The 115,343-nt window shown below is 61.8% G+C and carries 114 protein-coding genes (2 of these 114 only partly in view); 61 read left to right on the forward strand and 53 right to left on the reverse strand.

Translation table 11 applies throughout. The features are described from left to right. Positions 1-508 carry the 3' portion of a hypothetical protein gene (locus VGF98_15180; GenBank protein HEY1682988.1) on the forward strand. It extends 506 nt beyond the left edge of the window, so 508 of the gene's 1,014 nt are visible here — the last part of the coding sequence; its start codon lies beyond the left edge, outside the window; its stop codon occupies positions 506-508. Between the two features lie 80 nt (positions 509-588). Here the strand turns inward: VGF98_15180 and VGF98_15185 are convergent, their stop codons facing one another. After that, positions 589-1,659: a hypothetical protein gene (locus VGF98_15185; protein ID HEY1682989.1), complete on the reverse strand. Its 1,071-nt coding sequence runs from the start codon at positions 1,657-1,659 to the stop codon at positions 589-591. A gap of 303 nt (positions 1,660-1,962) precedes the next feature. Here VGF98_15185 and VGF98_15190 point away from each other — a divergent pair, with 303 nt between their 5' ends. After that, positions 1,963-2,964: a hypothetical protein gene (locus VGF98_15190; protein ID HEY1682990.1), complete on the forward strand. Its 1,002-nt coding sequence runs from the start codon at positions 1,963-1,965 to the stop codon at positions 2,962-2,964. 86 nt (positions 2,965-3,050) lie between these two features. Here the strand turns inward: VGF98_15190 and VGF98_15195 are convergent, their stop codons facing one another. Genes VGF98_15195 through VGF98_15205 form a run of 3 tightly spaced genes read right to left on the reverse strand, consistent with a single transcriptional unit; the run spans position 3,051 to position 5,455 of the window. Next, positions 3,051-4,583, reverse strand: coding sequence for a YifB family Mg chelatase-like AAA ATPase (locus VGF98_15195; protein HEY1682991.1), 1,533 nt, complete (start codon positions 4,581-4,583; stop codon positions 3,051-3,053). 41 nt (positions 4,584-4,624) lie between these two features. Then, positions 4,625-5,101, reverse strand: a complete 477-nt coding sequence (locus VGF98_15200) for an SRPBCC family protein (protein ID HEY1682992.1) — start codon at positions 5,099-5,101, stop codon at positions 4,625-4,627. A gap of 12 nt (positions 5,102-5,113) precedes the next feature. Beyond that, complete coding sequence (locus tag VGF98_15205; GenBank protein ID HEY1682993.1) at positions 5,114-5,455, reverse strand: metalloregulator ArsR/SmtB family transcription factor; 342 nt, start codon at positions 5,453-5,455, stop codon at positions 5,114-5,116. A gap of 106 nt (positions 5,456-5,561) precedes the next feature. Between VGF98_15205 and VGF98_15210 the strand changes: the two genes are divergently transcribed. From VGF98_15210 to VGF98_15225, 4 genes are all read left to right on the forward strand, one after another. Further along, positions 5,562-7,349 (forward strand): sodium:solute symporter family protein, encoded by a 1,788-nt coding sequence (locus tag VGF98_15210; protein ID HEY1682994.1) that lies wholly within the window; start codon positions 5,562-5,564, stop codon positions 7,347-7,349. A gap of 112 nt (positions 7,350-7,461) precedes the next feature. After that, complete coding sequence (locus VGF98_15215) at positions 7,462-8,424, forward strand: substrate-binding domain-containing protein (GenBank protein ID HEY1682995.1); 963 nt, start codon at positions 7,462-7,464, stop codon at positions 8,422-8,424. A gap of 40 nt (positions 8,425-8,464) precedes the next feature. Next, positions 8,465-9,943 (forward strand): sugar ABC transporter ATP-binding protein, encoded by a 1,479-nt coding sequence (locus tag VGF98_15220; protein HEY1682996.1) that lies wholly within the window; start codon positions 8,465-8,467, stop codon positions 9,941-9,943. Then, on the forward strand, positions 9,940-10,947 hold the full coding sequence (locus VGF98_15225; protein HEY1682997.1) for an ABC transporter permease: 1,008 nt from the start codon (positions 9,940-9,942) through the stop codon (positions 10,945-10,947). Before VGF98_15220 ends, VGF98_15225 begins: the two co-directional genes overlap by 4 nt. Positions 10,948-10,953: 6 nt before the next feature. Here VGF98_15225 and VGF98_15230 read toward each other — a convergent pair whose 3' ends face one another. The 12 genes from VGF98_15230 to trmD all read right to left on the reverse strand — a co-directional run bounded on the left by VGF98_15230 (position 10,954) and on the right by trmD (position 19,078). Further along, entirely contained in the window at positions 10,954-11,622 is a 669-nt protein-coding gene (locus VGF98_15230; GenBank protein ID HEY1682998.1) for a hypothetical protein, read from the reverse strand. Between the two features lie 27 nt (positions 11,623-11,649). Beyond that, positions 11,650-12,249, reverse strand: a complete 600-nt coding sequence (locus VGF98_15235) for a universal stress protein (protein ID HEY1682999.1) — start codon at positions 12,247-12,249, stop codon at positions 11,650-11,652. Further along, on the reverse strand, positions 12,246-12,452 hold the full coding sequence (locus VGF98_15240; protein HEY1683000.1) for a hypothetical protein: 207 nt from the start codon (positions 12,450-12,452) through the stop codon (positions 12,246-12,248). Before VGF98_15240 ends, VGF98_15235 begins: the two co-directional genes overlap by 4 nt. Next, complete coding sequence (locus tag VGF98_15245) at positions 12,449-14,068, reverse strand: APC family permease (protein ID HEY1683001.1); 1,620 nt, start codon at positions 14,066-14,068, stop codon at positions 12,449-12,451. The genes VGF98_15240 and VGF98_15245 overlap by 4 nt, the downstream gene beginning before the upstream one ends. A gap of 9 nt (positions 14,069-14,077) precedes the next feature. After that, a complete protein-coding gene (locus VGF98_15250) occupies positions 14,078-14,422 on the reverse strand; it encodes a YraN family protein (protein ID HEY1683002.1) in 345 nt (114 codons plus the stop codon). Next, complete coding sequence (locus VGF98_15255) at positions 14,409-15,104, reverse strand: ribonuclease HII (protein HEY1683003.1); 696 nt, start codon at positions 15,102-15,104, stop codon at positions 14,409-14,411. Before VGF98_15255 ends, VGF98_15250 begins: the two co-directional genes overlap by 14 nt. Further along, positions 15,085-15,888, reverse strand: coding sequence for a ribosome biogenesis GTPase YlqF (gene ylqF, locus VGF98_15260; protein ID HEY1683004.1), 804 nt, complete (start codon positions 15,886-15,888; stop codon positions 15,085-15,087). Before ylqF ends, VGF98_15255 begins: the two co-directional genes overlap by 20 nt. 3 nt (positions 15,889-15,891) lie before the next feature. Beyond that, positions 15,892-16,401, reverse strand: coding sequence for a signal peptidase I (gene lepB / locus VGF98_15265; protein ID HEY1683005.1), 510 nt, complete (start codon positions 16,399-16,401; stop codon positions 15,892-15,894). Between the two features lie 20 nt (positions 16,402-16,421). After that, the gene (gene lepB, locus VGF98_15270; protein HEY1683006.1) at positions 16,422-17,159 is read right to left on the reverse strand and encodes a signal peptidase I; all 738 of its coding nucleotides are present in this window, start codon (positions 17,157-17,159) and stop codon (positions 16,422-16,424) included. 28 nt (positions 17,160-17,187) lie between these two features. Continuing rightward, on the reverse strand, positions 17,188-17,937 hold the full coding sequence (gene lepB, locus VGF98_15275) for a signal peptidase I (protein HEY1683007.1): 750 nt from the start codon (positions 17,935-17,937) through the stop codon (positions 17,188-17,190). Between the two features lie 5 nt (positions 17,938-17,942). Continuing rightward, entirely contained in the window at positions 17,943-18,293 is a 351-nt protein-coding gene (gene rplS, locus VGF98_15280) for a 50S ribosomal protein L19 (protein ID HEY1683008.1), read from the reverse strand. A 68-nt stretch (positions 18,294-18,361) separates the two neighbouring features. Further along, the gene (gene trmD / locus VGF98_15285; protein HEY1683009.1) at positions 18,362-19,078 is read right to left on the reverse strand and encodes a tRNA (guanosine(37)-N1)-methyltransferase TrmD; all 717 of its coding nucleotides are present in this window, start codon (positions 19,076-19,078) and stop codon (positions 18,362-18,364) included. Here trmD and VGF98_15290 point away from each other — a divergent pair. Beyond that, positions 19,062-19,553: a tetratricopeptide repeat protein gene (locus VGF98_15290; GenBank protein ID HEY1683010.1), complete on the forward strand. Its 492-nt coding sequence runs from the start codon at positions 19,062-19,064 to the stop codon at positions 19,551-19,553. The genes trmD and VGF98_15290 overlap by 17 nt on opposite strands. On the opposite strand, the gene VGF98_15295 is transcribed toward VGF98_15290, so the two are convergent. Continuing rightward, positions 19,525-19,992 carry a hypothetical protein gene (locus VGF98_15295; GenBank protein ID HEY1683011.1) on the reverse strand — a complete coding sequence of 156 codons (468 nt, stop codon included), beginning with the start codon at positions 19,990-19,992 and terminating at the stop codon, positions 19,525-19,527. The genes VGF98_15290 and VGF98_15295 overlap by 29 nt on opposite strands. Positions 19,993-20,077: 85 nt before the next feature. On the opposite strand from VGF98_15295, the gene VGF98_15300 reads away from it, so the two are divergent. Beyond that, positions 20,078-20,341 (forward strand): twin-arginine translocase TatA/TatE family subunit, encoded by a 264-nt coding sequence (locus VGF98_15300; GenBank protein HEY1683012.1) that lies wholly within the window; start codon positions 20,078-20,080, stop codon positions 20,339-20,341. Here VGF98_15300 and VGF98_15305 read toward each other — a convergent pair. After that, on the reverse strand, positions 20,310-20,843 hold the full coding sequence (locus VGF98_15305) for a lytic transglycosylase domain-containing protein (GenBank protein HEY1683013.1): 534 nt from the start codon (positions 20,841-20,843) through the stop codon (positions 20,310-20,312). The genes VGF98_15300 and VGF98_15305 overlap by 32 nt on opposite strands. A 71-nt stretch (positions 20,844-20,914) precedes the next feature. Here VGF98_15305 and VGF98_15310 point away from each other — a divergent pair, with 71 nt between their 5' ends. Genes VGF98_15310 through VGF98_15320 form a run of 3 tightly spaced genes read left to right on the forward strand, consistent with a single transcriptional unit; the run spans position 20,915 to position 24,907 of the window. Then, the gene (locus tag VGF98_15310) at positions 20,915-21,460 is read left to right on the forward strand and encodes an RNA polymerase sigma factor (GenBank protein ID HEY1683014.1); all 546 of its coding nucleotides are present in this window, start codon (positions 20,915-20,917) and stop codon (positions 21,458-21,460) included. Beyond that, on the forward strand, positions 21,450-21,704 hold the full coding sequence (locus tag VGF98_15315; GenBank protein HEY1683015.1) for a hypothetical protein: 255 nt from the start codon (positions 21,450-21,452) through the stop codon (positions 21,702-21,704). Before VGF98_15310 ends, VGF98_15315 begins: the two co-directional genes overlap by 11 nt. Further along, the gene (locus VGF98_15320; GenBank protein ID HEY1683016.1) at positions 21,701-24,907 is read left to right on the forward strand and encodes a glycosyltransferase family 39 protein; all 3,207 of its coding nucleotides are present in this window, start codon (positions 21,701-21,703) and stop codon (positions 24,905-24,907) included. The genes VGF98_15315 and VGF98_15320 overlap by 4 nt, the downstream gene beginning before the upstream one ends. Positions 24,908-24,922: 15 nt before the next feature. Here the strand turns inward: VGF98_15320 and VGF98_15325 are convergent, their stop codons facing one another. The 3 genes from VGF98_15325 to rplU are packed head-to-tail and all read right to left on the reverse strand — an operon-like array spanning position 24,923 to position 25,910. Next, on the reverse strand, positions 24,923-25,204 hold the full coding sequence (locus VGF98_15325) for a hypothetical protein (protein HEY1683017.1): 282 nt from the start codon (positions 25,202-25,204) through the stop codon (positions 24,923-24,925). Between the two features lie 24 nt (positions 25,205-25,228). Beyond that, positions 25,229-25,588, reverse strand: coding sequence for a ribosomal-processing cysteine protease Prp (locus tag VGF98_15330; GenBank protein ID HEY1683018.1), 360 nt, complete (start codon positions 25,586-25,588; stop codon positions 25,229-25,231). Positions 25,589-25,595: 7 nt separating this feature from the next. After that, the gene (gene rplU, locus VGF98_15335) at positions 25,596-25,910 is read right to left on the reverse strand and encodes a 50S ribosomal protein L21 (GenBank protein ID HEY1683019.1); all 315 of its coding nucleotides are present in this window, start codon (positions 25,908-25,910) and stop codon (positions 25,596-25,598) included. Positions 25,911-26,001: 91 nt separating this feature from the next. Between rplU and VGF98_15340 the strand changes: the two genes are divergently transcribed. After that, a complete protein-coding gene (locus tag VGF98_15340) occupies positions 26,002-26,865 on the forward strand; it encodes an ABC transporter ATP-binding protein (protein HEY1683020.1) in 864 nt (287 codons plus the stop codon). Next, complete coding sequence (locus tag VGF98_15345; GenBank protein ID HEY1683021.1) at positions 26,862-27,605, forward strand: ABC transporter permease; 744 nt, start codon at positions 26,862-26,864, stop codon at positions 27,603-27,605. Before VGF98_15340 ends, VGF98_15345 begins: the two co-directional genes overlap by 4 nt. Before the next feature lie 13 nt (positions 27,606-27,618). Here VGF98_15345 and VGF98_15350 read toward each other — a convergent pair whose 3' ends face one another. Genes VGF98_15350 through sufB form a run of 3 tightly spaced genes read right to left on the reverse strand, consistent with a single transcriptional unit; the run spans position 27,619 to position 30,940 of the window. Continuing rightward, positions 27,619-29,220, reverse strand: coding sequence for a SpoIIE family protein phosphatase (locus VGF98_15350; protein ID HEY1683022.1), 1,602 nt, complete (start codon positions 29,218-29,220; stop codon positions 27,619-27,621). Continuing rightward, on the reverse strand, positions 29,217-29,513 hold the full coding sequence (locus VGF98_15355) for a non-heme iron oxygenase ferredoxin subunit (protein ID HEY1683023.1): 297 nt from the start codon (positions 29,511-29,513) through the stop codon (positions 29,217-29,219). Before VGF98_15355 ends, VGF98_15350 begins: the two co-directional genes overlap by 4 nt. A 2-nt stretch (positions 29,514-29,515) precedes the next feature. Next, positions 29,516-30,940 carry a Fe-S cluster assembly protein SufB gene (gene sufB, locus VGF98_15360; GenBank protein ID HEY1683024.1) on the reverse strand — a complete coding sequence of 475 codons (1,425 nt, stop codon included), beginning with the start codon at positions 30,938-30,940 and terminating at the stop codon, positions 29,516-29,518. A 328-nt stretch (positions 30,941-31,268) separates the two neighbouring features. Between sufB and speD the strand changes: the two genes are divergently transcribed. The 15 genes from speD to dinB all read left to right on the forward strand — a co-directional run bounded on the left by speD (position 31,269) and on the right by dinB (position 44,157). Then, positions 31,269-31,682 (forward strand): adenosylmethionine decarboxylase, encoded by a 414-nt coding sequence (speD, locus tag VGF98_15365; protein ID HEY1683025.1) that lies wholly within the window; start codon positions 31,269-31,271, stop codon positions 31,680-31,682. 159 nt (positions 31,683-31,841) lie between these two features. Beyond that, entirely contained in the window at positions 31,842-32,558 is a 717-nt protein-coding gene (locus VGF98_15370) for a hypothetical protein (GenBank protein HEY1683026.1), read from the forward strand. 75 nt (positions 32,559-32,633) lie between these two features. Then, a complete protein-coding gene (locus VGF98_15375) occupies positions 32,634-33,521 on the forward strand; it encodes a hypothetical protein (GenBank protein ID HEY1683027.1) in 888 nt (295 codons plus the stop codon). Further along, entirely contained in the window at positions 33,522-33,974 is a 453-nt protein-coding gene (locus tag VGF98_15380; GenBank protein ID HEY1683028.1) for a PaaI family thioesterase, read from the forward strand. It abuts the gene before it with no gap. Then, entirely contained in the window at positions 33,971-35,083 is a 1,113-nt protein-coding gene (gene gcvT / locus VGF98_15385; protein ID HEY1683029.1) for a glycine cleavage system aminomethyltransferase GcvT, read from the forward strand. Before VGF98_15380 ends, gcvT begins: the two co-directional genes overlap by 4 nt. A gap of 14 nt (positions 35,084-35,097) precedes the next feature. Beyond that, a complete protein-coding gene (gcvH, locus tag VGF98_15390) occupies positions 35,098-35,475 on the forward strand; it encodes a glycine cleavage system protein GcvH (GenBank protein ID HEY1683030.1) in 378 nt (125 codons plus the stop codon). Continuing rightward, positions 35,475-36,836 carry an aminomethyl-transferring glycine dehydrogenase subunit GcvPA gene (gcvPA, locus tag VGF98_15395; protein HEY1683031.1) on the forward strand — a complete coding sequence of 454 codons (1,362 nt, stop codon included), beginning with the start codon at positions 35,475-35,477 and terminating at the stop codon, positions 36,834-36,836. Before gcvH ends, gcvPA begins: the two co-directional genes overlap by 1 nt. Further along, positions 36,817-38,370 carry an aminomethyl-transferring glycine dehydrogenase subunit GcvPB gene (gene gcvPB / locus VGF98_15400; protein ID HEY1683032.1) on the forward strand — a complete coding sequence of 518 codons (1,554 nt, stop codon included), beginning with the start codon at positions 36,817-36,819 and terminating at the stop codon, positions 38,368-38,370. Before gcvPA ends, gcvPB begins: the two co-directional genes overlap by 20 nt. A 73-nt stretch (positions 38,371-38,443) precedes the next feature. Beyond that, positions 38,444-38,932, forward strand: coding sequence for a cysteine dioxygenase family protein (locus VGF98_15405; protein HEY1683033.1), 489 nt, complete (start codon positions 38,444-38,446; stop codon positions 38,930-38,932). Beyond that, on the forward strand, positions 38,929-40,302 hold the full coding sequence (locus VGF98_15410; protein HEY1683034.1) for an FAD/NAD(P)-binding protein: 1,374 nt from the start codon (positions 38,929-38,931) through the stop codon (positions 40,300-40,302). The genes VGF98_15405 and VGF98_15410 overlap by 4 nt, the downstream gene beginning before the upstream one ends. Positions 40,303-40,405: 103 nt before the next feature. After that, positions 40,406-40,888 carry an NUDIX hydrolase gene (locus tag VGF98_15415; GenBank protein ID HEY1683035.1) on the forward strand — a complete coding sequence of 161 codons (483 nt, stop codon included), beginning with the start codon at positions 40,406-40,408 and terminating at the stop codon, positions 40,886-40,888. After that, entirely contained in the window at positions 40,885-41,640 is a 756-nt protein-coding gene (locus VGF98_15420) for a segregation/condensation protein A (protein HEY1683036.1), read from the forward strand. Before VGF98_15415 ends, VGF98_15420 begins: the two co-directional genes overlap by 4 nt. After that, positions 41,637-42,221: an SMC-Scp complex subunit ScpB gene (scpB, locus tag VGF98_15425; GenBank protein HEY1683037.1), complete on the forward strand. Its 585-nt coding sequence runs from the start codon at positions 41,637-41,639 to the stop codon at positions 42,219-42,221. The genes VGF98_15420 and scpB overlap by 4 nt, the downstream gene beginning before the upstream one ends. An 18-nt stretch (positions 42,222-42,239) precedes the next feature. After that, entirely contained in the window at positions 42,240-43,091 is an 852-nt protein-coding gene (locus VGF98_15430; protein HEY1683038.1) for a deoxyribonuclease IV, read from the forward strand. Then, complete coding sequence (gene dinB, locus VGF98_15435) at positions 43,012-44,157, forward strand: DNA polymerase IV (GenBank protein ID HEY1683039.1); 1,146 nt, start codon at positions 43,012-43,014, stop codon at positions 44,155-44,157. The genes VGF98_15430 and dinB overlap by 80 nt, the downstream gene beginning before the upstream one ends. Here the strand turns inward: dinB and VGF98_15440 are convergent. Together VGF98_15440 and VGF98_15445 are read right to left on the reverse strand one after the other, a co-directional pair. After that, positions 44,152-46,263 carry a 3'-5' exonuclease gene (locus VGF98_15440; GenBank protein HEY1683040.1) on the reverse strand — a complete coding sequence of 704 codons (2,112 nt, stop codon included), beginning with the start codon at positions 46,261-46,263 and terminating at the stop codon, positions 44,152-44,154. The two genes, dinB and VGF98_15440, sit on opposite strands and share 6 nt — an antisense overlap. Beyond that, the gene (locus VGF98_15445) at positions 46,260-47,570 is read right to left on the reverse strand and encodes a PD-(D/E)XK nuclease family protein (protein HEY1683041.1); all 1,311 of its coding nucleotides are present in this window, start codon (positions 47,568-47,570) and stop codon (positions 46,260-46,262) included. Before VGF98_15445 ends, VGF98_15440 begins: the two co-directional genes overlap by 4 nt. Before the next feature lie 51 nt (positions 47,571-47,621). On the opposite strand from VGF98_15445, the gene VGF98_15450 reads away from it, so the two are divergent. Next, a complete protein-coding gene (locus VGF98_15450; protein HEY1683042.1) occupies positions 47,622-48,182 on the forward strand; it encodes a UbiX family flavin prenyltransferase in 561 nt (186 codons plus the stop codon). Here the strand turns inward: VGF98_15450 and VGF98_15455 are convergent. Beyond that, positions 48,163-48,945, reverse strand: coding sequence for an NTP transferase domain-containing protein (locus VGF98_15455; GenBank protein ID HEY1683043.1), 783 nt, complete (start codon positions 48,943-48,945; stop codon positions 48,163-48,165). The two genes, VGF98_15450 and VGF98_15455, sit on opposite strands and share 20 nt — an antisense overlap. Then, positions 48,942-49,802: a 4-(cytidine 5'-diphospho)-2-C-methyl-D-erythritol kinase gene (gene ispE / locus VGF98_15460; protein HEY1683044.1), complete on the reverse strand. Its 861-nt coding sequence runs from the start codon at positions 49,800-49,802 to the stop codon at positions 48,942-48,944. The genes VGF98_15455 and ispE overlap by 4 nt, the downstream gene beginning before the upstream one ends. A gap of 94 nt (positions 49,803-49,896) precedes the next feature. Between ispE and VGF98_15465 the strand changes: the two genes are divergently transcribed. The 11 genes from VGF98_15465 to VGF98_15515 all read left to right on the forward strand — a co-directional run bounded on the left by VGF98_15465 (position 49,897) and on the right by VGF98_15515 (position 61,502). Beyond that, positions 49,897-52,359 (forward strand): amylo-alpha-1,6-glucosidase, encoded by a 2,463-nt coding sequence (locus VGF98_15465; GenBank protein HEY1683045.1) that lies wholly within the window; start codon positions 49,897-49,899, stop codon positions 52,357-52,359. A 2-nt stretch (positions 52,360-52,361) separates the two neighbouring features. Further along, positions 52,362-52,838, forward strand: a complete 477-nt coding sequence (locus VGF98_15470; protein HEY1683046.1) for a hypothetical protein — start codon at positions 52,362-52,364, stop codon at positions 52,836-52,838. A 33-nt stretch (positions 52,839-52,871) separates the two neighbouring features. Next, on the forward strand, positions 52,872-53,759 hold the full coding sequence (gene pdxS / locus VGF98_15475) for a pyridoxal 5'-phosphate synthase lyase subunit PdxS (GenBank protein ID HEY1683047.1): 888 nt from the start codon (positions 52,872-52,874) through the stop codon (positions 53,757-53,759). A 5-nt stretch (positions 53,760-53,764) separates the two neighbouring features. After that, a complete protein-coding gene (gene pdxT, locus VGF98_15480; protein ID HEY1683048.1) occupies positions 53,765-54,376 on the forward strand; it encodes a pyridoxal 5'-phosphate synthase glutaminase subunit PdxT in 612 nt (203 codons plus the stop codon). Positions 54,377-54,390: 14 nt separating this feature from the next. After that, complete coding sequence (locus VGF98_15485) at positions 54,391-54,684, forward strand: hypothetical protein (protein ID HEY1683049.1); 294 nt, start codon at positions 54,391-54,393, stop codon at positions 54,682-54,684. 12 nt (positions 54,685-54,696) lie between these two features. Next, on the forward strand, positions 54,697-55,227 hold the full coding sequence (locus tag VGF98_15490; protein HEY1683050.1) for an HNH endonuclease: 531 nt from the start codon (positions 54,697-54,699) through the stop codon (positions 55,225-55,227). 1 nt (position 55,228) lies between these two features. Continuing rightward, positions 55,229-56,731, forward strand: coding sequence for a hypothetical protein (locus VGF98_15495; protein HEY1683051.1), 1,503 nt, complete (start codon positions 55,229-55,231; stop codon positions 56,729-56,731). Positions 56,732-56,793: 62 nt separating this feature from the next. Beyond that, entirely contained in the window at positions 56,794-58,278 is a 1,485-nt protein-coding gene (locus tag VGF98_15500; GenBank protein HEY1683052.1) for an aminotransferase class I/II-fold pyridoxal phosphate-dependent enzyme, read from the forward strand. 52 nt (positions 58,279-58,330) lie between these two features. After that, positions 58,331-59,866, forward strand: a complete 1,536-nt coding sequence (locus tag VGF98_15505; protein ID HEY1683053.1) for a R3H domain-containing nucleic acid-binding protein — start codon at positions 58,331-58,333, stop codon at positions 59,864-59,866. After that, positions 59,866-60,480 carry a dTMP kinase gene (tmk, locus tag VGF98_15510; protein ID HEY1683054.1) on the forward strand — a complete coding sequence of 205 codons (615 nt, stop codon included), beginning with the start codon at positions 59,866-59,868 and terminating at the stop codon, positions 60,478-60,480. The genes VGF98_15505 and tmk overlap by 1 nt, the downstream gene beginning before the upstream one ends. Beyond that, on the forward strand, positions 60,477-61,502 hold the full coding sequence (locus VGF98_15515) for a hypothetical protein (GenBank protein HEY1683055.1): 1,026 nt from the start codon (positions 60,477-60,479) through the stop codon (positions 61,500-61,502). Before tmk ends, VGF98_15515 begins: the two co-directional genes overlap by 4 nt. Here VGF98_15515 and VGF98_15520 read toward each other — a convergent pair. Beyond that, the gene (locus VGF98_15520; GenBank protein HEY1683056.1) at positions 61,486-62,190 is read right to left on the reverse strand and encodes a hypothetical protein; all 705 of its coding nucleotides are present in this window, start codon (positions 62,188-62,190) and stop codon (positions 61,486-61,488) included. The genes VGF98_15515 and VGF98_15520 overlap by 17 nt on opposite strands. A gap of 12 nt (positions 62,191-62,202) precedes the next feature. After that, positions 62,203-63,000, reverse strand: coding sequence for an S-methyl-5'-thioadenosine phosphorylase (locus VGF98_15525; protein ID HEY1683057.1), 798 nt, complete (start codon positions 62,998-63,000; stop codon positions 62,203-62,205). 73 nt (positions 63,001-63,073) lie between these two features. Between VGF98_15525 and VGF98_15530 the strand changes: the two genes are divergently transcribed. Next, positions 63,074-64,693, forward strand: a complete 1,620-nt coding sequence (locus VGF98_15530; GenBank protein HEY1683058.1) for an ABC transporter substrate-binding protein — start codon at positions 63,074-63,076, stop codon at positions 64,691-64,693. 10 nt (positions 64,694-64,703) lie between these two features. Here VGF98_15530 and VGF98_15535 read toward each other — a convergent pair whose 3' ends face one another. After that, on the reverse strand, positions 64,704-65,282 hold the full coding sequence (locus VGF98_15535) for a bifunctional nuclease family protein (protein HEY1683059.1): 579 nt from the start codon (positions 65,280-65,282) through the stop codon (positions 64,704-64,706). 1 nt (position 65,283) lies between these two features. Between VGF98_15535 and ychF the strand changes: the two genes are divergently transcribed. Together ychF and VGF98_15545 are read left to right on the forward strand one after the other, a co-directional pair. Then, complete coding sequence (gene ychF / locus VGF98_15540) at positions 65,284-66,381, forward strand: redox-regulated ATPase YchF (GenBank protein ID HEY1683060.1); 1,098 nt, start codon at positions 65,284-65,286, stop codon at positions 66,379-66,381. A gap of 57 nt (positions 66,382-66,438) precedes the next feature. Further along, positions 66,439-67,698: a Glu/Leu/Phe/Val dehydrogenase gene (locus tag VGF98_15545; protein HEY1683061.1), complete on the forward strand. Its 1,260-nt coding sequence runs from the start codon at positions 66,439-66,441 to the stop codon at positions 67,696-67,698. Positions 67,699-67,736: 38 nt separating this feature from the next. Here VGF98_15545 and VGF98_15550 read toward each other — a convergent pair whose 3' ends face one another. The 6 genes from VGF98_15550 to lpdA form a co-directional block, all read right to left on the reverse strand. Beyond that, positions 67,737-69,410, reverse strand: coding sequence for a hypothetical protein (locus VGF98_15550; protein ID HEY1683062.1), 1,674 nt, complete (start codon positions 69,408-69,410; stop codon positions 67,737-67,739). 16 nt (positions 69,411-69,426) lie between these two features. Continuing rightward, positions 69,427-70,689, reverse strand: a complete 1,263-nt coding sequence (locus VGF98_15555) for a hypothetical protein (GenBank protein HEY1683063.1) — start codon at positions 70,687-70,689, stop codon at positions 69,427-69,429. Positions 70,690-70,777: 88 nt separating this feature from the next. After that, on the reverse strand, positions 70,778-74,077 hold the full coding sequence (locus tag VGF98_15560) for an efflux RND transporter permease subunit (GenBank protein ID HEY1683064.1): 3,300 nt from the start codon (positions 74,075-74,077) through the stop codon (positions 70,778-70,780). Between the two features lie 77 nt (positions 74,078-74,154). After that, on the reverse strand, positions 74,155-75,051 hold the full coding sequence (gene lipA / locus VGF98_15565) for a lipoyl synthase (GenBank protein ID HEY1683065.1): 897 nt from the start codon (positions 75,049-75,051) through the stop codon (positions 74,155-74,157). A 4-nt stretch (positions 75,052-75,055) separates the two neighbouring features. Then, positions 75,056-75,769, reverse strand: coding sequence for a lipoyl(octanoyl) transferase LipB (gene lipB, locus VGF98_15570; protein HEY1683066.1), 714 nt, complete (start codon positions 75,767-75,769; stop codon positions 75,056-75,058). After that, positions 75,732-77,180 (reverse strand): dihydrolipoyl dehydrogenase, encoded by a 1,449-nt coding sequence (gene lpdA / locus VGF98_15575; protein ID HEY1683067.1) that lies wholly within the window; start codon positions 77,178-77,180, stop codon positions 75,732-75,734. The genes lipB and lpdA overlap by 38 nt, the downstream gene beginning before the upstream one ends. A gap of 77 nt (positions 77,181-77,257) precedes the next feature. Here lpdA and VGF98_15580 point away from each other — a divergent pair, with 77 nt between their 5' ends. Together VGF98_15580 and nth are read left to right on the forward strand one after the other, a co-directional pair. Beyond that, positions 77,258-78,175 carry a hypothetical protein gene (locus VGF98_15580; GenBank protein HEY1683068.1) on the forward strand — a complete coding sequence of 306 codons (918 nt, stop codon included), beginning with the start codon at positions 77,258-77,260 and terminating at the stop codon, positions 78,173-78,175. A 36-nt stretch (positions 78,176-78,211) separates the two neighbouring features. Then, positions 78,212-78,961, forward strand: coding sequence for an endonuclease III (gene nth, locus VGF98_15585; GenBank protein HEY1683069.1), 750 nt, complete (start codon positions 78,212-78,214; stop codon positions 78,959-78,961). Positions 78,962-79,437: 476 nt separating this feature from the next. Here nth and VGF98_15590 read toward each other — a convergent pair whose 3' ends face one another. Beyond that, positions 79,438-80,802, reverse strand: coding sequence for an alkaline phosphatase family protein (locus VGF98_15590; protein HEY1683070.1), 1,365 nt, complete (start codon positions 80,800-80,802; stop codon positions 79,438-79,440). A gap of 691 nt (positions 80,803-81,493) precedes the next feature. Between VGF98_15590 and VGF98_15595 the strand changes: the two genes are divergently transcribed. Continuing rightward, the gene (locus VGF98_15595) at positions 81,494-82,927 is read left to right on the forward strand and encodes an alkaline phosphatase family protein (GenBank protein ID HEY1683071.1); all 1,434 of its coding nucleotides are present in this window, start codon (positions 81,494-81,496) and stop codon (positions 82,925-82,927) included. A gap of 28 nt (positions 82,928-82,955) precedes the next feature. Here the strand turns inward: VGF98_15595 and VGF98_15600 are convergent, their stop codons facing one another. Beyond that, on the reverse strand, positions 82,956-84,128 hold the full coding sequence (locus tag VGF98_15600) for an acyl-CoA dehydrogenase family protein (protein ID HEY1683072.1): 1,173 nt from the start codon (positions 84,126-84,128) through the stop codon (positions 82,956-82,958). Between the two features lie 21 nt (positions 84,129-84,149). Here VGF98_15600 and VGF98_15605 point away from each other — a divergent pair, with 21 nt between their 5' ends. The 3 genes from VGF98_15605 to VGF98_15615 all read left to right on the forward strand — a co-directional run bounded on the left by VGF98_15605 (position 84,150) and on the right by VGF98_15615 (position 85,989). Continuing rightward, positions 84,150-84,980 (forward strand): CoA transferase subunit A, encoded by an 831-nt coding sequence (locus VGF98_15605; protein HEY1683073.1) that lies wholly within the window; start codon positions 84,150-84,152, stop codon positions 84,978-84,980. 2 nt (positions 84,981-84,982) lie between these two features. Then, the gene (locus VGF98_15610; GenBank protein HEY1683074.1) at positions 84,983-85,654 is read left to right on the forward strand and encodes a CoA transferase subunit B; all 672 of its coding nucleotides are present in this window, start codon (positions 84,983-84,985) and stop codon (positions 85,652-85,654) included. An 86-nt stretch (positions 85,655-85,740) separates the two neighbouring features. Further along, the gene (locus VGF98_15615; protein HEY1683075.1) at positions 85,741-85,989 is read left to right on the forward strand and encodes a hypothetical protein; all 249 of its coding nucleotides are present in this window, start codon (positions 85,741-85,743) and stop codon (positions 85,987-85,989) included. Here VGF98_15615 and VGF98_15620 read toward each other — a convergent pair. The 12 genes from VGF98_15620 to VGF98_15675 all read right to left on the reverse strand — a co-directional run bounded on the left by VGF98_15620 (position 85,986) and on the right by VGF98_15675 (position 99,911). Further along, the gene (locus VGF98_15620) at positions 85,986-87,812 is read right to left on the reverse strand and encodes an ABC transporter ATP-binding protein (protein ID HEY1683076.1); all 1,827 of its coding nucleotides are present in this window, start codon (positions 87,810-87,812) and stop codon (positions 85,986-85,988) included. The genes VGF98_15615 and VGF98_15620 overlap by 4 nt on opposite strands. Positions 87,813-87,848: 36 nt before the next feature. Then, positions 87,849-88,217 carry a VOC family protein gene (locus VGF98_15625; GenBank protein HEY1683077.1) on the reverse strand — a complete coding sequence of 123 codons (369 nt, stop codon included), beginning with the start codon at positions 88,215-88,217 and terminating at the stop codon, positions 87,849-87,851. Continuing rightward, positions 88,210-89,229 (reverse strand): DnaJ C-terminal domain-containing protein, encoded by a 1,020-nt coding sequence (locus VGF98_15630; protein HEY1683078.1) that lies wholly within the window; start codon positions 89,227-89,229, stop codon positions 88,210-88,212. The genes VGF98_15625 and VGF98_15630 overlap by 8 nt, the downstream gene beginning before the upstream one ends. Then, positions 89,226-89,756, reverse strand: a complete 531-nt coding sequence (locus VGF98_15635; GenBank protein ID HEY1683079.1) for a nucleotide exchange factor GrpE — start codon at positions 89,754-89,756, stop codon at positions 89,226-89,228. The genes VGF98_15630 and VGF98_15635 overlap by 4 nt, the downstream gene beginning before the upstream one ends. 96 nt (positions 89,757-89,852) lie before the next feature. Continuing rightward, positions 89,853-91,718: a molecular chaperone DnaK gene (dnaK, locus tag VGF98_15640; protein HEY1683080.1), complete on the reverse strand. Its 1,866-nt coding sequence runs from the start codon at positions 91,716-91,718 to the stop codon at positions 89,853-89,855. 311 nt (positions 91,719-92,029) lie between these two features. Continuing rightward, on the reverse strand, positions 92,030-93,277 hold the full coding sequence (locus VGF98_15645) for a trypsin-like peptidase domain-containing protein (GenBank protein ID HEY1683081.1): 1,248 nt from the start codon (positions 93,275-93,277) through the stop codon (positions 92,030-92,032). An 89-nt stretch (positions 93,278-93,366) separates the two neighbouring features. After that, positions 93,367-94,059, reverse strand: coding sequence for an ABC transporter ATP-binding protein (locus VGF98_15650; GenBank protein ID HEY1683082.1), 693 nt, complete (start codon positions 94,057-94,059; stop codon positions 93,367-93,369). Then, complete coding sequence (locus VGF98_15655) at positions 94,052-95,248, reverse strand: ABC transporter permease (GenBank protein ID HEY1683083.1); 1,197 nt, start codon at positions 95,246-95,248, stop codon at positions 94,052-94,054. Before VGF98_15655 ends, VGF98_15650 begins: the two co-directional genes overlap by 8 nt. Beyond that, positions 95,245-96,441 (reverse strand): ABC transporter permease, encoded by a 1,197-nt coding sequence (locus tag VGF98_15660; GenBank protein HEY1683084.1) that lies wholly within the window; start codon positions 96,439-96,441, stop codon positions 95,245-95,247. The genes VGF98_15655 and VGF98_15660 overlap by 4 nt, the downstream gene beginning before the upstream one ends. Further along, positions 96,438-97,736, reverse strand: a complete 1,299-nt coding sequence (locus VGF98_15665) for an efflux RND transporter periplasmic adaptor subunit (protein ID HEY1683085.1) — start codon at positions 97,734-97,736, stop codon at positions 96,438-96,440. The genes VGF98_15660 and VGF98_15665 overlap by 4 nt, the downstream gene beginning before the upstream one ends. 16 nt (positions 97,737-97,752) lie before the next feature. Further along, complete coding sequence (locus VGF98_15670; protein HEY1683086.1) at positions 97,753-99,096, reverse strand: TolC family protein; 1,344 nt, start codon at positions 99,094-99,096, stop codon at positions 97,753-97,755. Between the two features lie 86 nt (positions 99,097-99,182). After that, positions 99,183-99,911 carry a YIP1 family protein gene (locus VGF98_15675; GenBank protein ID HEY1683087.1) on the reverse strand — a complete coding sequence of 243 codons (729 nt, stop codon included), beginning with the start codon at positions 99,909-99,911 and terminating at the stop codon, positions 99,183-99,185. Positions 99,912-100,309: 398 nt separating this feature from the next. Between VGF98_15675 and VGF98_15680 the strand changes: the two genes are divergently transcribed. After that, complete coding sequence (locus tag VGF98_15680) at positions 100,310-102,004, forward strand: ribonuclease J (protein ID HEY1683088.1); 1,695 nt, start codon at positions 100,310-100,312, stop codon at positions 102,002-102,004. A gap of 16 nt (positions 102,005-102,020) precedes the next feature. On the opposite strand, the gene VGF98_15685 is transcribed toward VGF98_15680, so the two are convergent. Next, positions 102,021-103,112, reverse strand: a complete 1,092-nt coding sequence (locus VGF98_15685; GenBank protein ID HEY1683089.1) for an isocitrate/isopropylmalate family dehydrogenase — start codon at positions 103,110-103,112, stop codon at positions 102,021-102,023. Positions 103,113-103,149: 37 nt separating this feature from the next. Between VGF98_15685 and VGF98_15690 the strand changes: the two genes are divergently transcribed. The 5 genes from VGF98_15690 to mqnC are packed head-to-tail and all read left to right on the forward strand — an operon-like array spanning position 103,150 to position 109,083. Continuing rightward, positions 103,150-105,366 (forward strand): DNA translocase FtsK, encoded by a 2,217-nt coding sequence (locus tag VGF98_15690; GenBank protein ID HEY1683090.1) that lies wholly within the window; start codon positions 103,150-103,152, stop codon positions 105,364-105,366. Continuing rightward, positions 105,363-105,992, forward strand: coding sequence for a phosphatase PAP2 family protein (locus VGF98_15695; GenBank protein HEY1683091.1), 630 nt, complete (start codon positions 105,363-105,365; stop codon positions 105,990-105,992). The genes VGF98_15690 and VGF98_15695 overlap by 4 nt, the downstream gene beginning before the upstream one ends. A gap of 52 nt (positions 105,993-106,044) precedes the next feature. After that, complete coding sequence (locus tag VGF98_15700) at positions 106,045-107,181, forward strand: CofH family radical SAM protein (protein HEY1683092.1); 1,137 nt, start codon at positions 106,045-106,047, stop codon at positions 107,179-107,181. After that, positions 107,178-108,014: a menaquinone biosynthesis protein gene (locus tag VGF98_15705; GenBank protein ID HEY1683093.1), complete on the forward strand. Its 837-nt coding sequence runs from the start codon at positions 107,178-107,180 to the stop codon at positions 108,012-108,014. Before VGF98_15700 ends, VGF98_15705 begins: the two co-directional genes overlap by 4 nt. Continuing rightward, the gene (gene mqnC / locus VGF98_15710) at positions 107,998-109,083 is read left to right on the forward strand and encodes a cyclic dehypoxanthinyl futalosine synthase (GenBank protein HEY1683094.1); all 1,086 of its coding nucleotides are present in this window, start codon (positions 107,998-108,000) and stop codon (positions 109,081-109,083) included. The genes VGF98_15705 and mqnC overlap by 17 nt, the downstream gene beginning before the upstream one ends. Here the strand turns inward: mqnC and mnmA are convergent. After that, on the reverse strand, positions 109,080-110,144 hold the full coding sequence (mnmA, locus tag VGF98_15715) for a tRNA 2-thiouridine(34) synthase MnmA (protein ID HEY1683095.1): 1,065 nt from the start codon (positions 110,142-110,144) through the stop codon (positions 109,080-109,082). The genes mqnC and mnmA overlap by 4 nt on opposite strands. A 62-nt stretch (positions 110,145-110,206) precedes the next feature. On the opposite strand from mnmA, the gene VGF98_15720 reads away from it, so the two are divergent. The 6 genes from VGF98_15720 to VGF98_15745 all read left to right on the forward strand — a co-directional run. Further along, positions 110,207-110,944 (forward strand): RodZ domain-containing protein, encoded by a 738-nt coding sequence (locus VGF98_15720; GenBank protein HEY1683096.1) that lies wholly within the window; start codon positions 110,207-110,209, stop codon positions 110,942-110,944. Positions 110,945-110,976: 32 nt separating this feature from the next. Beyond that, on the forward strand, positions 110,977-111,468 hold the full coding sequence (locus VGF98_15725; GenBank protein ID HEY1683097.1) for a YajQ family cyclic di-GMP-binding protein: 492 nt from the start codon (positions 110,977-110,979) through the stop codon (positions 111,466-111,468). A 17-nt stretch (positions 111,469-111,485) separates the two neighbouring features. Then, positions 111,486-112,862, forward strand: a complete 1,377-nt coding sequence (gene rimO, locus VGF98_15730) for a 30S ribosomal protein S12 methylthiotransferase RimO (protein HEY1683098.1) — start codon at positions 111,486-111,488, stop codon at positions 112,860-112,862. Next, complete coding sequence (locus VGF98_15735; GenBank protein ID HEY1683099.1) at positions 112,855-114,270, forward strand: LCP family protein; 1,416 nt, start codon at positions 112,855-112,857, stop codon at positions 114,268-114,270. Before rimO ends, VGF98_15735 begins: the two co-directional genes overlap by 8 nt. Next, positions 114,270-115,097, forward strand: a complete 828-nt coding sequence (locus VGF98_15740) for a polysaccharide deacetylase family protein (GenBank protein ID HEY1683100.1) — start codon at positions 114,270-114,272, stop codon at positions 115,095-115,097. The genes VGF98_15735 and VGF98_15740 overlap by 1 nt, the downstream gene beginning before the upstream one ends. A 235-nt stretch (positions 115,098-115,332) precedes the next feature. Then, positions 115,333-115,343: the 5' end (the start) of a hypothetical protein gene (locus tag VGF98_15745; protein ID HEY1683101.1), read on the forward strand. Its footprint extends 1,189 nt past the window's final position; only the first 11 of its 1,200 coding nucleotides appear in the window; it begins with the start codon at positions 115,333-115,335; the stop codon falls past the right edge of the window.

The following is a 115,343-nucleotide window of genomic DNA, read 5'->3' on the forward strand; positions in this document are numbered from 1 at the left end:
GGGAGACCTGCATAACGGTGACGTCATAATCTACCCACACGCAAAGGGTTCCGGAAACGCTATCCCCTCGCCGTTGTTCGCAGAATACTTCGACGGTTACGACGATAAGGGAAACCTCTTTTTTGATGGGTTCGATATAAACACGAACGTCCTGTTCGAAGAGCTTCCAAAGGGAAGCAGTACGGTGCGGCCGATCTCGACGAGCAACACCATACGGTTTCCCGGTTCGGTGCAATGGGACGGAAAATACTTGACGGTTTTCGATCAGGGAACGAACGATTTCTATCAGTACAATGTGAAAGGCACCGAGGCCACGCTCAAGCATACGGTAGCACTCTCAGGTTCCAGCGACTGCGCCCAGACCTGGATCGCGACGGGCGTCGTGTATTGCGGCGACGCGGGTAACGACAACGGGGAAGTGTTCAAGTACCCGGCCGGCGGATCGCCGGTGGCGGTTCTTACCGGGAACTTCGACGAACCGCTCGGCACGGTGGCTGTCGAGAAATAATTCTCTACACAAAGAGCACCGGCTTATGCGCGCCGGTGCTCTCGTGACGATCGGAAATCGATCGGCATGCTGCCGATTAGCTACTGCTCGAGTACGTGCAGCGTATCATCCGCGGTGGAGGTGTAGTAGAGCACGGTGTCGCTGTCGCTCGTTCCGTAAGCGGCAAGACCGAAGACGTGCGCGGTCTTACTCGTATCGAGCGTTTTGGTGGCCAATACCTTACCGTTCGGCGTTATTTCCACCAACGTATTTCCGCCCTTCGTATTCGCTAGAATAAGATTGCCGTTCGGCAGCAGGGCAGACGCTACGGGTGCGTTGAGCGGAGAGCCGCTGTAGACCAGCGTCGCGCACGTATCCGTCGGATGCTTGCACGTGAATTTCTTTCCGCCGGGCTGAACCGCGATCTCGTCTTTGTCGAGTAAGTTGCTGGCATTCGAGATGGAAACGAGCGTGTTGTCGGCTCCATCTACCACGTACAACGTGTCGTTGCAAAGGGGTCCGTTTCGCGTCGCATTGTATTGCAGGCCGGACGGCCCTAAGGTTGTCCAACCCGAACCATTTTTGCCAAAACCGGAGACCACTTCGGTCGAGGTGGTCTTTCCGCCACTGACCGAAATGAACGACAACTTAACGAGCGCGCCGGTCTTGGAATCGGACACATAAATATCTTCAGGCGCGTACGGCAAACCGCAGAATGCATCTGCATCGGCAAATGGAGCCTCGAGGTGTGATTTTAAGCTCTTCTCGAGGTTACCGGATTGGTCGAACTGCCCGACCGAACCGCTGGTCATTCCGCTGCCGTACACTTGGTTGGCCTCGGTGATGGCGTCGCCGTCGCATCCGTTGATCTTCGTGTTCTGCGTAAACGTGGCAGGCTTCGCATTCTGATGAGGATCGAGGACCTCGATCGTCGAGCCTTTGCCTGCTGCGCCGGCGGAGTTTTCGAAGTTACAAACGAGCAGCTGCCCCGCCTTTAGGCCGAAGGTCGAGCGAACCCGCACGACCGCGCGCGGGCCTTTGTCGCCGTTCTTAGGATCGACAGTCGAACCGATCACGACGTCCTTCGTAAGTTTCTTCAAGATCGACGTCGTGTCGACGGCTGCGGGCGCCGCTTGAAAGACGGGACTCGTTCCCGTTGCTCCGGTTGGCACCGCGGTATTCCCCCCGCACGCCGAGGTCGCAAAAAGCGTTCCCGCGACTAACACAATCGCGCGACCGTTCAAAGATGGCATCCTAAAATCTCGCTCCCTTGCAGTGATGATAATTTTGGGTTCGAAGCGCCTCGTCCGTCGCCTGCACGAAACGCTTGATTTGACGCCACGACCAAGCGTTTAGCAATGCAGCCGAGTGCAAGGTCGTTGGCGCGTACCCGATAAAGTAGCTCCTTCTACGAGCGGCTTCGACCCGCCCGTTTCTGCTTACAAGGGAGTTACTTGATGAATCCGACCGGGTTAATGAAATTCGCCGGTGCTGTCGTTGCACTTTCGCTAGCTTCGGCGTGCGCCGGTGGCTCGGTGGTCGCGCCGGCGAGCACCACGCCGAACGGCTCGTACATCGGCAAGACGTTGTTCGTGCAGGGGAGACCGGTGACTGCGGCCCGCCTGAATCTGAACCCGATGCCGCATTACACGACGAACGTTCCCGATACAGATGCGAAGAGGTCGAAGGACTTCGAGTACACGATCAGCTTTTACGGCACGTACGCAAGCATCTTTGACTATCCGAAGAGCGTCAACCAAATCGGTACCATTAACAATGTCGGCGGTCAAGGATGCACGAACGTCCTGTACGGCTACGGTAAGAAGACGTTCTGGATCATGGCGGCATATAACCAGATCACGGAGTACTCGGTTCCGAAGAAGCAGATCGCGAACCTCGAAGTCTCGTCCCACACGATGCCATCGAGTTGCGCGCTCAATAAGTCCGGAGATCTCGCGGTCGGCATCTTGGACGGAACGAACTCCGGCGGGGTCTACATTTGGAAGGAAGCGAAAGGCGATCCCACGATCTACACCTCGCCGCTCTCGGAAGAGTATTTCGACGGCTACGACAACAAGGGAAATCTCTTTTTCGACGGCTTTACCAAAGAAGGTTACTTCCAGCTCGAGGAGCTCCCGCAGGGTAGCCAAACCGTCCAAACGATCACGACCAGCAACACGGTGCAGTTTCCGGGTTCCGTGCAGTGGGACGGCAAGTATCTAACGGTGTTCGATCAAATCGCGAACGACATGTACCTATACACGGTCAAAGGCACGCAGGCGACGCTAAAGAAAACCATCGCATTCCAGGGCTCGAGCGACTGTGCGCAGACGTGGATCGCTACGGGCGTTGTGTATTGTGGAGACGCGGGGAACAATAACGGCGAAGTGTTCAAGTATCCAGAGGGAGGTTCGCCGATTGCCGTCTTCGTGGGTGACTTCGTCGAGCCGCTCGGCACGGTTGCAGCAGCAAAATAACTCGATTCCCCCTTCGACGTAGGGATGGCGCAAACAAAGAGCACCGGTGTACGCCGGTGCTCTTTTCTTTGACGTACATTCGCGGCTTACGCCGCGGCTCCGAGCCGCTCGAGGCTTCGATACTGCACGGCTTCGGCGACGTGCTCGGCGGCGATGCCGGCGCTTCCAGTGAGGTCGGCGATCGTTCGCGCGACGCGGGCGATTCGATCCAGAGCACGAGCTGAAAACTGCCGCCGGGCGCTGGCTAACGCCAGCAGACGCATCGCGGGTTCGTCGAGCGAGCAATAGCGACGTGTTGCGTTCGCTGGAATCTCCGCGTTACAAGAAAGTGCCGCGCCGTCGAAGCGGCGCCGCTGCCGCTCGCGCGCCGACAGAACGCGAGCGCGAATCGCGTCGGAATGCTCGCCACCGTCGTAGCGCACCATATCGTCGAACGGCACCCGCGCGATTTCGATTTGAATGTCGATGCGATCGAGGAGTGGGCCGGAAAGCTTTCCGACATACTTGGCGACGGCCGCATCGTCGCAGCGACACTCGGAATTGCGCGCACCGCGATAACCGCACGGACACGGATTCATCGATGCGACCAGTTGAAAGCGCGCCGGGTATGCAAACGTGCCGGCCGCGCGTGCGATCGTTACCACACCTTCCTCGATCGGCTGGCGCATCACCTCGATCGCGCTGCGCGAAAACTCCGGCAGCTCGTCGAGAAACAGCACGCCGTGATGCGCGAGCGATATCTCGCCGGGTTTGGCGAGCGCTCCGCCGCCGACCAACGCCGTTTGCGAAATCGTATGGTGCGGATACCGAAACGGTCGCGAACGAACGATGCCGGTGTCGCGCAGCAGTCCGGCGACGCTGTAGATTTTCGTGACGTCGAGTGCCTGCGCGTTGTTCATCGGCGGTAAGATCGAAGGCAACCGGCGCGCGAGCATCGTTTTGCCGCAGCCGGGCGGCCCGACGAGCAAGACGTTGTGACCCCCGGCAGCCGCGACCTCCAGTGCGCGCTTGGCCGCGAGTTGGCCGCGCACGTCGTAGAAATCGCCTTCGCGCGGCGCCTTCTCGGCCGATTCGTCACCCGGCGGGCGCGTCCGGCGCCACTTCGATCCGTTTCCAGCAATGACCGCGACCGCATCGAGCAATCGTTCCACTGCATAGATGTGTATGCCGTCGACCATCAGCGCTTCGGCGGCATTTGCAGCCGGAACGATGAGCTTGCGAAACCCGGCCGCTCGCGCGCCCAATACCATCGGCAAGATGCCGTTGACGCTTTGCAACGATCCGTCGAGCGCGAGTTCGCCTAGCGCAACGACGGTTCGCAATGCGTTGCGATCGACTTGTTCGTCGATGCCGATCAGCGCGAGCGCGATCGCGAGATCGAAGGCCGGCCCGGCTTTACGTACGTCGGCCGGAGAGAGATTGACGAGCAACCGTCCCGCCGGAAAAGATAGGCCAGAGTTGAAGATCGCCGCTCGCACGCGGTCGCCGGCTTCGCGCAGCGCGCGGTCGGGCAAGCCGATGATCGCGAATGCGGGCGTGCCGGCCGAGCTGTCGGCCTCGACGCGCACGACGTAGCCCTCGATACCGAGCATCGCCGCCGAGAAGGCCAACGAAAGCATTGCATCGTGCTTTCTGCGCGCGCCGGTTCGTTTGACAAGAGCTAGTGTTGCGTTGCGACGGCCTCGTCGAGCCGGTCGTAGCTCATCGACATGCCGTCGGTCATTCCCGACTGAAGTGCGCCGTCGCGATGTTCCTTGGATTCGAACCGAATCGTGATGGAGAACGCGGTGCCGCTGCCATTCTCTACGAACACAGTGGTCACGTGCGCGCTGCCCGGAACGCCGTCCATCCTCTCGATGATGACGATGCGCTCGGGCGCTGCAATCTCTCGAAACTCGCCGCTCACGCCAAACTCTTTGCCGCTTGCATCGTTACGCCAGACATAGCGGTAACGGCCCCCGACGCGCAGATCGATATCGCATTCCGGCATGCCCCAACCGGGCGGCCCCAATAACCACTTCTGAACGTATTGGCATTTGGTGTGGTACGCGAAGACGAGGTCGCGTGGTGCGTCAAAGTTCCGCGTGACGCGAATCTCTAGATCGTTGGGCGTTGTGACGACGACGGAAGAAGGCATGCTCTACTCCTCTTATCGTTTGCGGGCTTGTAACTCGCCGGCGAGCAGCGCGTCCAGCCGTTCATAATTGGCTTCCCACAGTTGTTGCAAATGTTCGATCCAGCTTTCGGCATCTGCGATCGCCCGGGTGTCCACGCTCGCGGGGCGCCGTTGCGCCTCGCGGCTGCGTCGGATTAACCTTGCGCGTTCCAGAATTTTCAGATGTCGCGAAATTGCCGGCTGGCTGATCGTGAACGACTCTTTCAATTCGTTCACGCCCGCCGCCCCGCGAGCGAGACGCTCCAAGATGGTGCGGCGCGTGCTGTCCGAGAGGGCGAAGAAGACGGCATCGAGCCGGTCGGCCGTGGCTTGCATAATGTATTCCTTATATAACCGATACCGTATATAAAGTCAAGAACGTACGTTTCGAGCTACGGCCTGCCGGGCGGAATGAACCACCGGGCGTTGGAATCCGCGCGGGATGCATCTGACGCCGCTCGATTGGACGATCATCATTGTCTCGCTCGGCGTCACGTTTCTGCCGGCCATTCTGCTGGCTCGCCGGGCCGGCCGCAACATCACCGAATTCTTTGCAGCGGGCCGGCAGGCGCCGTGGTGGCTGATCGGCATCTCGCTGGTTGCGACAACATTTTCGACCGACACTCCCAACCTGGTTACCAACTTGGTGCGCGACGGCGGCGTCGCGGAAAATTGGGTGTGGTGGTCGTTCTTGTTGACCGGCCTGGCGACGGTCTTTTTTTACGCGCGCTTGTGGCGGCGCAGCGGCGTGCTGACCGACCTCGAATTTTACGAGTTGCGCTATTCGGGGAAGGCTGCATCGTTCGTACGCGGCTTCCGCGCGATCTACCTCGGCTTGTTCTTTAACTGCGTCATTATCGCGACCGTCAACTTAGCCGCCGTGAAAATTGCCGTTATCTTGTTCGGCTGGCCGCGGTTCGAAACGTTGCTGCTGTTAGCCGCGGTTCCGATCGTCTTCGCAGCGACCGCCGGTTTATGGGGCGTGATGGTCACCGACCTGATCCAGTTCGTCATCACGATTACGGCGGCGTTCGCAGCGGCGTACTTTGCGATTCACGCGCCCGGCGTCGGCGGTTTGCACGGGCTCATCGCGCACGTCAACGCCACGCATCCGAGCATGCTCGCGCTCGTGCCGAACTTCTCGGATTGGCCGACGGCGCTTGCGATTTTCGTCATCCCGCTCACCGTGCAATGGTGGTCGGTGTGGTACCCCGGTTCGGAACCCGGCGGTGGAAGTTACGTCGCTCAGCGCATGCTGGCGGCTCGCACCGAATCCGACGCCGCATTCGGAACGCTAACGTTCGCGGCCATGCACTACGCGCTGCGCCCGTGGCCGTGGATCGTCGTCGCGCTCGCATCGACCATCGTGTATCCGTCGCTGCACGATATCGCGGTGCGCTTTCCGAACGTACCGGCAAACCTGATCGGCAACGACATCGCGTATCCCGCGATGCTGGTGTTTCTACCGGCCGGCTTTGCCGGGTTTATGGTCGCCGGTTTGTTCGCCGCGTATCGCTCGACGATCGAAACGCATCTCAACTGGGGAACGTCGTACCTGGTGCACGATTTCTTTCAGCGCTTCGTGCGGCCCGGCGCCACCCAACGCGAACTGGTATTGACCGGACGTCTCGTTACCGTGGGACTGATGGCGGCGGGCGTCGTGTTTTCGTTGTTCTTAGATAACGCGAAGAGCGCGTTCGATCTGTTATTGTCGATCGGTGCCGGCACCGGTTTGATCTACTTGCTGCGTTGGTTTTGGTGGCGCATCAACGCGTGGAGCGAAGTGAGCGCTATGGCCTCGTCGTTCGCAATTTCGCTGGGATTTTTCGTGGCCGGAAAATACGGCCGTCACGTCCCCGACACGTCGATTCTCCTGTGGACCGTCGGCGTCACCACGGTCGTGTGGCTGGCGGTAACGTTCCTCACCGCACCGGTGCCGGCGGCCACGCTGGCGGCCTTTTACGCCAAGGTACGCCCCGGCGGCCCGGGTTGGCGGGTGGTGCGGCAAGCGTCCGGATTACCGCCCTCGCCGGACTCGCCGGCGCATGCGCTGATAGGCTGGGTTTTCGGTCTGGCGGCCATCTACGGAGCGCTGTTCGCGACCGGTGAATTCATCTACGGCCGGGTGCTTCCGGGCGTCATTTGGACGGTCGTTGCCGTATCCGCGACCACCGGGCTGTTTTGGGCCGGCGGACGCCTCTGGACGTCCAAAACGCCCAATTCCGGCTAAACTCTCCACAGATTGCACAAGTAAGTGTCGCACATTGTGGACAACGAAGGCCAAAATTCGCCATCTGCCCAACCTCCGGCTTGGCATTTCGAACGCATAAGGAGAAGCTATTTTGACGTATTTGCGCGCGGCCGGGACCCTCATATTGATCGCGTCGATAACGGCGTGCGCGCACGGTGGATCCAACGCGTCGAGCTCGTCATCGGCGCAGCCGGCGACGGCCTCTTCGGGGGCCAAGACGATCGGGGTATCCATTCAGAACCGCGAGGCGCAGTTCTACCAGGACATGGAAGCCGGCATGAAATCGGAAGCAACCAAGCACGGCTACAATGTTACCTTCGTCGATGCCAATCGCGACAACGCCCAGCAGCAAAGCCAAGTCGAAGACTTCGTTTCCAAAAAGGTTGATGCCATCGTTTTGACGCCGTACGACTCGCAGGCCATCGGCAGCGCGATCGTCGAGGCTAATACTGCCAATATACCGGTCTTTACGGCCGATATCGCCAACGCGAGTTCGCAGGGCAAAGTCGTCGCGCACGTTGCAAGCGATAACGTACAAGGCGGATACGTCGCCGGAACGCTTATCTGTAAAGCCGTGGGCGGCAAAGGCGACGTGGCGATTATCGACGAGCCCGAAGTAACCAGCGTACAAGACCGCGTCAAAGGCTTTAAACAAGCCGTTGCCAAGCTGTGCCCGGACGTGAAGATCGTCGCCGACGTCGACTCCGGCGGCGCGCGCACGAAAGCCAACAGTGACGCCGGCGATATTTTGCAAGCGCACAAAGACCTCGTCGGAATCTTCGGAATTAACGACGATTCGGCGCTCGGCGCGGTTGCTGCCGTGGGCGCCGCAGGCATGACCGGAAAAGTTGCGATCGTCGGTTACGACGCTGGACCCGAAGCGCGCGCGGCCATCGCGAAGGGCACGATGTACGGCGACGCGTTGCAGCATCCTAAGGATATCGGTGCGGCGACGATCGATGCGATCGCGACGTATTTCGCCGGCAAGACGCCGCCTCCGATCGTGCACATTCCCGTCGGAACCTTCACGCGCGACGACGCGGCCGCCCATTAGCGTTTCCATTCCGACGACGACCGCCGCTCCGCTGCTCGAAATGCGCGGAATCGGCAAGTCGTTTCCCGGCGTTCGCGCGCTAAACGACGTTTCGCTCGAATTACGCACCGGCGAAGTGCTGGCGCTGGCGGGTGAAAACGGCGCGGGCAAATCGACCTTGATGAAAATATTGTCCGGCGCACAGCGCGCCGACGAGGGCAGCATTTTCGTCGACGGCACGCAGGCGCAGATCGATTCGCCGCGCGACGCGGAGCGGTTTGGGATCGGCATGATCTATCAGGAGTTCACGCTGGTACCGCAACTCGATGTGGCCGAAAATATCGGACTCGGTAACGAGCCGACGCACGCGCTACTCATCGACCGCCGAGCGTTGCGCGAAAAGGCCAAGCGGGCGTTGGACGAACTCGGCCTTCAGTTGCCGCTCGACGTGCCGGCCGAACGGTTGTCGATCGGACAGCAACAGGTCGTCGAAATCGCCAAAGCGCTCGCACGCAAGGCGCGCATCATCGTGATGGACGAACCGACCGCGGCGCTCACCGACCGCGAGATCGAGGGATTGTTTGCCATCGTCGCGCGGCTCAAGGCGGCCGGAGCCGGCATCATCTACATCTCTCATCGCATGGACGAACTGCCGCGTATCGCCGATCGCATCGCGGTGCTACGCGATGGCGCGATCGTCGAAACCCGCGCCACCGCTGCGTTTCCGCGCGACGAGATCGTGCGGGCGATGGTCGGGCGCCAACTGAGCTCGTATTTTCCCGAGATTCCGCCGCTCGATTCGGACGCTCCGGTCGTTCTCGACGTGCAACACGTTCGTAGCGGGCCGCTCGTTCGCGACGTGAGCTTCGCCGTCCGTTCGGGTGAGATCGTCGCGTTGGCCGGATTGATCGGCGCCGGTCGCACCGAAATCTTGCGCTCGATCGCGGGCGCCGACCGGCGAGAAGCCGGAAGCATCGCGGTCGACGGTAAGCCGGTCGCGGCCAAGAACCCATCCGGCGCGATCCACGCCGGCATCGCGTTTATCACCGAGGATCGCAAGGCGCAGGGCTTGGTGTTGGGAATGACCGTCCGCGAAAATGTGACGCTGGCGCACTTGGGTGAGTTCGTCGGCGCGGATCGCTTGATCGATCGCGAGCGCGAGCGGTCGACGGCCAAAACCGAAATCGCATCGTTGCACATTCGTACCACCGGCACCGAGCAGCTGGTGGGAACTCTCTCGGGCGGCAATCAACAAAAAGTCGTGCTGGCGAAATGGCTTTTGGGAAAGGCGCGCGTGTTTTTATTCGACGAGCCCACCCGCGGAATCGACGTGGGCGCGAAGGCCGAGATTTACGGTCTGATGTTGCAGCTCGCGGCGCGTGGCGCGGCGATCGTAATGGTTTCGAGCGACTTGCCCGAAGTGCTTGGCATGTCACACCGTATTCTGGTGGTTCGCGGCGGCGCCATCGTGGCCGAGTTCGCGCGCAGCGACGCTTCGGCCGAACGAGTGATCGCGATCGCGACCGGAGCCGCGGCATGAACCCGGCGGCACGTCGAAACTACTGGCTGCGATTCGCCGGTGCGATCGTACTCTTCGTCATCATCGTTATGGTCGTCGACGTTTCGACGCACGGTGCGTTTCTGCAACCGGCCAACATCGTGCGCGTGCTGCGACAGATCACCTACAACTGCATCCTCGGCGTCGGGCAAACGTTCGTCATCGTGACCGGTGGCATCGATCTCTCGGTTGGCTCGTTGGTGGCGCTGACCGGCGTTGTGGCGGCGCTGTTCGCCAACTCGCTCCACCTCAGCGGATTTGCGCTGATCGCTTCGACGCTCGTGGTGACGGTGGCGGTCGGCGCCGTCGCCGGCTGGATCAACGCATTGCCGGTCGTGCGGCTCGGGCTCCCTCCGTTTATCACGACGCTCGCGATGCTCCAAATGGCACTGGGTCTGTCGTTCATTTTGTCGCACGGCCGTCCGGTGGCGCTGCAGAGCAGCGCGTTTGCGAATACCGGGATCGGGTCGTTCTTCGGCGGAGTGACGTCGGCGCTCCATTTACCCAGCATTCCGATTCCGGTCGTGTGGATGCTCGCGATCGTGGCGGTCGCGTCGGTGTTGTTGATGCGCACTCGGTTCGGACGCTACGTGTTCGCGATCGGCGGCAACGAAGAAGCCGCGCGTCTCGCCGGCATCAACGTGGCGCGCGTGAAAACGCTCGTGTACGTGATTAGCGGCGGCTGCGCGGCGGTCGTCGGTTTCTTGTATATGGCGCTGTTTTCGTCGGGTTCGCCGCAGACCGGCACGGGCGACGAACTGCTGGAGTCGATTGCGGCCGTCGTCGTCGGCGGAACCAGTTTAGCCGGCGGGCGCGGCAGCATCGTGGGCACGTTTTTCGGCGCCTTGCTGATCGGCGTGCTGTACAACGCGATGAACCTTCTGGGCGTCGATTCCTACCTGCAGAAGATCGTGCTGGGTGCCGTGATTCTGCTCGCCGTCGTCCTCGACGGCGAAGTGCGAAAGCGAGTGCTCAAGAGCGGCTAGACGCCGCTAGAACGGAAAGTCGTTCTGCGTGAAGCCGTTGTTGGTTTTGAGATTGTCGACGATTTGATCCAAAACGATCTGGTTGCCCTGATATAAGATCTGGCGGACCGGCCAATGCGTCACTTGCGAGAAGTACAGAATCTGCTCGCTGATGCCGTCGTCGCCCGACGGGTTGGCGACCTTGAGATCGATACGATCGGTCGCTACGCCGTCGATCTTGCCACCCGGCGCCTGCGTGAGCGTGCCGGGCGTCTTCAGATACGTGAGCACGACGTTCTGTAACAAGCCTTCCGGCATCGTGATGCCGCGCAGCGAGAGCGCGCGCGGGTCGGTCAGCGAAATCTTCAAATGAATGCCCGAGAAGAAGCCGCCTTGATGACCGCTGACCTGATCGCCGCCGGTCCATACCCCGCCCGAGCCTTTGTCGTCTCCCGACTGGATCAAGGTTTTGATGAAATGCGGTTTCATAAACCAGTATTCGTACACGCGATTTTGCGAACGGTCACCCTTGACCTCATGTACGTGAATGATGCAGTGGTAATCGTTGGTCGCCGCAAAGGCCTGATCGAACGCCGTGATGGCAGGAACGATGGCGTTGTCGGCACGTGCCGCGGGCGTCGCGACGGCAAATACCATCAGCGCGAACGAACAGACGGCGGCGAACGGACGATTCAACGGGAGTCCTCCTACAGGTGGGCGACGTCAGGCAAGCTCTTCTCCGAAGAGCTTGCCATGCTTTCCTTCGACCCCGATGAGGACGTCGCATTTGGCGTCGGCGGCGATCTCCTGAATCGCGGTGCCGAGACGGGCGCCGGCGTACTTCCCTTCTAGATACGAGCCGAGGATGAGCAGATCGGCTTTTTCGCGCTTGGCGATTTCGATCACGGCTTCGGACGTGGCTCGAGTCTTCACGGTTTCCGTTCGCAGGTTGACGTTATTTTCGTTGGCGATCGTTTCGGCCGCGCCAAGGGCATCCAGCGCCGCTCGCTCTTCATCGGGCATTTCGGCGTCGGGTGGGAGCGTGCGCGGCACCTCGATGACGTAGAGTGCTAACAACTCCGAGCGTTCGCCACGCGCCAGTTTTACGGCCAGCGCCATCATGTGCCGCGAATTAATTTCCGGTGAAAACACCACGATGATGCTGCCGACCATTTGCTTGACCTCGCGCGTGGTCTGCGCCGCCATCTTTTGCACTTGCGACTCGGGCGGGTGGAGCATCCAATAGAGCACTGCGCCGATGCTGCAGGCGATTAGGAGCGCGACGACCGCGCCGATCGGATCGACGTGTACCGAAGCGTTCATCGGCGCTGCGCGTTGCGCGCGAGGTACGCGAGCGCGATCCGGTAGCTGCCGAGCGCGACCATGGCGCCACCTAACGCGAGGCCGGGAATCGCTTGCGCGTACGAACCACTCGCGACAACCGCCGTAATCACTCGGACGAGGAGAAACGCGCCGCACACCGCGATCAGGCCGGCCAGGGCGAGGCGGATCGCGACGATCGTCATTGCGGCAGCGCAGCCGCTTTGCGCGCGTCGCTGGCTTTGACGTTGGCGATGTACTCGTCCATCAGCTCTAACTCGCCCGCATCGCGAAGGATGTCGGTTTGTTGCGCGCGCCAGTTACGCTGCTCGGAGCCCAACACCGGAAGATTGCGGCGTCGCCGGTAGATGAAGTACGCGACCAATCCCAGCACGAGCCAGCTGGGGCCGGCGACGCGGCCGATCGGATGCGTGAACAGCGTAAACACCAGAATCGAAAAAATTCCGAAAAACCCGATGACCGCAACCAACGGAAACTCCGCGCGCTCGCCTTTTACCATGATCGGCAGGTTGAATGGAATTTTAAACTTGCGTGGGCTCAGCGGATCGTTGAGGCGCAGCGCGATCAACGCCAAGAAGACGAACGAATAGCTGGTGGCGGCACCGAAGGCGTAGAGATCCGCCAAAAAGTCGAGACCGGTTTCGTGACGGAAGAAGTGCGCGTACAGTGTCATCGCGCCCGGATACAGCGATGGGAACGAGGCGAAGAGAAGCTCCAGAATCGCCACGCCGCAAAAGGCTGCGATCGAAACGGCCGGCGTGCGAAACTTCGGATGGACGCGTTGAAAAAGCGACGGCAGCAGATTCGACCGGCTCATCGCGTAGGCGATGCGCGAACTTCCGAAGATACCCGAGTTGGACGAGATCAGCAGCAGCACCGCACCGAGCAGCGGAACGTAGAGCGCGGCGATCGCGCCGAAATACGGGATCTGTGCCGCTAAGAGCGCTACGGCCTTACCCTGGTTGTCGCCGTTGTTCGGAAAAATTTGCCAGAACTGCATCGGGTGGCCGGCCGCGTCGTGAATCGGATGCCACGGCTGCATGCCCAGCGCGAGGTTGGAATAAGCCAGCGCAAAGATCAGGATCGTGAGAATCAGCGAGATCGACGTACGAGGGATGATGCTGGCCGGACGTTGCGTCTCTTGCGCTGCTTGCGAGATCGACTCTAGGCCGACGAACGAAATGATGGCCAGCGACGTGCCCAGCATCAAATGGTACGGCGACGGCCAGCTGACGTGCATCGTATGCAGCAGCAACTCCGGCCGGAACGCGAACAAGAAGCCGAAACACAAGATCAGCGATTCGCTGACCACGTCCAATGCCGATACGATGCCGTTAAAAGCGGTGCTCTCGCGTACGCCGATCACGTTGAGCAGCGCCAATCCAACGATCAGTCCCAGCGTCACACCGAAATGCACCCACGGATGCAGCGATCCGGTGAACGCCGGAATCAGTTGGCTCATGTAGTCGACGCACGTCCAGGCGAACAGCGTTACATCGATGGTGAAATCGAGCAATACCGCCCAGCCCGCGATAAACCCGAAGATGTCGCCCAAGCCGCGCAGCACGAAGTACTGGCCGCCACCCGCGACCGGATACGTCGCTGCCAGTTCGGTATAGGCGAGACCGATGCAGACGTAGACGATGCCCGCAAACAAAAACGCGACGTTGGTCGCGCCGGCGGCGGCTGCCAATACGAGGCCGAGTCCGACAAAAATATCGGCCCCGACGTCGGAGTAACCCCACGAAAACGAACCCCACGGGGTTACAGAGCGGCGTAGTTCGGGTTTGGAGGCGGGCACGAGATTCCCTTAAAAGGCGTCGCGCAGCAGCCGAACGTGTCCGGCATCGAACGCGACGATGTCGAAGCGCATGCTCCGGCCGGGAGCGACGATCTGTGCGTAGTCGGCCGCGATGCGCCGCAGCGTGCGGCGCTTGCGCGCATCGACCGAGGCGACGGCCGAACCATACGACTTGCCGTCGCGGCGCCGAACCTCGACGATCACCAGCGTGCTGCCGTCCAAGCAGACCGCGTCGATTTCGCCGCCCGGCACCCGGACGTTGCGCTCGAGCACGCGGTACCCGCACGACGTAAGAAATTGAACGGCGGCATCTTCTCCGGCACGGCCCTTCTCGGTGCGGCTAAACGTTTTCACGTTCCTCTGCGAAGTCCAGCGCTAACTGCGCGTCGCGAACGCGCGCCCAGCCGGCGCGGTGATGAACGCTCGGGCCGTGTTCCCGTAACGCGACGATGTGTTCGGGCGTAGCGTAGCCTTTGTGATGCGCGAATCCGTAGCGATCGTCTTCGCGATCGAGTTCGACTAACAGCGCATCGCGGTAGACCTTCGCGACGATCGATGCCGCTGCCACGATCGCGCAACGCGCGTCGCCACGAATCAGCGGTTCTTGCGGCCCGGCATACGAACGAATCCGCACCGCGTCGGTGATCAAATATTCGGGCGCGCACCAGAGCGCCCCGATCGCCCGTTCCATCGCCAGCACGCTAGCCCAATAGATGTTGAGCCGGTCGATCTCGGCCACGCTGCACACGCCGACGCCCCATGCGACCGCGCTGGTTTTTACGATTTCTGCGATCTCGATACGCAGCTCCGGACGAACTTGCTTGGAATCGTTGAGACCGCGAATGAACAACGGTTTCGACGCGACGACGCAGGCCGCGACGACCGGTCCGGCCAGCGGTCCGCGTCCCACTTCGTCGACGCCGGCAACCAGCGTAAAGCCCTTTTCGCGCGCGGCCGATTCGAACTGATGCATCCGGTGCAGCCGCCGGCGCTCGCGCTCGTAAGCGTTCTTCGTCTTACGTTGCTTTGGGTTCATCGACCACTTCGAACGTCAATCGTCCGAACGTCCCTTCGTTGAGCGTGCGCATGTACGCCGTCGCGGCATTGTGCAAATCGTACTCGCCGCCGCGTCGCACGAAACCGCGAGCGCGGGCGAACTCCGCCAGATCGGGTATCGATGTTTTGCCGTGCTCGGTCGCCCAGGAGTGAAATGCGGCGACCACCTCTTCGGCATCGAATCGGTCGCGCGGCACTGCATTGGAGATAGCGAGTTTCCACTGCGCGTCGGGCGTCGCGATCTTCGGCACGAGAATGCCGGGCGTGTCCATCAGTTCGATGCCGGGTGCGAGCTTGAACCACTGCAATTGCCGCGTGACGCCGGCGCGATTTTCGGTTTTTGCGACGCCCTTGCGCAAGAGTGCGTTGACGATCGTGGACTTGCCGGAGTTGGGAAGACCGACGATGAGCGCGCGCGAGGCTTTACCGGTGCGCCGGATGTCTTCGATCGTTTTACGCAACGTGGTGACGCTGCCGATCGAGCGTCCGTCGACCGCCGCGGCCGAGACGTTCTTTGCGGCAAACCACTCCAGCCAACGTTTGGTCGCATGCGGATCGGCGAGATCTTCGCGATTGAGCGCTACGAGGTGCGTGCGCGAACCGATCATGCGCAAGAGATCCGGATTGCGTCCGCTGCGCGGCACGCGGGCGTCGACCACTTCGACGACGGTATCGATCAGCTTGAGGTATTCGGACATGCGGCGCATCGCCGCGACCATATGTCCCGGATACCACTGGATGGGACGCTCGAGCTGTGCCGGCATCTCTTACAGGGTGCCCATATCGGCGGGCGGCCAAATGCCGGCCAGCGCCCGGCCGATCAACTGGTCTTCAGGCACCGGGCCGAAGACGCGCGAGTCCTCGCTGCCGGCGCGGTTGTCGCCGAGCACGAACACGTCGCCCTTCGGCACCGTGATGGGCGCGAACGACCGGCCGTCGGAAAAATGCACGTACGGTTCGGCCAGCGGTGTGCCGCCGATCGAGACGATGCCCCGATCGATGCGAATACGGTCGCCCGGCAATCCGATCACGCGTTTGATGTACACGGCTCGCGCGCCCTCATCGTGCCGGAATGCGACGATGTCGCCGCGTTTGGGCGCCGCAAATTTATACGCGAAAGTGTTCACGACAACGTACTCGCCGGACGAAATGTGGGGTGCCATCGAGAGGCCCGAAACTTGCGACGTTCGCACGAAAAATGCGGCGACGATAAGGGCAAGGACGGCCAGTTGAAATGCGATGTTCGCGAACGACCGCCACGACAGCAATCGGGTCACGGACGAGGGTGTTCGCGGTGCTAGAGGATACGGGCCTGCGAAAACGGCCAGAAGATCAAAAACGCGCGGCCGGTGAAGCCGGCCCGGTCGCCCGCACGCGCGCCGGTCGCAAAACGCCCGGTAAGCTGTGCGAATCCCCAGATATGCGAATCTTCGGAATCGTTGCGATTGTCGCCGAACATCATAAAGCAGTTTGCCGGAATACGATCGGGCGCGGTCCACTGCGATTTCGGCGGCACGTTCGCCGACGATGAATCCAGCCGCTCCCAGTCGCCGCCGATCTCCTTGACGAAGATGCCGTAGTCGCGAATCTGTAAGTCGTACTGCGGTTTTTCTGCGATGTACGGTTCGCTGAGCGCGGTGCCGTTCACATAGACCGTGCCGGAGCGCACTTCCAGGCGGTCGCCCGGGCGGCCAATCACTCGCTTGATAAAGTCGTCGGTCGTCGGTACCGGCGGCGGGAAGACGACGATGTCGCCGCGGTTCGGAGTGTGGAACCGATATTCGAACTTGTCGACCAGCAAGACGTCGTGAATCTGCAGCGTCGGAACCATCGACGCGGTCGGAATGTAGTAGGTGCGCGCGACGAACGTGATCAGCACCCACGCCGCCAATCCGGCGATGATGAACGGGTCGAGAAACTCTTTGGCGACGGCCGAGCTTCGACCGCTCGATCCCGCAACGACCGGACGCAGCGATAAGACGATGCGAACGAGCGCGATGACCGCGACGATGATGAGGAGTTCTTGCGGCGTCATGACAGGTGCGTCGGGCTTTCCGTTCGGGCTAGCGTAAAATGTGAAATCTGGCCCACGGCCACAGTGTTAGGAACGCTCGTCCGGCAAAATGCGCGCGGACCTTTCGGCCGGACAACGGCCCCGATGCATACCCCCCCGAGGTTTGCGCGAAGCCCCAAACGTGCGAATCGTCCGAGTAATTTCGATTGTCGCCGAGCATGAAATAGAATCCTTCGGGGACTCGATTGGGAACCTGCCACGCACCGCGCGGCGGAATATTGGCGGCTTGCGGACTCAACCGCGTCCAACCGGCGCCCGGATCGCGAACCGAGATGCCGTAGTTCTCGATACGTAAATCGTATCGCGGCGCCTGATTTTCGTACGGTTCGATCAGGGCCGCACCGTTGCGGTACACCGACCCGCCGTACACGGCAATCGTATCGCCGGGTACGCCGATCACGCGTTTGATGAAATTGTCGCCCGCCGATGGCACCGGCGGCTCGAACACCGCGACATCGCCGGGCTGCGGATGATGGAGACGGTAGGCAATCTCGTCTACCAGTACCACGTCGCCGACTTGCAAGGTCGGTACCATCGATACCGACGGAATGTAGTACGGGCGAATGACGAACGTAACCAAAAACAGCGCCAGCAGCCCGGCTACCAACAGTCCGTCGAGGTACTCGCGGGCGATGGCAGCGGCGCTCGAGCGCCGGACATTGTGAGCCGGAGCGACTGAGAGTGCGAACCGGGCGACGGCGAAGACCGCTAAAATTCCGAGAAGTTGAAGCGGCGTCAGGGCGGCTACTTAGTAACTTTACGTTCCTTGATGCGCGCGGCCTTACCGATCTTATCGCTAAGGTAATACAGGCGGCTGCGGCGTACGATACCGCGCTTGCCGACTTCGATGCGTTCGACGCGCGGGCTATGCACGAGAAACGACTTCTCGACACCGACGCCGTGTGCGACGCGGCGCACCGTGATCGAGGCGCCCGAGCCGCCGCCCTTGCGAACGGTGACCACGCCTTCGAACATCTGGGTGCGTTCTTTTCCGCCCTCGATCACTTTGGAAAACACCTTGACCGTATCGCCGGTGCGAAACTCCGGGATCGATTCCTTGAGTTGGTCCCGATTAAGGGCATCGATGACGTTCATGGCGCTTTCTACTCGAAAAAAGGCAGCGGGCGCTTAAAGACCCGGCCGGTGACAACCAGGGTAGTTTATCACGGCCCTTCCTCGGCGTGCAAGGCGTCGGCGGGTAAGCGCGCGTTGTGGGCGGCTGTTCGCAGGCGGGATTGCTCCCGCCGCCAGCCCGCAATCTTGGCGTGATCCCCCGACAATAACACCTCGGGAACCGCCACGCCGCGGAAGACCGGCGGCCGGGTGTAGCTCGGATAATCGAGGGCGCCATCCGAAAATGATTCGGAATCGAGCGATTCCGGCCGAATCGCCCCATCGAGCAAGCGGACCGTCGCGTCGACGATGGCCAGGGCCGGAATTTCGCCGCCGGTGAGCACGAATTCGCCTAACGAGAACATCTCGAGCGGGTAGAGGCCGGCCAGGCGGTCGTCGATGCCCTCGTAGTGACCGCACACCACGACGAGGCGGTCCAGGGCCGCCAAACGCTGCGCGTCCGCCTGCCGAAACGGCGTCCCGACCGGGCTGGTCAGCGCGATCACCCGTCGCTCGTCCGGCGGCGCGCTCGAAAGAATTGCGTCCAGCGCGCGGGCGATCGGCTCGAGCCGCATCACCATCCCCGGTCCGCCGCCGTAGGGCGGCGCGTCGGCGCGCTCGCCGGCGCCGAGGCCCTCGAGCAAGTGGTGGTAGCGAACGTCGACAATGCCACGTTCGACAGCGCGCCCGACGATCGACAGACCGACGAACGGTGCGAACACCTCCGGGAAAAGCGTAATCACGTCGACCGTGAACATTGGGCTCATGTTCCGTCTGCTGCGGCGTTTCGCTTCCCGCCGGGTGCGTTCGCCGCGCGATCGGGCACTCGCGGCGTTGCGCAGACGCGACTTCGCCGTCGCCGAAGCCGAGTTGACGGCGCTGCTGGCCGCGCCGGCTTCGCCCGGCGAGCGGGCGTTTTTATCGAACAAGCGCGGGGTCGCACGAATGGGGCTCCATCTCCCGGATGCGGCCCGTTCGGATTTCGAATCGGCGCTGGCGGCGGTCGCGACGTTCGCGCCGGCACTGACCAACTTGGGAAACCTCGCGTTGGAAGCCGGCGATATCGACGGAGCGATCGCGCTCTACGAAGCCGCATTGCGCTCCGATCCCGAAAATGCGGTTGCGTGCTTAAATTTGGGCGTCGCCTACAAACGAAGCGGACGCATCGAGGAGAGCGTGCGATCGTTGCGTCGCGCGCAAGTGCTGGAGCGACCTAAATTCGCGCGCCGGTTTCGGTTGTAATCGTTTCCAAATACTTGAACAGTTGCGGCAGCGTAATCTCTTCGAGCGCGGTGAGGCTCGTATTCGATTCTTCGCCGGGCCCTTCGTCTCGAATGTAGCAACGCGTTTCGGTTGCGGAGTCTTCGCTAACGAAGGCGACCGCAAAACTTCGGTGCGGCTGTTCGTCGTAAATCTTCATCGTGTGCGGATTTACGATTTCGATCGAGTGGCTTTGTGCGTTCGCATCGAAGATCAAGATGTGCAACTGATCGAGATTGGTAATCTCAATCGAACCGACGGTAAACACGTTCTTTACCGAAAAGAACGCGCGACCGCGACGTTGACGGCCCGATAGTTCGTAGAAAACGTGGCGCCCGATGAAGCGGTCGAGAATTTGCCGAAGCGCGGCCGGCGACGCCAGCGTCTCGGTTCTGTTGCCTCGCGTATAGATGATCTTCACGGCCGGACCGTGGTGCTTGCACGGCCTTGCAGGCGAGCCCTTTCGATGCAGGCCACGGTGCGGTTCGCACCGCAGAAATCCGGCTATGTTCTCGCTCCCCGATATCGCGGTGGTTTCGGTCCTGGCCCTGCTGCTGTTCGGACCGGACCGTTTGCCCAAGATGATGCGACAAGCCGGCCGTTTTATGCGCGAGGTGCAGAACACGTCGGCGTCCTTCGTCTCCGAGATGGAGCGGGCGGCCGACGCCTCCGAGCACGCGCCGCCTCCTCCCGCGCCCGCATATGAGCCCCCGGAGCCCGAACGCACGCTTCCGGCGCCTACCACCCCGCCAGGCGACGCCAAAGCCTGAGTACGCGCGCTACGTAATCGCGCGTTTCCGCGTACGGCGGAATGCCCCCATAGCGTGCGACGGCGCCCGGGCCGGCGTTATAAGCCGCCAACGCCAACGGATACCGGTACGCTCCGCGACTGCGGAACCGATCGATCAGGTCACGCAGATAGCGCGCGGCTGCAGCGATGTTGGCGTACGGATCGTCCGGATCGGTGCGCAGACCAGCGGCGGTTTCGGGCATCAGCTGACCCAAACCGCGCGCCCCGGCCGGCGAAACGGCCGATGGATTCCAACACGACTCGACCGCGATCAGCGCGACCAGCAGGCGCGCGTCCAAGCGCTGCGCGTCGGCTTGTTGGATGGCCGCAGTCGCCAGCGACTCCGATTCGCCGGGGTTCAACTGCGGATTGAAATAGCGCAAAGCCAGCGCGTACGAATCGACGATCGGCGTATCGGCGCGCGCCGGCAGCGACGGAAACAGGGCGGCGAAGCCGCAGAATGCGGCGGCGAATCGTTTCACTTGTTGGAAAGTGCCCGCCGAATTGGGATACGCGGGCTAACATTCTGCCGCCGAACGGCCTCTATTGTGCGATGAGGCTCGAGATCGTCGAAGCCGCTCGAACGGGCGGCGCGGAGCACCTGGAGGCGCTGATCCGCGAAGTGTGGCCGCATGCGTTCCGGATCGCGCTCACGGTGTTGCACGATGCGACGCTGGCCGAAGACGCGGCACAAGAAGCCTGTGCGATCGTGTACGCTCGCGTGGCCGGCTTGCGCGACGGCGCGTCGTTCAAAGTGTGGTTCTACCGCATCGTCGTGCGCGAAGCGTGTCGTATTCGACGACTCGCGCAGCGCGGCGCGTGCGAGACGCAACCTGCGTTGAGGAGCGGCGACGTGGAACGCGCGGTCGTTCGTTTAGATCTCGCGGCGGCGCTGGCCAAGCTTTCGCCGTCGCAGCGCACGGTTACGGTGCTGCATTTTTACGCCGGCCTCAGCGGCGCCGAAATAGCGAGCGTACTCGGTATACCGCACGGCTCGGTGCGCTTTCATCTATTTCGAGCACGTAAGCGTTTAGGGCGCTTATTAAGCGACGACACGGACGCGCTGCCGTTCGAAGGTATGGTGTTGGATGCGGTCTGAGATCGAGGCCTACGTGTACGACATCGTAGCGGTGCGAGAACCCGCGCCGAACCTTGCGGCGATCCGCGCACGTGCGCATAGCGTCGCGGGCGTGGCGCACGCGAGGCGGCCGTCCGAGACCGTCATGCCGGCGTTGATCGCCATCGGTATGCTGGCGTGCTTGCTCGTCGGCCAGGTCGCCGCCCCACTTTCAACGGCGACGAGCATCCGAACGCCGGCGCCGGCTCCCGCACAAACGGCTTGAAGCGGTTCCCCTGGGTCCTGGCAGGCGTGGTCGCCGCCGGCTTCGTGCTGCGCTTCGGGCTGATTTCGGATCGCGGATTCACGACCGATCTATCGACGTTCGAGTTCTGGGCGACGTCGCTGGCCGAACGTGGCTTCGCGAATTTTTATGCCGGCGCCGGTTTCGCCGATTATCCGCCTGGCTATCTCTACGTGCTGGCCGCGCTCGGACACGTTTGGGAAGCCTTCTTTAAAGCCGGCGATTCCGGACACTACGTCGTGCTCGCGCTGTTGGTGAAACTGCCGGCAATCGTTGCCGATGCATGCGCCGGCATCTTGCTGTACGCGCTAACTCGGCGTTTCGCGTCGACCGGATGGGCGCTGGGCGCGGCCGCGCTCTATCTGCTCAATCCGGCGGTTATCTACAACTCCGCGGCGTGGGGCCAGGTCGACTCGGTCGCTGCGGGGTTGGCATTGCTCGCCATCTATTGCTTGCTGCGTTCCGACGACGCGCCGTCCGATCGCATCGGTTGGTGGATCGTGGCGGCATGGCTGGTTATCGCGTCTTCGCTGTTGATCAAGCCGCAAGCCGCGGTGGTGCTGCCGTTCATGCTGGCGTTTGCGTTCGTCGATCCGGTGCGGCGCCGTTCGCGCGCCGTTGCAAGCTCGATCGGCATCCTGCTCGGATTGCTTCTGGCGATTGCATTAACCGAACCGTTCCATCCCGGCAATCCGGTCGAAGCGCTGGCGTGGCTGTTGCAGCGATATGCGTTCGGCTCGAGCATCTACGCGTTCAACTCGGTCAACGCATTCAATCTGTGGGCGATTCGCGGCCAACTCTGGCAACCCGATACCACACCAATCACCGCGTTCGGCGGGCTTCCGCTCGGACCGCAATACGTGTGGGGCTTGGTTTTGCTCGCCGGAGCATTGGGCTTGGTGCTGTGGCGATACGTGCAGACCAAGACCTCGCGCGCGCTCCTGGAGAGCTGCGCGATCGCGACGTTGGCTTTTTTCGTGCTTTCGACGCGCATGCACGAGCGCTATTCGTTCGACGGCTTGTTGTTTACGATTGCGTGCATACCGTTCGCGACCCGCTACCTGTGGGGTGCGATCGTGCTGACCGTGGTGCTGTTCGCCAACCTGCAATACGCGTTGCAATATTTGCACGCGATGCAATTTCCGCTGGCCGGCGTCGACACGCACAACCTTTGGGGAGCTGCGACGACGGTCTTTGCGCTGTTGGCCGTCGGCACTTTTTTTTGGCTGGGTTACCAGTTCTTGGGTGCGGAACAGGTAGCCGACGCGAGGCCTGCGCGCGCGGGCGGTCGCCGGTGGTTCGATCCCGCCGAAGGGCTAACGGCGCTGCGCGTTCCGCTCGATTATATCGTGATGGGTGCGCTCGGCGCTGGCAGTTTCGTCTTGTCGTTCGTTAATTATTGGCGCCCGGACGGAAGTTCGTGCTGGACGATGGGCAGCATTCGGCACTGCGGCATCTTCGACGAGTTGTACTTCGCGCGTGCCGGCGAAGAGTATCTCCAGAATTTTCGCATCTACGAAAACACGCATCCGCCGCTGAGTAAGTTGTTGGTGACGCTGTCGATGATGCTCTTCGGCGGGTTGGCACACGGAGACACTCCGTACGGCTGGCGTTTTCTGGACGTGGTATTCGGCGCGCTGGTCGTAATGCTGCTGTACGCGTTCGCCAAACGCGTCACCGGTTCGACGATGTTTGCTGGAATCGCGGCGCTGCTACTGATCTGCGACGGTATGCATTTCGTTCAATCGCGTATCGCGACGCCCGAAGGCTTCGTCGTATTTTTTGCAACGCTGGCGACCTACGCGTTCTATCGCTTCTGGCTGGCTTCCCAAGCGAGCGAAGGCCGCCACGTAAGGGTGCCGCGATGGGCGTTTGCTGCGGCCGGCGGCGTTGCCATGGCGGCCGGTTCGATCGGCGCGCTCCTCGGGCAACGTATCTGGGCGTTCGATACGGCAACGACGGTATTGGCCGCGTTATACATTGCGTGCGGCGCGTACCTGGCGATTCGAAGCGTCGCGTTCGAGCGGATGTTCGGCGCCGGCCGCGAGCAGACGTTCGCCGATGGATCGTACGCGTTAACCAACACCGCCGGAACGACGCTGTACGCGCCCGACGGCGGGACGATCGACGACCGCGGCAGGATCGTGCGCGGCGCCCGCTCGAGCAATCGCGGCGGCGTGCTGTCCTACGACGACGACGAGTTGCGAATCGAGTACCGGCGCGGCCCGAGCGTGCGTTATGCGACGCCGGCCGGAACCGCGACCTACGCCGGCGGCGCGATCGTATCGCAAAGCGGAACGGAATCCGGACGGGCGTCGACGCTGTGGCTCGTGTTGTTCACCATCGCGCTGGGCTGTCTGGTGAGCAGCAAGTGGTACGGCGTGATGGGTTTCGGGGTGAGCTTCTTGGTGCTGATCGGCGTCGGATTGCAGCGTTTCGTGTGGAAATGCCGGCCGGCGTTATGGGGCAATCCGCGCGGGTTTCGATTGGACGTAGCATTGGCTACGATCGTTTTGATCTCGGCCACGGTATACGCGCTGGTGTGGGTGCCGGATCTCGCGCGCCACTCGCCCGATCCCAACGAGGTTCACAGCCTCAACGACGTCGTGTACCGGCAATATTCGATGTTCGAGTATCACGACGTCACGGTGCGCAACGCGACGCATCCGTATTCATCGAAGTGGTGGGAGTGGCCGTTGGATTTGGTGCCGGTTGCGTACTACTACAGCGATCGGCGCGCGGACACATCGAATCCGGCCGGCTGTTGCATAGAAGAAGTAACGTCGATGCCCAATCCGATGATTTTGTGGTTCGGGCTGGTGTGCGTGCCGATCGTCGCCGTGCTGGCCTGGCGCGAACGCAACAAGGCCTACGTGCTGATCGTGCTGACGTATTTGTTGCAGTGGCTACCCTGGATGCGATCGCCGCGCATCACGTTCGCGTACCACTTTTACGTAGACATTCCGCTGATCTGTCTGTGCAACGCGATCGTGCTGCAACGCACCTGGCTGTGGGGACGGCGCGCGGAAAGGCGATCGTTCGCAGGCGCCGTGGTGGCGGCGTACGTTTCGATCGCGGTTGCGGCGTTCGTGTATTTCTACCCGATTCTTTCGGCACATGGCATCGCGTGGAACCAATGGCACCAGCGAATGTGGATCGGGAGTTGGATTATCGGCCCGGGATGACGGGCCGATTCGTCGTTAGATGTTGAAGTTTTGGCGCAGTTCGCTGATGCGTTGCTGCACCAAGGTGCGAACCTGACCGTTGATGCGATCTTTTTGCTCGTCCGGCAAGCGGCGATAGATCATGTAGCCTGCGGCCGACAAGAGGCCGCCAAGCAGCCCGACAACCAGCGCGCGTCCGACTTCGGCGCCTTCGACCTCGTCGTTGCGATGCTCGTCCTGAGCGTCGCCCTGATGCCCGTTACCGTTCGGCGAACTCCACTGCTGTTGGGGGGGCGACGAACGAAATGATTCCGACATTGTATTCTCCTTGCAACTGCTGACCTACTTACCCGCATTCGGCCGGGTTGTTGCACCGCCCCGTCGGGCGTGCACGATATGGACGTGCTGGGGAAACTGTTCGGCGATCTGGCGCACCGCTAACTCGGCCGTTTCGACGATGGCCACCACCGCCGGATCGTCGCGCACGCCCGCCGGCCAAGCCATTTCCAGCTCGCCGGATTGCTGTGTCGCCTCGAGCGGTATCTTGGCGTGCTCCTCGAGTCCGAGCCGGGCGGCCTGGAGGATCGCCGAAACGCCGGCGCAGACCACGTCCTCGCCCGCCACCGCAAAATCGGCATGCCCAAAAGCACGAACCGCGGCCAGTCGGCCGCGGTCGTCGCGTAAAAAGGAAACCTCGAGCATCGCGGCCTTACGGCAGCGAGATTTTGTCGATCCGGATTTCCGCGAAGGGCTGGCGGTGGCCGTTGAGCTTGCGCACGCGCTTCTTCGGCTTATAGCGGAAAACCAGAATCTTCTTGTCTTTGGACTGGCGGAGCACGGTGCCGCTGACGCTTGCGCCGTCCAGCACTGGGCTGCCGATCTTGACGTCGGCGCCGGCACCGGCCAGAATGACCCGGTCGAACTTGACGTCGTTGCCGTCGGCTCCGGCAGGCATATCGCAGCGGATAACGTCGCCTTCGGCGACTTTAAATTGCTTGCCGCCGGTCTCGATGATCGCGTACATAACCAACGTACGATATCAGCCGCGTGGGTCCGTGTCAAATACGCGACCGCCTCCGCAGGCGCCGGCGATGGGTTGCGCTTATGTACCTGCGATGATTGTCGAGCTACGCGACGTCGACAAGTCCTACGGACCGATTCGCGCCCTAAACGGCTTGTCTTTCGGCGTCGATCCCGGTGAGATCGTTGGCATTTTGGGACCCAACGGCGCGGGGAAGACGACGGCGATCGACATCCTGCTCGGACTACGACGCCCCGACCGCGGGATTGCCAAGCTCTTTGGCGAGCCGCCGACAAAGGCTGCAGCGCGGCGCCACGCCGGGGTTACCCCCCAAGAGAGCGGCTTTCCGGATGCACTTACAGTCGAAGAGATCCTGCGCTTTACGGCAGTGCACTATAGCCGGCCGCGCTCGATCGACCAGACGCTCGAGGATTTCAATTTAAGCGATTTGCGCGGACGCCGGGCGGGATCGTTGTCGGTGGGGCAAGCTCGGCGGCTAGCTTTGGCGCTGGCCTTCGTGGGCGACACCGAGCTGGTGGTGTTGGACGAGCCGACGGCCGGACTCGATGTCGAATCGCGTCACCGCTTGTGGGAGTTCGTCCGTCGCAACCGCGATGGCCGGGCGATTCTCTTTTCGACCCACTATTTAGAAGAAGCCGAAGCCGCCGCGACGCGCATCGTGGTCATCGATGGGGGAAGGCTTCGTTTCGACGGCGACCCCCTCGCGTTGCGCACGAAGTTTGGCTTGCGGCGAGTCCGCTACGTCGGCGCGCCGCTCGACGCGATGCACGACGCGCTAGTGACCAGCGATGTAGACGGGCGTACGACAGTGCTGACGGCCGATAGCGATGCGTACGTCCGTGCGTTGGTCCGCGGCGGATACGAGTTCTCACAACTTGAGGTGACCGCGCCATCGTTGGAAGAAGCGTTTCTCGCTCTGACGCGAGAGCAGCAATGAGCGCGACTCGTATCGCGTGGGCCCACGCCCGTATCGCAATTCTGGATCTCATACGCTCGCCCGGGTACGTCGTTCCGACCGTGGTTTTTCCGGCGATGTTTTTCGCGATATTCGCGCTTCCGGCCGCCCGGCACGATTCGCAAACCGCCGCATACGTAACATTGTCGTTTATGGCGTGGGCGATCGTCGGCGTGACGCTCTATCAGTTCGGCGTCGGTATAGCGGCCGATCGCGGACGGCCGTGGGAGCGCTTCTTGCGCGTTCTGCCGGCGGGCACGCTGGTTCGCCTGTTCGCGCGCATCGTGTGCGCGCTCGCGTTCGGTGCGCTGGCTGCGGGCTGCGTTGCTATCCTGGCTCTGGCGGCGACGCCGCTGCATTTGCCGGCGGCCGCGTGGCTTGCAGCCGGGACGTTCTGTCTGCTGGCCGGCGTGCCGTTCGTGTTGATCGGCACGGCAATCGGCTATTGGTGCGCCGCGCGCGCTGCCGTTCCGATCGCTACGGCCAGCAATCTCTTGCTTGCGTACGCCGGCGGTTTGTGGATGTCGCCAAGCGAGTTGCCGGGCGTGGTGCGAACGATATCGCCGTTTCTTCCGACGCGTCAGTTCGGCGAGCTGTTATGGAGCGTCGTAACGCCGGGAAACCGGTTATGGCCGGCGCTTGGATTGTGCGCCTACGCCGCGATCTTTGGGGCGTTGACGATCGCCGGCTATCGCCGTGACGAACACCGGCGTTACGCGTAAACGCCGGTGTTCGTCAGGCCGTGGCAGGTACGGGTGCGATATACGCGGTCAAAACGGCGACATCGTCCGGGATGGGCCGCCGCCCGATCACGCGGTCCAGAATCCGCTGTGCCAAATCTGGTGCGGTGTCGTCACCGAGGTCCGCGAGCGCCGATTCTAGGCGCGCGAATCCGGCGTCGATGTTCCGGTCGAACTCGATCAACCCGTCGGTGAAGAAAACGACCAGCGTACCGGCTGCCGTTTCGATCGTCCGAGAGGTTGTAAAGCTGTCCCCCAGACCTAGTAGCGGAGCGGAGGAGGCGACCTCTTCGACGCGTCCGTCGGGATAGCGCACGAGCGGGCCTGGATGGCCCGCGGAGGCGATTTCCATGCGGTGCGCGACCGGATCGTAGATCGCGCTGATGGCGGTCGCGAACACGTCGTCGTTATCCATGCGCAGCGTTTGGTCGGCGATACGCAACATCGAGCCAACCGACGGGTCCAGCAAGGCTGCGACCCGCATCGCTTGGCGAATCTTCGTCATGATCAGGGCTGCCGCAAGGCCGTGGCCGCCGACGTCGCCGATCGACAGAGCGACGTGGCCGTTCGACAGCTCGAATGCGTCGAACCAATCGCCGCCGATGGTCGATTCCGAACTCGACGGCCGGTACGCCGCACTGAGATGCAGGTGGTCGATGCGAGGCAGGACGTTTGGCAACGCCGACTCTTGCATGCGGACGGCGATGGTACGCTCTCGTCCGAAGGATCGCGCGTTGGCAAGTGCCACTCCGGCACGCCGCCCAAGTTCTTCTGCGAACAGGCGATCCGTCGTGTCGAAAAGCGCTGCCGATCCGGCCTGGCGATCCGCTTCGTCGACGAAGAGCGTGAGCGCACCGCTCGCGACACCGTTGTGGACGATCGGTACGGTTAGCGTCGTTGCGATGTCCAAGTCGCCGAGCGTCCCGGCAAAGAGCGGCGACGTTCGATCGATCGAAAGCCAATCGTCATCGTGGCTCCTCGCATCCAGTGCGGCGCGTAGTGCATCGGTGGCCGCGCCGGCATCCGGCCGGCGAGAGCGGACGACGACTTGGCGCTTTTCGAATTCGTCGACGGCCTGGATCGCGCACAACGTCGCGAACGTGTCGACGGCGATATCCGCAATGGCCGAGAGCGTCACCTGAAAATCGAGCGACGACGAAAGCAGCGTCGACGCCGCGTCGATCGCTCGTAACCGCTTTTCAATCTGAACGTGCCGGCGATCTTCGTGCGCCTCGAGCAGGCGAAACGCGGTGACGTCGCGCGAGATTACGAGCATCCGCTCCGGCCACTCTTCGCCCGGCATCGAGGAGACGGTAACGTCCCACCACCGTTCGCGGCCTTCGACATCGTAACGGCCGACGAAGTGCCCGACTCCGCCGCCGCGCGCAGTTTCGATCGCGTCGTCGGCGGCTAAGCGGTGTTCGCCCGTCCAGAACATCCGCCAATCGGCACCGGCAACATCGGCGAAGTTTTTGATACAAAGCGCGGTCCGGCCGTTTTCGTTGATCGAAACGAGCCGCGCGCCGGCGTCCAAAATCTTGACGCAATCGGAGCTCTCGAAAACGATCCGCTGGAAGTACGTCGGGTCCGAACTCATCCGACGAGTATTTCGCCGTCTTTCAATTCGACGGCATACGTGGAGAGCGGTATGACCGCGGGAAGCGTTAACGCTTCGCCCGTTCGAACGTCGAAGGTTGCACCATGCCGGGGGCACACGATGCATTTCCCATCCAGCTTGCCTTGATCGAGCGGAGCGCCATCGTGCGAGCAGACGTCTTCGATCGCAAAGAAATTGCCATCGACGTTGCAGATAAGGATTTCTTGACCGTCTACGACGACGCGTCTGGTCGTGCCGGGCGCGATGTCGGCAACGTTAGCGACGGACCGCACCGTTAGCCGACGGCGCCTTCCATTTCCATCTTGACGAGCCGGTTTAGCTCGACCGCATATTCCATCGGCAATTCCTTGACGAAGAAGTCGAAGAATCCGTTGACGATCATCGCGGTCGCGTCGGCCTCGGAGAGCCCGCGGCTCATCGCATAAAACAACTGCTCTTCGCCGATTTTACTGACGCTAGCTTCGTGTTCGACGGTCGAACGCTGTTCGTGAATTTTCATCGTCGGCTTGGTGTCGCTGGACGAATGGTCGTCCATGATCAGGGCGTCGCAGCGCACGCGCGTTTTCGCACCGGTCGCGCCCGGATAGATCTCGACCAATCCGCGGTAGGTGGTCTTGCCGCCATGCGCGCTCACGCTCTTGTTGGTGACGACCGACGTCGTGTTGGGTGCGGCGTGAATCACTTTCGCGCCCGCGTCTTGATGCTGCCCGTCGCCGGCAAACGCCATCGACAGAATTTCACCGCGCGCGCCTTCGCCCATCAAGTAGATAGCCGGGTACTTCATCGTCAGCCGCGAGCCGAGGTTGCCGTCGACCCATTCGACCGTCGCATTCTTGTGCGCGAACGCGCGCTTGGTGACGAGATTGAAGATGTTGCGATACCAATTTTGGATCGTCGTGTAGCGGATCGACGCATCTTCCATCGCGACCAGTTCTACCACCGCCGAATGCAGCGACGAGGTTGAAAACTTCGGCGCCGTGCAGCCCTCGATGTAGTGCACTTTGGAACCCTTGTCGGCGATGATCAGGGTCCGTTCGAATTGGCCCATGTTCTCGGCGTTGATCCGGAAGTAGGCCTGCAGCGGCATGGCGACTTCGACGCCCGGCGGCACGTAGATAAACGACCCGCCCGACCAGACGGCCGAGTTGAGCGCAGAGAACTTGTTGTCGCCCTGCGGAATGATGGTTGCGAGATACTTACGGACGATATCCGGATACTTCTTGACCGCCGTGTCCATGTCGCAAAACAGCACGCCCTGCTCGTCGAGCGCCTTGCTCGTGTTGTGATAGACGACTTCGGACTCGTACTGGGCCGAGACGCCGGATAGAAACTTACGCTCCGCTTCCGGAATGCCTAAGCGATCGAACGTTCGCTTGATGTCGTCCGGGACGTCGTCCCAGGACCGTTCGGTTCGGTCGGTCGAGCGCACGAAATAATGGATGTCGGCGAAGTCGATCTCATTCAGCCGGGCGGTGTCGCCCCAGGCCGGCATCGGCTTGCTCAAAAACAGTTCGTAGGCGCGCAGGCGAAACTCGAGCATCCATTGCGGCTCGTCCTTCATGGCGCTGATGCGCGCGACGATCTCTCGCGTCAGGCCTTTGTCGGATTTGAAGACGTAGTTTTCCTGATCGTGAAACCCATGGCGGTAGTCTTCGCCGATATTTTCGGGGGAAACCGGGGTCTCGAGTTGTGTCACCATATCGAAGTAAGCGTACCCCCCTGCGGAGACATAGTCAAGATAATGAAGTAGGAAGTTGAAAATCCCTGCGGGCCGCTTGCTGATTTCCTGTGCAGAAGGGGTTTACAGGGGGGGGCGCAGGGGATATGATTGGCGCCGGACCCTGGGTGGGGTCCACGGTTCAAAGGGAAGGCGCGCCCTTACGCGCCATAGCGGCGAGTCGCCCGTGCACCGCTCAAAAGCGCCGGCAAGAGCTCGTCGAAAGGTCGGGGACGTGACCGCATAGCGGACGCCAGCCGACGAGTCCGGAGGTGGGATTCCCCCGAGGTCAAGGAGACCCTGGTACAAATTGAAGGCACTCGGTAGGCACATTGTGTGCGAGTTTTCGGGTTGCGACCCGCGCGTTCTGTCCGACATCGACGATATCGCTGCCATGATGGTTGCGGCGGCAAAGGCCGCTAACGCTACTATTATGGAGAGCGCCTTCCATCGTTTCGAGCCGCAAGGCGTTTCCGGAACGGTGATCCTGGCCGAATCACATCTATCGGTCCACACCTGGCCCGAGAAGGGCTATGCCGCGATGGATTTTTATACATGCGGCGATCATACCGACCCTTGGCTTGCTTGCGAACACGCAGCTCGAGTTCTCAGTGCGCGCAGCGTATTGACGACCGAGTTCAAGCGCGGGATCGAGAAGAGCGACGGAGAGTTCACCCACGTGGTCGGCCGCGATCACGATTTACGCGTCTTATCGGCGTCGTAAGTTAACCTTCGTTCGTATTTCTAAAAACAAATGGACTAGCGTCGCTTTATAGGCGACCGATAAGCATGCGCGCGATTGCGTCGGAAGGCATCGCGTGCGACCCGTCAAAGGTCGACGCACAACGGTTCCCCACACCATTCAGTGAGGTTAATTTTCCCGATGCGTATCACTACCATAGCCATTGGCGCTGCGATCGTTGCAGCCGCAGCGATGAGCGCTTGCGCAAGTCGCGGCGTCGTCCCATCGCAAAGTTTCGCTTCGAGCAACGGAACTACGGCGATGCTTGCCGCAAAAGCGACGCCGACGCCGACCGCTTGCGAAAAGACCAGTCCACCGATGTACTATTTCGCCGGCAACTGCGTCGCGTTCACGCTCAAGGAGACGGCGACTACGACGGTGTTCCTTGGCAAATACAAGCCGTACGACGGCATCAAGATTACGACCGTGTTTAGCAAGAATAGCGGCGGCCCAGCAGGCGGCATCAAAGCCGTTATGGGTGATGCGACCGGCAAGGGTGACATCACCGGCAAGGTCGGAGGCAAGGCCTTCAAGCTGTACGGCGACGGAAACGATTGCTTCTATAGAGGGAAATTAGGGCCGTGCCGGGGCAAGTCATTCCTCTACGCCGAGCTGATCAACAACAGCGGCTCCACGATTAAGCCGGTCGACACGCCGAAGTTCACTATCGTCGATACGAACGGGTTTCCCGGAAAGAAGTGCTTCCCCGCCGAGTACCAAAAAGGCGGTTGGGTGCCCGAAGACAATCTATTCGCAGCACCAAAAGGAAACACGTTGGAACTTCCGTCAGTGGCAAATGACGGGAGCCTCTACTACCTTCCGCATGCACAATTCATCGTCGCGGGCGTCTGCGAGTAACCAATAACTGTCGCGAGTCCGAGAACCCCGCCAAGTGGCGGGGTTCTTTTTTTCTGCGGCCAATCTGAGACGGGAATGCCCAAAACCGAACATTGGCAATGGTACGTCGAGCGTTTCGCGCCCGGCGAGGAGCACCATCACGCCGTCGAACGCTCGCTGTTCGAAGGCCATTCCGAGTTTCAGCAAGTGGCCGTCGTCGAATCCGCCGTTTTCGGCAAAATGTTGATTCTCGACGGAGATACGCAGAGTTCTCAGCGCGACGAGCGCATCTATCACGAAACGCTCGTTCATCCGGCGTTGGCCGCGTCGGGCGACGTGCGCGACGTGTTGATCCTGGGCGGCGGCGAAGGCGCGACCCTGCGCGAAGTATTGCGCGCACCCGGCGTACGCACGTGCACGATGGTCGACATCGATGGACTCGTGGTCGATCTTGCGAAACGGCTGTTGCCGGAATGGTCGGACGGCGCGTTCGACGATTCGCGCGCGCGCGTCATCGTCGGCGACGCGCTCGCGTATATGCGCGACGACTCGGCAGCCTATCAAACGATCGTTTCGGATCTCACCGAGCCGCTCGAGGACTCGCCCAGCAACATTCTTTTTAACGACGACGTTTTCGCCTTAATCAAGGCGCGCCTCGCGCCGGGCGGCGTCTACGTTCTGCAAGCCAGCACGGCCGCGGTGCATAACGCGTCGCTGCATTGCAAGATGGCGCGCACCTTGCGGCGCCATTACGCTCACGTTGCGTCGTTTTACACACACGTGCCCGCCTTCGATACGGATTGGGCGTTCTTGGCCTGTAGCGACCGCATCGACGTCGCCTCCCTAGAGGCGACCACTATCGAACGCTACTGCGCGTCGCTGCAAGGTGAAAGCTTCTTTTACGACGCCGAAACGCATCGGCGGCTCTTTTCGCTGCCGCTGTATTTACGTCGCGCACTGGCCGCGCCGGGAGACGTGTTTTAAATGGCCATCGACTTTAACCGGGCTCCGTTCGCATGGGAGAAAGAGCGCGGAAATTTCGTCGCGCTGCTCGATCTGAAGCTAGAAAAGGTGGAGCACGGACGTGCCGTGATGCGCATGCCGTTCCGGCCGGAAATCACCAACGGAAGCGGCGGCGTCCACGGCGGAGCGATCGTAAGCTTGTGCGATACCGTGTTTTACGTCGCGCTCGCATCGATCTTTGGGCGCGATCAAGATACGACGACGGTCTCTCTGCAGTGTAACTTTCTCGCGCCGGCGCGTCCGCCGCACGATTTGTTGGCCGAAGCCCGCGTGCTCAAGGCCGGGCGGCGCATCGTCTATGGCGAAGTCTACGTTCGCAGCGGCGAGAAAATCGTCGCGCACGCCACGCTCAATTTCTTGAATACGAACCCGCAAGAGAAGCCCCAACGACCGGTCGAGGAGGCCGCAAAATGACCAGCGACACTTCGTTGCGGCAAACCGCACTGCACGATCGCCATCTCGCCGGTGCGGCGCGGATGGTGCCGTACGCGGGGTTCTCGATGCCGGTGCAGTACGCCGGCATTTTGCAGGAGCACGCCGCCGTGCGCCATCGGGCCGGCTTATTCGATCTTTCGCACATGGGGCAATTCGAACTGACCGGTGATGCGGTCGCCGAATGGGCCGACGGCTTGTGCACCAACGCCGTCGCCACCATGAAACCGTGGCAAGCGCGCTACAACATCTTTTGTAACGAACGCGGCGGCGCGCACGACGACACGATTTTTTACCGGCTCGACGGCCGCTGGTTGTTGGTCGTCAACGGCGCTAACGTGGACAAGATGTGGGATCTGCTGAACGACGCGTTGCCGGCAAACGGCATCGAATTGCAAAGCTTTCACGGGAAGCGCGCGCTCATCGCGATTCAAGGGCCGAAGTCGGTCGAGATGCTGGCGAGTCACGTGCCGGTGGACATCGGTGCGCTCAAATACTACTTTTGCACCGAAACGACGGTCGACGGCGTGCCCGCTCTTCTCGCCCGCACCGGTTACACCGGCGAAGACGGTTTCGAACTGTTCGTCGACGGCGATGCGGCCTCCGGACTATGGAAAAACCTGCTGGATCGCCATTCCGGCGAGGGCCTCGAGGCGTGCGGTCTGGGCTCGCGCGACGTGCTGCGCTTGGAAGCCGGCATGCCGTTATACGGCCACGAGCTAACCGAAGAGATCACGCCGATTCAGGCCGGGCAAAGCTGGGCAGTTAAATTGAATAAGTCGTTCACGGGTCGCGACGCGCTCGAAGCGCAGGTCGCGGCCGGCGACTATTCGCGCATCGCGGGCTTGATCATGACCGGTCCCGTGCCGGCGCGCGAAGGTTACGCCGTGCAGCATGGTGGTCAAAACGCGGGCGACATTCGCAGCGGTTCGCGCGCTCCGTCGGTCGAAAACAAGAACGTTGCGACGGCGTTGCTCGATCCCGGCGCAGCCGCGCTCGGGACCGAACTCGAGGTCGAAATTCGCGGTAAGTCGCATCCGGCGACCGTCGTTCCGCTTCCATTTTACAAGCGCAGTCAGCCAAGCAAATAGGAGAACGTAGAAAAGTGGGCCGGCCAGAAGAGCTGTTGTACAGCAAAGAGCACGAGTGGGTGCGCGTCGAAGGCGACACGGCAACCATCGGCATTACCGATTACGCCGCGGATTCGATGGGAGACGTCGTCTACGTCGAGCTTCCGAAGGTCGGCGCGGGCGTCAAACAATTTGGAACCGCAGGCGTGGTGGAATCGGTCAAGGCCGTTTCGGACTTGTACGCTCCGGTCGCGGGAGAGGTCGTCGAGATCAACGATACGTTGGAAAACGATCCCGCCGCCGTCAACAAAGATCCGTTTGGAAGCGGCTGGCTTTTCAAAGTGAAGCTCGAAGGCGGAACGCCTCCCGAAGGTCTGCTCGATGCCGGCGAGTACGAGCGGCTTACGGCCTAGTGTACGCTCCACATACGGACGCCGACGTCGAGGCGATGCTCGCCGTCGTCGGTGTTGGTTCGCTCGAAGAGTTGATGCGCGTACCCGAAGCCATCGCGTTGCGCGATCCGCTCGATATCGTTCCGTCGCTGCCGGAATATCAGCTCGCCCGCCGTTTCGATCGCATCGCCGAGCGCAACGACGGCGTCGGCTTTCGCTCGTTTCTGGGCGGCGGCGCGTACCGTCATTACGCACCGCCTGCGATTTCCGCGCTGGTCATGCGCGGCGAGTTTCTTACGGCCTACACGCCCTATCAGGCGGAAGTGTCGCAAGGCTACTTGCAAGCGATCTACGAGTGGCAGAGCTACATCTGCTTGCTCACCGGGATGGACGTCTCGAACGCATCCGTATACGACGGGGCGACGGCGTTGGCCGAAAGCACGATCATGGCGATCAACGCGACCGGGCGGCGCAAAGTGCTCGTGTCGCGGGCCGTGCATCCAAATTATCGCGCGGTTCTACAAACGTATTGCGACGGTCTCGACGTCGAGGTCGATGAAGTCGGTTACGCCGCAGACGGGACGACCGATCTCGCCGCACTCGAAGCCGCCGTAGCGAGCAACCAATACGCGGCCATCGCGATCCAGTCCCCGAATTTCTTTGGTAGCGTCGACGCACTACCGAAAAAAACTGCCGATGCGGTGCGCGCATCCGAAACAGTCATCATCGCCGTGGTCGCCGAGGCATTGTCGCTGGCGGCACTCACGCCACCCTCGGAATGGGGCGCGAACATCGTCGCTGGCGAGGCACAAAGCTTCGGCGTGCCGGTTGCCTACGGCGGACCGTACGTCGGCTTTATCGCGGCCACCAAAGAACATTTACGCCGCATTCCCGGACGTTTGGCAGGCAAGAGCGTCGACGATTCGGGACGCACCGCCTACGTGTTGACGTTGCAGGCGCGCGAGCAGCATATCCGGCGCGAACGCGCCACCTCCAACATCTGCACTAACCAAGCACACTGCGCCCTCATCGCAACGATCTACCTCGCGTTGATGGGCCGGTCCGGATTGCGCGACGTCGCATCGCTCAACTGTAAGCGCTCGCGCGAAGCCGCGACCGCCCTGTCGAGCATCGACGGGATCGACTTGCGCTTCAACGCGCCGTTCTTCAACGAGTTCGTTGTCGATTTCCACCGGCCCGCGGCCGGCGTGCTCGACGCGTTAGCGCGTCGTGAGATCCTGGGCGGAATCGACTTGGGCCGGTATTATACAGAGTTGCGCACTTGCGCACTCGTCACAGCGACCGAACTCACCACCAGCGGCGACATCGCGGCGCTCGCAACCGCACTCGAGGAGGAAGCGCGTGGCCGCGCCGTCGTCTGACCGTACCGCAACCCCCGTCATTTTCGAACTCGGCAGCGAGGGGCGCGCCAACCGTTACGTCGAGCCGGGCGAACCGCTTGAAAGCTTTCTACCTTCGGAAGCACTTCGAGCCGATCTGCCGCTGCCGAATCACAGCGAACTGGACGTCGTGCGTCATTACACGCGTCTGTCGCAACGAACGTTTGGTATCGACTTAGGGTTTTATCCGCTGGGTTCGTGTACGATGAAGTACAACCCGCGGATCAACGACGCGATGGCCGCCAAGCCCGAGTTCGCGCAGCTACACCCGTACACGCCGGACGCGTACGCGCAAGGCGCCCTCGCGGTAATGTACGAGTTGGAACGCAATCTCAGCTCGCTGTTCGGGATGGCGGCGTTTTCGCTCAATCCGGCGGCCGGTGCACACGCCGAACTCACCGCGCTGTTGATCGCTAAGCGCTATTTTCGCGATCGTGGAGAAACCAAGCGCGATAAGGTGATCGTTCCGGACACCGCGCACGGAACCAATCCGGCGTCGGCCGCTATGTGCGGATTCCACGTGATTTCGTTGCCGAGCGACGAGCGCGGACGCGTCAGCGTCGAAGCGCTGTCGCAGGTTGTCGGCGACGACACGGCCGTGTGCATGATGACCAACCCTAATACGCTGGGTTTATTCGAAGAGAGTATCGCCGCCGTTGCCGCCGTCGTGCACGCCGCGGGCGGATTGATGTACTACGACGGCGCGAACGCGAACGCGTTGATGGGCAACGCGCGACCGGGCGACATGGGCTTCGACCTCATGCACCTCAACACGCACAAGACGTTTACGATCCCGCACGGCGGCGGCGGCGCGGGCCACGGCCCGATCGGCGTGGCCGCGCACCTGGTCGACTATTTGCCGACGCCGGTCGTGGTAGCCACCGAACGTGGCGGAGATGCATCCGGGGCGCCGAGTGACAGGCTGACGTTCCGTTTGGACTTCGACCGGCCGAAATCGATCGGTCCGGTGCGTTCGTTCTGGTCCAACTTCGCGCACGCCGTGCGCGCCCTGGCATATATCTACGCCAACGGGGCCGAGGGGCTGACGCGCGTTTCGCAACTGGCGGTGCTGAATGCTAATTATCTGCGCGTGAAGATCGCGGAGTTTCTCGAAACGCCCTACGCCGAGATTTGCCGCCATGAGTTCGTCGTTTCGGCCCAGAGTCTCAAACGAGAAACCGGCGTTCGTGCGCTCGACATCGCGAAGGCGCTGCTCGACCGCGGGTTCATGGCACCAACGATGTATTTTCCGCTGATCGTCCCCGAGTGCTTGATGATCGAACCGACCGAAACCGAGTCGAAAGAAACGCTCGACGAGTTCGTCGGCGCGCTACGAGAAATCGTGTCGCGGGCACATTCCGCTCCGGACGAATTGTTCGCCGCGCCGGTCACGACCGTCGTTGGACGGGTCGACGAAACGCTGGCAGCGCGTCGCCCGGACCTTCGTTGGGAAGCGCGGGCGCAACAGGAGAAGGACCCCTCGACTGTAAAAAAAGTGACTAAAGTTAATTTTTAGGAGAGAGCCGGTGTTTCGTTCATTCGTCGAGGACCTTCGCTCGCTTGACCCGCTGCGGCGAGGTCCCGAGCAAATGTCCCGCTTGCTTGCGGATGCCTCCAACGCAGGCGAGCATTTTGATCCCTACGTGAAAGCGTCGGAATCGTACACGCGGACGTGTTTATATGCCGACGACCGATTCGAGGTGCTGATCCTCGATTGGACGGCCGGCGCAAGCTCGTCGATCCACGACCACGGCGGCCAGCACTGTTGGTTCGTGGTGCTCGAAGGCAACCTGATCGTTCAGAATTACGACCGCGTCGACGATTGCAGTACGACCGGCCGCGCGGTGCTGGAATGGCGCTCGTGGGAAAATCTCGAGTCCGGAGCGCTGGACGTTCGATCCGGCCCCTACGACATTCACCGCGTCGCGAGCGACGGCAGACGCGCACTATCGTTGCACGTGTATGCGAAGCCACTGAGCGAATTCTTGGTGTACGAACCAACATTGGCGCGCTGTCAAACCGCGTACGGCAACTACGACCGCATCATACGCCCCGTGGAGCTCGGGATATCTTCGTGAGCGACTGTGAGGTAGCGATCGTAGGCGGCGGCTTCAGCGGTATCACCGTCGCGGCGCAGCTCGCTCGCCTCGCTCCCGAGGGTCTTTCGGTACGTCTTTTTGAGGACGGCGCGCTGGCCCGCGGCGCGGCCTACGGAACCCGGCATGGCGAACATCTGCTCAATACGCGCGCCTCGGCTATGACGGCGCTGGTCGACGAGCCCGACCATTTCGTCCGCTGGTTGGACGGGTCGGCGCAGCCGCACGAGTTCGTATCTCGTCGCACCTACGGTGACTATCTCGAATCGATCGCAACCGACACGTTTGCGCATCCGGGATTCAAGCGCGTCGAGGACCGTGTCGAATCGGTCGAACGGCTTCCGCAAGGCGGTTTTTCGATCACCGACTCGCAAGGCCGTTCGACTCGAAGCACCTACACCGTGCTGGCCGTCGGGCACGCATCTCCGGCGACCGGCTTTCTGCCGGCCGCGATGATTGCGTCGGATCGCTTCGTCTCCGACCCGTGGCGGTTCGACTACTCGGCAGTCGAAGGCGACGTTCTGGTGATCGGGTCGGGCTTGACAGCGCTGGACGCCGTTTCCGCGCTGCGCACCGGCGGGCATCGAGGCCGCATCGACGTGGTTTCCCGGCATGGCCGCTTCCCGCAAACGCACACGGAATTCCCGGCCCCCTACGACGCCGCTCCGCTGCTCGACGCGAGCGACGCGCGGCGTCTGCTACGCAGTTTCCGCCAGTGCCTGGTAGCGGCGGCGAATCGCGGCTACGACTGGCGATGCGTGGTCGACGCCCTACGCCCGCACAGCGAATCGCTGTGGCGCCGCTTGCCGGAGGCCGAACGTCTGCGCTTCGACCGTCATCTGCGTGCCCGTTGGGAACTGCGCAGGCACCGCGCGCCGCAACCGGTGGCCGAAGCGCTCGAGGTCTATCGCGATTCTGGCCGGCTCGGCGTGTATGCCGGCAGCGTTCATAGCTATCGGGATTCGCGCGTGGAAATCGCTCTCTCGAACGGATCGACCGTAACGCTAGAACCGCGCTGGATCGTCAACTGCACGGGTCCCGCCCGCGGCATGGCCGCGTTCGACCGCGCGCCGTTGGCCGAACTGCGCCGCGTCGGCGCGCTATCGCCGGCGGCGTCGGGCCGCGGCGTCAGGGTCGATGGCTCGATGCACCCGATCGGACGCGATGGAACGGCCGTTCCCGGCCTGTTCGCTGTCGGGCCCCTGGCCGGGGGCAGCTTCTTCGAGTCGACCGCCGTTCCAGAGCTTCGCGTCCAGGCGCGAGCGGCGGCCGCGGCGATCGTTAAGGAGCGGGCAGCCGGGGCCACGGTCGGCTACTTGTCGATGACGATGCCGACTCGCGACCTCACCTGATCTCGAGCGCCTTCCCGGATTGCTGAAGGCCCGCGAGGACGTGCAAAAAGAGCAGAATTTCCGGCAGGCGCTTTGACCTTGGGGCGCTATAATTGGCGGGACGATGCGCATCAAGCACGAGGTGTCGGCCGGTGGTTTGGTTCTACGCCCGAGCGATCGGGGGTATGATGCGCTGCTTATCGGCCGCGGAAACCCGCCTCGAATCTGGACGTTGCCCAAGGGGCACGTCGAGGCTCGAGAATCGCGTCAGCAGACCGCGTTGCGCGAAGTGCGCGAAGAAACCGGTTGCTGGGGCGAAATCGTCACGAGCCTTAGTGACATCTCGTATTGGTTTTACGTCGGCGCGACCAAGCACCGCAAGTCGGTGACGTTCTTTTTGATGCGCTATTTGTCGGGCGACCCGTCGAATCACGATCATGAGGTCGACGAAGCGCGCTGGTTCGACATGGCGCAAGCGCGCAAGACGCTCAAGTACGTTAACGAGAAGCGTTTGGTCGACATGGCCTCGGAGTTTTTGGTCGCTAACCCGGGCGCGTTCGAGGATGCCGTCGCGGTACCGGATCTCGGCCAACGACGACTGTCTTGACCGCCGGGTCGCTTCAAACCGTCGAAACGCCCGAACGGCCGGCGTGCCGGGTAAGCGTCGACGTTTTCGACGGGCCGCTCGACTTATTATTGGGGTTGATCAAAGAACAGCGCTTAGACGTTGCGACCGTTCCATTGGCTGCCGTGGCCGCACAGTATCTCGCGTACGTGCGCGCGATGCAAGCCCTCGACGTCGAGTTGGCCGCCGATTATCTGGTGATTGCGGCGACGCTGGTGTTTTTGAAGTCGCGGGCGTTGTTGCCGGCGATTCCACTGGAACTGGAAGACGAAACCGAAACGCCCGAGGCGGTCGAGGAACGATTGCGGCGGCGTTTGATCGCGTATTCGCAATATCGCGATCTCGGCATGCAGTTGCGCGACCGTCAAGCCGAGGCTGCCGGATATTTTTATCGCGATGCCGGCGACCCGGCCGGTACCTTGGTGCAACGTTACGCGGTCGATCCGGAACGTCTGCGTCGCGCGTTCATTGCGATGCTCACGCAAGCCAGGCCTGAAAAGCGTTCGATCGCCCGCGAGCGCATTTCGCTGTTGGCGTCGATGGATTACGTTTCGCGCCGGCTCAAAGAATTAGGCGAGGCAACGTTCGGAGACTTGTGCCGCGAACTCGGTATGACGCGTGAGATCGTCGTGGTGACGTTCTTGGCAATGCTCGAATTGGTTCGGCGCCACCGCATCGGCTTCGCGCAGGAACAACCATTCGCGGACATTCTCCTCTGCTGGGGTGCGGCGTGACGGTTGCCGAGAATGAAGCCGAAGCCGTCGCGATCGAAGAGGCGGTTGCCCGGCTCATCCTTCCGGTCGAAGCGTTGTTATTCGTTGCGGCCGAACCGCTGTCGATCAAGCGTTTGGCCAAACTCACCGGCGCCGGCGAAGTCGAACTGGCTGCGACGCTAGCGCGCCTTTCCGCCGACTACGCCGAACGCGGACTGGTCGTACGCGAAGTTGCCGGCGGCTATCGCTTCGCATCGTCGCCGCTGGCTCGCGATGTGGTCGAATCGTATTTGCTGCCGCCCAGAACCACCTTATCGACGCCGGCCCTCGAGGCGTTGGCGATCGTCGCGCACATGCAGCCGGTCACGCGCGCCGAAATCGAATCGATTCGCGGCGTCAACTCCGATAGCGTCGTGAATACGTTGCTCGATCGCACGTTCATCGCTGAAGCCGGCCGCAAAGACGTGGTCGGGCGCCCGATGCAATACACCACGACGCCGTTTTTCTTAGAATCGTTCGGGTTGAGTTCGTTGGACGAACTGCCGGAGCTCGAGCTTGAATCCGGTCAAGCCCTCGAGCTCGGCCTCTCACAACCCAACTAACACGCCATGCGAATTGGTATGCACGTTCGCACCGGGGGCGGCTATGCGGCCGCCGTGCAGCACGCTGCAGCGGCCGGTTGTACCGCGCTGCAAGTGTTCTCGTCGAATCCACGCAGCTATCGCGTCGCGCCGCCCGACGAAGTCGCGCTCGGCGAGTTTGCGCGCCTGCGACGCGAAGCCAACCTCGATCCGTGCGCGATTCACACCGCGTACCTGGTGAATTTGGCGAGCGACGATCCAAAGATTTTCGCCGGATCGGAGCGTCTGCTGCGCGCCGATCTCGACGTCGCGCGTATCGGCGGGATGCGCTTCGTCAACACGCACTTGGGTTCGTACGGCGAGCGCGATCGCGAGGACGGATTCCGTGCGATCTGCGCGGCGCTGGAACGCGCGTTGTCGGACATCGCGCCCGAGGTGTTTTTGGTTCTCGAAAACTCCGCCGGCGCCGGCAACTTAGCCGGCGGCACGCTCGAAGAACTCGGGCGCATCGTGCGGACCGTCGGGCATCCGCAGTTGGGCGTGTGCCTCGATACCGCGCACGCGTGGGCGGCCGGGTATCGTATCGACTCCGCCGAGGAAGTCGACCGCTTCGTCGAGATCGCCGAAACCGAAATCGGGGTCGCCCGCATCTTGATGTTCCATTTTAACGACACGCAAGTGGAGTTGGGCGCGGCGCGCGACCGCCATTGGCACATCGGCGACGGCAAGATCGGTTTGGACGGCTTTCGCGCTCTGATCGCGCACCCGGAACTGCGCGAGAAGACCGCCATTTTGGAAACGCCCGGCAGCGATGACGACGACGTTCGCAACGTGCAAACCGTCTTGGCGCTCGAGCGCGGCGCAAATCGCGCCCGCGCTTCCGATGGCTAACGGCGGCTTCGTTCGCGCGATCGCGCATTTCGATATCGACGCATTCTATGCCAGCGTCGCGGTTCGTGACGACCCTCGGTTGCGCGGATTGCCGGTGGCCATCGCGGGCTCCAGTCGCCGCGCGGTCGTGTTAACCGCATCCTACGAAGCACGGCCGTTCGGCGTGCGTTCGGCCATGCCGTTGTACCGGGCGAAAGAAGCGTGTCCGCAGTTGGTCGTTGTGCCGCCCGACATGCAAAAATATCGAGCCGTATCGCGCGAGGTGTTCGCGATTTTCAACGCACGTTCGAACGCCGTCGAAGGTCTGTCGCTCGACGAAGCGTTCGTCGATCCGGGCGACGTCTCGTTCGATCGGGCGGTCGAGTTCGCCGGCGAACTTCGTCGCGACGTTCTGGCCGCGACGGGTTTGACGATTAGTGCGGGCATTGCGACCGGCAAACTGGTTGCGAAGATTGCATCGGATTGCTGTAAGCCCGACGGTTTGCTGGCGATCGCACCCGGCACCGAAACCGAATTCCTCGCGCCGATGGCGGTTGGCAAGTTGTGGGGGATCGGCCCCAAAACCGAGAGCCGTTTGAACGCGCTCGGCATCGCGACCATCGGCGATTTAGCGCGTGCCGAAGGGCTCGAGAGGGTCTTCGGCTCGTCGGCCGCGCGAATGCGCGACCTGGCCGTGGGAATCGACGCGCGACGGCTCGAGACGGGACGCGAAACGAAGTCGATCTCAACCGAGGAAACGTTCGAATACGACGTGCGCGACGAACGCGAGCTGGTGTCGATGTTACGCGTACAAGCGACCGAGCTGGCGCAAAAACTTGCAGAAGAACATGCGATCGCGCGTACCGTCGGAATCAAAATTCGTCGCGGCGACTTCAGCACCATCGGCCGTCAGACGCACTTGGCCGAGCCGACTCGTTCGGCGCGGCGAATCTTCGATGCGGCGGTCGTCTGCCTCAAGCGGGCAGAGTTGCGCGGCGCTCCGGTGCGATTGCTGGGCACGCGCGTGGCCTCGATCGAAAGCGGCGGTGCGGTACAGATCGGGCTGTTCTCGCGCCCTGCGTCATGATGCTTCGCGGGCGCCCGCACCCGTCTGATTCCAGGCGCGTAACTCTTCGAACATCTCGGGCGCCGTCACGCCTCGAGTGGCCCGCTCCGACGCCGTAACGACCACGCTGCAACGCGCGCGAGCCACCGCATAGACGAACGCATCCCGTTCGCGTGTGTAATATTTTTCGGCCGCTTTCGTCGCCGTAACGTAGTAGCTAAACTTCGCGGTGCGCGAGACGCGCGCCTCGCCGACGTTCTCGCGCGGCACGACGCCGAGGCGCGGGCTCATCAGAAAATTGTCGGGCGCGTACCAAAGCGGAAACGAGCCCGGGCGAACGCCGGCGACGACCACGTGGTCGAACTCGCGGCCACGCACTGCATCGATCGATGCGAGGCTGACGCGACCGCCGGCGTCGGAATCTTCGCACGCTTCCAAGTCGCTCGTCGCGCGCGCCCGCGCGAATTCGAGCACATCGGACAGGGTAGTGCTGGGCGATTCTCGTTCGAACGCCCGCAAACGCTGCAGCAAGCGGTGCAGCACGAGTTGTTGCGCCGTAGCGCGTGCGGATCCGGGTTCGCCTTCGCGCGCCAGGCCTTGACTCCAAACCGTTCGAGCCAGTTCTTCGATACCGGCTCGCCCGAGAAGCGACGTCCAGTTCGCGCGCAGTTCGCGAAAACGCAGCAGCGTCGCTCGAGCATCATCCGGTAGATCCGCGTCTCGCTCGCCGCGCAGAACGTTCCAACCGAGTCGCAGATCGCGTTTGGCATCCCACCGGCTAGCTCGTTCGGTCGGTGCCGGCTCGTTGTCGAGGACAAACAGCGGCGTTTGCGGATCGGACGGCTCGGCGCATAACATTGCGAGCGAAGCATCCGACAGCCCGAGCGCCTGATTGGATAGCGTACGCAGCAGCCAGTCGTGCTTAAACGGATCGTAGGCGTTCCACAACAGCGCGGTCGCGTCGAGAGCGCGCCGGTCGGCAAAGGTATTGACGTCGCCGAGTGTGGCCACCGGAACGTCGCGGTCGAGCAACGCGGACTCGTACCGCTCCACGTGGCGGACCGAGCGGAACAGCACCGCAATTCGCTCGGGCGGCGTGCCGGCGTCGATCCATTCGCGCACGCAACGCGCGATGAAATCGGCTTCCTCGTGCGCGGTTTTAGGGCGAAAAAAGCGCAACTGCGTTCCATCGTTAGCGAACGGCATCGCCGCGCGCCGGACAATCGCCGCGCGCGCCGCAAGCAATACCGGCGGGGAGCGAAACTGCTCGGTCAACTCGATACGCTCGGCGCCTTCGATCGCCGTCACGTTTCGGCCGGCCAGTGTCACGCCCGCGAGACTGTCGCCGAAGACTAGCCGCAACAGTGTCAGCTCGGCGTTCGTCATGCCGTCGGCATCGTCGACCAACACGAAACGAGGATGCGACCCGATCGAGGCGTTGCCCGGATCGGCGCGCAATGCCGCGATCGCCATGCTCACCGCGTCGCGAGCGGTCATGCATCCGGACGCCGCGACGTCGACGACGTATCTGCGATACAGCGCCGCAAGAATTTTTGTGAGGTCGACTTCGCGCCGGTACTGTCGCTGCAGCTCGGTGGCATCGACTGCGAGCGAGTCGTGATAGTCGCGCTTGAGCGCCGACAACAGGCGCGGATCGACGAAATTCGGTGGGCGTCCATAAAATTCGGTCGCTCCCGCCAGCGCGCGTCGCTGGAAGGCGTCGGGATCGAGATCCTGTTCGAGCAATCGGCGAATCAACCGGAATGCGGAGTTAAGGAAACGCGCGGGCGAGCGCAAGCCAGGCACTTCCGGATCGAGTTGCTCGGCCGAAAAGGCGCTCCAATCGAGCGCGAAGAGCGGCTCGCACGCACGTGCGAACGCGCTCTCGGCTTCGACATCGTCGACGATCCGCACGCCGTGAGGTAACCACAGGCGACCCAAGCGTGCGAAGTCGTCCCGATCGCGCAAGCGTAGCACGTCCCCACTCGGACACGACTCCGCAAGCCGCTTCAAACGCGCGTCGAGCGCGACGGTTTTGCCGGTGCCGGCATCGCCGCTCGCGACGACGCACGCGTCCGACGGCGCATCGACGATACGCAGTTGCTGCGAGTCGAGGGTGATGCTCATTGTCCGAAACGCGACGGTTCGGGTGGCGGCCGGTACGCGCAGGCCGTTGCGTACGCGCAGTACGTGCACGCGTACGGGTCGGTCGTTTCGTCGAAGCGTTCGATGCCATCGCTTGCGAGACGCTCGCTCAAGTCGATCATATGCGTTCGAGCGCGCTCGAGTTCGAGCGTCCCGATCGTGCCGCGCGCCGATTTCGAACGGTCGTCGGGCGGTTCGCCCGGGACGACCTCGAGCACGATCGGTCGAACGTCGAGCGTCGCGTCTTTGAGCGGCAGCAGCGCCAGCCGCGTGACGCGGTCGCCGGCTTCGGTTCTGGCCCAATAGTAGAACGGCAGCTGAAAATCGTGCAGCTTTCGCACTTTTTCTCGATACTCTGCGGCCGACGTCGCGATGCTGCCGGTCTTATAATCGACCACTCCGACGCCGCCGGTGCGAAGATCGCGATCGAGCCGGTCGATAAAGCCGACGAACTCGCGACCGCCGAGTTCGACGTTGGCCGGAACTTCGCGACCGATCACTTCGAACGGCGCCGTCTGCTGTTGTACCAGTAGCCAGTCGACGTAGCGTTGCGCGGTTCTAAACGCGCGGCGCGATTGCAGCTCGAACTCGACCGCCGTTTCGAATCCGTCGCGGTTGCGTTCGAATGCCCAGCGTACGCATTGCTCGATGCGGTCGCGCATATACGCCTCTTCGGTCGCTGCCGGGCGCGGAAATTCACCGTGGAAGTCCTCGAGCGCGAGGTGAAATGCGGTGCCATAAGCGGCCGCCGACGACTGCGGATCTTCGATCGCCGCACACGAGTAGCGGTAAAACCACTTGCGCGCGCACTCGACGTATGCGTTCAGTGACGACGCGCTGAAATGCCGGCGGCGCGGAACGACGCCGCGACTTGGTTCGGCGGTGCCGGTCTCGCACAGCGCGAACGCGGCGGCATCGTCCGTACCGGAGCTCGCGTCGAGCGCGTCGTCGTCCGGCAGCGCGAACGCCGTTAGAACCGCATCGCGCAATTCGCCGCCGGATGCCCCCAGATCGACGCGTCGTCGAAGCGCGCGCAATCGCGCGCAAAAGTTGGATACCGTCTCGCGTTCGGATGGGCTCAAACCTAAGCGCGAATGCTCGGCCGCCTCGAACGGATCGTCGGTGCGCGCGGCGGCGGTTGCCACGGCTGCGGCCGTATCGTTCGGAATTTGCGAACACGGCGAGCGCAACAGCCCAAGAAATTGCGAGCGGTCTTGGCTGGCGCACCAAGCGACGGTTCCGTCGACGAACGAGCGAACGTACCGAGAATGGAAATCCACTAGCGACACAATTACGGATTTTGCAAGGCGACCCTGCACGCGGCGTATAAGCCGTCGGACGTGCGACGCATCATCGTCGGAATCAGTGGCGCCTCCGGCAGCGCGTATGGGTACATGGCGTTACAGGCGCTGCGCTCGGTGGGCGGCATCGAAACGCATTTGGTGCTCACCGAGTCGGCACGCCGAACGATACAGCTCGAAACTGAGATGACCGGCGAGGATTTCGAGGCGCTGGCCGACGTCGTGCATCGCGAAGACGATCTAGCGGCCGCGATTTCGAGCGGTTCGTTCGTTACCGAGGGCATGCTGGTCGTGCCGTGCTCGATTAAAAGCGCGAGCGCAATCGCTTACTCGTTCAACTCTACGCTGCTCGTTCGCGCGGCCGACGTGTGTCTCAAAGAAGGCCGGCGCGTCGTCTTGGTGGTTCGCGAAACGCCACTGCACGTCGGCCACTTGCGTACCCTGGTGCGTCTGGCCGAAATCGGCGCGGTGATCTTACCGCCGATTCCCGCGATGTACGCCAATCCGCAGAGCGTCGACGACATCGTCGCGCACACCGTCGGAAAGGCGCTGGATCAGTTCGGCATCGCCAACGAGCTGTTCAAGCGCTGGCGTTCGTAACGCCCCCTTCGCCGCGTAGCAACTCTCGTGCCAGCGCGACGTCGCCGGCTCGATCGACGTTGACGCCCGCGTCGGCATAGGGCGAAACGATCGCGCGAACCGTCGCGCCCAGAATTCGCCCCGCGCGCTGTTCGGCTTGAGCGATCGTCAAGCGGCCTAATGCGAAACGGGCCAGTACGTCCCAACCGAACAGCGAGGCTAAGCGTACCGGCCGCTTGCGCGCCGCACCCAATCGTTCGATAAAGCGTTCGAGCCCCGGCAGCGTGCGCGGCTTCAGCGAGGCCAAGCCGGCGCCGCAATAGGTTCCATCGCGCAGCCGCGCCCACGTGTGTGGAATGGTTGGGTAGCGCGCTTCGTGCGTGCTGCGTTCGATGCAGCCGTAGCCGGCGTCGGGATCGATTGCAAGAACGCGATCCACGAAGTCGTCGACCGCCGCGGGTGTGAGCACCGGCAAGTCCGATGTAACGATCGCAACCGAATCGTCGCCCCGAAAACCTACCAATCCGTTGCGTAAGCTGTCGGTGATACGCGGGCCGTCCGGCCGTCGCTGGGATGCGAGCGCGAGCGCCGGCGAGTCGTGCATCGCGGGTGGAGCGACCACGCAAATCGATGCGATATGCGACGACTCCGAAAGCGCGCGTAACACTCGCTCGACGAGCGTGATGCCTTCGATCTCGATGAACGCTTTATTCGGCACGTCCTGCAGCGCCGATACGGCATCGGGCGGGCCGCCGGCCAGAACGACCGCATTGATGGCTTTCAACCGCGCCAGCGTTCGGCCGCGCGGAACGGCGCGATGATCCGCGTGAAATCGTCGCTCAATCGAACGGCGGCCGCGATCCTTTCGGCACGCTCGCGATCGGGCGCCAGCGCGAACACGCAGGCTCCCGAGCCGGCCAACAACGGATTACGCGAACCGGCCTGTCGCAATGCTTCGAGGGCCCGTGCGATCGGCGGCGCTTCTTCGCAGACGACCGACTGGAAATCGTTCCACATGAGGTCTTCGACGGCGGTGAAATCGCCGCGCTGCAGCGCCTCGCCGGCGGCCAGCGAGCGCGAGACGTTGCGCGGACGCACATCGCGCTGCAGCCCGTCGATGCGCGCGTAGGCATAGGCTGTCGAAACGGCCGCCGGCGGGGCGACGATCGTGACCCACCACGGCGGAACGGCGCCGAGCGGCGTCACGCGCTCGCCGGTGCCCTCCACCAGCGCCGCCGTCTCGCTCAGAAAAAACGGAACGTCGGAGCCGAGCGAGCGTGCCACCGCTAAAGCGTCGAACGGCTCGACCGGCCCCAGTTGGCCGTCAGCCGCCAACAAGAGCACGGTGGCCGCGTCGCTCGAACCGCCGCCTAGGCCCGCTTGCGTGGGAACCCGTTTCCGTAAATGAAGCGCGAACCGCGGGTCGCCGAGCGCGCGAGCTGCTCGCACGACGAGATTGTCGTCGCCGGCTAAATCTGGACAATCGCACGAAAAAGCAAACACCGCGGCCGGTTCGTACTCCAGCTCGTCACCGAACCCAAGCGGAACCATCACGGAGCGCACGCCGTGGTAGCCGTCCGGCCGGCGGGCCAGCACCTCGAGCGTCAGGTTGATTTTCGCCGGAGCGAGCGCTCGAGCCATCGCCGCTCCCAATCCTCGGCAGCCCACCCTAATCCTCCGAGCGCGCTGCGCGGGGAGGCACCGCAGTAAGGCGTGCCGCAAAGGTATGGCCCGAATGGGTCCCAGTTACGACGCTCAGCGCAACGAGTTTTGCGCCTACGTGCTGCGCGAGTCGCAAACACCGTACGGCCTGTTGCTCGGCAACCTCAAAACGTTCGCGCAGTCGACGGCCAAGGGTGGTGTCCGCGGTCTGTGGGACGCCGACACGGATCAGATCATCTTCGGAATGCATCACATCGCCTACCGGCTGCAGACGCCCGACAAGCCGCCGCAAACGCTGTTCCCGCATCAGTTCGAGCGCGAGCTCACGTTCTTACCGTACGCGCAAATTTCAGAGTTCACGCTGGCCGACCGCGTGCACGTCACCGAAGCGTTTTACGTTCCGCACGGAGGGCGCTTTTCACGCGCGGTGTGTTTTGTGGTCGACGTCACCCTGTACAATCCCGGGCGCGAAGACGTCGACGTCGAGGTGTTTCCGTGGGCAATGTTGGTCGGGCAGCGCTTTTACGGCGAGCCCGAACACGAAGTGCGCGCTTGGACCGACGGGCGGTTCATTTGCTCGAGAAACTTGGAAACCGGCGGCGAACGCTGGTGGGGCGGCTCGCGCAAGCCCGAAGCCATCCAGCTATCGTTACGCGAACAAGCGTTGCTCGAATCGATGCGCCGCTCGGGCCTCAAAAGCGATAGCACGGTCGCGCCGGGGCTCGAGGACGTCACGCCCGAGCAAGCCGAGCTGGTCAGCCGCCGCATCTTCGGCGCGTTCGAGTACGCGGTGCGCGTCGCACCCGGTGCGCGCGAATCGTTACGCCTAGCGGTCGTGTACCACAAGGACGGCACGGATCAGAGCCGCCCGGTGCTCGAATCATTGCTCGACGACCCGCGCGTTCTGCACGATACGCAACGCTACTTCGCCGAAAAGTTGGGCGACGCGCGCTTTATGACGCCGTCGCCGCACATCAGCCGCGGCGTCGCCTGGGCCAAAGCCAACATGCTGCGGGTCGTCAAGGAATATCCGCACGGTTGGGGTTCCACCAACTCGCCGCCTTCGGACATTTTGGTGTCGCGCGATACGTCGTGGTTCGTTCACGGTTTCGATTACTTTTGGCCCGAGTTCAGCCGCAATGCGATCGAGGTCTTCAACCGCGCCATCGACCCGAGCGGTTTGATGGTCGAATACGTGCGCGGCGTCAGCGGCTATAAAACCGCCTACGATTTGAATATCAACGACGATACGCCGCTGCACGTGATCGCGATGCTGCATCATTATAACGCCACACTCGACGACGAGTGGGTCAAGCGCAACCTCGAACTAGTGATCAAGCTGATCGACTACATGCTGACCCAGCGCGACGATCGGGGCTTAGTGTTCTGCACGGCTAAGGGCGTCGACATGTACGGCATCTCGTCGTGGCGCAACATCATTCCGTATTACACGCTCGACGGCGCGGTGACCGAAATCAACGCCGAAGCGGTGTACGCGCTCGAAGCCGCCGCCATGTTGTGCGCCGTTGCGGGCGACAACGACCATTGGCAAACGTACGTTACGGAAGCTCAAAAGCTGCGCGAAGCGATGATGGAGCATCTGTTCAACGACGATACGCGAGCGTTCGTACTGAACTACGATCAGGATCGCAACTACCAGGACAACTTTACGGCCGACGAGATCTTTCCGGTGCTGTTCGGCGTTGCCGGTCCGCAAGAACGGCGTGCGATTCTGTCTCGGCTCAACGAGGCCGATTTCGTAACGCCGGTCGGACTACGAACGATCTCGACCGCCGACGCGTGGTACTTTCCGTCGTACGGCTTCGGCTTGCTGGGCGGCGTTTGGCCCGATCTGACGTTGTGGTTTGCGGTCGCACTGGCGCGCAACGGCATGACCGATACGGCCGTGTCGTTTTTGAACGCCACCTACGAGGCGATGGAAGGCGGCAGCCCGCGTAATACCGTCCCGGGCGAGTTCGCGGAATGGTTCGACGGCGGCTCGCTGAGCAATCGCGGAATGTACCTGTCGCCTTGGACGAGCGCCAAGTATCTGTGGGCCGTTGCGGAAACGGTGGGCGGCATGGACGGCTACCGAACCAGCGGACGCCCGCATCTCGCGCCGCTGCGGCCGAAGGGCTGGGATTGGGTCGCGGCCGCCCGCGTGCACTGGGGCGGAAAGCGGCGCACCTACCTGATCGATTTGCGTAACGACGTGATCTACGCCGACATGCCCGAGCTGTCGGCCGAAGATCCGTTTACCTGCATCTACGCGGGCCGCGACGTAAGCGACGAAGTGACGACCTCGCCGGTCGAGGTCGGAGCGGTGGCGTTCGAAGACGAAGAAGGCGCGGTGCGCATCTTCGTTTGCAATATGCTGGACGCCGCTCGCAACGTGTCGCTCGAGTTCCGCGGCAGCACGGCGCGCATCGACATGGTAGCCGGCGAGCTGCGCGAGGTGCATCTGCACGGCAGCCCCAGCGACCGCAAGGCGCGTGCCGCCAAACTCGACGTGGTTCCGCAGACGGTGCGGGCCTAGCCGTGTTTTCGCCGGAGCGCCGCTTTGCCACCATCGTGCTGGCAGCCGGTACGATCGTGCTGCTGGTCGCCATCGCGATCGGGCAGCGCATGGGAGATCGCGTGCTCGACCAAGTCACCGGATCGGGCAACCAGAACGCCTCGGTGACGGCCGTGACGCCCGAGCCGACCCAATCCGCCGGCGCCTACGGACCGGATTGGAAACGCTCGGAGTCTTTGGCGGGAGCCGCCGACCCGCGCTTTCCCGACCCGCGCATTCCGCCGCAGCCGCTGCCCACGCCGCTGCCGACGCCCAAGGCCACGCCCGCGCCGGTTGCCTCGCCGACCCCGACCGATACGATCAACCCGAACATCCCGATCTGGCGGCAGAAGCCGATGCCGACGGCCACCCCCAGCGGCGAGCCGTCGGCCGAACCGGCCGTTTCGGGCTCCCCCAGCGAGCATCCCGAGTCGCGCTCGACCCCGCCGCTAATACACTAGTCCGAACCCGCTCCCGGCTGGTACGATATGGGCATGGAACAGGGAACGATCGCGGTTAAGCGCGGCCTCGCGCAGATGCTCAAAGGCGGCGTCATCATGGACGTCGTCACCCCCGAACAAGCCGTCGTCGCGCAAGAAGCCGGCGCGGTCGCCGTCATGGCGCTCGAACGCATTCCGGCGGATATCCGTGCGGACGGCGGGGTCGCTCGCATGAGCGGTTTGGAGCTGATTCGCGGGATCATGGACGCGGTGACGATTCCTGTTATGGCCAAGGTGCGCATCGGACATTTCGCCGAGGCCCAAGTGCTGCAATCGCTGGGTGTCGATTACATCGACGAATCCGAAGTCTTGACGCCGGCTGACGACAAGTACCACATCGAAAAAGATCCGTTCACGACGCCGTTCGTGTGCGGCGCTCGCAATTTGGGCGAAGCCCTGCGCCGTATCGCTGAAGGCGCGGCCATGATTCGCAGCAAGGGCGAAGCGGGCAGTGGAAATATCGTCGAGGCGGTGCGGCATATGCGCGCCATCGGCGATTCTATTCGCGAACTGACGGTCGCGCCGCCCGAGGAACTGGTTTCGCGAGCTCGCGATTTGGGCGCTCCGCTGGAGTTGGTGCGCCAAGTCGCACGCGAAGGCAAGCTACCCGTCGTGTTGTTCTGCGCCGGCGGCGTGTCCACGCCGGCCGACGCGTCGCTGATGATGCAGCTCGGCGCCGAGGGCATCTTCGTGGGCAGCGGTATTTTCAAATCGACCGACCCGAAAAAGTTCGCGCGCGCCGTCGTCGATGCCACGACCCATTACGACGATCCGAAGGCCGTGATGGACGCGTCTCGTTCGCTGGGCGCGTCGTCGGCGATGCCCGGTCTCGACATCCGCACGATGGACGAATCGCAACTGCTGTCGACCCGCGGTAACTAACAAACTTGGCGGGTCCCATCGTCGGCGTTCTTGCGTTGCAAGGTGACGTCGTCGAACACGTTGCCGCTCTGGAACGCTCGGGTGCGCGGCCGGTGGCGGTGAAGCGTCTCGACCAATTGACGTCGATCGAAGGCTTGATCGTACCCGGCGGTGAGTCGACCACCGTTATGCGCTTGTTGGACCGCGCGGGCTTGGCCGAGCCGATCGTCGCCCGCGTGCGGGCCGGCATGCCGCTGTGGGGAACGTGCATGGGACTCATCGTGGCCGCTCGCGAGGTGATCGGCGTCGAGCAGCCGTCGCTCGACCTGATCGACGTCTCGGTGCGCCGGAACGCCTTTGGGCGTCAGAACGAGTCGGTCGAAGTGGATTTGCCGATTGCCGTTCTCGGGCCGGAACCGTTTCCCGCAATCTTCATACGCGCGCCATGGATCGAGCGCGCCGGCCCGAGCGTCGACGTGCTGGCCGAACGGGACGGACACGGCGTGATGGTGCGCCAAGGCAACGTTCTCGGCACCTCATTTCATCCGGAATTGAGCGGCGACGGACGCGTGCATGCATATTTTCTTTCGATGATTCGGCAGCGCGACGACGTAGGGAAGGCTTCAAGCGCGGCGTAACACATCGTCTCAAGATGACGCCGGACCCAGCCTCCGAGGAACGCTCACAAGGAGGTTTTGAAGGTCACATACCGCCGGTCGAGCCGTTGCTGACCGAGGTGATCGTCGCGCTCTCCCTCGCCGCGCACGCGTATCTTACCAGCCAAGACGAACGTTCCATCGACCTGCCGGCGGCCGAAATTGCTATCGACGTCGCCGCCGCTGCCTTCGATCGAGTGAAAGAACGGCTGTCGCCCGACCAGCGCTTGGCGATCACGCAAATGCTGACCGAGACGCGCATGACGTTCGTGCGTAAACGAGACGCGTAGGCTTGGCTTGACGTGAGCGACGTACTCGTATTGAACTTCACGTACGAGGCGTTGAACGTCACGAGTTTCCAACGCGCCGTCAAGATGCTGTTCGCTGGTAAAGCCGAACTACTGCACGGCCGCGACCGCACGATCGCTTCGACCACGTACGAAATGCGAATGCCCTCGATCATTCGCATGCTATATTATATTCGCAGGCCCATGCAGAAGGTCGCGCTCACCAAGAAGAACGTGCTGATTCGCGACGATCATAAGTGCCAATATTGCGGCATCCACGGCGAAAAACTCATGACGGTCGACCACGTAACGCCCAAGAGCCGCGGCGGCCCGTCGACCTGGGAAAATTTAGTCTGCGCCTGCATGCGCTGCAATAACCGCAAGAACAACCGCACGCCGGACGAGTGCAACATGAAGCTCGCGCGCCGGCCGCGCCAGCCTAAATACATTCCGTGGATTCAAATCAAGCGCAACACCTTGCCGGACGAATGGGGTAAGTTTTTGTTCTTGTACAACGTTTCCATCGACGAGCGTGTAGAAGTCTGACGTGCGCCGGCGCTGGGCGGTCGCGGCCGGCGCTCTGCTGGTGTTGGGATTCGGGTTGCGCGTCGCCCTGTATTTTCCGCTGGCTGCGTTTCCCATCGACTCCGACGGCGTTCTGGCGGGGTTGTGCGCGTTGGCCGTTCGCACCGGGCAACATCCGGCGTTTTTCCCCGGTGGCTATCGACTTGGCGCGGCCAGTTGTTACGTTACCGCGGCGTTTTTTACGTTCGCCGGTGCGTCGCGAACGGCGTTGGCGCTGACCGGTCTAACGTGGGGCGCGTCGTACGTAGCGGCATCGGCGGCGTTCGCGCGCGCCGCGCTCGGCGCGCGCGCCGGATGTTTTGCGATCGCATTTGCGGCCTTTCCCGCCGCTGCATTTCTCACGGTGACGTACGTGCCGTGGGGGTACGGTGAGATCGCGGCATCGTGCGCCCTGACGCTGTGGCTGGCGGTACTCTTGCGTCGCCGCGAATCGACGTGGTTGGCTGCAGCGTTTGGTTTAAGCGCGGGGGCCGGCGTGTGGATGTCGCTGCAGACCGCGATGGTCACGCTGCCTGCGCTCGTCTGGATCGTGGCGCACCGGCGGCCTACCCGTCGCGAATGGCTCGCGTGTGCCGTCGCCGCCTGTGCCGGCTCGTGGCCGTGGCTCGTCGCCAACGTCAGCGGCGGCTTTCCCACCTTCGCGCATAACTGGGTCGCCGTACCGGTATCCGGTGCCGGCGCACTGTGGTCGAACGCAGTGTGGTTTTTCACGTCGCCGCTTCCGCAGCTTTTTACCTACGGCGGAGGGCCGTCGACGTGGTTGCCGTTAACCGCCGGGATACTGCTGGCGCTCGGCGCGCTCGTTGCTTCGCTGCGCGACGACGCTGCGACCAGCGATGGTGCGTTGCGACCACGCGAGTTGGCGTGGTTGTGCGCGGGTGTTGCGCTGGCAACGTTCTTGCTCGACGTATTTTCGACCGCCGGTTCGGTGCGGGGCTGGACCGTGCGCTATCTAACGCCGCTGTATGTCGTCGCGCCCATCGCCTTCGCGCTCGGAATCGACTGGCTGTGGCGAAGCCGTCTGCGCGCGCTCGCGCTTGCCGCATTGGCCCTGCTGATTCTTCCGAACGTCGCGCTGTACGATTTGCCGGGCACGCCGGGTCGCGCCGTGTTGGGCGCGCAGCTGGACGCCGATCGCAAGATGCGCGCCTTCCTCGCATCGCATCGCATCGGTCTGGTGTACGGCGATTATTTCGACGTCTATCACATCAATTTCGACGCGCGCGGAACGGCGGCGGTGCCGTCGATCCCGGCGCTCGATTATCTCGGGTACGGCGCGACGCTCGGCCGATCCCCAGTCGCGTGGGCAGTCGTGCTGCCGCCCGGCGCCGGCGTACCGGCAGCGCTTGCGGGGTTAGGCGCCGGCGGTGGAGTCGAGGGCTTCGGCGGCACGCGCCTGTTCGTTGCGTCGCATCGTAGCGGCGATGCTGCCGAATTGCTTGCGGCGTTGCGCCTTATACGGTAAGAAAGCGCCGCAACGGCGGGGCGGACCGGCACCTTCGGCGTACTCGCTCAGGCGCGATGGACTTGGATCAATCGAAGGCCCCCTATTTTCAAGCACTGCTCGACTATGTCGACTCGGGCGTGCTGCCATTTCACACGCCGGGCCATATCCAAGGAAACGGCATGGACCTGGCGTTTCGCGAGTTCGTCGGCGACAATATCTGCGCGATCGACCTGACGCCCATGCCGGGCATCGACGATTTGCTGCAGCCGGTTGCGGCCATCAAGGAAGCACAAGAACTGGCCGCGCTCGCGTGGGGCGCCGATCACACGTTTTTCTTGACCAACGGCTCGACCAGCGGCAATCAATGCATGATGATGACCGCGGTAAACCCGGGCGACAAGATTGCCGTTCCGCGCAACTCGCATAAGTCGATGCTCGGCGGGCTGGTAATGAGCGGCGCGCATCCGATCTACATGCAGCCCGAAGTCGACGAAGATCTGCACATGGATCATTGCGTCACGCCCGAGACGGTTGCGCGGACGCTCGAAGAATATCCGGACTTGGTCGCCGTGTACGTCGTATCGCCGACCTACTACGGAGTCGCCGCGGATCTTGCGTCGATCGAACGGATCGTGCACGATGCAGGCAAGCTGATGCTGGTCGACGAGGCCTGGGGACCGCATTTCCATTTCCATCCGGCGTTGCCGTTGTCGGCCACGCAAGCCGGCGCCGATTTGTCCATCAATTCCACGCACAAAATGCTGTCGGCATTCTCCCAGTGCGCGATGTTGCACCAAAAGGGTCCACGCGTGCGGCTCGACCGGCTAAAGGCCGTGCTCAAGATGTTCTTGTCGACGTCGCCCAACCTCCCGATGGTCGCGTCGTTGGACGTCGCACGCAAGCAGATGGCGACAGAAGGCGGTGCCTTGTTGTCGCGCACGATCGAACTGGCCGAAGAAACGCGCCGTCGCATCAATCGTATCGAAGGGTTGTATTGCTTCGGAGAGGAGTTGCAGGGCCGTAAAGGCGTCTTCGATCTCGATCCCACCAAGATCGCGGTTACGGTGACCGGTTTGGGCTACACCGGCTACGAAGCGTCCGAGATTCTACGTTATCGCTACAACATTCAAGTCGAGTTGGCGGATCTGTTCAACGTGGTCGCGCTGTTCACGATCGGCACCACGCGCGACGCCGCCGACCGTCTGGCGTTCGCCTTCGAGGAGATGGCGCACGACGACCGCGCGGTGGATATGTATGCGGCCTCGGGCATCTTGGAGCGGCGCGTGAATCGCGGAAATTATCGGTTGCCGAAGATCCCGAAGATGCGCATGCTGCCACGCGACGCCTTCCTAGCGGAAACCGATTCGGTTCCGTTTCGCGATTCTGCCGGGCGCATTTGCGCCGAAACGATCGCACCCTATCCTCCCGGTATCCCGGTCATCGCGCCGGGCGAGGAGTTGACCAAAGAGCTGGTCGATTATTTGCGATTGGAGATGAAAGCCGGCGTGCGCATTCAAGGCCCGTACGACGACGAGCTGCGCACGATTCGAGTGGTGAAGGAGTAGCGGCGACCGCCGGGTAACGCCTCGAAAACACGTCACCGCGTGAGGGTCAGAAGTGGCCGTTCGAGCAGAATCGCTCTCCCCAAGCTGGGAGCTATCGCAGCTCCTCGATATTTTTCCGCTCGCAATCCGTCAAGCACTCGTTCGTCTCGGCAACGTCGATGAAATCATCGAGGTCGTGCTCGACTTGGGGCGTCCGCCCGAAGCACGCTTCGAACACGACTTCACCTACCTGATCGACGCCGCCGTCACGCACGAAGATATCGCGCACGTCTGTTCGCGGATATCTGCCTTCGGCGCCGACAACCGCGCGGGCATCGAGCAGACGCTGCATCGCATCAGCGCCATTCGCAATCGCACCGGTAAGATTGTGGGGCTGACGTGTCGCGTCGGCCGCGCGGTGTACGGAACGATCGACATCTTGCTCGACGTACTGCGAAGCGGTCGTTCGATCTGTTTGCTCGGCCGTCCGGGCGTCGGCAAAACTACGATGCTGCGCGAGTGCGCGCGCATTCTTTCCGAAGATCGTAAGCGCGTGGTCATCGTCGACACCTCCAACGAGATCGCCGGCGACAGCGACGTTCCGCATCCGGGAATCGGGCTGGCGCGGCGCATGCAAGTCGCCGATCCGGCGCTACAGCACGCCGTGATGATCGAGGCGGTCGAGAATCACATGCCGCAGGTCATCGTGATCGACGAAATCGGTACCGAAGCCGAAGCGTTGGCCGCTCGAACTATCGCCGAACGCGGCGTTACACTCATCGGTACGGCGCACGGCCAGACGCTCGAAAATCTGCTGATGAATCCGACGCTGTCGGATCTGGTTGGTGGCATCAGTGCCGTGACGCTTTCGGACGAAGAAGCGCGCCGCCGCGGCACCCGCAAAACCGTGCTGGAACGCAAGGCGCCGCCGACGTTCGACATGGTCGTCGAAATTCACGACCGCGACCGGCTGGCGATCCACAAGAACGTCGCCGACGTGATCGACGCGCTGCTGCGCGGGTATCAGCCGCAGCCCGAAATCCGCCAGCGCGAAGCCAGCGGCGCGGTAACGGTCGTCCAAGAAGCCGACACGGAGTCGATGCCGCAGCTGTCCGAAGCGTACGCCGAACCGAACGAAGGGGACGAACGCGACCGGCCGCTGTCGATCTTTCCCTACGGCGTTTCGCGCAATAAAATCGAGCGGGCCATCCATAATTTGCGGGTAAGGGCGGCGATCGCGCGGACGTTTGACGACGCCGACGTCGTACTGACGCTCAAGACGCTCGAACGCAAACAGCACCCCAAACTCAAGCAGATCGCATCCGACAACGTGCCGATCTATTCGATTAAAACGAATACGACCACACAGATCCAAACCGCTCTGCGCGACGTGTTCAATCTTGGTTCGATCGACCAGGAAGATATCGCGGTGCGAGAAGCCGAGGAAGCGGTCTATCAGGTTTTGTTAACGAGTCAAGCCATCGAGTTGTCGCCGCAGACGTCGTACGTTCGGCGTATGCAGCATCAGCTCGCCGAACGGTATCGGCTGCAATCGCAGAGCACCGGTCTCGAGCCGAACCGCCGCGTACGAATTTTTAAGACCTCTTAGTGTTTTTGGCGTTCGAGGGGATCGAAGGCAGCGGCAAAAGCACGCTGCTGGCTTCGGTTGCGTCTGCCTTGTTGCAGCGCGGTTTGGATTCGCTGACCACGCGCGAACCGGGTGGGACGCCGCTGGGCGACGCGGTGCGTGGAATCTTCTTGTCGCGCTCGTCGGCGATCGGACCGATGGCCGAAGCGCTGCTGATCAACGCGGCGCGCGCCCAGCACGTCGCCGATGCGATCGCTCCGCGGTTGCGGACCGGCGGCATCGTCTTGTGCGATCGCTACGTCGATTCCACATTGGCGTATCAGGGATACGGCCGCGGGCTCGGGCTAGACATCTTACGCGCCGTGTGCGACGCGGCCACCGGCGGGTTGGCACCGGATTGCACCTTCGTGCTCGACATTCCGATCGACGTTTCGCGCGCGCGCACGGCCCAACGCGCCGGCACGATCGACCGGGTCGAAGCCGAAGATGACGCGTTCCATCAGCGCGTGCGGCAAGGATTTCTGGCGTTGGCCGCGCAGCCGGGTCGCGTGTTGTTGGATGGACGGCTCGAGCCGGCGCAGTTGCTCGAGCAAACGTTAACCGTAATGCGCGACCGCTTTGGTGACGCATCGTGAGTGCCGCTCGCTTCGATGTCGCGAGCGCGGCCGCGCCGAAACGTTTTTTCGAAACGCTGCCGCGCGAAAAAATGGCGCACGGCTATCTATTCGTCGGGCCGGCCGGCGCCGGCAAGAAAACCTTCGCGCGGCGTTTGGCGCAGTCGCTGCTGTGCGAGTCGCCGGGTACGCCGGCGGCCGCCGGGTACGATGGAACGTGCCGTTCGTGCGTGTTGTTTCAATCCGGCGACGACACGCGCCATCCCGACTTTTTCGATCACACGGGCGAACTGCGCATCGGCGAGGGTGACGCGTCGGGCGGATTTCACGAAGACGGAGGACTGTCGGCCCGCCAACTCGTCCGCCAGCTGGCGTTGCAATCGTATGCGGGCGGCGGTCGCGTGTTGTTGATGGGCGACGTCACGTTCGCAACCGACGCGGCACCCAACGCACTGCTGAAGTTTCTCGAGGAGCCGCCCGGCGCGGTCACCACGATCGTGACGACGTCGGCGCCCGATTCGCTGCTTCCGACGATCCGCTCGCGCCTGGTCGAAATAGCGTTTCCCCCGATGACTGCAGAAGATATCGCCGGCGTTCTACGCGCGCACGGTCATGACGAAACGCAGGCGCGCCGTGCGGCCGCGTTGGCCGGCGGGAATGCGGCGCGCGCCCTGGCCATGCTCGCAGGTGAGGATTCGCTTCGCGAAACGGTGGCAGCTTGGTTTTTTTCCGGTGCGCGCGGCGTGACCGCCTCATCGCAGTGGGCGACGCGCGAAACGCTGGGCGAAGGCTTGGATCTGGTGAAATCGTTGGCGCGGGATTGGATCGCCGCGGGGACGCTGGGTGTGGCGGCCCAGCCGTTGGCCCCGGATTACGCCAAGGCGATTGCCGAGCTACGCCCGTTGGATCGTAGCGCTGCGTTCCGGCTGTTGCAAAAACTCGACGACGTGCACCGCATGTCGCAAACCAACGTTACGCCCGCGTTGGTAGCCGACATCGTTCGAATGGCACTGGCGCCGGGCGAGTTCACCACGAGCGCTTGAACGCGACGTCGTCGTACTGTTTAGCGAACGGGAACGCTAAGTACGACAGCGCCAACGCCCGCGCGACCGCCATCACGAGCTGTCCGCCGAGCGGCGGAAGGTGTATCAACAGAAACGGAAGCGCCAGCGGTACCGCCGCGTAGTACACGGCAAAAAATACGACGGCCAGAACGATCGAACCGAGCACGTTTTCGCGCACGGCGCGGAACGACGCCGCAAGCGCGAGGGATCCGGGCATGCCGCCGATGGCGGCCGCCGGTATCGTGTAGATCAAGAAGAATGCGGCAACCGCGCCGAGCGCCAGCCCGACGATGCCTCCCAAAAATGATCCGAGAAATGACGCCGCCCACACGACGAACTGAAACCCGATGGCCGCGAGCGCGATGCCGCCAAACTTTGCGCGCGATTCGTCCCACGCATCGTCGAACGAACCGCGGCGGCCGCGCCAGACGTTGCCGGCTTGCACGATGGCCACGCCGAACGCCCACAAGTACACGAGTTGCGACAGCATTTGAAAGATGCCCGCGCCGCTGCCGCCCAACGGGTCGGTGAACAGCGTTGAGAGCCGGTCGAACAACACGTCGACCACCGCCGCCAGCAACGGAACGGCGAGGATCGACAGGTGGCGCGCCAGCAACGGAAAGGCGCGCAGGTACGTCAGGACGTCGACCGAGCCGATCTTACGCACGAGATTTCCTTGTCAAATTCGCGCGTTGTCGAGCGCGTGCTGACAACTGCAGTCGGCGTCCACCTCGATGCGTGCGATGATTTCAGCCAATACTTCTCGTAACCGCTCGTTATTGCGCGCGAACATCTCGACCACCGACTGCACCGACACCGGCGGCATGCCCTCGAGACCGACGTCGTAATCGGTGATCAACGACACGTTCACGTAGCACATTTCGAGCTCGCGCGCTAAGTAACTTTCGGGATATTGCGTCATGTTGATGACTTCCCAGCCCTGGCTTTGATACCACTTCGACTCGGCTCGGGTCGAAAAGCGCGGTCCGGAGATCACCACGACGGTTCCCCGGTCGTGCGTTTCGATGCCGCACCCGCGCAACGCATCCACAGCCAACGGGCGCAGCGTCGGACAATACGGATCGGCGAACGAAACGTGCGTCGTCGGCGGGCCGTCGTAGAACGTGTCGCGACGTCCGCTCGTGCGGTCGACGAGTTGATCGCAAACCACCATGGATCCGGGTGCGACATCGCGATTGAGCGATCCGGAAGCGGTTGGTGCGAGGATCCAGCGTACGCCGAGTTTCTTCATGGCATAGACGTTGGCACGATAGTTCACGGCATGGGGCGGAAAGCGGTGGTGCGCTCCGTGGCGCGCTAAAAAGGCTACGCGCTTTCCGCCGATCGTGCCGATCGAAATGCGATCGCTGGTGGCCCCGTACGGCGTTTCGATCCACGCTTCGTGCGTGTCGTCCATCAGCGAATAAAAACCGGAACCACCAAACACGCCGATGTCGGCGCTCAACGTTTCGTTCATTCACTCCCGCAGGCGCTCGGCGCCGTCGGCGGTGTTCGAGGTGGCGCCGTCGTCCCCTCGAACGCTGGCGCCCATGCGCCGCTACGTGTGGGCCGTACTCGCCTTGCTCGCTGCCGGCTGTTCGGCTCGATCGACGCAGGCCGAAGGCGGACGCCTGCCCTGGACCGTTCCACACGTTCTGCGGATTGGAATTGCGAGCGATCCCGATCGCTTAAACCCGTACCTTTCGGAGATGGACGTCAGTTACGACATCGCGTCCCTGGTCTATTCGTACCTCATCGTCGCCGATGCGCGCGGCCGTTTGATTGGCGACCTGGCGTTGGCGGTTCCGTCGCGCGCCAACGGCGGCATTTCACCCGACGGACGCACCTACGTGTACCGCTTGCGCCGTAACGTCATTTGGCACGACGGTGCGCCGTTCACTTCCGCCGACGTTGTCGCGTCCTGGCGAGCGGTGATGGATCCGCGTAACGATACGTTCGAGCGGGAAGGGTACGACGAAGTTACTTCGATTCGAACGCTCGGCCGGTACGCGATCGCCATTCGCCTGCGGCGTCGATACCCGCCGTTCGTATCGCGCTTTTTCGCACCGTTGCAAGAGGGTGGCAAACCCATTTTGCCGGCCCACGTCCTGCGGCGCGAACGCAGCTTCAACGCCGGTCCACTGTCGAGCGCGCCGGTCGGAACCGGGCCGTTTCGTTTCGTTTCTTGGGCGCGTGGCGATCGCATCGTGCTCGAGCGTTTCGACCGCTACTTTAAGGGCCGGCCGAAGCTGCAACGCATCGAGCTGACCGTCGTTCCAAACGACCGTTCGTTGGCGCTCGCGCTGCAGACGCACCGTGTCGACCTCATCGCCGCCGCTTCGCCCGCGTTGTTGCCGGAATATCGTAGCGCCGCGGGCACGGTCGTTTCGACCGCGCCGTGGAATTCGCAAGGCGCGCTGTTTGCCAACTCGTCGAAGCCGGCGCTGTCCGACTCGCGCGTTCGCCGCTCGATCGCGGACGCAGTGCCGTACGACGAGATACTGCGCGACGTAGCGGGCGGTTCGTTCCGTCCGGCGCTCGACAGCCTGCCACCCACTGCGATCGGCTACCGGGTCTTTGCTGCGCGCACGCAGCAGCTGGAAAATGCTGCCCGCGAACTCGACGCGGCGGGATGGCGCATGGGCCCCGACGGAACGCGCCGTCGCGGAGGAACGCGGCTCGATTTGACGTTGGCGACGATTGCCGGCAACGCACAGTTCGAACGCATCGCGCTGTTGGTTCAGGCATCGTTGCGGCGTGTGGGCATCGACCTGGCGATCCGCACGTATGCCTATAGCACGATCTTCGCCGCGCCGGCCGGGCCGATTTACGGTGGAACCTACGACTTGGCGCTGTATTCGAATACGCTCAACTGGGATCCGGACGTATATAACTTCGTGGCGTGCGATCGGTGGTATCCGCGCGGTCAGAACATCTTTCGTTATTGTAATCCGCAACTCGACCAACTCGAGCGCGCCGGCCTGCAAACCGACGACATCGCACGCCGTGCGACGATTTATCGCGCGGCCGGCCGCATTATTTGGAACGACGTCGCGTACGTTCCGCTGTACGAATCAGACCGCATCGTCGTGCGATCTTCGGATTTGCGCGAGTACCTGCCCAATCCGACGGCGACGCCGTGGTGGAACGCCTGGCGTTGGGATATGTAAGGCGATTCCGTTAGCGGTTGAAGTCTGACGGTTTCAAATCGTCGAGAAACTTTTTGAAGCGTGCCATCTCGTTGTCGTTGATCGGGCGCTTGTCGGAGTTGGCTTCTTCCAAAACGATTTTGTCGGATACGAAGATCGGTGCTTGCGCCCGGAGCGCCAGCGCTATGCCGTCCGACGGACGGGCGTCGATCTCGGAGAGCTCGCCATCCGCGCGCACGACTAACTTCGCAAAGAACGTGGCGTCTTTGATGTCGTGAATGACGACTTGTTCGAGCCGGGCGTCGAGCGTTTCGAGAATGCTGCGCATCAAGTCGTGCGACAACGGCCGCGGAACCGGAGCGCCTTCGAGCGCGAGTGCGATCGCGGTCGCCTCGAACGGCCCGATCAGAATAGGAAGATAGTGCGCGCCGTCCATGTCTTTGAGGATTACGACGGGGTCGTGGGTCAGGAGGTCGATTCCCAGCTTGTCGACCTTCATTTGTCGCATACGCGACGTATCCGACAAGCGCGCGACGAGCGCCTCCAAAACGCGTCCGAGCGCAATCCGGTAGGTCGGCTTACACGAGCGGCCGAACGGAGTTCCCTCCAATATGGCTCTTTCGTGCGGAATCGTCGGGTTGCCCAACGTCGGCAAATCCACCATTTTCAACGCGCTTACTCGCTCGGCGCAAGCGCTTGCGGCGAACTATCCGTTTGCGACGATCGAACCCAACATCGGTGAGGTCGCCGTTCCGGACGATCGTTTGACGCAGCTCGAGCGGCTCGTTTCGGCGCGAAAAGTAGTACCGGCGACGGTGCGTTTTGTCGACATCGCGGGCTTGGTTCGCGGCGCGAGTTCGGGCGAAGGGCTCGGCAACGCATTCCTCAGCCACGTTCGCGAGACGGATGCGATCGCGATGGTCGTGCGGTGCTTCGAAGACGACAATGTGACGCACGTCGAGGGCCATCCCGATCCGCAGCGCGACATCGAGATCATCGAGATCGAGTTGGCGTTGGCCGATCTGGATTCGATGCAGCGCCGCGTTTCGAAGATGGAACGCGAAGCGCGCAACGACGTCAAGGCAAGAGCACGCGTGGAAGCGGCCAAACGCCTCGTCGCGGCGCTGGAAGCCGGCACGCCGGCCCGCTCGTTCGCAGAAGGTTCGGTCGAACGAGAAATCGCGCACGAGGCGTTTCTGCTGACCGCCAAGCCGTTGCTCTACGTTGCCAACGTCGATGAGTCGCAGGCGGTTGAAGGCTCGGATGCTGCGATCGAGGCAGTGCGCCGGCGGGCCGAGGCCGAGGCCGGTCACGCGGTCGTCCTTTCGGGAAAAGTCGAAGCCGAGCTAGCGGGTCTCAGCGAGGACGAGGCCACTGCGTTTCGCGCCGAGCTGGGGATGCATCGAAGCGGTCTGGACGAGTTGGCCGCCGCGGCCTACGACGTTTTGGGCTTGATGACGTTTCTTACGGCGGGCGAGAAAGAGGTTCGCGCCTGGACGATCCCGCGCGGCACCAAAGCCCCCGAGGCCGCAGGGCGGATCCACGGCGACATCGAGCGTGGATTTATTCGTGCCGAAATCGTTTCGTACGACGACTACGTGGAATATCGAACGATGGACGCTATGCGAGCCGCCGGGCTGATTCGCAGCGAGGGTCGCGAGTATGTGATGCGCGAGGGCGACGTCGTGAACTTCCGATTTAATGTGTGAACAGGTCGTCCGCTCGTTCGAATCTAAGTGAGTTGCGTTGGAGGCTTATAACTGATTATGGCGACGCCCACGCGTGAGGTTTCGGTTTTCGGCGATGCTATCGCCTACTTTATGGAGGCGGCGGATCTCCTCGAACTCGACGCCGGAATGCGGCGGATTCTCACCATCCCAGCTAGACAAATCATCTTCGCAATCCCGTTTCAACGCGATTCCGGCGAATTCGAAGTGTACACCGGATATCGCGTACAATTTAGCTTCGCGCGCGGCCCGGCAAAGGGCGGCATTCGTTACCATCCGGGCGTAACGCTCGATGAAGTTACGGCGCTTGCGTTTTGGATGACGTGGAAGTGCGCCGTCGTCGATCTGCCGTTCGGCGGCGGTAAAGGCGGAGTCACCTGCGACCCGGGCTCGCTCTCGATGAACGAACTCGAACGAATCACTCGCCGCTATGCGGCCGAACTGGTCGAAGTTGTGGGACCCGATAAGGACGTCCCGGCGCCCGATGTCAACACGACGCCGCAAATCATGGCGTGGTTCATGGATACGTACTCGATGCACGTTCGCCAAAACACGCCCGGTGTCGTTACCGGCAAGCCGATCGAAATCGGCGGCTCGCGCGGCCGCGTCGAGGCCACCGGCCGCGGCGTCACGATCTGCGCGCTCGACGAGATGAACGAGATCGGTTTGCGTCCGGAAGAGGCGCGCATTGCCATTCAAGGCTTCGGAAACGTCGGCCGCTATGCGGCTAAACTGTTTGAGGAGCGTGGCTGCAAGATCGTCGGCATATCCGACGTTACCGGCGCGTACTACAACGCAGACGGGATTTACATCGGCGGTGCGATGGCGCACGTCGGCCAGCACGGTACCCTCGAAGGTTTCAAGGGCGGCGATAAAATCACCAACGCCGAGCTGCTCGCGAGCGATTGCGACGTGCTCGTTCCGGCCGCGCTCGAAAAGGTGTTCACGGCCGAAACGGCCCCGAAAGTAAAGGCCAAGCTGATCGTCGAGGGCGCTAACGGCCCGACCACGCCGGAAGCCGACCGCATCTTCAAAGAAAAAGGCATCACCGTCATTCCCGATATCATGGCGAATGCCGGCGGCGTCACCGTCTCGTATTTCGAGTGGGTGCAAGATCGTATGGGATTTTTCTGGCGCGAGAGCGAGGTCAATCAGCGTCTAGAAGAAGCGCTGTTGGAGAACCTGCACGAGATTCGCTCCATCGCAAGTTCGCGCAACGCGACGCTACGCACCGCAGCCTACACGCTGGCAATCGACCGGGTCGTCAAGGCACTCAAGCTGCGCGGCATCTACGCCTAAACGCTAAACTCGCATAGGGAGCCTCGTTACGAGGTTCCCTACAAGAAGACAAACAGCGGGTACGGGTCGGGATAGCAGTAACGCTTATTGCTGCATCGGGTCCCCTTGTAGGCAGCCTTAACGTCGACCTGTGGGATCTTCGTGCCGTAATGGCTGTTGATTGTGTCGATGAAGTACGAAGCGAGCAGCGCGTAACCGGTGTTCGACGGATGTAAGCCGTCGAAGCTAACGAGCCCACTGCCGAAGCCCAGCCCGCAGCACCCATCCGATACATCGATATGGCTGGCCCTCTGGAAGTACGGGTTTTTCGGGTCTCCGCTCGCCACGCCATCGAAGAAGGCCGTGACATCGACGAGCGGCGTTTGCGTTTTAGCGGCGGCCTGATTGAGGCCGGTGTTGATGGTGTTGTTCAACGCTTGGATCTTTGCGGCAAACTCGGGCGTTATGTAGTACATCCCAAGCCCGCTTCCCGGCTTTCCGTTGTCGAAATCCGGCAGGTTGGGTTTGTCGGGATTGTTTGAGGGATGATCGATCGAATATTGTAAGGCCGCAAACATGCCTTGCAGGGTAAGGTAGCCGCACGGTTTCGTCAAGCTTCCGGGTGCGCAACCGTTCGGGGTTCCTAGATGATATTTCTCGGTGACGGTGTGCGCGACGTATTCAGCCGCCTGAAACTCGTTCGTAATTTTTCCCCACACGCAGAAAACGTAGGTTTGGGTGGTTATGCCAAACTGGGGACAAATCTTATTTTGGTACTGCGGTAACGCGCTGCGCATAAAGTACGGCGTCAGCAGAATGTTCGGAATGTTGGCAGTCACGACGCGCGCGCCGCTACGCGTCAGCGTCGTTATCGTCGTTTCGAGATCGCCGGACACTTGACCGACGGTGTTATCGCCTCCTACGAAGCGGCCGCCGGAACCCATATACTTAAGGACGTCGTTCGCGCCGAGCCAGACGATTGCTAGCGACGGTTTGAGTTTTGCCGCCGCGGCCGTCATCGAGAGATTGGGTCCCATGCCGCGGAAGCCACGTAGGACCGGCCAAAACGTGCTGGCCTCCTGATCGACGACGGCGGCGAGTTCGCCGAGGATTCCCGGAAGCGGTTCGCACGTGGTCGACTGCGGTTGCGACAGTGTGTTGGCTTCGTGCAGGCTGATACCCGGAACCGCCAGGTCGCGAATCGTATTCGAACCCGGGTTCATTCTAACGCGAGCACTATTCTCCAAAAAGTAGCCGTCGGCGTTGAATCCGTTGTCGTATTTGCACGGATTCGCTTTAAACATGTTGAAATCGGGCGGATTGACGTCCGGAATGACCTGGTTGTTGATGCCCGGCCCCGCGATCAGCGGCAGCGGGCTCTTGGCCGGATCGAATTCGCGCGAGATGGCTTCGTCCAAAGGCAAGCCCGAAGCTTGCTCGTCGACGACCGCCCAAAATCCGTTTTCTTGCGTCGGCGGTATAACCCCCTGATGCGTGAGCGGATTGACGACGTCGGATTGACCAAGCATGCCGTTTGCTTGGTAACCGGCGGTTAGACTGTCGCCGACTCCCACGATGTTTGCGAGAATCGGGTTGACGTTGCGTGGTTTCACTTGCCCGGCAGCGTTGGGAATGGGCAGCGCGCTGGTCGTACCCGAGGGCGAACCGCAGGCGGCCACCGCGCACAACGCGGCGAGGGAAAGAATGCGTCGCGCGGTTGAAGACATCGTCATCGTAAAGCCTCGAAACTTAGAGTGGGAAATAGCCCGGCGAACCGATGCCGAACTGAAGTTGCAGCTGCGTCGCTTTAAATCCGCCGACGACCGGTGCGCAGACCGCGGTCGTCTCACATTTGATTGCTTGAATGCCGTACGAGCCGAGGTTGGTCGAACCACCGCTGTTCAAAACGAGCTGCACGAAACCGTATTTCTCGATACGTTGCGAAACCCCGAGGAAGTATGCGATCAAGTGCTCGGGATATTGATCGGTCGGCAGATAGTCGCGGGCGCTTTGCGGCTCGAAAAAGAGCTTGGTTCCGCGCGTCGGCGTGTACTCCATATAGAGTACGAGCGGTGTTTGCATGCTGTTGAGCGTGTTGGCACCGGCGGTATGCACGAGCCACTGCGCCGCGACGGTGAATGTCATGAACACTTTGGGTGTCTTCATGAACGGCAGCGTGACCGCGACGGCTTTGTATTGGGCGCTACGCGTTGGGACCGTCGTGTAAACCTGTCCGCCGGGCGGGTTAACCGCGAACGGAACGACGTCGTTGTCCGCGGTGCCCGACTCCTGTACCACACCGCTGCGCGCGACATAGGATGGGGAAATGACGATCGGGATCGGTTTTTCTTTGCTGCCAAGCACGAACAACTTTTGCAACATGAAAACGCCGAACGTATCTTTGGTGCCGACCGCGACGTTTTGCCCGGCACCCGCGCCACATTTATTTCCGCCGCTCAAATCGGCGCAACCAACCGGGTTTCGGAAACCGGCTAGATAGACCGGCACTTGGCCCGAGTTGAACCCCTGCGGCCAGTGCTGGAGCTGAAACATGCTTGCGACGACGCGCGTGTAATCGTCGAACTCATACAAGATCGATGCGTCCATGCCGCCCATCAGCCATCGTCTGCCGAAATCGCCGGTGTTGCCGTACGGATATGCCACGGTGAGATCGGCAAAATAATCCAGGCCTTTGTTGCCCATCGAAATGTGAATCGGATGCTGGCTGACCGGCGGCACCTGCGCCACCGTGTTATCCGGCAGCAAGCTCCATTTTAGTGCGCCCGGCGATGGCTCGGGCTGCGCCGATTGACGGCGTTGCGCCGCGGCTTCGGCTGCACGTCGCTTTGCTGCTTGGTCCAGCGCGTGTTCGAGAGCCTGATTGGCCGGTCCGACGATCGAGCTTTCATACACGTCGTCGATGCCGTCGGCGCGTGCCGGAACGTAGACAAACATTGCGGCCACGGCGACCAAGCCGGCGGTAACGCGAGAAAGCAAGACAGGCATGCGCATCGGGCGGAGGTTGTGTCCGTGCCGCTAAAAACCTTTTACCAAGGCGGGCGTGCGCCCGCCTTGACGAAAGCTATGTTGATTTCTAAACTTATGTCGCTATTTGCGTCGAACCCGAACCGTCGGTTCCAGCAAGCGCGGGGCCGTTACGATGCGGCTTACCTCGCGACTCGAGCGACTTGATGATGACGTACAGCACCGGCGTGATCGCCAGGTTCAGGAACGTCGATACCAACATGCCGCCGAAAACCACGGTGCCCAACGAGTGGCGGGCCGCGTTGCCTGCGCCGGATGCAAACACCAGCGGCGTTACGGCCACGACGAACGCGATCGAGGTCATCAGGATCGGACGCAACCGCGTTTGCGCCGCCCGCATCGCTGCTTGAACGATGGTAGCGCCCTCACGTAATTGCTGGTTTGCGAATTCCACGATAAGAATTGCGCTCTTGCTCGCCAAGCCGATCAACATGACGTAGCCCACCTGCGCATACGCGTCCTGTGCAAGTGAGGGATCGAAGAGAAACGGAATCGGGAAGTGGCGCAGATTCATGAAGCCCAGCGCGCCGAAGAGCGCTGCCGGGACCGCCAGCAGCACGATCAACGGATCGATGAAGCTTTCGTACTGCGCCGATAGCACCAGGTACACGAAGACCAGGCCGAGCGCGAAGATCAGGACCGCCAGCGGTCCGGCTGCGATTTGATCCAGCTGCAGGCCGGTCCACTCGTAGCTAACGCCTTGCGGCATAACTTTGGCGGCGATGTCTTCCATGGCGGTAATCGCTTCGCCCGAACTGTGCCCGGGCGCAGAGTTACCCTGCATTTCGATGTTGCGATACAGATTGTAATGCGTGATGACCGGCGGGCCGTTCACCATCTTTAACTTCATCAGGGCGCTGATGGGTGTCATCACCACGCCGGTGGCGGTGGTCTGGGTCGTTCCGGACCCCGGCGGCGGCGTCGCGAACGGGTTGCTGCCGGTGGGAATGTTGGGCGCTTGCGACCCGGAGTGTACGTAGATCTGTTGTAACGACGCGATGTCTTTGCGGAATTGCGCGTCGGCCTGAACGTCGACCTGCCAGGCGCGGTTCAAGTACGTGAAGTTGTTGACGTAGAGCGAGCCCAGCTCGACTTCCATCGTTTGGAAGATATCGCTGAGCGAGATGCCGATCGCCTTAGCCTTATTTCGGTCGACGTCGACTTGCACTTGCGGTGAGTTGTTGCGGAATTGCGTGAACACGCCGGTGAGCCGCGGATCTTTGGCGGCCGTGCCCATCACTTGATACGCCAGCAGCATCAGCTTATCGAGACCGACGTTGCCGCGATCTTCCAATTCGAATTGGAAGCCGCCGACCGTGCCGACGCCGTTGATCGCGGGCGGATTGAATCCGAAGATCTGCGCCTGCGGAATCTGCATGTAGAAGGCGCCGTTGAGCCGTTGCAGCACCGACTGAACGGTATGCGTGCAGGGCTGCAACGTCAGCGCCGATACGAACGAGCACTTACGGTCGCCCCACGGCTTGAGCAAGGCGAACATGATGCCGCGGTTGGGTGCGGCGCCGCTGAAGCTGAAGCCGCCGACGTCGAAGAGATGCGCGACTTCGGGCTGTGCCAAGATAATTTTCTCGGCGCGCTTGCTGACGGCTTGTTCGGCCTGCAATGACATGCCTTCGGGGCCTTGCAGCAAGATGATGAAGTAGCCTTGATCTTCATCCGGGATAAACGCCTGCGGCGTGCTGACGAACAAGAATCCGGTGAAGGCGAGCGCTAGCGCGAACGCGCCGGCGACGAACCAACGGAACCGGAACGCCCGCGGAAGTTGGCGCGCATACCATTCGCGGAAACGGTGCAAGCCGTGATTGAACCAGCGGAAGAAGATGAAGTTCGATTCGGATTCGCCGCTGAGCAAGCGCGCCGAAAGCACCGGTGCGAGCGTCAGGGCTTGGAACAGGGAGATGGTGATCGCCGCGGCGATCGTCAAGGCGAACTGCTTGTACAGTTGGCCCGTGGTACCCGGGAAGAAGCCGACCGGAATGAACACGGCAAGCAGAACCAGCGACGATGCGATGACCGCGCTTTGAATTTCGGTCATGGCTTCAGCCGCGCTCTCGAGCGCGCTCTTCTTGCCTTTGTTCATCTCGATGTGACGTGCGATGTTCTCAATGACGACGATCGCGTCGTCGACCACCAGTCCCGTGGCCAAGGTCAACCCGAATAACGTAATTGTATTGATCGAGAAACCGAAAATCTTCATGACGAAGAACGTTCCGATGAGCGAGACGGGAATCGTCACGGCCGGAATCAGCGTCGACTTCGGGTCCTGCAAGAAGACGTAAATGACCAACACCACCAAGAAGATCGATAGAAGCAGCGTGATCACGACTTCTTTGATCGACTCTTGCACGAAGGTGGTAGTGCTAAACGCAACCGTCCAGTGAACGCCCGGCGGAAACGCTTTCGCCAGTTGGTTCATCTGCGCAAGTGTCGCTTTCGAAACGTCCAGTGCGTTGGCGGTGGGATACTGCTGCACGCCCAATCCGACGACCTTCGATTCACCGTCGAACCGCAGCGCGCTCGAATAGTCTTGCGCTCCCAGTTCCACGCGGCCGACGTCGCGGATGCGGGTGTAGCCGCCGTTTAGGTTCTGCCGCAAAATAATGTTGGAGAACTCTTCGGGAGTCGATAATTGCGTCACCGCGTTGACGGTGTAGGTGTGTGCCTGCGTCTTCGGCTGTGGGGGCGAACCGATGCTGCCGACACCGATGGCGACGTTTTGCTCTTGCAAGCTGCTGATCACGTCGCCCACGTCGAGCCCCTGTTGCGCGAGCGCGACCGGGTTGAGCCAGATGCGCATGGCGTACTGGCGCTGACCGAAGATGCGGATGCCCGAGACCCCCGATACGCGCGACAAGTTGTTGACGATGTTGAGCTGCGCGTAGTTGCTTAGTTGCAGCGTGTCGATATCTTTGTTGTCGGACGTCAGCGCGATACCCATGACGAACGTGCCGGCGTTCTTAGAAACCGTGATGCCGAGCTGTTGAACGCTGCTCGGCAACTGCCCGAGCGCCGTCTGCGCCGCGTTCTGAACGTCGGCGGCGGCGATGTCGAGATTGGTTTCCAGCGTGAACGTCAGCGTGATCGACGAGATGCCCTGAGCGCTGGTCGACGAGATATAGCGAAGCCCTTGAACCGTGTTCACGGCTTGTTCGATCGGGGTCGTCACCTGCGCCTCGACCGCCTGAGGGCTGGCACCAACATAGGTCGCCGAAACGGTGACGACCGGGGGCGCGATTTGCGGATATTGCGCGATCGGCAGCACCGGGATGACGACGCCGCCGCCGATCAGGATGATCAGCGAGCATACGACGGCCAACACCGGGCGCGTCAGGAACATCTTGGTCACGAAACGGTTAAAAAACCCTTAGGCGCCCTGGGTTGCGCGTCAAAGGAACTATTCCGAAGAAGCGTTTCTCAGGCGGGAAATGCTTGCTCGGCGTGATACGAGCTGCGCGAAAGCGGGCTGGAGACCACCTGATGGAAGCCCTTGCCGCGCGCCAGGAGCCCGTAGGCTTCGAATTCCTCCGGCGTTACGAAGGCGTGGACGGGTAGATGCCGTTTGCTCGGCTGCAGATACTGCCCCATTGTAAAGATATCGACGCCGGCCGAGCGGGCGTCGTCCATCGCGGCCTCGACCTCTCCGGCCGTCTCGCCCAGTCCTAGCATCAATGACGTCTTCGTGTAATGCTGTGGAGCGCGGCTCTTTGCGTACGACAGCACGCGCAACGATTGATCGTATCCGGCGCGCTTGTCGCGTACCGAGGGCGTGAGTCGCCGAACCGTCTCCAGGTTATGCGCGAAGACATCGGGCTCGGCGTCCATCACGATATCGAGAGATCGAAGGTCGCCGCGATAGTCGCCGCTCAGGATTTCGACCTTCGATCCAGGCACGCGAGCGTGAATCTCGCGCACAGTGTTGGCGAAAATCAGCGCCCCGCCGTCGGCAAGATCGTCGCGGTCGACGGCCGTGAGCACTAAATAGCGCCAGCCGAGGTCTCGCACCGCATCCGCCACGCGTACCGGCTCCAGCCAATCCACTTGGCCGCGCGGATTTCCGGTCTTCACGTTGCAGAAGCGGCAGCCGCGCGTACACGTATCGCCGAGAATCATGATCGTCGCCGTTCCGGCTCCCCAACACTCGGCCAGATTCGGACACGCCGCTTCCTTGCACACCGTGTGAAGCGAGAGTCCGGCAACCTTCGCCTTGACCCGCTCGTAATCGTCGCCGGCCGGAAGCGAGACCTTAAGCCACGCCGGCTTGCGAATACGCGTTGCCGGATTTGCGGCCAGGAGATCGATTTCGATAGCCATGTCGTTAGCAGGCCAGAGCCGTTTCGTACGCTTCGAAACGTACGTCGAACGTGCGTGCCAGTTCTTCGAGGAGAGCGCGCTTGGCAGCGGCGACCGAGACCGGCATCGCGCTCTCGCGGGCGAGCGAGGTGATGCCGCGTGCCGGAAGACCGCAGGGAACGATCAGTTGGTCGTAATCCAGGGCGGTCGTTACGTTAAACGCGATGCCGTGCAGCGAAGTCATCTCCCGAATCGCCAGGCCGATCGCACATATCTGATTGCCGCCGACCCAAACGCCGGCGTGTTCGCTCCATCGTTCGGCCTTCACGCCGAAGCGCGCGCATGCGTCGATCGCGGCGCCCTCGAGCGCGCGCACTAGCGGCACGACTTCGCGGAAGCGTTCGAGACGGCGAATGGGATAGACGACCAACTGTCCCGGTCCGTGATACGTCACGTCGCCGCCACGTTCGATTGCGACCAGGTCGATGCCGCGGCGCGCGAGTTCCACGCGGTCGATCAGCACGTGCTCGCCTTTTGCTTGGCGGCCGAGCGTCACGACCGGCAAATGCTCGACGACGATCCAAGTGTCGGGCGCGCGTCCGTCTCGGACCTCGGCGTGTACGCGGCGTTGGAGATCCAACGTCGCAGCGTACCGGCAGGTTCCGAGATCGATCAGCCTGGCAGTCGTCGCGGACTGTGCGTTAGGCTTTAGCAGCGGCGGGCGCCTTCGGTTTGGGATTGACGATGTGAATCGCCTTGCCGTGCGCGGCTTCGGCGGCGTCCATGATCGCCTCGGTCAGCGTGGGATGCGGATGGACCGAAAGACCGATGTCTTCCAAGGTCGCGCCTATCTCGAGCGCGATCAGTCCTTCGCCGATGAGCGACTCGGCCTGTGGTGCCACGATGTGCATGCCCAGCAACAGATCGGTCTTGGCATCGCCGACGAGTTTGAGCATCCCGTCCGACTCGTTCATCGTGCGCGCGCGTCCGCTCGCCGCCAACGGAAACTTTCCGATGCGCACTTCGTAGCCTTGCGCTTTGGCTTCTTCCTCGGACAAGCCGACGGTGGCCACTTCGGGATCGGTATACACGCAGTTCGGTATGGCCATCGGATCGAATGCGGCCGACGCATCGCCACCGATTACTTCGGCCGCGATGACGCCTTGCTTCATCGCGCGGTGCGCGAGCAGCGGTTGCCCGGTGACGTCGCCGATCGCGAAGATATTCGCAACTTTGGTGCGCAGCTGTTGGTCGACCGCGATGAATCCACGCTCGTCGGTCGTCAAGCCGACGGCGGGCAGATTCAGATTGTCGGTAACCGGGCGGCGCCCGACCGCCACCAGCACCGTATCGTATTCGCGCGTTTCATCTTTGCCGTTGGTGCCGGTTCCATTGAACGTCGCCTTAACGGTTTTGCCGGACGGGGCGATGCCAGTCACTTTGGTATCGAGCATGATTTCGACGCCCTGTTTTTTCAAGATGCGTCCGAGCGTCTTCGAAATTTCGGTATCCGTGCCGGTAAGGATTTGCGGGAGCATCTCGACGACCAAAACTTTAGCGCCCATGCGCGCGTAAACGGTTGCGAACTCCAGACCGATCACGCCGCCGCCGATGACCAGCAAGTTCTTCGGAATGCGTTTGATTTGCACCGCGTCGTCGGAGTTGATGATGCGGTCGCCGTCGCGCGGCCACGCTTTTACGTCGACCGGCGCCGACCCGGTGGCGATTACGACATAATCGGTCGCGTACGTCGTAACCGTGCCGTCTTTGCCTTTGACCGAAATTTCGGTCGGGCTCTTGAACGATGCCTCGCCGTATGCGAACTCGACGTTGTTGGCCTTGAACAGCGTTTTGACGCCGCCGACGTTCGAGTTAACGACGTCCGACTTGAATTTTTCGACGCCTTCGCGGTTCACTTTAGGGCGGTCGACCGTCAGTCCGATCGCGTCGGCGTGTTCGATGTGGCGAATCACCTCGCCGACGTGCAGCAACGCTTTGGTCGGGATGCAGCCCCAGTTGAGGCAAACGCCGCCAACCTCGTCGCGATCGACGCAGATCACGCGCTTTCCAATCTGGGCCAACCGGATCGCGGCGTGATAGCCACCGGGGCCGGCGCCGATAACGACTGCGTCTACGCGATGTTCAGACAAACTCGTCTCTCCGTTTCTCATGCGGTAATATCAACAGCTTCGAGGCTTCTTTGGGTGCGCCCCGCGAATCGCGCGCGATGGATCCCAGGATCGGCCGGGTGCGCGCCGCGCTGCTTGGCTGGTACGAGCGCAACGGCCGAAGCCATCTTCCTTGGAGATCGCGACGTTCGCCGTACCGGACGCTGGTGAGCGAGTTCATGCTGGCGCAGACGCAGGCCGAGCGGGTAGCGGCGGCCTTCGAACCGTTCGTCGGTCGCTTCGACTCGTTCGCGGCCTTAGCCGAGGCCTCGGTGGCCGACGTGTTGCGCGCCTGGCAGGGCCTCGGCTACAACAGCCGGGCCGTCCGGCTGCGCGCGCTCGCCCAAATCGTCATGGAGCGCCACGCTGGGAGCCTGCCCGCCGAAGCCGAGACTCTGCGATCGTTACCCGGCATCGGCCCGTATACGGCGGCGGCGGTTCGCGCCTTCGCGTTCGATCTGGACGACGCTCCGATGGACGTCAACATCCGCCGCGTGCTGCAGCGCTCGTTCCTCGGATTGGAATATCCCGAGCCGGCGCCCCGGAGCGAGGTCGAATCCCTTGCGCGCGAAGCCGCGTCTCCCGGCCGCTCGCACGATTGGAACTCGGCCTTGATGGATCTGGGAGCGACGATCTGCACGGCTCGAGCCCCGAAATGCCTTATCTGCCCGCTACTCGCGGATTGCAGCGCGGCGCCGGTCGATGCCGTGCGCTTAGAGTCACTTCGAAGGCAGGCTTTGAAACCGGCCGCGCACCTGCCGTTCGAGCGTACGGTCCGCTTCGCGCGCGGCCGGATCGTCGACCGGCTGCGCGCGTTGGAAGCCGGGGCGACGATGTCGTTCCTTGATTTGCACGGCTCGCTGCACGCGCTGCTCCCGGAGCGCGACGCCGGCGACGTCCGAGCGATCCTCGCTGGGCTCGAGCGCGACGGATTGGTGACCGTTCGCGAGGAGCGCGTCTCGCTGCGCGAGGGATAGCGAAGGAGCCATCAACGCGCCGGATAAGGCGCTCGCGTGCCGGCTATTCCGTTTCCCAAGAAAAAAGTCACTCGAGCGGTAGCGCTCGAGGAGCTCGCGATCTTAGAGCGCGAGTATCCGAGAGCCGAAACGGCATTGCACTATCGCAATGAGTACGAGCTGCTCATCTCGGTGATCTTGTCGGCACAGACGACCGACGTGCGCGTGAACATGACGACGCCGGCGCTCTTCGAAAAATACCCGCAGCCCAGCGATCTGGCCGCGGCAAGACTCTCCGACGTCGAAAAAATTATCAAGTCGACCGGATTCTTTCGCATGAAGTCGCGCAACATCGTCCGCTGCGCGCAAGACTTGTTAGAACGCTTCGGCGGTGTCGTTCCGCAAGATCGCGATTCGCTCGAATCGCTCGCCGGCGTCGGTCGCAAGACCGCCAGTGTGGTGATGGCCAACGCGTTCGATAGCGCCGCGTTAGCGGTGGACACGCACGTGTTTCGCGTCTCACACCGCCTCGGCCTGACCTTGGGCACGACGCCGCGACACGTCGAAGACGATGTTACGAAACTCGTTCCAAGCGCCAAGTGGGGTGCCGCTACGCATTGGTTGATTTTGCACGGCCGGGCGATCTGCAAGGCGCCGCGCCCGCTGTGCGAGCGCTGCCCGGTCAATCGCTTGTGTCCGACTCCGGCGATTCTAGCGAAAATTGCAACGGTCCGGGCGAGAGCAAGTGGGAAGGTGTCGGAAGCTCGGCGTCCTTCGCGATCCGTCGCAACAAAGAAGAAGGCGTAATCGCCTCTCCGTAGCCGGCTGCGGTCGATATCTTGGATACGTCGATCAGCGCCGGCAGGTCCGACGACGCATCGAACTGATAGTCGCCGTCGAGTTCCAGCCCGCGTATGCGAACGAGTTGTTCGATGTCGTCGAGATCGAGCGCTATCCGCAGTTCTCCAAATCGAAGCCGGAGACGCAACGGCCGTTCCAGGCGAATCACCTTGACGCCGGTGCGTTTGCCAAGCACGGCGTTAACGCGCTTGGCTCCCGTCACCAAATAGTCGAAGAACGCTCGCAGCGATTCTTCGGCGTCCTCGGGGCGCCGCGGAGGGGCGCCCTGCGACTCGGCCGCGGCGCGCTCGACCTCGCGTTGCGCGCGGATTTTGGTTGCCGCCGCGACGATCGGATTCATTGCGGTAAACTCGGGCTTCATCGGGTCGGACATGTCTGCCAGTCTTTTCGGCGCGGGCCGGCTTTGGGCTTTGTAAACCGTCTTAGTAGTCTTCCTCGTCGGATGCCGGGCCGAAGGACGGCACAAATGGCGGCGCCTTGATGACCTTAAAACGACGCGGTGACTGGTGGAAGTCGAAGAAATCGTCGAGACCGTGCGACGTCGCGTCGGTCGTGCCGAGCGATCCGGCGTGGAACGTTTCTTCGGTGAACTTCAAGATGCTGCCGAACTCGTAATGTTGATGTGAAACGTAGCCTTTCTTGGAATACGGGGAGATGACGACCAGCGGCACGCGAAAACCCAGTTCGTAGTTGTTACGAACGACCGGCGCCACATGATCGTACCAGCCACCCCAGTCGTCCCACGTGAGGATAATCGCCGTGTTGTTCCAATACGAGCTCGTCCCAACCGCGTTGACGACCGCCGCCACCCACGATGGGCCGGCGGCCGATTTCGTGCCGGAGTGATCGCTGTGCAGCGCGTCGGGCATCACCCACGCTACGCCGGCTAGCCGGCCGTTTTTGATGTCGGTAAGAATTTGCTGCGAAGGCTTGATCACATAACGGTAGTCCTTGCCGTAACGGATGTGCCGGATCGCATCGTAGGCCTTCCATAACCCTTGACCCAGGGTATGCTGGTAGTATCGCCACGATACCCCGTTGGAATCGAGCAGATCGGCCAACACCGGTCGCTCGAAGCAGGGAAACACGCGGTCGCCTTCGGGCGAACCTAGCGGTTCCAGCGCAATGGTTTCTACACGTACCGACGCTTGGCTGTCGCAGCCGCCGTGCGCTCCAAAGAGCCCGTGACCGATGCCGTTCTCGGCAACCTGCCGATCGGGATAGCGCGGTGCGGCCGATGCGTCTCCGCTGATGATTTCCTGATGGGCGGGAAAGCTCGGGCCCTGATTGGTTTGGAACATCCTATCGCCGAAGCCGTACTGCGTCGCCATGTCGAAGTAGGGTTGCGCTTCGGTGCGCGGGACGTAGGCGTAGGCGCAGTCGGCGCTTATCTTGCACGATGGCGAGTTGGTTTGGATCAAGTCGAACCCGTCCATCCGGCATGTCGTAAGCTGGGATGGCGCGGCGTTGCAACTTTGCGTGAAGGCTAGATGCCGATGGTTGAGGTCATACTTCCATGCCAGCGAGGTCTCATGGAGCGGTACCGTTTGGCCCTTGGAGTTGAGACCACTCGAAACGGTGTCGGCACCCGGAAGTCCGTGAAACAGGTTGTCGGGTGTGCGGTTTTCTTGAAAGATAATGACGACATGTTGGATCGGTGAGATTGCGCGCAAAACGGCCTGGCGATCCACCGCGGCCGTAGTGGGGATGGCCTCGTGCTGGGCCCCGCACCCGGTAACGCAACAGCTAACGGCGATGAATGCGAACACGAGCGTAAATCGTTGCAAAGTATGGTCTCCTTACGCAACACGGACCTTGCCAATGTGTTTGAGCCAGTTTGTTTTAGCAACTAGCTCGAATTGATATTGGAAAGACAAGCCGCCATTTCCCGTTCGAATACTGCGGGCGAGCGGTAATCCAGTCCTAAATGGCTAATATAATCAACTCTTAATAAAACAACGCATGCCGCACCCGACTTCGACGCGTTTATTCCATTAGCGTTTGCCACGTCGATCGTTTCTTGTTCCGGCTAACGGCAGAGTTGCGTGCAGGACGAGTTCGTCAGCCGATAGCGTTCGCCGAAGAGACGTTCGGCATTCGCAAAGGTTCGCTGAACGCCACCGACGTGCGTGCTAATGATCTGTCGTATGCGCTTGACTTCACCCAGACGCCGCGACCGTTCGTACAGATCGGCTCTCCGAAGTTTAGCCCCGCCTGGCCTGCGCTTTATTCGATGGTACGATATCGGAAGATGCCGACGGCGGTAGATTAACTGCAGGACTGTTCATAACACGGGCGAGCGCGCCAACGGCGATGATGCGACAGGCTCCAAAAGTAACCTAAGTTAACTTTATTAGCCATCACGGCAGGCGAGCGTGCGCGTGCCAGTACCGTTTCGTAAGATTAATGCGCGAAGGTTTTGTAACGAATGCGCTCAAGTCTACGCAACACAACGTGCGCCGCGCTCGAGGGTCGACAATGAAGTACATTGCGTTTTTTCCATTGGCGTTAGCCATATTGATCGTTTCTTGTTCGGGTCAACAGCAGAGTGCGGCCATCCCGCAAAGTGCGTCGATGAGTCTACCCGGCAAGAAGCAAGATCCGTCGAACTACATCCAGCACGTCGTCGTCATCTTCCAGGAGAATCGCACGCCGGACGATTTGTTCCAAGCGCTGGCTTCGGAAGGCGCCAACATCCAGTCGTGGGGTATGCTCGGTAACCAGCGCGTCAATTTGAAGCAGGCATCGCTGGCGACCCGCTACGGCCTGGGCCACGGGCACAAATCGTTCGTGTTGGATTATGATTGTGGTGCGAACGACGGTTTCGCGTCGGGCATACCTAAAGAATTTCAGCTGCGTCCATATTCATTCGCACCGTTGAGTGAAGTGCAGCCGTACGACGACATGGCCACGCAATACGTGTTCGGCGACGACATGTTTCAGACGCAGCAAGCCGGCAGCTTTCCGGCGCATCAATATATCGTGAGTGGGTCGGGCGCAGCGCTGCCTGAGACGACGTTCGACATGTCCAGCGACCCCTTCGACAGCAAGACCGGCATGAAGACGGAAGCCGGTTGCGACGGCCCGCCGACCGAAGCGATCGACACGATCAATCCGAACAACGGCCAACCCGGACCCACGCCGCGCCCGTGCTTTAACCGGCCGGTACTCACCGATCTGCTCGATTTTCACGGCGTAACGTGGCGCTACTACCAGAACGGCACGGGACCGGGCTTGTGGCACGCCTTCGACGCGATCCGTCACGTGCGATACGGTCCGGATTATGCCAACGTGGTCACGCCGCCGGCGACCATCATCTCGGACATCGCGACCGGTGCGCTGCCCGGAATGTCGTGGGTCATGCCTGCCGACAGCAAACACTCGGACCATCCGGGTAACCGTAGCAACGAAGGCCCTTCGTGGGTTGCGGCCGTCGTCAATGCGATTGGGGCTAGCCAATACTGGAACAGCACCGCGATCGTCATTACGTGGGACGAGTGGGGCGGTTTTTACGATCACGTCCCTCCGCCGATGGAGAACAACTACATGGAGTTGGGATTCCGGGTTCCACTGATCGTCATCTCCCCGTACGCCAAACAAGGCTACGTCTCGCACGTGCAGTACGAGTTCGGCAGCATTATCGCGTTCGCCGAAGAGACGTTTGGAATACCCAAGGGTTCGCTCAGAGCGACCGACGTGCGCGCCAACGATTTGTCGGACGCGTTTGACTTCACCCAGGCGCCGCGCCCGTTCGTGCCGATTAACGCTCCGCCGTTCGTCCCCGAAACCGGACCGGCGTCGTTATCCGACGGAACGATCTCCGAAGATCCCGACGAGGATCCGGTCGGTAACGTTCATCCCGACTGTATGACCGTTCGCAAGACGGGCGTCGCTCGCACCGCCTTGCGTTAAGGCTTCGCGAGGCTGGAGCGCGCGCTCGTTACGGCTTGGCTTTGCCGACGAGCGCGCGTGAAATGACGAGACGCTGAATCTGCTGGGTTCCTTCGTAGATCTGCGTGATCTTGGCGTCGCGCATCATACGCTCGACCGGATATTCGGTAGAGTATCCGAACCCGCCGAGAACTTGCACCGCATCGGTCGTCACCGACATCGCGACGTCTCCGCACTTGAGTTTGGCCATAGCGGCCCATAACGTGACGTCGGGGGCGCCCGCGTCGCACTTGCGCGCCGCTTCGTACAGCATCATTCGCGCGGCTTCCACTTCGGTTTTCATGTCGGCCAACATGAAGCCGACGCCTTGGTGTTGGCCGATCGGTTTACCGAAAGCGATGCGTTCTTTGGCATAGTTGGTGGCGTAATCCAGTGCGCCGGCGGCGATGCCGAGCGCTTGTGCGGCAATTCCGGGTCGTGACTTATCGAGAACACGCATTGCGATTTTAAAACCTTCGCCCTCCTCGCCGAGCCGGTTTTCGGCGGGAATCTCGCAGCCGTCGAACGACAGCTCGACGGTAGGTGACCCGCGAATCCCCATTTTCTTTTCTTTCTTTCCAACCGAGAAACCGGGCGCGTCTTTCTCGACGACGAACGCGCTAACGCCGCGCGAACCGGCCTGCGGATCGGTGACGGCAAACACGCACACGACGTCGGCCACGCTTCCGTTGGTGATCCAGATTTTTTGACCGTCTAAAACGTATGTATCGCCGCGGCGTTCGGCGCGCGTGCGCATCGACCCGAGCGCGTCGGAACCGCTGGACACCTCGGTCAGCGCATAGGCCGCGATATGTTCGCCGGATGCGATGCGTGGAAGGAAACGGCGCTTCTGTTTCTCATCGCCGGCGATCATGATCGGGAGCATGCCGAGCTCCTGCACGGCGACGATGAGCGAACTCGAGGCGCACGCTTTCGCGATCTCTTCGACGACTTTCACGTAGGTAAGAAACGTTCCGCCGAGGCCACCGTACTCGCTCGGAATCGGAATGCCGAGCAAATCGTTTTCGGCGAAAAGTTGTTTGATGTCCCACGGAAATTCGCCGGTTTCGTCGATTTCGGCCGCTCGCGGCGCAACTTTTTCGTTTACGAGCTCGCGCACCGCCTCGACGATCATGCGTTCTTCGTCGTTGCTTGCGCCGGTCGATACGGTGGTCGTCGTCATGTGTTTCTCCTCGATACGAACATGGCCGAGCTTCGCGACGGACGCCGCCGCGCCTTGGCAGGACGCGGGCGGCTCCTCACGCATAAGCCGGGCATGGAGAAAGTGTACGCCTCCTGCACCGATGCGGTCGCCGACATTCCCGACGGCGCGACGCTGGCGGTGGGTGGATTCGGGCTCAACGGTATCCCGCACAATCTCATCGAGGCGCTCTTCGAACAGGGCGCAACCAGCCTGGTAACGGTGTCGAATAATTGCGGCGTCGACGGCTGGGGTTTGGGCGTTTTGTTGGATCACAAACGTATCGTGCGCACCACCGGCTCGTACGTCGGCGAAAACCGCGAGTTCGAGCGGCAATACTTGAGCGGCGAACTCGAAGTCGAATTGTGCCCGCAGGGCACGCTGGCCGAACGCTTGCGCGCCGGCGGTTGCGGCATACCGGCTTTTTATACGCCGGCTGGGGACGGTACGATGATTGCCGACGGTGGCCTTCCATGGCGCTATGCGTCCGACGGCAGCGTCGCGATCGCATCGCCCAAAAAGGAAACGCGCGTTTTTAACGGGCGAGAGTACGTGCTCGAGGCCGGCATCGTTTGCGACTTTGCGTTGGTGCGGGCGTCGGTCGGCGACCGTGCCGGCAATTTGATTTTTAATCAGGCGACGCGCAATTTCAACCCGTTGTGCGCGATGGCCGGCCGCATCACGATCGCCGAAGTGGAAGAGTTGGTCGAGCCGGGCCGGATCGATCCGCAAGACGTGCACCTGCCGGGTATTTTCGTTCAGCGCATCGTGCGCGTCGGGCCGCAAGGAAAGCGCATCGAACGCGTTACCACGCGTAAGCGCGGGGAGGCATAGTCGTGGCCCTAACTCGCTCGCAGCTAGCCGCGCGTGTCGCCGCCGAACTCCGCGACGGACAGTACGTGAACCTTGGAATCGGACTTCCGACGCTCGTGCCGAACTTCGTCGCTCCCGACGTCACCGTTACGCTGCAGAGCGAGAACGGCATTCTTGGCATGGGAGCATATCCGTACGAAGGCGAGGAGAACCCGGACCTCATAAACGCCGGCAAAGAAACGGTGACGGTGCAGCCGGGTGCGTCGTTCTTCGACTCGTCGCTTTCGTTTGGAATGATTCGCGGCGGACACATCGATCTCGCAGTGTTGGGTGCGATGCAAGTTTCCGAGCATGGCGATCTGGCGAATTGGATGATTCCCGGAAAGATGGTCAAGGGAATGGGCGGCGCGATGGATTTGGTGCACGGCGCCAAACGCGTGATCGTGATGATGGAGCACGTTGCCAAGGGCAACTCGCATAAGATCGTTCGAACCTGTTCGCTGCCCTTGACGGGGCGGAGGGTGGTGCACCGGCTGATCACCGACTTGGCGACGATCGACGTGACGCCCGAAGGGCTGGTATTGCGCGAACTCGCGCCGGGGGTTTCGATCGACGACGTGCGGCGCGCCAGCGAGCCGGAACTGTTGGTACCGGTCGCCCCGGCCGTGATGGACGTTCCGGCCGCTACGGATTAACTCTCGCTGAAGAAACGGGAACATTGGTAATACGGTTCAAAAAAAGTGGTAAAGTCCGTACAACGCAACTTCAACGAGGAGACACCATGCAACTCAAATCACGTTCGGGCCTTCTGGCGTTCGCGCTGGCCCTGATTCTCGGTATCGTCATTGGCGGCACCGCCGTCGCGGCTACCCAGGTACACATGCGAAACGCCCTCACCGATCTAGAATCGGCGGCAACGCAACTCCAGACCGCAACCGCCGATAAGGCCGGCCACCGCCAGCAAGCAATCAGCCTCGTCAGCCAGGCCATTCACCAGGTGAATATGGGAATCGCCGCCGGAGCGTACTAAGCCCGATCGAGCGCCGACGCGCTGACGTCGCGGAACTGCGTGTGATACAGCCGCGAATAGAGACCACCACGTGCCAGCAGTTCCGCGTGCCTCCCGGATTCAACGATGCGCCCGCCATCGACCACGAAGATCGTATCGGCCGACAGCACGGTCGAAAGCCGGTGGGCGATTACTAAGCTCGTGCGGCCGCGCATGGCGATTTCCAGCTCGACCTGAATCGCCGCCTCGCGTTCGGAATCGAGCGAGCTGGTGGCTTCGTCGAGAATCAGGATTCGCGGGTCTTTCAAAAGCACACGGGCGATCGCCAAACGCTGGCGCTCGCCACCCGAGAGCTTGTGGCCGCGCTCGCCGACGATCGTTTCGTACCCGTCGGGCAGCGAACGGATGAACTCGTCGATGTTAGCTGCAGCGCACGCCGCTTGCAACTCGGCGAGGGTCGCTTCGGGCTTCGCATAGCGCAAGTTCGACGCAATCGTATCGTGGAAGAGATACGTTTCTTGCGTGACGATGCCGATGTCGCGACGCAGCGATTCGAGTCCGAGCGTTTTCACATCGTAGCCGTCGATCAGAACGCGCCCTGCGGTCGGGTCATAGAAGCGCGGCACCAAGGACGTGATCGTGGTTTTCCCGGCTCCCGAAGGCCCCACGAACGCGGCGATTTGCCCGGCCTTCACGTTGAAGGAAACGCCATTAAGAATCGAGCGAGAGTCGTCGTACGAAAAATGCACGTCCTCGAACGCAACGTCGCCGTGGACTTGCGGTAGCGATACTGCACCGGGCGGATCGTACTGCTCGGACGGCAGATCGAGATACTCGAAGATGCGCTCGAACACTGCAAAGGCGCTAACGATCTGCACTTGGATCCCGGCGAGCGCAGCGGCCGGTCCGTACAAACGCCCCTGGATAAACGACACGAATGCGACGACGACGCCGACCTTCAGGGTGCCGGCGATGGCGTACCATCCGCCGCCGAACCATACCAGCGCCGGCCCGACGATCACCATTGCCGTTATCAGCGCGAGGAACCAGCGTCCGACCATCGCGAGGTCGATCTCCAGGCCCATCAGACGCGTGCCCGTGTCGTAAAACCGTTTGCGCTCGTAGTTCTCGCGCGCAAACGACTTGATCAGGGTGATGCCCGAGATCGACAGCGTTTCTTGCGTGATCGATTCGATCTCGTCGCGTTTCTCGCGCGTCTTCTTGCGCACGTCGTACATCTTGCGGCCGACCGGCCCAAGAGGTAGGACCATCAGCGGGACGATGACGGTCGAAATCAGCGCGAGGCGCCAATCCCACACGAACATCGCGACCAAGGTGGACGCGATCGTCACCACGCTGGTCACGATCGAGGTCAGCGTCCCGGTCACAACGTTGTCGATATTATCGACGTCGTTGCTGACGCGGTTCATGATTTCGCCGGTCTTGGTGCCGGTGAAAAACGAGAGCGGCAGCCGATGCATGTGTCCGACGAGTTGCGTTCGGATGTCTCGCATGATGCCTTCGCCGACCACCGAATTGAGGTAGCCCTGCGCGACACCGATCAACGCTGCCACGAGGGCCGCGGCGAGAATGATGCCCACGTCGATGGCTAGTTCGGAAAGCGAACGGTGCGGGATCGCCGTGTCGATAATTCGGGCCGTTACGAAGCCCGGGATCAATCCAAGGAGCGAACCGAGCACGATGCACACCAGAACGGTGGCTTGCTGGCGCCAGTAAGGCCCAAAAATGCCGGCCAGGCGTTTGAAATCGATGCGCCGGCGCGGGCCTTTGGGTTTATCGTTGCGGTACATCGCGGAGTACATGAGGCCGTGCCCGCTAATCATCGCGCACGGCCCCCGAACTCAGACCACTTGGAACGCTTAATGCGGAACGGTAATCTGATGGAACGAAACCTTGTTTCCTTCGGCGTCTTGGAAACCGGCAATTTTGCACACCGGCGTTGCATAGGGATCCTCGACCATTACGCCTTTTTCGCGCAGGCGCGCGACTTCGGCGTCGATATCGTCGACTTCGAAAACGACGCTTCCGGCACTGCCCGGGTCGCGCTCGACCCAGTCAGGCGTCATCAAGCTGAACGTCGCGCCGCCGATGGTCGTTTCGTTGTATTTCTCGACGCCGTCTTCGACGTACGGCCCGGTGAACTTTAAGCCTAAATTGTTTTCGTACCACTCGCGCAACGCGCGAACATCTTTGGCAGGGTAAACCGTGAAGGCGATCTCTTTAATCACGTTGTTCGTTACCTCTTCGGATGGATGCGAGTTCTTTGAACAGTTTTTTTTCTTTATCGCTTAGATTCTGCGGGAGCTGACCGATCAGGCGGACGTATTCGTCGCCGCTGCCGCCGGCTTTTACGCGCGGCATGCCTTTGCCGGTTAGTCGCAGCAGCCGGTTGTTCTGCGTCCCCTCGGGGATCGTCATCGCAACCTGTCCGCCCAGCGTCGGAACCGAAACTTCGCCGCCCAGCAGCAGATCGTAGATGCCGACCGGCAGATCGACGTACAGATCGTCGCCCTTGCGCTTGTAGGTCGGATCGTCGATGGCTTTGACGATCAAGTGCAGATCGCCGTTGGGCGCTCCGTTGCGTCCGGCGCCGCCTTGGCCCGCCAGACGAATCCGTTGGCCGTCGCCGATGCCGCGCGGAATGGTAACCTCGAACTTCTTGAGCAACAGCACGCGGCCGGTGCCGTGACATTGCGGGCACAGCCGTCCGGCTTCGGTTCCGGTTCCGTGACAGCGCGGACAGAGATCTTCGACTTGCAGCGAGATGGCTTTCTTGCCGCCGTCGTAGACGTCGCGCAAGCCTAACTCGATGCTCGTTTCCAAATCTTGTCCGCGTTGCGGAAAGCCGGTCGTCTGCGTCGTCTGCCGGCGTCCGACGCCGGAGAAGAACATGTCGAAGAAATCGGAAAAACCGCTCGGCCCCGGTTCGCCGGCTCCGCCGAAATCACCAAAGCCGAAGTCCTCGCCGGAACCCGTGCGATATTGGCGCTGCTGGTCGGCTTGTCGCGCCGCCTGCTGCCAATCGGGTCCGAGCAGATCGTATTTCCGGCGCTTCTCGGCATCGCCGAGCACCTCGTAGGCCTCGGAGATTTCTTTAAATTTCTCCTCGGCTTGCTTGACGTTGTCGGGATTCGCGTCGGGATGCCATTTGCGCGCCAGCCTGCGATAGGTCGATTTTATATCTTTTTGCTGCGCGTCCTTAGGAACGCCGAGGACCGTGTAATAGTCCTTAAAATTCATTCCGCGTTTTTCGCGACGACGACCTTCGCGGGCCGCAACAACTCGTCGCCCAATCGGTAGCCCTTCTCGGCGACTTCGATGACCACGTCATCGTCAACGCCTTCGCGGGCGGCGGTGGCGATCGCCTCGGCAACGTGCGGGTCGAACGGTTTGTTCTTGACGTCGATGGCGATCACGCCTTCCGCTTTCATGACCGCTTCGAATCCGCGCAGCGTCTGTTCTAGGCCGCCGCGCAGAACGTCGCCGCCGCCTTCGTATGCCATAGCGCGTTCGAGATTGTCGAGCACCGGCAGAAAGCGCTCGAGCAGCGAACGCCGGCGCAGGCTGACCATTGCGTCGATGTCGCGTCGCCCGCGCTTCTTGTAGTTCTCAAAATCCGCGGTGGCTAGCAGAAACTTGTTGTAGTTTTCTTCGGCTCGGGCTTCGGCTTGCGCCAAACGCTCTTCGAGCGAAGCGGTATCGGACGCATCCGTTTCGATGACGGCGTCTCCGGCTTCGGTGTTCAACACCGATTGATCGTCAAACATTCGTCTTTCTACACTCGTAATGAAAAGCGCCGCGCGCGTTCCGCCGGCTTTTGAAGCCGGCGGATTGCACGTCGTTGCGTCGTAGCGAAAGAGACCTTACTTGGACTCTTTGAATTCGGCGTCGATGACGTCTTCCGGAGGAACTCCGGCCGACGACGAGCCGTTCTGACTCGCGCCCGCGCCGTCTTCGGCTCCCTCACCGGCGCCTGCCGCTTCGCCTTCGGGCGCGGTGGCTTTGTACAGCAGTTCGGCCATCTTGTAGCTGGCCTGCTGCAGCCGGTCGATCACCGGCCGGATCTCATCGACGGTTCCGTTTTCGCTGACGCGCTTCAGGTCTGACAGCGCGTTTTCGACTTCGCCCCGCGCTTGCGGGTCGAGCTTCTCGCCGACTTCCTTGAGCGACTTTTCGGTGGAATAGATCAAGCTCGACGCGTTGTTGCGCACTTCGGCTTCATCCATCTTCGCTTTATCCGCGGCCGATTGCAGCTCGGCATCGCGAACCATCCGGTCGACCTCTTCTTTGTTGAGGTTGGTCGAAGCGGTGATCGTGATCGCCTGCTCTTTGCCCGTGCCGAGATCTTTGGCACCGACGTTGACGATGCCGTTGGCGTCGATGTTGAACGACACTTCGATCTGCGGAACGCCGCGCGGCGCCGCCGGAATGCCTTCTAAGCGGAAGCGCCCTAAGGTCTTGTTGTCTTGGGCCATCGGACGTTCGCCTTGCAGAACGTGGATGTCGACCGACGTTTGACCGTCTTCAGCCGTCGTAAACGTCTGCGATTTCTTGGTAGGAATCGTCGTGTTACGTTCGATCAGTTTGGTCATGACGCCGCCGAGCGTTTCGAGACCGAGCGAGAGCGGCGTAACGTCGAGCAGAACGACGTCGCGCACTTCGCCGGAAAGCACGCCGGCTTGAATCGCCGCGCCGACCGCGACGACTTCGTCGGGGTTGACCGTGAGATTCGGTTCTTTACCGGTGAGCTTACGAACGAGTTCTTGGATGACCGGCATGCGCGTCGATCCGCCGACCATGATGATCTCGTCGATCTTCGAGGCATCGAGCTTCGCATCGGCGATCGCGCTCTTGAACGGACCGACGCAACGATCGGTGAGATCGCTGGTGAGTTCTTCGAACTTGGCGCGCGTCAGCGTGTAATCGAGGTGCTTGGGACCATCTTGATCTGCCGTGACGAACGGCAGGTTGATATTGGTGGTCACTACCGACGAGAGTTCGATTTTGGCTTTTTCGGCAGCTTCCGTGAGACGCTGCATCGCCTGGCGATCTTTGCTTAGGTCGATACCTTGATCGCGACGGAACTGATCGACGAGCCATTCCACCACGCGGTGGTCGTAGTCGTCGCCGCCAAGGGTCGTGTCGCCGTTGGTCGACTTCACTTCGAAGACGCCGTCGCCGACTTCTAGGATCGAGACGTCGAACGTGCCGCCGCCGAGATCCCACACGAGAATGGTTTCGTTGCCTTTTTTCTCGAGACCGTAGGCCAATGCTGCGGCCGTCGGTTCGTTGATGATGCGGAGCACATCGAGACCGGCAATTTTGCCGGCGTCTTTGGTCGCTTGACGTTGCGCGTCGTTGAAATACGCGGGGACCGTGATCACCGCTTTGCTCACGCGTTCGCCGAGATAGTTGCTGGCGTCGTTGACCAGCTTTTGCAGAATCATCGCCGAGATTTCTTGCGGCGTGTAATCCTTGCCGTCGATCTTGACGGAATAGTCGGGTTGTCCCATATGCCGCTTGATCGAACTGATCGTGCGGTCGGGATTGGTGATCGCCTGACGCTTAGCGAGTTGGCCGACGAGTCGTTCGCCGGTTTTGGTGAAGGCCACGACCGACGGCGTCGTGCGCGATCCTTCAGCGTTGGGGATGACGGCGGGCTGCGTGCCCTCCATCACGGCGACGACAGAGTTGGTCGTGCCTAGGTCGATTCCGACCACTTTAGCCATATATTAGTACCTCAAAGAATGCGTCCGGTCTCACCCGGGACCAGCATGCCGGCGGAGGTGCGAATGGGATCCATCGGGCCGGCGCACCGAGGTTGAGTGCACGGGATTCACACGAGGGTTCCGGTTCGCGCCCGGCCGGGCGCCTTGCCGCTTACGAGCGATTGCAGACTGATGTTGTTCGCCCATCATACACTGAGGGCGGTTCGAATGTTCCACAAAGTAAAACAACCGGCGCGATTGGCCGGTTGCAGGATATGAGAAGGGCGACGCCTTTCGGCACCGCCCTCGGTTCTAGTGGCCTTCGGAGGACCCTACGGCTGTTGATCCTGCGGCTCTTGCTCCTGTCCTTGGCCTTGGCCCTGCGATACGGGTTGGGCCGCCGGCGTTTCGCCGAGCTTGATTACGGCGAGTTTCTTCATGCCATTCGACCATAAGTCCACGTGGATCGTATCGCCCGGCTTCTTACCGCTGATGTAGTTATGCAGGTCTTGGCGCGTGTTGTACGCCTTGCCGTCGACCTTGAGGATAACGTCCCCGGGCTGGATGCTGGCCTGGTCGGCCGGCGATCCCGAGAAGACCTGTTGCACCGCGACGCCACCCTGGCCGGTGTAGCCGATCTGGTTACGAACGCCGTCGGTGATATCGGCCATGTAGATGCCGAGGAAACCGGTGTCGGTTCCCTGATGGATGCCCGGGTGCTTCAGCAAGTCGGCGACGACCGAGCTAACGGTATTCGACGGAATCGCAAAGCCGATGCCTTGCGCGTACGACGAACGGACGGTCGATTGATTGATGCCGATCACTTGGCCGTCGAGATCGATCAGCGGGCCGCCCGAGTTGCCGGGGTTGATCGGCGCCGAAGTCTGCAGTAGTCCCTTGAAGTCGATGACGGTGCCATTTTCGGTCGGAATCGGCTCGGAGCGATGGAAGGCCGAAACCACGCCGACGGTCACGGTTTGCGTAAGCTCCAGCGGTTCGCCGATGGCGATGGCCCACTGGCCCTGCTCGAGTTTGTCGGAGTCGGCCAGTTCCAGCGGCGGCGGAAGCTTTCCGTAACGATCCACCTTGATGATCGCCGTGTCGGAGCCAACGTTGGCTGCGATAACGTGCGCCGGGACGTGATCGCCGTTCGCAAACACGACCGTCATCTTGGTTACCTGCGCGCCTTGTTGCGGTTGCACGACGTGCGCGTTCGTGACGATGTCGCCCTGCGAATCGTACACGAAGCCCGAACCGGACGCTTGCGCTTTATATTGACGCTCGACGCCGCCGCTCTGTCCGCCGAAGAATTGTTGCATCGGATCGGCCGGTACGTATTGCTGGCCGTTGATTTGTTCGACGATCGCGACGACCGACGACTTCGTTCGTTTGACCGCGCTCACGATGCGATCTTGATCGCTCACGCCGTTGAGCGGAAGCGCCGCCACCGCCGGAGGCGTCTGACCCGGGCCGGTTGCGCCGCCGAAGTGTGAGCTCGCGTACAGCATCATTAAAAAGCTGCCGACAATCGCGCCGATCAGACCAACGATGAGGGTGGGAAGAATTCGTTTATTCACCATTCTCCAGAACCATAGGCGTTCGAGTTGCTTAGACCTATCTACCAAGATAACGCAGAAATGTCACACATCGTGTCGATTTGGGCACTATCCTAGGAGGTCGCTGAGTCCGAAACGACCCGCCCGTCGAAGAGGCGGACGACCCGGTTCGCTCGCTCGGCGACGTGCTCGTCGTGCGTGACCATCACGACGGTACGGCCGGTTTCATGGAGTTTGCTGAAGAGGGCCATGATGTCGTCGCTCGTGCGCGAGTCCAAATTACCGGTGGGTTCGTCGGCTAGCAGCACTGCCGGATCGTTGATCAGCGCGCGAGCGATCGCCACCCGCTGCTGCTGGCCGCCCGAGAGCTGGCTAGGCAAGTGATGCCCGCGGTCGCCCAGGCCCACGCCCTCGAGCGCGGCGCGAGCGCGTGTAACCCGCTCCCGGCCCGACAGTCCCGCGTAGAAGAGCGGCAGCGCGACGTTGCCCAGAGCGTCGCTGCGCGCCAGCAGGTTGAAGCCTTGGAACACAAAGCCGAGTTTGCGCAACCGGATGTGTGCCAGCGCTGCGTCGTCGAGCTTGGAAACGTCGACCCCGTCGAGCACGTAGGTCCCCGCCGTCGGCCGGTCGAGGCAGCCGATCAGATTCATCATCGTCGACTTGCCCGAGCCCGAAGGACCCATGATTGCGATATATTCTCCCGCGCGCACCGTCAGATCGACGCCATGCAGTACCGGGACGCGCAGCGGGCCTTGCTCGTAGGTTTTTTCGATGCCGGTTAGCTCGATGGCGACGGATTCACTCATAGCGCAAAGCCTCGATCGGATCGAGACCGGCCGCGCGAAAGGCCGGATACGTTCCGAACGCGAGCGTGACCACAATCGCGAATACGACGGCGATCGCCAACGTCGGTACGATCGGTAACGCGGGAATCGAACCCGCCACCTTGACGATGGCGAGGTTATCGACTGCCCATCCGGCTACTATTCCAAGCACCCAACCGATTGCGCAACCCGCACTGCATAAGGTCAGGGCCTCGATAAAAAACTGCGCGAGAATTTGCGAACGTCGCGCCCCGATGGCCTTGCGAACACCGATCTCGCGCGTGCGTTCGGCGACCGAAACGAGCATGATGTTCATGACGCCAATACCGGCCACGAGCAACGAGATCGCACCGATAAAGGCAACGATCGCCGTGATCACGCCGAACACGACGTTGATGCCTTGCGTGGCCTGCGACTTGTCGAAGCTTTGATATTGGAGATCCGGGCGGTTGCGGAGTACGCGCATCATTTTTATCACGGCCGTCTCTGCGGATGCGATGTCGCCCGCGTCGCGCACGACAAATCGAGCAGCGAAGACGCGGTCTCCGCGAACGTAGCGCTGAACGAAGGTCGTCCACGGAATGGCGATCGGACCCGAAAAGTTGGCGTTGAGAAAACCTCGCCGCGGTTCGGTAAGTACGCCGATGACCACGAATCGATTCGGTCCGGCATAGATGCTCGATCCGGTGGGGTCGCCCCCCTGCGGGTAGAGCCGGAGATATGCGCCATGCTGGAGCACGGCGACGTGACCGGCAGCATCGATGTCGTGTTGGTCGATACGTCGTCCGTAGAGAAGCGGCAGATTGGTGAACGGAATCGCGCTTTCGGGCGATAAGCGATAACGACCGCGTTGGTGGCCCGAACTCACGAGATCGGTCACTTGTGCGATCGGAACTGCATCGACGACTTGCGGAAGGGCTTCCCGAATTGCGGGAAGATCCGACAACCGAAATTCGGAGGCCGCAAAATCGGTTTGCTGCTGATTAGGAAAGAGGATAAACGATTCGTCGGACATGCCGCCGAGCAAGCCGCCTACGCCGCCGGCCATACCGCTACCGAGGACCGCGATCGCAACGACCGCTCCGACACCCACAATAAGCCCCAGCATCGTCAGCAGCGATCGCAGCTTGTTTGCGAACAGAACTCGAAAGGCTTCGACGGCGTAAATCATGTGCGCAGCGCCTCGATCGGATCGAGTCGTGCGGCGCGAATCGCCGGATACGTACCGAACAGCGTTCCTACCACGAGCGAAAACGTTAGTGCGATGCAGATGATGGCCAGATACGGAATTAACAGCGCGCCAAGTTGGCGACTGAGAATAGACGCCGCTCCGATCGTCACGACCAGGCCGATAAGCATTCCGATTCCGCCTCCGGCCAGCGATAAGACGACCGATTCCATCACGAACTGCATCGCAATATTTCCGCGGGTCGCACCGATGGCTTTGCGGATGCCGATCTCGCGGGTGCGTTCGGTGACCGATACGAGCATGATATTCATAATACCGATACCGGCGACGACCAACGCCACCCCGCCGATTGCGGATAAGCCCGTAGCTATGACGCTCAATGCCCCGTCGAAACTGCTTACGAATCCGGCACCATTTTGCACCGTGTATTGCGAACGTGTTCCGTGGATGTGCTGCAATACCGCGACAGCCGCGGCTCCCACGGCGTCCGCGCGGTCCTGTTGCGCAGCGAATACCTGCAACGAATCGACGCTGCCCGGCGAAAAGTCCTGATAGAACGCGGAGTACGGAACGAAGACGGCGCTGGAGCTTAAAATAGAATTTAAGAACGACCCTTTTATATCCGCGTAAACGCCGGTCACGACGAAGCGTGCGCCGCCGACCCTCAAAACGTTTCCGACTGCCGGTTGCGTACCGAAGTACTTCCGCGCTAAATCCGCGGTGAGCATGCAGATACGCGCGGCACCGTCGATATCTTGTTGGGTAAATCGCCGACCGCCGAGTAGCGCCATTGAGTCGTTGTGATATCCGCCGTCGGACGCGACCGATTCGTAATCGTGTGCAGTCGCAGAAGTGATGCGATAGGTGCGCTGCCACGAAGGCTGGACGGACGCCGCTTCGTCGCCGAGCGCAGACGCAACGGTTTTGGCGTCGCGATACTGAATGGCGGCTTGCTGCGGGTAGTTTTGCGAGGGATCGGGGAAGACGCTGACCGGTAGTTGTCCGAACGATGCGAAGGTCGACGCGATGCCGCCCGAAGCCGCACGGCTCACGCCGAAAACGGTGATAATCGACGCGCTGCCGATGATCATGCCGAGCATCGTCAAACCCGAACGGGCGCGATTACGCCAGAGCGCAGTAACGGCTTCTTCTAAGTAGGAGAAGAACGCCGTCACGCGCCGGCCGGCGCAGCGGATGCGGCCGGAAGTACGCGCACGCGAGCTCCGTCGGTGAGGCCGGGAACCTTCGTCGAAACGACCGATTCGCCAGGCCGCAGGCCTAACGAGATCCACGTTTGCGTATCCGAGGCCTTGCCGATCTTCACGACGCGTTTGTGCGCGACACCCTTGTCGACCACGAAGACGCTCGAGCGGCCGCCGGCGGTAGTAACGGCGTCGTTTGGAACCACGATCGCGTGCGGGACGTAGGTGGTGAGAATGTCGACATCGGCGCTCATGCCGTCGCGGAGAAACGACGGCGAGCCGTCAAGCGAGATCGTGGTCTCGACTTGTTTGGCCGTGTTGCTGGCGTCGGCCGACTTGGCTGCGACCGGTGCGATGCGAGCGACGTGTCCGACGATCGTGCGGCCGGGAAAGTCTTGGCCGCCGACGTTGACGCGTTGGCCGATCCGAACGTCGATAATATCTTGCTCGTCGACCTGCGCTTTGACGATGAAACCGCCTTGACGCGCGATGGTGAACAGCGCTTGACCCTGCGTCACGGGATCGCCCGATTGCAGCGTGCGAGTCGCGTCACCGCTTCCCATGGCGATCGTTTGAATCGTTCCATCGAAGGGTGCGGCGATCCGCTCGAACGCGAGTTGCTGTTGGTCTTGCGCGCTGGCGATTTGCGACTTGCGCGCGGCGGCCTGTGCGTATTGCACGCTGTTTCCGTTGAAGCCGGAGACCGCGCCAAGCTGTTCTTGCTCTTGGGCTTGGTCGTACGCCACTTGGGCTTGATCCAGCTTGGCCTTGTCTTCGTCCAACTGGTTGCGCGGGATAGCCTTATTATCGAACAGCGATTTGTCTGCCAGATAGATTCGCCGGGCGTCCTCGAGTTGCGAGCGCGTCGTCGCGACTTGCGCGCGGTATCCGACGCCGGCATTACGTTCTTGAACCCGGGCGGCAGAAACGTTCGCGACGGCCGAATTGTAATCGGCTTGCGAGCCCGATGCCGTGTACGAAAGCGTGGGGTTTTCGATCGTCGCCAGCGTCTGCCCGGCGGAAACTGCGTCTCCGACTTTGACGTTCATCTGGGCTACGTTGCCGGCGATCAACGTCGGTACGGTGGCTACAACGGGACGAAGAATCGTACCGCTTTCGGGAAGTTTTACTTCGAAGGTCGTCGGCGATATGCGTATGGTCCGCACCCCGATTGCGTCGCTTCGATGTCCGCGAGACGCAAAAACCGCTATACCGACTACGATCGCAACCGCGGCGACGAGAATGAGTAAGTTGCGCACGCGTTTCATCGTTCGTTCTCCCGCCTCATTCGAGGTCCGCCACCGCCGCGCGGGCGTCGTAGGTGCCAAGCGACACACGGAGTTTGACCACCGCTTCGACGTAGTCGACCCGTGCCGTAATGTCGTCGACCGCCGCTTGTTGCGCGGCTTGCTGCGACTGCAGCACGTCGTAGATCGTTTTCACGCCGGCCTTGTACTGGAGTTGCGCGATCCGCGCCGACTCAATGCCGAACGCCGCCTCTTGTTTGGCCCATGCCAACTGCCCGAGGGCCGTCTGCGCACCGCGATAACTCTGGCGCACGTCTAACTCGCTTTGTAACACGGTCTGCTCGAAGGTCGATTGCGCCGAGGCGAGTTGCGCGTCGTCGTTCACTCGTTCGCTGTGCCGCGCGTTGTAATCGACCAGGGGCAGCGAGAACGTCGAAACGGCCTGAAGCGACCAATACCCGAACGAACCACGCGGCGCAAAGAGCGGACAGCCCTGAGGCGGGGGCACGGACGCCGGCGGGTTGCACTCTTGATCGAGTTCGGTTTGTAGCTCTACCGCGCTGGTCGGCGAAAACTGGTTGCCGATCCCGGCCGAGATCGCGATCTGCGGAAAGAGTTCGACGTTCCAGCTGCGACGCGTGGCTCGCGCGGCAACCACCGCTTGATGCGCGGCGCCGACATCCGGGCGGCTGTTTTCGGCAACGCCAACCAGCGTGTCGACGGTCCCATGCGGAATGGGCGGCTGCGGAATATGAATAGGTGCCGCGAACGCCGTCAAGATCGGAGCTCCGATTTGCTGGGCCAACGTCTGACTGGCGTCTTCGACCGAAGCGCGATCGGCGATTAACGTCGATTCGCTCTTGGCCGCCGAAGTCTTGGCCTGAAGGACGTCGACACCCGCGGCTACGCCGGCGTGTTCCTTGATCTGCGCTTGATTGACAAGTTCATTTTGATACTTCAGCGTGAACTCGTCGACCGCTACGAGTCCGCGTCGTTCCACGATCGCGTAAAAGCTGTTGGTGACGCTGCTGGCGATTTGGTTTTCGGTGTTGGCCAGCGTTTTGGCGGCCTGCTCTTCCTGAGCTTTCGCGGCGGAAACCAGCAAGAACGAATAGCCGCCGGTCGTGAGATTCCAATTCGAAATTCCGACTTGAGCCGTGTTCTGGCTCACGACGTTTTGTTGTTGGGCACCGATCACGGCGAAGCTGCCTTGATAGTTTGCGCTCTTGGACAAGATGCTCTGCAACGACGCATCGACCAACGGATAGGCCACCCCGCGTTGCAGGGCTAGTTGATGTTGCGCCTGCGTGAGCGCCGCTCGTTGCGACGCGACCGTCGAACTGTGGTCGAGCGCGTACGCAACCGCGTCGGGGAGCGTCATCGTTGCGGCTCCGGCGCTCGAGGGCCGCAAGGCGACTGCCAGCAACGCCGCCATAACTACGGCAGCGCGGCGAGCGGACGAACCGATCAACGTGCCAAGAGCGCGACGAGCGCGCCGTTAACCAAGAGCCAAACGAGCCCGGTCAGCCACGCCCATGTGCGCGACACGCCGGCGACGATCACCATCGCGGCGACGGTCAGACCTACACCCCACAAGGTGAAAGGGTTGAAGATGCTGAGGAACGCGTGCAGTTTGAGCGCCGTTTCCGGAACCAGAATCGCCAGAGACGGCATGACCCCTTGCAGCGCTTTCGGCGAATCGAACGACTGCGGACCGCGCACGAGCGCGATGATCGCAGCAACGACGTAGTAGATGGCGATCATCGGAATGCCGATGTTGACAGCAACGGCCCACAACCGGCGAAACGACGCGGTTCCGCGGCCGGCCATGTTTCCGATCGTCATCATGACGGCCAGCAGAAGACTTCCGAGAAAGACTACGGCGGGCGCTCCGACCCACGCCCATTGCGAGACCTTTAGTACGAGTGCGAGATGCATTTGTTGTTGTGCCGGTGTCTCGGCTGCCCAGGTTGGATTCTGTGCAAGTACTTCGGGCCAGCCGGCTTGCGTGGCGTGAAGCAACGCCGGAACCATCAAGAAACTCGCCAGCGTATAAAGAACGATGACGATCAGTATCGCCCATCCCCATGTCGCGTGGACGCGAAGTCGCTCCAGCGCGTCCCGCGGCGCAACGACGATGTCGAGCGCTGTCTTTAGCCCGTCGGCGTTCGACGTTTGACCGCTTTCGATTGCCACCCGTATACCTCGCTATAAGACGGATACGAACGCCGATAGGTACCCGGCGTCGCCTTGCATTGTTTCGCACTGTCCGAGTCGGAGCCTGGAGGGACTAGTTCTGCGGGAAGCCGGCGCAAGATCGCAGCGCGCACGCATTCGAGACGTTCGGCACGCAATTCCAGCAATCGCATTTGAATTAATAGACGTGCGTTGCGGAGCGCGCGCCGCGATAACAACGCGCTGGGAGCGACGTGGTGCGGGGTGGCAATCGGTGCAGGGGACACCTTTTCGCGGGGTAGTGAGGCCGGAGCGGTGAACAGCACCGTCATAACAATCATAATGATATTCATAGAACCTCCGGGCGGGCAGGGTAATTCGCCATTCACGCCCCGGACGGTCAGGAGCAAGACCAGCTATTGAACTCTGACGTATTGAGCGTACCGGCGCCCCCCGACGCGCCGTACACGCGGGTTGTCCCGTTGGGCGGCTGCGGCGAGATCGGCCGCAACATGACGGTCATCGAAACCAACGACGACATGGTGGTCGTCGACTGCGGCCTGATGTTCCCCGACGACGAAATGCTCGGAGTCGACATCGTGATCAACGACTTCACCTACGTTCGCGAACGGCAACACAAGCTGCGCGCGGTGCTGGTGACACACGGCCACGAAGACCACATCGGCGGCATTCCATATTTCTTGCGCGAATTTCCCGAAACGCCGATCGTGGGTACGGCGCTGTCCTTGGCATTGGTGCGCGCGAAATCGCGCGAGCAGCGGCCGGGCGACGTCAACTACGTGCAAGTGAAGCCCGGCGACCGCGTGCGGCACGGTTCGATCGAGACCGAGTTCGTACACATCAATCACTCGGTGGCTGGGGCGTGTTCTTTGGCCATCCGCACGGCGGTCGGAACGATCTTTCACACCGGCGATTTCAAATTCGACCAAACCCCGATCGACGGCAAACCGGCGGACTTCGCGCGCATCGCGCGGATCGGCGACGAAGGCGTGCTGTGCATGCTGTCGGACTCGACCAACGCCGAGCGCCCGGGACACACGCTGTCGGAGCGCATCGTCGGCGAAGCGTTCACCAATATTTTTTCGCGCGCTAAAGGCCGGATTTTAATCGCGTCCTTCGCATCGAACGTGCCGCGTATTCAGCAAGCGGTCGATCATGCCGTGCGGTTCGGCCGCAAGGTCGCGTTCTTGGGCCGTTCGATGCAGAACGTCGTGCATTTTGCCGGAGAGCTCGGACATCTCAAAATTCCGGCCGGCACGGTCGTAAAGATTGAAGAAGTCGGCGGCCTGCCGCCCGAGCGCGTGCTCGTCGTGACGACGGGCTCGCAAGGCGAACCGATGAGCGGCCTATCGCGTATGTCGGTGCGCGACCATCCGAAGTTTGCGATCGTCGCCGGCGATACGGTCGTCATCAGCGCGACGCCGATTCCCGGAAACGAGCAAGGCGTCTACCGCACGATTAACAATCTCACGAAGCTCGGGGCGATCGTCATCCACGGCACCGACGGGCGTTCGCACGTATCCGGACACGGATCGCAAGAAGAGCTGTTGCTGATGCTCAACCTCGTGCGCCCGGAGTTTTTCATCCCGGTACACGGCGAGTATCGCATGCTGGTCGCGCACGGACGGCTGGCGGCCGAAACCGGCGTCGATCCGGCCAACGTGTACGTCAGCGAAAACGGCGACGTGTTGGAGTTCACCGGCGAGTACGCCGACAAGATCGGCAGAACATACGGCGGGCACGTCTTCGTCGACGGATCCGGCGTGGGCGATATCGGCCAAGCCGTGTTGCGCGACCGGAAAGCGCTGTCCAACGATGGCATCATGGTCGTGGTGCTCGCGATCGATTCCGAGGAGGCGCGAATTTCGGCCGGCCCCGACATCATCTCGAAGGGCGTGTTTTATCTGCCCGAAGCCGGCGGCGTGATCGAACAGTTACGCGACGAGCTGATGGCTACGTTGGCGCAGCTCTCGGTCGAAGGAATGCGCGACACCAACACGGTGCGCGAACACGTGCGCGCAAGTCTAGCGAAAGCGGTGTTCGCGCGCACGAAGCGGCGCCCGGTCGTGATTCCGGTAGTGCTCGAAGTCTAAAGAAAGCGAGACTTCGCTAGAGCGTCGACCAGACGTCGAGTTTGCGGCGCACGCCTTCGATGACCGCGTCGGTGTATTCGGTGGTGGTGGCGTGGCCGCCGAGGTCGGCGGTGGCAACGCCGGCGTGCAGCGTTTCCAACGAAGACTCGTAGATTGCGCGCGACGCGTCGGCGGCGCGACGGCCCTCGACGTACGATAGCACGGCGGCTCCGGCCAAAATCATCGCCAGCGGGTTGGCGACATTCTTTCCTTGCAGTCGCGGCGCGGTGCCGTGCGGCGCTTCGGCCATTACGACGCTCGGAGCGGCGCCCGCTGTATGATTCGCATCGTCGAACGCCAGCAGGAGCGATTCCGCACCGGCCAGCGAGCCGAACAGCTGCATCACCATGTCCGACAAGCAATCGCCGTCGCGATTGAGCGACGGGATCACGAGCGGCCGGTCTCCCGAACTCGACAGCAACAGCGCGTAGGTCGCGTCGATCAATTGCGGGTCGTACGGAACGTTCGGATGGCGCTCGTGCGCCGCGTCCATCTCTTCTTTCAGCATGCCTTCGTACACCGGACTCACGGTGTACTTGGGGCCGCCGAAGACGACGCCGCCCACTTTCTTGGCATGGGTGAACGCATATTCGGAGACGTGACGGCAAACCGAACGCGAGATCGTTTCGGTGCGACAGGCGATTTCGTCGCCGTCCCGAGACTCGCGCCACTCCTTGGCGCCGTAGGCGTCGCCGACGGCCATGCGCACGATCGAAATCGGAGCGTGAATTCCGGCCACGGGACGCACGCGCGGCAATCGCCGTCCGGTTCGCACGATTACTTTGCCGTCGACGCGTTCGCGCAGAATGCGATTCGGGGAGCCCACATCGCCCGTTTGTTCGGGTGTAATCGTCGCCGCTTTCAAACCCAGCCGTGCGCGCCGCATCGCGTCGGCCGCTTCGTGAACGATTTCGTTGCCGGACGAACGCCGGCGCTCCAGCGATAAGTCGTAGCGTTCGAATTGCAGCTCGAGCCCGATGACCGATGGATCGAGCACGCGGAGCGCTTCGAGCAGCAGCTCTTGGCCGGTTTGATCGCCTTCGAGCACGACGAGAGTGGGCGCGTTCAAAGTGAAGTCCTCGCAGGGTGACGAATCCGAAGTTTCCATGGCACGTGCGCGCCGTAAGGCGACCGCCAGGACACGGCTCAATCTCGAGATCGTTGGAATAGCCGCGATCGGAATCGCCATCCTGATGGGGATTTCTTTGGCGACTCCGCATCATGCCGGTCGAATCGGCGAATGGACTGCCGACGCGCTCCACCATCTCTTTGGAGGTGGGGCGGTTCTTTTCCCCGTGCTCGTTGCGCTGTTCGGTGCGATTCTGTTTCTCGAAGTAAACGTTCCGAGATTGGTGAACGAAATCGGGACGTCGGCGCTTGCGTGCTTTCTGATCGTCGATGCCGCGCTCGGTTCGGGCGGCTACGCGCGCGGCGGCGTCGTCGGTTCGAACATCTGGTGGGCGCTGCGTTCGTTGATCGGCGTCGCGGGTGCGTGGATCGTCGTGGCGGTCGCGGCCGTTTCGCTGCTGCTGTGGTTGACCAACGCTAGTTTGAAGCGGACGATCGGACGCGTCGCAGGTTGGGCGGGATCGATCCGTATGCCCGACCTTCCGGCGGTCCGAAGACCGAAGATCGAACTACCGCCCGGTCACGCTTCATTGCGCGAGGCGTTTGCGCTCGGCGCTCCATCCCCCAAAGCCGAAGTCGTCGCCCCGACGGCACGCGAACCGCTGGTCGCAGTCGAACCGGCCGCACCTATCGTTCCTCAGCCTCCGGTCGTTCGCACGCCGTACTTCGAACCCGAGCCGGTGCCGCCCGAACCGGTGCGTCCGGAACCGGCGCGCGGCTTATCGGGTGAGTACGAGCCGCCGGCCCCGGGTTCGATCAACTACCGGCTGCCGGACCTGGCGATTTTTGACCCGCCCGTGGCGCAAGTCACGGACGATTCGAATCGCGCACACCTGCTGGAAGATACGCTGGCTAGCTTCGGCGTCGGCGCCAAGGTCGTGCATATCGAGCGCGGCCCATCGATTACGCGGTACGAGCTCAAGCCCGAGCGCGGCATCAAAATCGCGCGCATCGCATCGTTGGCCGACGATCTGGCGCTCGCGCTGGCCGCGACGAGCGTGCGCATCGAAGCACCGATCCCCGGCAAATCGGCGGTCGGCATCGAGATCCCCAATCAAACGGTCTCGCTCGTCGCGATTCGTGAAATCCTCGAAGCGATTCCAAACCGCGGGCAAATTCCGCCGCTGTGGATGGCGCTCGGCAAAGATATCAGCGGCCGGCCGGTGTTTGGCGATCTCGGAAAGATGCCGCATTTACTGGTGGCGGGTGCGACCGGCGCCGGCAAGTCGGTATGTCTCAACACGATTCTCGCATCGCTGCTCGTGACGGCGACGCCCGATCAAGTGCAGTTGCTGATGATCGATCCCAAACGTGTCGAGCTGAGCGTGTATAACGGAATTCCGCATTTAGTGCGCGAGCCCATCACCGATCCACGCATGGCGGCCGGCGCGCTGTTCGAAATGACCAAAGAGATGGATTCGCGCTACGAGCGTTTTGCTAAAGCCGGCGTGCGAAAGATCGAAGAATACAACGCGAAGTTTCCGGACGAAACGCTGCCGTACGTCGTGATCGTGATCGATGAGTTGGCCGATCTGATGCTGGTCGCGCCGGCCAAGGTCGAATCGACCGTCACGCGTTTAGCGCAGTTAGCTCGCGCCACCGGGATTCATCTGATCGTCGCGACGCAGCGCCCGTCGGTCGACGTCATCACCGGATTGATCAAGGCCAACATTCCATCGCGCATCGCCTTCGCGGTGAGCTCGCAAACAGATTCGCGCGTCATCCTCGATATGAACGGTGCCGAACGATTGCTGGGTCGCGGAGATATGCTGTATCTGCCGATCGACGCTCCGAAACCCATTCGCGCGCAGGGCGCGTTGATCACCGGGGCCGAGGTCGAACGGCTGGTGGATTTCTGGGCACGTCAATCGCGACCGAGCAATCTCGTGGAGGTCGAAGCCGTTCCGGTGAGCGACGAGGAAAACGGAAAAGCCGTCGATTCGTTGTGCTACGAAGCGGCCAAGTTCATCATCGAAACCAACTATGCATCGACCGCTCAGCTGCAGTCGCAGTTTTCGATCGGACATCCGCGCGCCGTTCGCCTTATGAAGCAACTGGAAGAATTTAAGGTCGTCGGTCCGCACGAAGGGACCAAACCGCGCAAAATCGTCGTCGGTTTGGCCGAACTCGAATTGCTGGCTCCGCGTTTGGGCTCGGGCGAACGGCAGACCGATCTGTTCGGGTCCGAATCGTGACGCGCCGAATCGTTCTCGCGCTGGTAGCGCTAGCGGCGTTTGTCGCGTTTTGGCGGCTCGGCGCATACGTTCGCGCAAACGGCGAACCGGCGGCGCTGATCGTGTTCGAGGCGGAACTGGCCGGCCACGGCCTTCTGGCGGCGTGGTGGCTCACGTTCTCGTGCTACGTGCAGACGCTGGTCCTCGTTGGCGTGCTGCTCATCGTTCTGGCCTGGCGCTTCCCGGCGTGGCGTGTGCGCATCGCATGTACGCTCGTCAGTGCGATCGTATGCTGGCGCCTCGCCGATTTCTTTCAACACGTGTACGCGCGGCCGCGACCCGCAGTTTGGTTCGTACACCACGAAACCGCGTTTTCGTATCCCAGTAGCCACGCCGCCATCGCACTCGGATTCTACGGGTTGTGGGCGGTGTTGCTCTACAGCAGCGAGTTGGGTCGCCGGACGCGGCTGCTATCCGCCGCCGCCCTCATCTGCTTGACCGTTGCGATCTACTGGGCGCGTCTGGCGCTCGGCGCCCATTATGCGACCGACCTGGCAGGCGGCGCGTTCCTGGCGGTGGGCATCGTATGTGCCGGCGCAGCCGTACTCCCGGGAAACGTTGTTGCGCCGTTCGCGGGGCGCCGCTAGAGTAAACCCGAAGATTCGAACCGAGCTCCCGCCCCTCGAAGAAAGGTCCGCCTTGGTATACCGCGATCCGGCGCTCACCGGCATAGCACGCAAGATCGACGCCAACGCTTCCCTGTCGCTCGAAGACGGGGTCGCACTCTATCGCACCGCCGACCTGCACGGCTTGGGCGCGCTCGCAAGAGCCGCGAAAGAGCGCAAGAGCGGCAAAAAAGTCTTCTACGTGCTCAACCGCTACATCAACTCGACGAACGTCTGCTTTGCGGCGTGCACGTTCTGTTCGTTCGCAGCCGACGAGTTCAAAGAGAAAGAACGCGTCTTCCGGATGACGGCCGATCAAGTGTTCGCCAAGGCGCTCGAGACCGGCACGAACTTCAATCAGATCCACATCGTCGGCGGGCACGACCCGCGCCAGCTATCGCTGGACTATTGGTTGCCGCTGATGCGCCGCTTGAAAGAAGCCGTACCGCACGCGCAACTGTCGTTTTTTACGGCGGCCGAGATCGAATATATGGCGAAGCGCCATCGCCTGTCGTTTCCCGAGATCGTGTCGGTGCTCAAAGAAGCCGGGTTGGATAACGTCAACGGCGGCGCGGCCGAAATCTTCGCCGAAGAAACGCGCGCGAAAATTTGCCCGAACAAGGTTTCGAGCGCAAACTGGATCGCGATTCACGAGGAGCTGCACCGCCAAGGTGTCGCCAGCAACGCCACGATGCTCTACGGACATATCGAATCGATCGAAGACCGCGTCGACCATCTTATCCGTTTGCGCGAGTCGCAAGCTCGCGTGCCCGGGTTCAACGCGCTGATCCCGCTGGCGTTCCATCCCGACGGCAACGCGCTATCGTATTGCGGCTGGACCACCGGACTCGACGACCTCAAGACGTTTGCCGTCGCCCGCCTTATGCTGGATAACTTCGATCACATCAAAGCCTATTGGATGATTCAGGGCCTCAAGGTGTGCCAGGTCGCGCTGCAATTCGGCGCCGACGACATGGATGGCACGCACGGTTCGACCGATGAGGAGATGATCTATCACTCGGCCGGAACGCGTTCGGGCCAGTACGTCGACGACCGAGAGTTTCGGCGCTTGATCGAGGACGCCGGCTACGTCGCCGTGCGACGGAATTCCACGTACGACGAGTTTCCGTTCGATTGGACTCCGCCACAGCGAGAACTCGTCGAAGCGTGAGCTTACGGTGTGGCCGGATGGCTTATACCAACGTCGTTCCGCTCTATGCCGCGTTCGATTGCGGCGTGCTGGAATATCCCGGCTCGCTGGTTTCCGGAGTTCCGGCCGAGCTCAACGCGATGTTGGCGGACGGCTCGCTCGATCTCAGCCCGGTCAGCACTATGGCCTGGGCGCAACACGCCGATGCGTTCGCGCTGCTTCCCGATTTGTGTATCGGCGCGCGCGATGAAGTCGTTTCGGTGTTGCTCGCGTCGGAACGGCCGCCGGCTCTGCTCGACGGAGCGACGGTATACGTGACCGACGAATCTGCCAGCGGCTACAATCTCTTGCGCGTTCTGCTGGAACGACGCTACGGCGTGCGCGCATCGTACGAGCGCGCCCACGATGTGCTGCCTCGAGCGCGCTCCGGACAACCGGCGCTGCTCATCGGCGACGCCGCGATCGACGCGTTCGAAACGATCGACCCGCAGCATATCTACGATTTAGGACGCCTGTGGCGTGACTGGACGCAGACGCAGCCGGTCTTCGGCGTTTGGGCCGCGCGTCGCGAGATTTTAGAGCGCCGGCCGGCGGAAGTTCGCGCCTGTATGCTCGCAATGACCGACGCGTATTCGTGGTCGCGTGCCAATCGCGAGCGCGTTATCGAACGTGCGCAGGCGCAGCGATTGCGCAGTGCAGCGTTCTACGAATCGTATTTCGACAAACTCAACTTTACGTATCATCTCGCCGCGCAAACCGGCTTGGCGGCATTTTGCCGCGAGCTGCGCGCGATCGGCGCGATCGATCGCATTCCCTCGGTCGTTCCGGAGAATCTCGATGCCGTCGCTTGTTAGCCTATTAGATCGCGCCGCCGGTGGCGGCCGCTTGACCTTCGACGAGGGCGTGCGCCTGTATCGCGAGGCGGACTTGCACGAGCTGGGTGCTGCGGCGCACGAACGGCGCTCGCAGATGTACCCCGGCGACGTCGTGACCTACGTGATCGATACGACGATCAACTATACCAACGTTTGTAACGTGCACTGTACGTTTTGCGCGTTCTTCCGCCCCGAGCAGCACAAAGAAGGCTACACGATGTCGCACGACACCGTGCTGGAACGGGTTCGCTACGCCGAGGGTCACGGCGCCACGCAAATCATGATTCAGGGCGGCGTCAACCCGGAGTTGCGGATCGATTGGTTCGAGTCGTTGTTCCGCCGGGTCGCGAGCGAGTTTCCCGGCGTCGACATTCACTCGCTGTCGGTTTCCGAAATAATCGGATTGGCACATGTCGAAGAAATGCCGGTTCGTGACGTGCTCCAAAGACTACGCGAAGCTGGAATGAAGTCGCTACCCGGCGCCGGCGCGGAAATTCTCGTCGAACGCGTGCGCAAACGGATCTCCGCACGCAAGGTCAAGCCCGACGAGTGGCTCGGAGTTATGCGCGAAGCGCAGCTGCTGGGTATGCCGACCACGGCGACGATGATGTTCGGATCCATCGAAACGCCGGAAGAGCGGATCGAGCACATGCACGTGGTGCGCGAACTGCAAGACGAAACCGGCGGCTTTACCGCGTTCATTCCGTGGTACTACGTGCCGCACAAGACGCCGCTGCGCGGAAAAGAAGCCACCGGCCTCGAGTATCTGCGGGTGCTGGCGATTTCACGCTTGTATCTGGATAATGTGGCGCATCTGCAAGCGTCGTGGCTGACGCCGGGTCTCAAGCTGGGGCAGCTCGCGCTGTTCTACGGTTGCGACGATATGGGCGGCACCATCCTCGAAGAGCGCGTGGTGCACGACGCGGGAAGTACCAACGAAGCCACGCGTAACGATCTCGAGCATCTCATCATCGACGCCGGGTATCGTCCGGTCGTGCGCGACACGTATTGGAACATTCGCGACGGCATGGCGTTAGCCGCCGTCTAGGCTACAGCGCGCTCGATCGTCGCGGCGCCCAGCACTTCTAAACCGCCTTCGTCGAACAGTGCGACCAATTGTCCGGGCGTTACGGCACGCTGCGGCTGATCGAAGCGCACGCGCAGCGCGCCATCGACGACGCGAACCGTCGCCGGAACGGCCGTACCGCGATAGCGGACCGTCGCCAACACGCGTCGTTCGTCCGTACCGAATCGCTCCGGGCGAATCGCGTTGAATTCACCGGCCTCGAGTCCGTTCGCCAATAGCTCGAGTTCGTCGCCCACGACGACGGTGTTGGTTGCTGCGTCGACACGTGTAACGTACCGCGCGCGCTCCGAACCTCCGGGTAAGCCGCTGCGCTGCCCTACCGTATAACCGGCAACTCCCGCGTGCGTCCCTATCCGCTGGCCACCGGCGTTCAACACTTCGCCCGGCCGGCGGATGCCAGGACGAATGCGCTCCAGCACGTCGCGATAATCACCGCCTTCGACAAAGCAGATGTCTTGCGACTCGGTCTTGTCGTGCACCGGCAACCCGAGACGGAGGGCGTGGGCGCGAGTCGCGGGCTTGTCGAGCTCGCCCAACGGCAAGAGCAATCGATCGAGCTGCGCGGGCGTCAACTGGGCCAATGCATACGCCTGGTCTTTTCCGGACGGGCTGCGGAACAGCCGCGGTCCGCCCGGCCCGTGTTCCAACTGCGCGTAATGGCCGGTCGCGACGAAACGCGCGTCGAGCCGATCGGCATATTGCAGCAGCGTTCCGAGCTTGACGAAATTATTGCACGCGACGCACGGGTTCGGAGTGCGGCCGGCTTCGTAGTCGTCGGCGAAGCGCTCCACGACGTTTTTCCTGAACGTTTCCTCGAAGTTGAGCACGTAATGCGGAATGCCCAGAATCGACGCGCTGGAGCGCGCATCGTCGAAATCGTCGGAACCACAGCAGCTTTTCGCGTGCGCGGGCCGGGTTGGCGCGTACATCTTCATCGTCACGCCGACGACGTCAAAACCACGCTCCACCAGCAGGCCGGCGGCGACAGCCGAATCGACTCCGCCGCTCATAGCAGCGATCACGCGTTTCTTCATCATAGACTCTGGACAGGATAACACTAGGTCGAATCTAAGAAAAGCCGCGCATGGCATCGCTGGGCGAGCGCCTTCGCGAAGCGCGCGAAGCTCGCGGTCTTAGCCCGTCGGAAGTATCCGAGAAAATCCGCATCCGCACCGTCTATCTCATCGCCATCGAAGAGGAAAATTGGCGGGCGGTCGGTGCGCCGGTCTACATCCGAGGCTTCTTACGAACCTACGCCCGCTTCCTCGGCTTAGATCCCGAGGAGGTGGTGGCCCAATTCGGCGAGCTGGAGCCCGGTAACGCGGCCTCAGAACCACAGTTCGTGGTGGGTCCGCCGGCCCGGAGAAATCATGCTCTCACATGGATCGCCGCCTGTGTCGCCGTGCTGCTCGTGGCATTCGTCGCCTACAATGCGCTGACGATGCACCGCCAGGGCCAGGAGCCAGCCGTCGCAACGGCCGCATCGCGTAGCCCCGAGGCACCGCCAACCGCCGGTACCACAGCCACCTTCGCCCCGGCGAAGGCCACCGTAGCCGGGCATTCAGCCACGCCGACCCCGGGACCAGGCGGAAGGCAGTCGATCGCTCTCGTGCTGTCGGCACCGTCATGGCTTCGGGTCACCGTCGATGGTACTGTTAGCATGGAGGGTACGTTTCCGGCAGGGACGTCTAAGACGTTCCACGGTCGGGCAGCGTCGATTCGAGTCGGTAATGCCGGTGGGGTAGACGTTTGGGTCGACGGCAAGAGCGTCGGCGCGCTCGGTAAGACCGGTGACGTCGTCGACCGCGCATTCGACTTATAAGCACCCCTACAAAAGGAAAGCGGGATTAGAAGTTGCCTACAGACCCGTCGTTCGACATCGTTTCTCGAATCGACCAACAAGAACTGGATAACGCGCTCAATCAGTCGCGCAAGGAGATCGAGAACCGTTTTGATTTCAAGCACAGCAAGACGAGCATCGAAGCGAACGAAAAGGCGATCACGATCATTAGCGATGACGAGCTGAAGATGCGCAACGTGGTCGATATCCTTCAGGGCAAAGCCATCAAGCGCGGCCTCGATATCAAGGCATTCGATTTCGGTACGGTCGAGCCGGCCGCCGGCGGCACGGTGCGTCAAGTGCTGACGCTGCGCTCCGGAATACCGAAAGACAAGAGCAAACCGCTGATGGAGAAGATCAAAGCGCTCAAACTCAAGGTCTCCGCACAGTATCAAGACGAGCAGATCCGCGTGACCGGCAAAAACCGCGACGATTTGCAAACGGTGATTGCGGCGATGAAAGAGCTCGACTACGAACTCCCGTTGCAGTTCGTCAACTACCGGTAACCCAGGAGAATCGTTTAGTGCGTTCGGTAGCGTTCGTGAGTTTGGGCTGCGCCAAAAATCTGGTCGACACCGAAGTCATGATGGCAAAACTCGGTGCGGCCGGCTGGCGTCTCGAGAGCGAGGCAAAAGACGCCGATGCGGTGGTCATCAACACCTGCGCCTTCATCGATCCCGCGAAGGCCGAGTCGACCGAGACGATCATGGAACACGCCGCCGCCAAGCGCGACGGCCAGCAATTGGTCGTGGCCGGATGTTTGGCGCAACGCTACGGTGCGCAACTGCAAGCACTCGTTCCCGAAATTGACGCCGTCGTCGGGACGGGATCGTACGCCGGTATCGTCGAGCTCATCGAAGACGCGTTCGGCGGACAGCGTCCGTTGCGTCTGGAGTTCGAACCGGAGCCCGAACACGATTTTCTTCCGCGTCTCGTTACGACGCCTCGTGCTACAGCATATCTAAAGATCGCGGAAGGCTGCGACCATCCGTGTACGTTCTGCATCATCCCGGCGCTACGTGGAAAGTTCCGCAGCCGCAGCGAGGAATCGATCCTCGCCGAAGCGCGCGCGTTGGCCGCTGCGGGCACCAAAGAGTTGATCTTGATCGCGCAAGACACGTCGATGTGGGGCCGCGATCGCGGGATCCGTCGAGGCGGTCTAGCCACGCTGCTCGAGCGGTTGCACGAAGTCGACGGCCTCGAGTGGATCCGGCTTCTGTATCTCTATCCTGCGACGGTCGATTCGGAATTAATCGATGCTATCGCCGATCTCCCCAAAGTCTGCAAGTACATGGATATGCCGTTGCAGCACGCGCATCCCGAGGTGTTGCGTGCGATGCGTCGCCCGAGCAACGGCGAGCGCTATCTCGAGATTCTCGATACGTTTCGCAATCGCGTGCCCGGCATTACCTTGCGCTCCACCTTTATCGTGGGCTTTCCGGGCGAAACACCCGAACACGTCGAGTACCTCGAACGCTGGATCGCACGGGCAGAGCTCGATCGCGTCGGCTTCTTTGAATATAGCGCGGAAGAAGATACGCCGGCCGCGACCTTGGACGGTCGCATCGGTTCGCGCGAACGGCGCCGGCGATTGATTCTATTGCGCGAAGCACAGCGGGCCGCATCCGAGCGCGCACGTTCCAAGCGAATCGGACGTGAGGTGCGCGTTCTCGCCGAAGAGCGCCGCGAGTTGCGTCGTTCGGATCCGATGCGCGCGCATTTGGCGGGCGGCGTCACGTGGTTCGGACGGTCGGAAGGTGAGGCACCGGGTGTCGATGGCGGCGTGTACTTCGACGATACGGGCGGTGGCGTGACGGCCGGCGATTTCGTTCCGGTCCGCTTAACCGGACACGGTGCGTTCGACTTTTGCGGTTCGGCCTCGGAGGCGCTCGTTGGGTAAGCATTTGGCTCCGCTCGATCCGGATACGCACCGCCGTACGGGTATCTGGCGCCGCGTATTGATGGTCGTCGGATTGCTGGTTATTGCCGGCGGATCGGCGCTGGCCGCATACGCATTCTTCGAGCACAAAAATCCGGTCGTGGCGATCACGCAGATGTTCGTGCCGTCACCGGAGCAAGTGTTCGGCAAACAAAACATCTTAGTGCTGGTCGAAGGCTTGGATTACGACTACACGGCGAAGGACGAAGAATTCTCGACCAACTCGCGCAGCGACGCTATCTGGGCCGTCAATCTCGACTTTCGCACCAAGCGAATTTACCAATTATCGATTCCGCGCGACATGGAGGCGACGCTACCCAACGGTGCGCACGCCAAAATTAACGAGGCGCAATCGGACGGGGGCATCAAAGAAGCCCGCAACGTCATCTCGCAGTTTTTAGGCATTCCGGGCTTCGACCGGTACGTGATCCTGCGTATCGACGCGACTCGCGAATTCGTCAACGCCGTCGGCGGCGTGGATGTCGTCGTCAAAAACTCAAACTGCCTGCGATACAAAACCGATTGCACCGGCCAGACGATCGACTACGACGATAATTGGGGCCACCTGCACATTCATCTCAAAGAGGGCATGCAGCACCTCAACGGCGATCAGGCCGTCGCGTACATGCGCTTCCGGCACGATTGGTGCAGCGATCCGTGCCGCATCATGCGCCAACAGCAAGTGATGCACGCCATGGCCTCGCGAATGCGTGGCGACCGTCTGAATCTGATCATGCACGTGGGCGACTTGATGAATATTTTCCACAAGTACGTGCAGACGGATTTCTCGAATTCGGAACTATTGGCGATCGCTTCGCATTACCAAGGGGTTCCCGACGCCTCGATCATCAACAAGCAAGTGCCGTACACCGACACGGTCGAGTTGCCGAACTACGGCGACACGCTCGTGCCCGACGACGCGGCAAAACAACAACTGGTCGCGAGCATGTTGTTGGCTCCGCCGGCACCCGAACCGTCGCCCGACGCGATGGCTTTGGCCGCGATCCCTCCCGCGACGCTACGGGTAGACGTCGAAAACGGCAGCGGCGTGGCGGGCGCGGGTAAGCGTGTCGCGGGCGCTTTAGCGAAGGCCGGCTTCGTCGTTTCGACGGTTGGAAACGCAGAACGTTCGGATTATACCGCGAGCGAGATCCACGAGCACTCGACCGTATCGTTTGCGGGCGCGCGCGTGCGTGCCGCCTTGCCCGCCGCGTTCTCCAAGGCGACCGTCGTTCCGGATCCCTCGCCCTCCGGTTCTCCCGACGCACAAGCGACCGCGACGACGACCGACGTAACCGTAATCGTCGGCGAAGATCTTGCGAAAGAGCCGTTGCAGGCCAAATCGCCTCCTAGCCTCCCGAATTTGTGATGCTCCCGAAGTCTCCGTCTATTCGCGCGGCGATCGCGCTGCTGCTCGTCGTGGCCATTGCCTACGGCGGGTGGCGATTGCTCGTGCACGGCAGTAACACTCCGCCCGCATTGGTGACGCCCAAGACCAACGTACATAGCGAAATCTCCGAAGACGTTCCGTCGCGGTTGCACCGGATCGCAGAAGATTTGCCGTTGCGAAACCGCGACAGCCGTCCCCGCCTGATCGCGCTCACATTCGATGACGGCCCCTATCCGATCTTTACGCCGCTGCTACTCGACACGCTGCGCGACTTGCACGTGCCGGCGACATTTTTTCTGATCGGTCACGACGCCGTGCAGTGGCCGGAGATTACCCGACGCATCGAGGCCAACGGCGACGAGGTCGCGGATCATACGTACACACACCCGGATCTCGATCGCGAATCGGATGCGACCGTGCGATCGGAGATTCTCCGGGGCCGCGATGTGTTGTGGCAATTCACCCACGACCCCTCGGTGCGCACGCTGATGCGGCCGCCGCATGGCCGGTACACGGAGCGGACGCTGAAGGTGGCTCAGTCGCTGGGTTATTCGGTTGTTCTGTGGACCGACGATAGCGGCGACTGGCGAACGCTGACCTCAGCCCAAATCCAGCGGCACCTCTTAGCCCACGCCACTGCCCCGGAGATCGTTTTGCTACATAGTGGAAAACTCGCCACGATCGAGGCGCTGCCCGAAGTGGTCGCTCGCTTCGAACAAGCCGGCTATACGTTCTTGACCGTCGGACAGCTGCTTCGGCAGGTGACGCCCACCGAGCTCAACCATCCGCTCAGGCGCCCGGTCTGAAGGATGCCTCGTCAAATTATCGATACCGAGTCGAGCCGGCCCGCTTACGTGAGGCGGCGGGTCTTCACGGCTGTGGCTTATGTCGTCGGTGGGGCGATCCTCGCCGTTGCGGTTTGGGCATTCTGGCTCCACTCAACAGCACACGTAACCCATTAGAATCGAGTAAGCGTCAAGGAAACTTGGCGGCCCGCGGGAACCTGGGACCGGTTCCGGGGGTTACTTTCGAGGAGAAAGCATGCGTTCCAA

The sequence above is a fragment of the Candidatus Tumulicola sp. genome, from assembly GCA_036490475.1.
Lineage (GTDB): Bacteria > Vulcanimicrobiota > Vulcanimicrobiia > Vulcanimicrobiales > Vulcanimicrobiaceae > Tumulicola.

Coding starts and splice junctions, on each gene's coding strand:
- VGF98_15190 (HEY1682990.1), top strand. CDS start 1,963: ATGAAATTCGCCGGTGCTGTCGTTGCACTTTCGCTAGCTTCGGCGTGC.
- VGF98_15195 (HEY1682991.1), bottom strand. CDS start 4,583: ATGCTTTCGTTGGCCTTCTCGGCGGCGATGCTCGGTATCGAGGGCTAC.
- VGF98_15200 (HEY1682992.1), bottom strand. CDS start 5,101: ATGCCTTCTTCCGTCGTCGTCACAACGCCCAACGATCTAGAGATTCGC.
- VGF98_15205 (HEY1682993.1), bottom strand. CDS start 5,455: ATGCAAGCCACGGCCGACCGGCTCGATGCCGTCTTCTTCGCCCTCTCG.
- VGF98_15210 (HEY1682994.1), top strand. CDS start 5,562: ATGCATCTGACGCCGCTCGATTGGACGATCATCATTGTCTCGCTCGGC.
- VGF98_15220 (HEY1682996.1), top strand. CDS start 8,465: ATGCGCGGAATCGGCAAGTCGTTTCCCGGCGTTCGCGCGCTAAACGAC.
- VGF98_15225 (HEY1682997.1), top strand. CDS start 9,940: ATGAACCCGGCGGCACGTCGAAACTACTGGCTGCGATTCGCCGGTGCG.
- VGF98_15235 (HEY1682999.1), bottom strand. CDS start 12,249: ATGAACGCTTCGGTACACGTCGATCCGATCGGCGCGGTCGTCGCGCTC.
- VGF98_15240 (HEY1683000.1), bottom strand. CDS start 12,452: ATGACGATCGTCGCGATCCGCCTCGCCCTGGCCGGCCTGATCGCGGTG.
- VGF98_15255 (HEY1683003.1), bottom strand. CDS start 15,104: ATGAACCCAAAGCAACGTAAGACGAAGAACGCTTACGAGCGCGAGCGC.
- ylqF (HEY1683004.1), bottom strand. CDS start 15,888: ATGCCGGCACAGCTCGAGCGTCCCATCCAGTGGTATCCGGGACATATG.
- lepB (HEY1683006.1), bottom strand. CDS start 17,159: ATGACGCCGCAAGAACTCCTCATCATCGTCGCGGTCATCGCGCTCGTT.
- rplS (HEY1683008.1), bottom strand. CDS start 18,293: ATGAACGTCATCGATGCCCTTAATCGGGACCAACTCAAGGAATCGATC.
- trmD (HEY1683009.1), bottom strand. CDS start 19,078: ATGAGCCCAATGTTCACGGTCGACGTGATTACGCTTTTCCCGGAGGTG.
- VGF98_15300 (HEY1683012.1), top strand. CDS start 20,078: ATGTTCTCGCTCCCCGATATCGCGGTGGTTTCGGTCCTGGCCCTGCTG.
- VGF98_15310 (HEY1683014.1), top strand. CDS start 20,915: ATGAGGCTCGAGATCGTCGAAGCCGCTCGAACGGGCGGCGCGGAGCAC.
- VGF98_15315 (HEY1683015.1), top strand. CDS start 21,450: ATGCGGTCTGAGATCGAGGCCTACGTGTACGACATCGTAGCGGTGCGA.
- VGF98_15325 (HEY1683017.1), bottom strand. CDS start 25,204: ATGTCGGAATCATTTCGTTCGTCGCCCCCCCAACAGCAGTGGAGTTCG.
- VGF98_15330 (HEY1683018.1), bottom strand. CDS start 25,588: ATGCTCGAGGTTTCCTTTTTACGCGACGACCGCGGCCGACTGGCCGCG.
- rplU (HEY1683019.1), bottom strand. CDS start 25,910: ATGTACGCGATCATCGAGACCGGCGGCAAGCAATTTAAAGTCGCCGAA.
- VGF98_15340 (HEY1683020.1), top strand. CDS start 26,002: ATGATTGTCGAGCTACGCGACGTCGACAAGTCCTACGGACCGATTCGC.
- VGF98_15345 (HEY1683021.1), top strand. CDS start 26,862: ATGAGCGCGACTCGTATCGCGTGGGCCCACGCCCGTATCGCAATTCTG.
- VGF98_15350 (HEY1683022.1), bottom strand. CDS start 29,220: ATGAGTTCGGACCCGACGTACTTCCAGCGGATCGTTTTCGAGAGCTCC.
- sufB (HEY1683024.1), bottom strand. CDS start 30,940: ATGGTGACACAACTCGAGACCCCGGTTTCCCCCGAAAATATCGGCGAA.
- VGF98_15370 (HEY1683026.1), top strand. CDS start 31,842: ATGCGTATCACTACCATAGCCATTGGCGCTGCGATCGTTGCAGCCGCA.
- VGF98_15375 (HEY1683027.1), top strand. CDS start 32,634: ATGCCCAAAACCGAACATTGGCAATGGTACGTCGAGCGTTTCGCGCCC.
- VGF98_15380 (HEY1683028.1), top strand. CDS start 33,522: ATGGCCATCGACTTTAACCGGGCTCCGTTCGCATGGGAGAAAGAGCGC.
- gcvT (HEY1683029.1), top strand. CDS start 33,971: ATGACCAGCGACACTTCGTTGCGGCAAACCGCACTGCACGATCGCCAT.
- VGF98_15405 (HEY1683033.1), top strand. CDS start 38,444: ATGTCCCGCTTGCTTGCGGATGCCTCCAACGCAGGCGAGCATTTTGAT.
- VGF98_15415 (HEY1683035.1), top strand. CDS start 40,406: ATGCGCATCAAGCACGAGGTGTCGGCCGGTGGTTTGGTTCTACGCCCG.
- VGF98_15430 (HEY1683038.1), top strand. CDS start 42,240: ATGCACGTTCGCACCGGGGGCGGCTATGCGGCCGCCGTGCAGCACGCT.
- dinB (HEY1683039.1), top strand. CDS start 43,012: ATGACGACGACGTTCGCAACGTGCAAACCGTCTTGGCGCTCGAGCGCG.
- VGF98_15440 (HEY1683040.1), bottom strand. CDS start 46,263: ATGAGCATCACCCTCGACTCGCAGCAACTGCGTATCGTCGATGCGCCG.
- ispE (HEY1683044.1), bottom strand. CDS start 49,802: ATGGCTCGAGCGCTCGCTCCGGCGAAAATCAACCTGACGCTCGAGGTG.
- VGF98_15465 (HEY1683045.1), top strand. CDS start 49,897: ATGGGTCCCAGTTACGACGCTCAGCGCAACGAGTTTTGCGCCTACGTG.
- pdxS (HEY1683047.1), top strand. CDS start 52,872: ATGGAACAGGGAACGATCGCGGTTAAGCGCGGCCTCGCGCAGATGCTC.
- VGF98_15485 (HEY1683049.1), top strand. CDS start 54,391: ATGACGCCGGACCCAGCCTCCGAGGAACGCTCACAAGGAGGTTTTGAA.
- VGF98_15525 (HEY1683057.1), bottom strand. CDS start 63,000: ATGAACGAAACGTTGAGCGCCGACATCGGCGTGTTTGGTGGTTCCGGT.
- VGF98_15530 (HEY1683058.1), top strand. CDS start 63,074: ATGCGCCGCTACGTGTGGGCCGTACTCGCCTTGCTCGCTGCCGGCTGT.
- ychF (HEY1683060.1), top strand. CDS start 65,284: ATGGCTCTTTCGTGCGGAATCGTCGGGTTGCCCAACGTCGGCAAATCC.
- VGF98_15545 (HEY1683061.1), top strand. CDS start 66,439: ATGGCGACGCCCACGCGTGAGGTTTCGGTTTTCGGCGATGCTATCGCC.
- VGF98_15550 (HEY1683062.1), bottom strand. CDS start 69,410: ATGACGATGTCTTCAACCGCGCGACGCATTCTTTCCCTCGCCGCGTTG.
- VGF98_15555 (HEY1683063.1), bottom strand. CDS start 70,689: ATGCGCATGCCTGTCTTGCTTTCTCGCGTTACCGCCGGCTTGGTCGCC.
- VGF98_15560 (HEY1683064.1), bottom strand. CDS start 74,077: ATGTTCCTGACGCGCCCGGTGTTGGCCGTCGTATGCTCGCTGATCATC.
- lipA (HEY1683065.1), bottom strand. CDS start 75,051: ATGGCTATCGAAATCGATCTCCTGGCCGCAAATCCGGCAACGCGTATT.
- VGF98_15580 (HEY1683068.1), top strand. CDS start 77,258: ATGGATCCCAGGATCGGCCGGGTGCGCGCCGCGCTGCTTGGCTGGTAC.
- VGF98_15595 (HEY1683071.1), top strand. CDS start 81,494: ATGAAGTACATTGCGTTTTTTCCATTGGCGTTAGCCATATTGATCGTT.
- VGF98_15600 (HEY1683072.1), bottom strand. CDS start 84,128: ATGACGACGACCACCGTATCGACCGGCGCAAGCAACGACGAAGAACGC.
- VGF98_15605 (HEY1683073.1), top strand. CDS start 84,150: ATGGCCGAGCTTCGCGACGGACGCCGCCGCGCCTTGGCAGGACGCGGG.
- VGF98_15615 (HEY1683075.1), top strand. CDS start 85,741: ATGCAACTCAAATCACGTTCGGGCCTTCTGGCGTTCGCGCTGGCCCTG.
- VGF98_15620 (HEY1683076.1), bottom strand. CDS start 87,812: ATGATTAGCGGGCACGGCCTCATGTACTCCGCGATGTACCGCAACGAT.
- VGF98_15630 (HEY1683078.1), bottom strand. CDS start 89,229: ATGAATTTTAAGGACTATTACACGGTCCTCGGCGTTCCTAAGGACGCG.
- VGF98_15635 (HEY1683079.1), bottom strand. CDS start 89,756: ATGTTTGACGATCAATCGGTGTTGAACACCGAAGCCGGAGACGCCGTC.
- dnaK (HEY1683080.1), bottom strand. CDS start 91,718: ATGGCTAAAGTGGTCGGAATCGACCTAGGCACGACCAACTCTGTCGTC.
- VGF98_15645 (HEY1683081.1), bottom strand. CDS start 93,277: ATGGTGAATAAACGAATTCTTCCCACCCTCATCGTTGGTCTGATCGGC.
- VGF98_15650 (HEY1683082.1), bottom strand. CDS start 94,059: ATGAGTGAATCCGTCGCCATCGAGCTAACCGGCATCGAAAAAACCTAC.
- VGF98_15655 (HEY1683083.1), bottom strand. CDS start 95,248: ATGATTTACGCCGTCGAAGCCTTTCGAGTTCTGTTCGCAAACAAGCTG.
- VGF98_15665 (HEY1683085.1), bottom strand. CDS start 97,736: ATGAAACGCGTGCGCAACTTACTCATTCTCGTCGCCGCGGTTGCGATC.
- VGF98_15670 (HEY1683086.1), bottom strand. CDS start 99,096: ATGACGCTCCCCGACGCGGTTGCGTACGCGCTCGACCACAGTTCGACG.
- VGF98_15690 (HEY1683090.1), top strand. CDS start 103,150: ATGGCACGTGCGCGCCGTAAGGCGACCGCCAGGACACGGCTCAATCTC.
- mqnC (HEY1683094.1), top strand. CDS start 107,998: ATGCCGTCGCTTGTTAGCCTATTAGATCGCGCCGCCGGTGGCGGCCGC.
- VGF98_15720 (HEY1683096.1), top strand. CDS start 110,207: ATGGCATCGCTGGGCGAGCGCCTTCGCGAAGCGCGCGAAGCTCGCGGT.
- VGF98_15740 (HEY1683100.1), top strand. CDS start 114,270: ATGCTCCCGAAGTCTCCGTCTATTCGCGCGGCGATCGCGCTGCTGCTC.